General features: G+C 52.9%; 111 protein-coding genes, 2 tRNA genes, 2 pseudogenes and 1 other annotated feature (2 of these 116 running past the window's edge). Of the genes and pseudogenes, 66 read left to right on the top strand and 49 right to left on the bottom strand.

What is annotated here, in order from left to right; genetic code table 11:
- Positions 1–962: the 3' portion of a YchO/YchP family invasin gene (locus tag SK58_RS11770; RefSeq protein WP_048219926.1), read on the top strand. The gene continues 457 nt to the left of window position 1, outside the view; only the last 962 of its 1,419 coding nucleotides appear in the window; the start codon falls outside the window, past its left edge; its stop codon occupies positions 960–962.
- 1 nt (position 963) lies between these two features.
- Here SK58_RS11770 and narL read toward each other — a convergent pair whose 3' ends face one another.
- Both narL and narX read right to left on the bottom strand, forming a co-directional pair.
- Complete coding sequence (narL, locus tag SK58_RS11775) at positions 964–1,614, bottom strand: two-component system response regulator NarL (protein ID WP_003856701.1); 651 nt, start codon at positions 1,612–1,614, stop codon at positions 964–966.
- Positions 1,607–3,403 (bottom strand): nitrate/nitrite two-component system sensor histidine kinase NarX, encoded by a 1,797-nt coding sequence (gene narX, locus SK58_RS11780; protein WP_048219928.1) that lies wholly within the window; start codon positions 3,401–3,403, stop codon positions 1,607–1,609. The genes narL and narX overlap by 8 nt, the downstream gene beginning before the upstream one ends.
- A 309-nt stretch (positions 3,404–3,712) precedes the next feature.
- On the opposite strand from narX, the gene SK58_RS11785 reads away from it, so the two are divergent.
- From SK58_RS11785 to narI, 5 genes are all read left to right on the top strand, one after another.
- Entirely contained in the window at positions 3,713–5,110 is a 1,398-nt protein-coding gene (locus tag SK58_RS11785; RefSeq protein WP_017693303.1) for a NarK family nitrate/nitrite MFS transporter, read from the top strand.
- Positions 5,111–5,491: 381 nt separating this feature from the next.
- A complete protein-coding gene (locus SK58_RS11790; RefSeq protein WP_017384244.1) occupies positions 5,492–9,235 on the top strand; it encodes a nitrate reductase subunit alpha in 3,744 nt (1,247 codons plus the stop codon).
- Positions 9,232–10,767 (top strand): nitrate reductase subunit beta, encoded by a 1,536-nt coding sequence (narH, locus tag SK58_RS11795; protein ID WP_015570363.1) that lies wholly within the window; start codon positions 9,232–9,234, stop codon positions 10,765–10,767. The genes SK58_RS11790 and narH overlap by 4 nt, the downstream gene beginning before the upstream one ends.
- The gene (gene narJ, locus SK58_RS11800; RefSeq protein ID WP_017384242.1) at positions 10,764–11,474 is read left to right on the top strand and encodes a nitrate reductase molybdenum cofactor assembly chaperone; all 711 of its coding nucleotides are present in this window, start codon (positions 10,764–10,766) and stop codon (positions 11,472–11,474) included. The genes narH and narJ overlap by 4 nt, the downstream gene beginning before the upstream one ends.
- A complete protein-coding gene (gene narI, locus SK58_RS11805) occupies positions 11,474–12,151 on the top strand; it encodes a respiratory nitrate reductase subunit gamma (protein ID WP_015570365.1) in 678 nt (225 codons plus the stop codon). The genes narJ and narI overlap by 1 nt, the downstream gene beginning before the upstream one ends.
- Positions 12,152–12,376: 225 nt before the next feature.
- Here the strand turns inward: narI and SK58_RS11810 are convergent.
- The 4 genes from SK58_RS11810 to SK58_RS11825 form a co-directional block, all read right to left on the bottom strand.
- Positions 12,377–12,461 (bottom strand) — tRNA-Tyr (locus SK58_RS11810).
- A 34-nt stretch (positions 12,462–12,495) separates the two neighbouring features.
- Positions 12,496–12,580: transfer RNA gene (locus SK58_RS11815), tRNA-Tyr, on the bottom strand.
- 157 nt (positions 12,581–12,737) lie between these two features.
- Positions 12,738–13,580 carry a formyltetrahydrofolate deformylase gene (gene purU, locus SK58_RS11820; RefSeq protein WP_003856715.1) on the bottom strand — a complete coding sequence of 281 codons (843 nt, stop codon included), beginning with the start codon at positions 13,578–13,580 and terminating at the stop codon, positions 12,738–12,740.
- 41 nt (positions 13,581–13,621) lie between these two features.
- Positions 13,622–14,086: a YchJ family protein gene (locus SK58_RS11825; RefSeq protein WP_023303849.1), complete on the bottom strand. Its 465-nt coding sequence runs from the start codon at positions 14,084–14,086 to the stop codon at positions 13,622–13,624.
- A 113-nt stretch (positions 14,087–14,199) separates the two neighbouring features.
- Here SK58_RS11825 and rssA point away from each other — a divergent pair, with 113 nt between their 5' ends.
- From rssA to galU, 3 genes are all read left to right on the top strand, one after another.
- Positions 14,200–15,102, top strand: a complete 903-nt coding sequence (rssA, locus tag SK58_RS11830; protein WP_017384239.1) for a patatin-like phospholipase RssA — start codon at positions 14,200–14,202, stop codon at positions 15,100–15,102.
- 89 nt (positions 15,103–15,191) lie between these two features.
- The gene (gene rssB, locus SK58_RS11835; protein WP_048219930.1) at positions 15,192–16,205 is read left to right on the top strand and encodes a two-component system response regulator RssB; all 1,014 of its coding nucleotides are present in this window, start codon (positions 15,192–15,194) and stop codon (positions 16,203–16,205) included.
- A gap of 199 nt (positions 16,206–16,404) precedes the next feature.
- Positions 16,405–17,310 (top strand): UTP--glucose-1-phosphate uridylyltransferase GalU, encoded by a 906-nt coding sequence (galU, locus tag SK58_RS11840; protein WP_003856723.1) that lies wholly within the window; start codon positions 16,405–16,407, stop codon positions 17,308–17,310.
- Between the two features lie 202 nt (positions 17,311–17,512).
- Here galU and hns read toward each other — a convergent pair whose 3' ends face one another.
- Complete coding sequence (gene hns, locus SK58_RS11845; protein WP_003856724.1) at positions 17,513–17,926, bottom strand: histone-like nucleoid-structuring protein H-NS; 414 nt, start codon at positions 17,924–17,926, stop codon at positions 17,513–17,515.
- Between the two features lie 550 nt (positions 17,927–18,476).
- On the opposite strand from hns, the gene tdk reads away from it, so the two are divergent.
- On the top strand, positions 18,477–19,091 hold the full coding sequence (gene tdk, locus SK58_RS11850) for a thymidine kinase (RefSeq protein ID WP_003856726.1): 615 nt from the start codon (positions 18,477–18,479) through the stop codon (positions 19,089–19,091).
- Positions 19,092–19,160: 69 nt separating this feature from the next.
- On the opposite strand, the gene adhE is transcribed toward tdk, so the two are convergent.
- Positions 19,161–21,842 (bottom strand): bifunctional acetaldehyde-CoA/alcohol dehydrogenase, encoded by a 2,682-nt coding sequence (adhE, locus tag SK58_RS11855; RefSeq protein ID WP_032103375.1) that lies wholly within the window; start codon positions 21,840–21,842, stop codon positions 19,161–19,163.
- A 480-nt stretch (positions 21,843–22,322) separates the two neighbouring features.
- On the opposite strand from adhE, the gene SK58_RS11860 reads away from it, so the two are divergent.
- The 7 genes and pseudogenes from SK58_RS11860 to SK58_RS11890 all read left to right on the top strand — a co-directional run bounded on the left by SK58_RS11860 (position 22,323) and on the right by SK58_RS11890 (position 30,204).
- The gene (locus SK58_RS11860; RefSeq protein ID WP_017384236.1) at positions 22,323–22,970 is read left to right on the top strand and encodes a YchE family NAAT transporter; all 648 of its coding nucleotides are present in this window, start codon (positions 22,323–22,325) and stop codon (positions 22,968–22,970) included.
- Between the two features lie 770 nt (positions 22,971–23,740).
- Entirely contained in the window at positions 23,741–25,372 is a 1,632-nt protein-coding gene (oppA, locus tag SK58_RS11865) for an oligopeptide ABC transporter substrate-binding protein OppA (RefSeq protein WP_003856736.1), read from the top strand.
- 82 nt (positions 25,373–25,454) lie between these two features.
- Positions 25,455–26,375, top strand: a complete 921-nt coding sequence (oppB, locus tag SK58_RS11870) for an oligopeptide ABC transporter permease OppB (RefSeq protein WP_003856738.1) — start codon at positions 25,455–25,457, stop codon at positions 26,373–26,375.
- 12 nt (positions 26,376–26,387) lie between these two features.
- The gene (gene oppC, locus SK58_RS11875) at positions 26,388–27,296 is read left to right on the top strand and encodes an oligopeptide ABC transporter permease OppC (protein WP_003856740.1); all 909 of its coding nucleotides are present in this window, start codon (positions 26,388–26,390) and stop codon (positions 27,294–27,296) included.
- 11 nt (positions 27,297–27,307) lie between these two features.
- Positions 27,308–28,321: an ABC transporter ATP-binding protein gene (locus SK58_RS11880; protein ID WP_017384234.1), complete on the top strand. Its 1,014-nt coding sequence runs from the start codon at positions 27,308–27,310 to the stop codon at positions 28,319–28,321.
- Positions 28,318–29,322, top strand: coding sequence for a murein tripeptide/oligopeptide ABC transporter ATP-binding protein OppF (gene oppF / locus SK58_RS11885; RefSeq protein ID WP_017384233.1), 1,005 nt, complete (start codon positions 28,318–28,320; stop codon positions 29,320–29,322). The genes SK58_RS11880 and oppF overlap by 4 nt, the downstream gene beginning before the upstream one ends.
- Positions 29,323–29,336: 14 nt before the next feature.
- Positions 29,337–30,204 (top strand): annotated as a pseudogene (locus tag SK58_RS11890) (ion transporter).
- Positions 30,205–30,235: 31 nt separating this feature from the next.
- Here SK58_RS11890 and SK58_RS11895 read toward each other — a convergent pair.
- Positions 30,236–30,565 (bottom strand): HI1450 family dsDNA-mimic protein, encoded by a 330-nt coding sequence (locus SK58_RS11895; RefSeq protein WP_003856748.1) that lies wholly within the window; start codon positions 30,563–30,565, stop codon positions 30,236–30,238.
- Between the two features lie 33 nt (positions 30,566–30,598).
- The gene (cls, locus tag SK58_RS11900) at positions 30,599–32,059 is read right to left on the bottom strand and encodes a cardiolipin synthase (RefSeq protein ID WP_003856750.1); all 1,461 of its coding nucleotides are present in this window, start codon (positions 32,057–32,059) and stop codon (positions 30,599–30,601) included.
- A gap of 143 nt (positions 32,060–32,202) precedes the next feature.
- Here cls and SK58_RS22880 point away from each other — a divergent pair, with 143 nt between their 5' ends.
- From SK58_RS22880 to leuE, 4 genes are all read left to right on the top strand, one after another.
- On the top strand, positions 32,203–32,376 hold the full coding sequence (locus SK58_RS22880; protein ID WP_017384232.1) for a YciY family protein: 174 nt from the start codon (positions 32,203–32,205) through the stop codon (positions 32,374–32,376).
- Between the two features lie 117 nt (positions 32,377–32,493).
- Positions 32,494–32,619 (top strand): KPN_01571 family protein, encoded by a 126-nt coding sequence (locus SK58_RS23255; RefSeq protein WP_208971014.1) that lies wholly within the window; start codon positions 32,494–32,496, stop codon positions 32,617–32,619.
- Between the two features lie 11 nt (positions 32,620–32,630).
- Positions 32,631–33,041 carry an Exc2 family lipoprotein gene (locus tag SK58_RS11905; protein WP_015570374.1) on the top strand — a complete coding sequence of 137 codons (411 nt, stop codon included), beginning with the start codon at positions 32,631–32,633 and terminating at the stop codon, positions 33,039–33,041.
- Between the two features lie 67 nt (positions 33,042–33,108).
- Positions 33,109–33,744: a leucine efflux protein LeuE gene (leuE, locus tag SK58_RS11910; RefSeq protein WP_006810877.1), complete on the top strand. Its 636-nt coding sequence runs from the start codon at positions 33,109–33,111 to the stop codon at positions 33,742–33,744.
- A gap of 33 nt (positions 33,745–33,777) precedes the next feature.
- Here leuE and SK58_RS11915 read toward each other — a convergent pair whose 3' ends face one another.
- Positions 33,778–34,074 (bottom strand): YciI family protein, encoded by a 297-nt coding sequence (locus SK58_RS11915; RefSeq protein WP_003856755.1) that lies wholly within the window; start codon positions 34,072–34,074, stop codon positions 33,778–33,780.
- Between the two features lie 221 nt (positions 34,075–34,295).
- On the opposite strand from SK58_RS11915, the gene tonB reads away from it, so the two are divergent.
- Entirely contained in the window at positions 34,296–35,021 is a 726-nt protein-coding gene (gene tonB / locus SK58_RS11920) for a TonB system transport protein TonB (protein ID WP_040117742.1), read from the top strand.
- A gap of 38 nt (positions 35,022–35,059) precedes the next feature.
- On the opposite strand, the gene yciA is transcribed toward tonB, so the two are convergent.
- The 5 genes from yciA to SK58_RS11945 all read right to left on the bottom strand — a co-directional run bounded on the left by yciA (position 35,060) and on the right by SK58_RS11945 (position 39,647).
- Complete coding sequence (gene yciA, locus SK58_RS11925; protein WP_003856759.1) at positions 35,060–35,455, bottom strand: acyl-CoA thioester hydrolase YciA; 396 nt, start codon at positions 35,453–35,455, stop codon at positions 35,060–35,062.
- 98 nt (positions 35,456–35,553) lie between these two features.
- Entirely contained in the window at positions 35,554–37,740 is a 2,187-nt protein-coding gene (locus SK58_RS11930; protein ID WP_040117741.1) for a TonB-dependent siderophore receptor, read from the bottom strand.
- A gap of 180 nt (positions 37,741–37,920) precedes the next feature.
- Complete coding sequence (locus SK58_RS11935) at positions 37,921–38,460, bottom strand: septation protein A (RefSeq protein ID WP_003856762.1); 540 nt, start codon at positions 38,458–38,460, stop codon at positions 37,921–37,923.
- Positions 38,461–38,473: 13 nt separating this feature from the next.
- Positions 38,474–39,217: a YciC family protein gene (locus SK58_RS11940; RefSeq protein ID WP_015570376.1), complete on the bottom strand. Its 744-nt coding sequence runs from the start codon at positions 39,215–39,217 to the stop codon at positions 38,474–38,476.
- 25 nt (positions 39,218–39,242) lie between these two features.
- Positions 39,243–39,647, bottom strand: a complete 405-nt coding sequence (locus SK58_RS11945) for a YkgJ family cysteine cluster protein (RefSeq protein WP_017384228.1) — start codon at positions 39,645–39,647, stop codon at positions 39,243–39,245.
- A 282-nt stretch (positions 39,648–39,929) separates the two neighbouring features.
- Here SK58_RS11945 and ompW point away from each other — a divergent pair, with 282 nt between their 5' ends.
- The gene (gene ompW / locus SK58_RS11950) at positions 39,930–40,562 is read left to right on the top strand and encodes an outer membrane protein OmpW (protein ID WP_017693317.1); all 633 of its coding nucleotides are present in this window, start codon (positions 39,930–39,932) and stop codon (positions 40,560–40,562) included.
- Between the two features lie 286 nt (positions 40,563–40,848).
- Here ompW and yedF read toward each other — a convergent pair whose 3' ends face one another.
- From yedF to trpL, 8 genes are all read right to left on the bottom strand, one after another.
- On the bottom strand, positions 40,849–41,082 hold the full coding sequence (yedF, locus tag SK58_RS11955) for a sulfurtransferase-like selenium metabolism protein YedF (RefSeq protein ID WP_003856774.1): 234 nt from the start codon (positions 41,080–41,082) through the stop codon (positions 40,849–40,851).
- The gene (gene yedE / locus SK58_RS11960) at positions 41,079–42,290 is read right to left on the bottom strand and encodes a selenium metabolism membrane protein YedE/FdhT (protein WP_048219933.1); all 1,212 of its coding nucleotides are present in this window, start codon (positions 42,288–42,290) and stop codon (positions 41,079–41,081) included. The genes yedF and yedE overlap by 4 nt, the downstream gene beginning before the upstream one ends.
- 174 nt (positions 42,291–42,464) lie before the next feature.
- Positions 42,465–43,274, bottom strand: coding sequence for a tryptophan synthase subunit alpha (gene trpA / locus SK58_RS11965; protein WP_015570379.1), 810 nt, complete (start codon positions 43,272–43,274; stop codon positions 42,465–42,467).
- Entirely contained in the window at positions 43,274–44,467 is a 1,194-nt protein-coding gene (gene trpB / locus SK58_RS11970; protein ID WP_003856780.1) for a tryptophan synthase subunit beta, read from the bottom strand. The genes trpA and trpB overlap by 1 nt, the downstream gene beginning before the upstream one ends.
- A 10-nt stretch (positions 44,468–44,477) precedes the next feature.
- Entirely contained in the window at positions 44,478–45,836 is a 1,359-nt protein-coding gene (trpCF, locus tag SK58_RS11975; RefSeq protein ID WP_045142566.1) for a bifunctional indole-3-glycerol-phosphate synthase TrpC/phosphoribosylanthranilate isomerase TrpF, read from the bottom strand.
- Between the two features lie 3 nt (positions 45,837–45,839).
- The gene (gene trpD / locus SK58_RS11980) at positions 45,840–47,435 is read right to left on the bottom strand and encodes a bifunctional anthranilate synthase glutamate amidotransferase component TrpG/anthranilate phosphoribosyltransferase TrpD (protein WP_017384223.1); all 1,596 of its coding nucleotides are present in this window, start codon (positions 47,433–47,435) and stop codon (positions 45,840–45,842) included.
- Positions 47,435–48,997 carry an anthranilate synthase component 1 gene (locus SK58_RS22710; RefSeq protein WP_048219936.1) on the bottom strand — a complete coding sequence of 521 codons (1,563 nt, stop codon included), beginning with the start codon at positions 48,995–48,997 and terminating at the stop codon, positions 47,435–47,437. Before SK58_RS22710 ends, trpD begins: the two co-directional genes overlap by 1 nt.
- Before the next feature lie 23 nt (positions 48,998–49,020).
- Positions 49,021–49,115 (bottom strand) — a sequence feature (Trp leader region).
- Complete coding sequence (gene trpL, locus SK58_RS22885) at positions 49,092–49,136, bottom strand: trp operon leader peptide (protein WP_071524153.1); 45 nt, start codon at positions 49,134–49,136, stop codon at positions 49,092–49,094. It overlaps the preceding feature by 24 nt.
- 127 nt (positions 49,137–49,263) lie before the next feature.
- Between trpL and rnm the strand changes: the two genes are divergently transcribed.
- Together rnm and SK58_RS11995 are read left to right on the top strand one after the other, a co-directional pair.
- Positions 49,264–50,157 (top strand): RNase RNM, encoded by an 894-nt coding sequence (rnm, locus tag SK58_RS11990; protein WP_026080677.1) that lies wholly within the window; start codon positions 49,264–49,266, stop codon positions 50,155–50,157.
- Positions 50,154–50,774 carry an L-threonylcarbamoyladenylate synthase gene (locus SK58_RS11995; RefSeq protein ID WP_003856793.1) on the top strand — a complete coding sequence of 207 codons (621 nt, stop codon included), beginning with the start codon at positions 50,154–50,156 and terminating at the stop codon, positions 50,772–50,774. Before rnm ends, SK58_RS11995 begins: the two co-directional genes overlap by 4 nt.
- A 389-nt stretch (positions 50,775–51,163) precedes the next feature.
- Here the strand turns inward: SK58_RS11995 and wcaA are convergent, their stop codons facing one another.
- The 3 genes and pseudogenes from wcaA to SK58_RS12005 form a co-directional block, all read right to left on the bottom strand.
- Positions 51,164–52,033 carry a colanic acid biosynthesis glycosyltransferase WcaA gene (gene wcaA, locus SK58_RS12000; RefSeq protein WP_072201505.1) on the bottom strand — a complete coding sequence of 290 codons (870 nt, stop codon included), beginning with the start codon at positions 52,031–52,033 and terminating at the stop codon, positions 51,164–51,166.
- A 33-nt stretch (positions 52,034–52,066) separates the two neighbouring features.
- Positions 52,067–52,369 (bottom strand): annotated as a pseudogene (locus tag SK58_RS23185) (pentapeptide repeat-containing protein); the annotation flags it as partial.
- A gap of 200 nt (positions 52,370–52,569) precedes the next feature.
- Positions 52,570–53,148: a tyrosine-type recombinase/integrase gene (locus SK58_RS12005; protein WP_023306404.1), complete on the bottom strand. Its 579-nt coding sequence runs from the start codon at positions 53,146–53,148 to the stop codon at positions 52,570–52,572.
- Positions 53,149–55,091: 1,943 nt separating this feature from the next.
- Between SK58_RS12005 and SK58_RS23070 the strand changes: the two genes are divergently transcribed.
- From SK58_RS23070 to SK58_RS12050, 10 genes are all read left to right on the top strand, one after another.
- Positions 55,092–55,265 carry a hypothetical protein gene (locus SK58_RS23070; RefSeq protein WP_023306402.1) on the top strand — a complete coding sequence of 58 codons (174 nt, stop codon included), beginning with the start codon at positions 55,092–55,094 and terminating at the stop codon, positions 55,263–55,265.
- A gap of 57 nt (positions 55,266–55,322) precedes the next feature.
- The gene (locus SK58_RS12015; RefSeq protein ID WP_048219940.1) at positions 55,323–56,156 is read left to right on the top strand and encodes a Fic family protein; all 834 of its coding nucleotides are present in this window, start codon (positions 55,323–55,325) and stop codon (positions 56,154–56,156) included.
- Positions 56,157–56,177: 21 nt separating this feature from the next.
- Positions 56,178–56,456, top strand: a complete 279-nt coding sequence (locus tag SK58_RS12020) for a hypothetical protein (RefSeq protein ID WP_032625260.1) — start codon at positions 56,178–56,180, stop codon at positions 56,454–56,456.
- A 109-nt stretch (positions 56,457–56,565) separates the two neighbouring features.
- Positions 56,566–56,946 carry a hypothetical protein gene (locus SK58_RS23190; RefSeq protein WP_048219942.1) on the top strand — a complete coding sequence of 127 codons (381 nt, stop codon included), beginning with the start codon at positions 56,566–56,568 and terminating at the stop codon, positions 56,944–56,946.
- Complete coding sequence (locus SK58_RS12030) at positions 56,939–57,295, top strand: hypothetical protein (RefSeq protein ID WP_048219944.1); 357 nt, start codon at positions 56,939–56,941, stop codon at positions 57,293–57,295. The genes SK58_RS23190 and SK58_RS12030 overlap by 8 nt, the downstream gene beginning before the upstream one ends.
- A 719-nt stretch (positions 57,296–58,014) precedes the next feature.
- Positions 58,015–58,167 (top strand): hypothetical protein, encoded by a 153-nt coding sequence (locus SK58_RS12035; RefSeq protein WP_255353780.1) that lies wholly within the window; start codon positions 58,015–58,017, stop codon positions 58,165–58,167.
- The gene (locus SK58_RS12040) at positions 58,164–58,526 is read left to right on the top strand and encodes a hypothetical protein (RefSeq protein WP_023304371.1); all 363 of its coding nucleotides are present in this window, start codon (positions 58,164–58,166) and stop codon (positions 58,524–58,526) included. The genes SK58_RS12035 and SK58_RS12040 overlap by 4 nt, the downstream gene beginning before the upstream one ends.
- Positions 58,527–58,541: 15 nt before the next feature.
- Positions 58,542–59,573 (top strand): major capsid protein, encoded by a 1,032-nt coding sequence (locus SK58_RS12045; RefSeq protein ID WP_048219946.1) that lies wholly within the window; start codon positions 58,542–58,544, stop codon positions 59,571–59,573.
- A 133-nt stretch (positions 59,574–59,706) separates the two neighbouring features.
- Entirely contained in the window at positions 59,707–59,904 is a 198-nt protein-coding gene (locus SK58_RS22345; RefSeq protein ID WP_023306397.1) for a hypothetical protein, read from the top strand.
- Positions 59,897–61,762, top strand: a complete 1,866-nt coding sequence (locus SK58_RS12050; RefSeq protein ID WP_048219948.1) for a cell envelope integrity protein TolA — start codon at positions 59,897–59,899, stop codon at positions 61,760–61,762. The genes SK58_RS22345 and SK58_RS12050 overlap by 8 nt, the downstream gene beginning before the upstream one ends.
- Positions 61,763–61,804: 42 nt before the next feature.
- On the opposite strand, the gene SK58_RS12055 is transcribed toward SK58_RS12050, so the two are convergent.
- Entirely contained in the window at positions 61,805–62,476 is a 672-nt protein-coding gene (locus SK58_RS12055) for an EAL domain-containing protein (RefSeq protein WP_032676205.1), read from the bottom strand.
- 221 nt (positions 62,477–62,697) lie between these two features.
- Complete coding sequence (locus SK58_RS12060; RefSeq protein WP_080346849.1) at positions 62,698–64,230, bottom strand: tyrosine-type recombinase/integrase; 1,533 nt, start codon at positions 64,228–64,230, stop codon at positions 62,698–62,700.
- A 253-nt stretch (positions 64,231–64,483) separates the two neighbouring features.
- On the opposite strand from SK58_RS12060, the gene rluB reads away from it, so the two are divergent.
- On the top strand, positions 64,484–65,359 hold the full coding sequence (rluB, locus tag SK58_RS12065) for a 23S rRNA pseudouridine(2605) synthase RluB (protein WP_003856794.1): 876 nt from the start codon (positions 64,484–64,486) through the stop codon (positions 65,357–65,359).
- Between the two features lie 34 nt (positions 65,360–65,393).
- On the opposite strand, the gene cobO is transcribed toward rluB, so the two are convergent.
- Entirely contained in the window at positions 65,394–65,984 is a 591-nt protein-coding gene (cobO, locus tag SK58_RS12070) for a cob(I)yrinic acid a,c-diamide adenosyltransferase (protein ID WP_015570385.1), read from the bottom strand.
- On the bottom strand, positions 65,981–66,742 hold the full coding sequence (locus SK58_RS12075) for a YciK family oxidoreductase (RefSeq protein ID WP_045911819.1): 762 nt from the start codon (positions 66,740–66,742) through the stop codon (positions 65,981–65,983). The genes cobO and SK58_RS12075 overlap by 4 nt, the downstream gene beginning before the upstream one ends.
- A 252-nt stretch (positions 66,743–66,994) precedes the next feature.
- Here SK58_RS12075 and sohB point away from each other — a divergent pair, with 252 nt between their 5' ends.
- On the top strand, positions 66,995–68,041 hold the full coding sequence (gene sohB, locus SK58_RS12080) for a protease SohB (RefSeq protein WP_048219950.1): 1,047 nt from the start codon (positions 66,995–66,997) through the stop codon (positions 68,039–68,041).
- Between the two features lie 35 nt (positions 68,042–68,076).
- Here sohB and SK58_RS12085 read toward each other — a convergent pair whose 3' ends face one another.
- A complete protein-coding gene (locus SK58_RS12085; RefSeq protein WP_040117736.1) occupies positions 68,077–68,328 on the bottom strand; it encodes a YciN family protein in 252 nt (83 codons plus the stop codon).
- Positions 68,329–68,726: 398 nt separating this feature from the next.
- On the opposite strand from SK58_RS12085, the gene topA reads away from it, so the two are divergent.
- The 6 genes from topA (at position 68,727) to acnA (ending at position 76,211) form a co-directional block, all read left to right on the top strand.
- Positions 68,727–71,324 (top strand): type I DNA topoisomerase, encoded by a 2,598-nt coding sequence (gene topA, locus SK58_RS12090; protein ID WP_017384217.1) that lies wholly within the window; start codon positions 68,727–68,729, stop codon positions 71,322–71,324.
- 186 nt (positions 71,325–71,510) lie between these two features.
- Positions 71,511–72,485, top strand: coding sequence for an HTH-type transcriptional regulator CysB (gene cysB, locus SK58_RS12095; RefSeq protein WP_006810844.1), 975 nt, complete (start codon positions 71,511–71,513; stop codon positions 72,483–72,485).
- A gap of 336 nt (positions 72,486–72,821) precedes the next feature.
- On the top strand, positions 72,822–72,962 hold the full coding sequence (locus SK58_RS12100) for a YmiA family putative membrane protein (RefSeq protein ID WP_213083754.1): 141 nt from the start codon (positions 72,822–72,824) through the stop codon (positions 72,960–72,962).
- An 8-nt stretch (positions 72,963–72,970) separates the two neighbouring features.
- Positions 72,971–73,135 (top strand): hypothetical protein, encoded by a 165-nt coding sequence (locus SK58_RS23075; RefSeq protein WP_162183706.1) that lies wholly within the window; start codon positions 72,971–72,973, stop codon positions 73,133–73,135.
- Positions 73,136–73,272: 137 nt separating this feature from the next.
- Complete coding sequence (gene ymiC, locus SK58_RS23195; protein ID WP_032103392.1) at positions 73,273–73,371, top strand: small membrane protein YmiC; 99 nt, start codon at positions 73,273–73,275, stop codon at positions 73,369–73,371.
- Positions 73,372–73,535: 164 nt separating this feature from the next.
- Positions 73,536–76,211 (top strand): aconitate hydratase AcnA, encoded by a 2,676-nt coding sequence (gene acnA / locus SK58_RS12115; RefSeq protein WP_017693321.1) that lies wholly within the window; start codon positions 73,536–73,538, stop codon positions 76,209–76,211.
- 37 nt (positions 76,212–76,248) lie between these two features.
- On the opposite strand, the gene ribA is transcribed toward acnA, so the two are convergent.
- Positions 76,249–76,839: a GTP cyclohydrolase II gene (ribA, locus tag SK58_RS12120; RefSeq protein WP_032648499.1), complete on the bottom strand. Its 591-nt coding sequence runs from the start codon at positions 76,837–76,839 to the stop codon at positions 76,249–76,251.
- Between the two features lie 197 nt (positions 76,840–77,036).
- Between ribA and pgpB the strand changes: the two genes are divergently transcribed.
- The 5 genes from pgpB to yciH all read left to right on the top strand — a co-directional run bounded on the left by pgpB (position 77,037) and on the right by yciH (position 80,685).
- Positions 77,037–77,804: a phosphatidylglycerophosphatase B gene (gene pgpB, locus SK58_RS12125; RefSeq protein ID WP_003856815.1), complete on the top strand. Its 768-nt coding sequence runs from the start codon at positions 77,037–77,039 to the stop codon at positions 77,802–77,804.
- Between the two features lie 148 nt (positions 77,805–77,952).
- Positions 77,953–78,261, top strand: coding sequence for a LapA family protein (locus SK58_RS12130; protein ID WP_003856817.1), 309 nt, complete (start codon positions 77,953–77,955; stop codon positions 78,259–78,261).
- A 6-nt stretch (positions 78,262–78,267) separates the two neighbouring features.
- On the top strand, positions 78,268–79,437 hold the full coding sequence (gene lapB / locus SK58_RS12135; RefSeq protein ID WP_003856819.1) for a lipopolysaccharide assembly protein LapB: 1,170 nt from the start codon (positions 78,268–78,270) through the stop codon (positions 79,435–79,437).
- 184 nt (positions 79,438–79,621) lie between these two features.
- On the top strand, positions 79,622–80,359 hold the full coding sequence (gene pyrF / locus SK58_RS12140; protein WP_047735491.1) for an orotidine-5'-phosphate decarboxylase: 738 nt from the start codon (positions 79,622–79,624) through the stop codon (positions 80,357–80,359).
- On the top strand, positions 80,359–80,685 hold the full coding sequence (gene yciH / locus SK58_RS12145; RefSeq protein ID WP_015570389.1) for a stress response translation initiation inhibitor YciH: 327 nt from the start codon (positions 80,359–80,361) through the stop codon (positions 80,683–80,685). Before pyrF ends, yciH begins: the two co-directional genes overlap by 1 nt.
- Before the next feature lie 104 nt (positions 80,686–80,789).
- Here the strand turns inward: yciH and osmB are convergent, their stop codons facing one another.
- The 3 genes from osmB to SK58_RS12160 form a co-directional block, all read right to left on the bottom strand.
- Positions 80,790–81,008 carry an osmotically-inducible lipoprotein OsmB gene (gene osmB, locus SK58_RS12150; RefSeq protein ID WP_017384212.1) on the bottom strand — a complete coding sequence of 73 codons (219 nt, stop codon included), beginning with the start codon at positions 81,006–81,008 and terminating at the stop codon, positions 80,790–80,792.
- Between the two features lie 262 nt (positions 81,009–81,270).
- Positions 81,271–82,023 carry a DNA-binding transcriptional regulator YciT gene (locus tag SK58_RS12155; protein ID WP_017384211.1) on the bottom strand — a complete coding sequence of 251 codons (753 nt, stop codon included), beginning with the start codon at positions 82,021–82,023 and terminating at the stop codon, positions 81,271–81,273.
- A gap of 37 nt (positions 82,024–82,060) precedes the next feature.
- Positions 82,061–82,243 carry a YciZ family protein gene (locus tag SK58_RS12160; protein ID WP_003856825.1) on the bottom strand — a complete coding sequence of 61 codons (183 nt, stop codon included), beginning with the start codon at positions 82,241–82,243 and terminating at the stop codon, positions 82,061–82,063.
- A gap of 191 nt (positions 82,244–82,434) precedes the next feature.
- Between SK58_RS12160 and SK58_RS12165 the strand changes: the two genes are divergently transcribed.
- Positions 82,435–83,304 (top strand): crotonase/enoyl-CoA hydratase family protein, encoded by an 870-nt coding sequence (locus SK58_RS12165; RefSeq protein ID WP_003856826.1) that lies wholly within the window; start codon positions 82,435–82,437, stop codon positions 83,302–83,304.
- Here SK58_RS12165 and pdeR read toward each other — a convergent pair.
- From pdeR to fabI, 4 genes are all read right to left on the bottom strand, one after another.
- Entirely contained in the window at positions 83,301–85,292 is a 1,992-nt protein-coding gene (gene pdeR, locus SK58_RS12170) for a cyclic di-GMP phosphodiesterase (RefSeq protein ID WP_032103394.1), read from the bottom strand. The genes SK58_RS12165 and pdeR overlap by 4 nt on opposite strands.
- A gap of 204 nt (positions 85,293–85,496) precedes the next feature.
- A complete protein-coding gene (locus tag SK58_RS12175) occupies positions 85,497–87,431 on the bottom strand; it encodes an exoribonuclease II (protein WP_017384207.1) in 1,935 nt (644 codons plus the stop codon).
- Positions 87,432–87,519: 88 nt separating this feature from the next.
- A complete protein-coding gene (locus SK58_RS12180; RefSeq protein WP_045338120.1) occupies positions 87,520–88,506 on the bottom strand; it encodes a CMD domain-containing protein in 987 nt (328 codons plus the stop codon).
- A 152-nt stretch (positions 88,507–88,658) separates the two neighbouring features.
- Positions 88,659–89,447: an enoyl-ACP reductase FabI gene (gene fabI, locus SK58_RS12185; RefSeq protein WP_003856831.1), complete on the bottom strand. Its 789-nt coding sequence runs from the start codon at positions 89,445–89,447 to the stop codon at positions 88,659–88,661.
- A gap of 393 nt (positions 89,448–89,840) precedes the next feature.
- Between fabI and SK58_RS12190 the strand changes: the two genes are divergently transcribed.
- Positions 89,841–91,187, top strand: coding sequence for a sensor domain-containing diguanylate cyclase (locus SK58_RS12190; protein ID WP_048219952.1), 1,347 nt, complete (start codon positions 89,841–89,843; stop codon positions 91,185–91,187).
- Positions 91,188–91,189: 2 nt separating this feature from the next.
- On the opposite strand, the gene SK58_RS12195 is transcribed toward SK58_RS12190, so the two are convergent.
- Both SK58_RS12195 and SK58_RS12200 read right to left on the bottom strand, forming a co-directional pair.
- Positions 91,190–92,011, bottom strand: a complete 822-nt coding sequence (locus SK58_RS12195; protein WP_048219954.1) for a helix-turn-helix transcriptional regulator — start codon at positions 92,009–92,011, stop codon at positions 91,190–91,192.
- Between the two features lie 47 nt (positions 92,012–92,058).
- Positions 92,059–92,460, bottom strand: a complete 402-nt coding sequence (locus SK58_RS12200) for a RidA family protein (protein WP_023303828.1) — start codon at positions 92,458–92,460, stop codon at positions 92,059–92,061.
- Positions 92,461–92,592: 132 nt separating this feature from the next.
- Here SK58_RS12200 and SK58_RS12205 point away from each other — a divergent pair, with 132 nt between their 5' ends.
- A complete protein-coding gene (locus tag SK58_RS12205; protein WP_015570397.1) occupies positions 92,593–93,183 on the top strand; it encodes a TetR/AcrR family transcriptional regulator in 591 nt (196 codons plus the stop codon).
- Here the strand turns inward: SK58_RS12205 and sapF are convergent.
- The 6 genes from sapF to pspF all read right to left on the bottom strand — a co-directional run bounded on the left by sapF (position 93,180) and on the right by pspF (position 99,540).
- Positions 93,180–93,986 (bottom strand): putrescine export ABC transporter ATP-binding protein SapF, encoded by an 807-nt coding sequence (gene sapF / locus SK58_RS12210; RefSeq protein WP_003856838.1) that lies wholly within the window; start codon positions 93,984–93,986, stop codon positions 93,180–93,182. The two genes, SK58_RS12205 and sapF, sit on opposite strands and share 4 nt — an antisense overlap.
- 1 nt (position 93,987) lies before the next feature.
- Entirely contained in the window at positions 93,988–94,980 is a 993-nt protein-coding gene (gene sapD / locus SK58_RS12215) for a putrescine export ABC transporter ATP-binding protein SapD (RefSeq protein ID WP_003856840.1), read from the bottom strand.
- The gene (gene sapC, locus SK58_RS12220; protein ID WP_003856843.1) at positions 94,980–95,870 is read right to left on the bottom strand and encodes a putrescine export ABC transporter permease SapC; all 891 of its coding nucleotides are present in this window, start codon (positions 95,868–95,870) and stop codon (positions 94,980–94,982) included. The genes sapD and sapC overlap by 1 nt, the downstream gene beginning before the upstream one ends.
- Positions 95,857–96,822, bottom strand: a complete 966-nt coding sequence (sapB, locus tag SK58_RS12225) for a putrescine export ABC transporter permease SapB (RefSeq protein ID WP_017383081.1) — start codon at positions 96,820–96,822, stop codon at positions 95,857–95,859. Before sapB ends, sapC begins: the two co-directional genes overlap by 14 nt.
- Positions 96,819–98,459 (bottom strand): ABC transporter substrate-binding protein SapA, encoded by a 1,641-nt coding sequence (sapA, locus tag SK58_RS12230; protein WP_017383082.1) that lies wholly within the window; start codon positions 98,457–98,459, stop codon positions 96,819–96,821. The genes sapB and sapA overlap by 4 nt, the downstream gene beginning before the upstream one ends.
- 88 nt (positions 98,460–98,547) lie before the next feature.
- The gene (gene pspF / locus SK58_RS12235) at positions 98,548–99,540 is read right to left on the bottom strand and encodes a phage shock protein operon transcriptional activator (RefSeq protein WP_165602362.1); all 993 of its coding nucleotides are present in this window, start codon (positions 99,538–99,540) and stop codon (positions 98,548–98,550) included.
- Positions 99,541–99,691: 151 nt separating this feature from the next.
- Between pspF and pspA the strand changes: the two genes are divergently transcribed.
- From pspA to SK58_RS12310, 15 genes are all read left to right on the top strand, one after another.
- Positions 99,692–100,360, top strand: coding sequence for a phage shock protein PspA (pspA, locus tag SK58_RS12240; protein WP_022651342.1), 669 nt, complete (start codon positions 99,692–99,694; stop codon positions 100,358–100,360).
- A gap of 49 nt (positions 100,361–100,409) precedes the next feature.
- Positions 100,410–100,634 (top strand): envelope stress response membrane protein PspB, encoded by a 225-nt coding sequence (gene pspB / locus SK58_RS12245; RefSeq protein WP_003856853.1) that lies wholly within the window; start codon positions 100,410–100,412, stop codon positions 100,632–100,634.
- Positions 100,634–100,993 carry an envelope stress response membrane protein PspC gene (gene pspC, locus SK58_RS12250; RefSeq protein WP_006810819.1) on the top strand — a complete coding sequence of 120 codons (360 nt, stop codon included), beginning with the start codon at positions 100,634–100,636 and terminating at the stop codon, positions 100,991–100,993. Before pspB ends, pspC begins: the two co-directional genes overlap by 1 nt.
- A gap of 12 nt (positions 100,994–101,005) precedes the next feature.
- Entirely contained in the window at positions 101,006–101,230 is a 225-nt protein-coding gene (pspD, locus tag SK58_RS12255; protein WP_003856857.1) for a phage shock protein PspD, read from the top strand.
- 195 nt (positions 101,231–101,425) lie between these two features.
- A complete protein-coding gene (locus SK58_RS12260; RefSeq protein ID WP_048219956.1) occupies positions 101,426–103,123 on the top strand; it encodes a sugar phosphorylase in 1,698 nt (565 codons plus the stop codon).
- 13 nt (positions 103,124–103,136) lie between these two features.
- Complete coding sequence (locus SK58_RS12265; RefSeq protein WP_048219959.1) at positions 103,137–104,429, top strand: ABC transporter substrate-binding protein; 1,293 nt, start codon at positions 103,137–103,139, stop codon at positions 104,427–104,429.
- A gap of 21 nt (positions 104,430–104,450) precedes the next feature.
- Entirely contained in the window at positions 104,451–105,332 is an 882-nt protein-coding gene (locus SK58_RS12270; RefSeq protein ID WP_003856862.1) for a carbohydrate ABC transporter permease, read from the top strand.
- Entirely contained in the window at positions 105,319–106,161 is an 843-nt protein-coding gene (locus SK58_RS12275) for a carbohydrate ABC transporter permease (protein WP_045334996.1), read from the top strand. Before SK58_RS12270 ends, SK58_RS12275 begins: the two co-directional genes overlap by 14 nt.
- Positions 106,162–106,189: 28 nt before the next feature.
- Positions 106,190–107,242: a zinc-dependent alcohol dehydrogenase gene (locus tag SK58_RS12280; protein WP_015570403.1), complete on the top strand. Its 1,053-nt coding sequence runs from the start codon at positions 106,190–106,192 to the stop codon at positions 107,240–107,242.
- Between the two features lie 17 nt (positions 107,243–107,259).
- Positions 107,260–108,048, top strand: coding sequence for a sugar phosphate isomerase/epimerase family protein (locus SK58_RS12285; protein ID WP_017383087.1), 789 nt, complete (start codon positions 107,260–107,262; stop codon positions 108,046–108,048).
- A gap of 11 nt (positions 108,049–108,059) precedes the next feature.
- Positions 108,060–109,118 (top strand): Gfo/Idh/MocA family protein, encoded by a 1,059-nt coding sequence (locus SK58_RS12290; protein ID WP_154054540.1) that lies wholly within the window; start codon positions 108,060–108,062, stop codon positions 109,116–109,118.
- Complete coding sequence (locus SK58_RS12295; protein WP_048219962.1) at positions 109,112–111,391, top strand: glycoside hydrolase family 65 protein; 2,280 nt, start codon at positions 109,112–109,114, stop codon at positions 111,389–111,391. The genes SK58_RS12290 and SK58_RS12295 overlap by 7 nt, the downstream gene beginning before the upstream one ends.
- The gene (gene pgmB / locus SK58_RS12300) at positions 111,381–112,049 is read left to right on the top strand and encodes a beta-phosphoglucomutase (protein ID WP_048219964.1); all 669 of its coding nucleotides are present in this window, start codon (positions 111,381–111,383) and stop codon (positions 112,047–112,049) included. The genes SK58_RS12295 and pgmB overlap by 11 nt, the downstream gene beginning before the upstream one ends.
- Before the next feature lie 10 nt (positions 112,050–112,059).
- On the top strand, positions 112,060–113,142 hold the full coding sequence (locus SK58_RS12305; protein WP_048219966.1) for an ABC transporter ATP-binding protein: 1,083 nt from the start codon (positions 112,060–112,062) through the stop codon (positions 113,140–113,142).
- Between the two features lie 65 nt (positions 113,143–113,207).
- The gene (locus SK58_RS12310) at positions 113,208–114,122 is read left to right on the top strand and encodes an OmpG family monomeric porin (protein ID WP_023303821.1); all 915 of its coding nucleotides are present in this window, start codon (positions 113,208–113,210) and stop codon (positions 114,120–114,122) included.
- Positions 114,123–114,155: 33 nt separating this feature from the next.
- On the opposite strand, the gene SK58_RS12315 is transcribed toward SK58_RS12310, so the two are convergent.
- Positions 114,156–114,720, bottom strand: the 3' portion of a protein-coding gene (locus SK58_RS12315) for a LacI family DNA-binding transcriptional regulator (protein ID WP_023296696.1). It continues 446 nt past the right edge of the window; only the last 565 of its 1,011 coding nucleotides appear in the window; the start codon falls outside the window, past its right edge — the gene reads right to left on this strand; it ends in the stop codon at positions 114,156–114,158.

Consider the following 114,720-nt stretch of genomic DNA (forward strand, 5'->3'; position numbering starts at 1 on the left):
TGACGCAGCAGACAGACGGGCTGGTGAGTAACGTCGGGGCAGGTCAGCGCTGGGTTGCCGGAAACTGGCTGCTGGGCTACAACACTTTTTACGACAACCTGCTGGAAGACAACCTGCAACGTGCCGGGCTGGGCGCAGAGGCGTGGGGTGAAAACCTGCGCCTGTCGGCCAATTACTACCAGCCGTTCGCTGGCTGGCAGCCGCGTTCCGACATCCGCGAGCAGCGCATGGCGCGCGGATACGACGTAACGGCCAAAGCCTGGCTTCCCTGGTTTCACCACCTGAACACCAGCGTCAGCTTTGAACAGTATTTTGGCGATAACGTCGATCTGTTTAACAGCGGTACGGGGTATCACAACCCGGTTGCGGTCAACCTGGGGCTGAACTATACCCCCGTACCGCTGGTCACCCTGACGGCTGCCCATAAGCAGGGGGAGAGCGGCGTTAGCCAGAATAACCTCGGGCTGAAGCTCAACTATCGTTTTGGCGTGCCGCTGGCGAAACAGCTTTCCGCCGGGGAAGTGGCGGCGACGCGCTCGCTGCGGGGCAGCCGCTATGATTCACCCGATCGCGATAATCTGCCCGTGATGGAATTCCGTCAGCGCAAAACCCTCTCGGTATATCTGGCCACGCCGCCGTGGGATCTTAAGCCAGGCGAAACGGTGATGCTGAAGCTGCAAATTCGCAGCACGCACGGTATCCGGCAGATCCACTGGCTGGGTGATACCCAGGCGCTCAGCCTGACCTCACCGGTAAACGGCAACAGCAGCGATGGCTGGAGTGTGATCATGCCTGCATGGGATGATTCGGAAGGGGCGAAAAATACATGGCGGCTTACGGCCGTGGTGGAAGATAAGGATGGGCAGCGTGTCTCCTCCAATGAGATCACGCTTTCCGTGGTGCAACCGCTCGTCGCAATGCCTGCCGACGATCCACGGTGGAAGTTGCTGCCGGATGAGTAAGTTAAAAAATGCGCTCCTGATGCACCCAGACGGCGGCTTCGACGCGGGATTTTAACTTCATTTTTTTCAGCATGTGTTTGACATGCACTTTGACCGTGCTCTCGGTGATGTCCAGACGGCGGGCGATCATTTTGTTCGGCAGCCCCTGGGCAATCAGCTTCAGAATGTCACGCTCGCGCGGGGTCAACTGGCTGACGTCACGATCAGACGTGGCGCGGTTCGCACGCAGGCTGGCGGCCAGTACCGGCGTTAACGCTTCACTCAGCACCATCTCGCCTGCGGCAGCCTGTTGCAGCGCCTTAAGCAGATCTTCCGGCTCCATATCTTTCAGCAGATAGCCGTCTGCCCCTCGCTTGAGGGCGGTGACCACGTCTTCTTCATGGTTTGAGACACTGAAGACCACCACCCGGCCAGAGAGGGATTTCTCCCGCAGCTTGTCGAGGGTTTCCAGGCCATTCATGCCCGGCATGTTGAGATCGAGCAAGATCAAATCAGGATCGAGCGATTCGGCAAGTTCAATACCCTGTTCGCCGTTACTGGCTTCCCCGACGACGGTGATATCTGGCGCCATGCTGACAAGCTGTTTAACGCCAGTGCGCAGCATCGGATGATCGTCAATCAACAGGATAGATGCCGGTTCCTGATTAGTCATGGTTTTCTCCTTGAGCAGTTATGAGGGGCTTTTCGGGTATAAAGGTGACCACAACTTCGGTGCCACCTGACTCTCCCCGGCGAACCTGGCAATCACCGCGCAGGCTTTGCGCGCGGTCTCGCATAATAATTAAACCATAGTGGTTCGTTCGTTCGGCATTTTCCGGCACGCCGCGGCCGTTATCCTGAACCCTGAGCTTCACCTGATTATCCTGGCAGCTGACGGTGACCGTGACGGCCGTCGCCTCGGCATGCTTGAGCACGTTGCTCAGGGCTTCGCGGGCAATTTGCAGCAAGTGGATCGCCTGGTGAGAGGGGACAAAACGCGGTGGCAGCTGGTAATCCAGCTTCACCGGGAAGCCCAGCCGGGCGCTAAACTCCTGACAGCTGGATTCCAGCGCAGGGCGCAGCCCCGGCTCTGTGAGCTGCAAACGGAAGGTGGTCAGCAGCTCGCGAAGCTGAATCCACGAGGTGTTAAGCTCGTTGCGGATCTGGCTGAGCAGCTGTTTGCTGCTCTCGGGCATGCCTTCATCCTGCATTTGCAGGCAGCTCACCTGCATCTTCATGCAGGAGAGGGACTGGGCGATGGAGTCGTGAAGCTCGCGGGCGATGGTGGCACGCTCCTCCATCACGATCAGCTGCTGCTGTTTCTCCTGGTGGCGGTCGAGCGCCAGCGTGGCCGTAAGCTGCTCAACAAGCGTATCGACCAGCTGCTGCTGGTCGTGGCTCAGGTGACGTCCGGCGGGCAGGGTGGCCAGCAAAATACCGTACTGGGTATGGCTGTCCATCAGCCGCCACTTGAGGGTCGTGCCGCTGGTGGTAAGTGGCGGCAAGCCGCGCGGGCACAGATGACACCCTTTATCGTCGCAGGAGATGTCCGACTGACAGGTAAATTCCTGATGGTTTTCCTCATCTTCAACGTCGTAAACCCGAAGCTCAAGATCGCGGAGCAGAGTCAGATTTTGCAGGCCGTTCAGTACCGGCGAGAGACGTTCGCAAAGCGGGACCTGCATATGCAGGCGACGGTTCGCCTGCCAGAGGAAAGAGAGGATCTCGTTTTTCTGCTCAAGCCCGGCGGTTTTCTCCTGGACGCGTTGTTCCAGTACCGCGTAGCTTTCTGATAGCTCTGCCGACATGGTGTTGAGCGCCTCGCCTAGCATCGCCATTTCGTTGCGCCCGCTGATGTGCGTGCGCTGTGTAAAATCGCGCTGTGTGACGGCGCGGGCCATCGCCAGGAGCTGTTTCCAGGGGTTAAGCAACCGCGCGCGCAGCCAGATAACCGTGAAAATCAGCAGCAAACCCATAAACAGCGCCATTGCGCGGTGAACCATCACCACACGGTCAATGCGTAACTCTGTGGTGCGATCGAATGAGGAGACAAGATGATCGATGCGTGACACAAACCCGGCGACGTCCCGGGCGACCGTTTCCCGGTCTTCCGCCCGCTTTAACCCAGGCTCCAGCTGGGTATGCCAGTAGCCCTGAAGCGCCTTAAGCTGAGATTTCTGACCGTCACGGATGGCGGCTCTTTCCAGTTCAGGGCTGAATGCGGTACGCTCCATTTCGTCGATAAGCGGTTGGTCAGCCTGCGTCAGCGGCACCGACGCCAGCAGCCGGTAACTCTGCATACGTAGCGAGCCTGCCTCGTTGATGGCATGCGCGTTACCCTGTACACCCTGTACCAGCCAGCCAGAAATAGCCATGCCGGTCACACCGATAGCGGTGGACAGCAGAACAATAAGCGCCAGCTGGTTAACCAGCGTCAGCGGAGATAAACATCTTTTTAACATAGAGTTGCCGGGCTCCTGACGTGACCTGATTGCAGGAATGGCGCTATTCTGGTGCATACCCTGGAGTATACCCATACCAATAAAGGATTACCTCTAAATTGCCAGAGGGGTAACGGTTAGTGGGTGGACGAAGCAGGGATGCGTCAGCACCGTGAAAAACCACACCTTTTTTACGTTTTGCATCTACTCATTAAGTGTGATGGCTTTTTTTTCGCCGCAAAACCTCCCACTTTTCCTTTGATTTATATCAACTTACCGCCGCTCTAAAGCCCTAATGTTTGCAGCATCATTCGAGAATCAGAGGTGTCTATGAGTCACTCTTCCGCTCCCGAAAGGGAAACTGGTGCCGTTATTACAGACTGGCGTCCAGAGGATCCGGCGTTCTGGCAACAGCGCGGCCACCGTGTAGCAAGTCGTAATCTGTGGATTTCCGTTCCATGTCTGTTACTGGCGTTTTGCGTCTGGATGTTGTTTAGTGCGGTTGCGGTTAACCTGCCAAAAGTGGGCTTTACCTTTACCACCGATCAGCTGTTTATGTTGACCGCGTTGCCGTCGCTTTCAGGCGCACTGCTGCGCGTTCCTTACGCGTTTATGGTGCCGGTCTTTGGTGGTCGTCGCTGGACGGCTTTCAGTACCGGGATCATGATCGTACCGTGCGTGTGGCTCGGTTTTGCGGTGCAGGATACCTCCACACCGTTTAGCGTATTCGTGATTATCTCTCTGCTGTGCGGTTTTGCGGGGGCGAACTTTGCGTCCAGTATGGCAAACATCAGCTTCTTCTTCCCGAAAGCGAAGCAGGGTGGTGCGCTGGGCATTAACGGCGGCCTCGGTAATATGGGCGTGAGCGTGATGCAGCTGATTGCCCCGCTGGCGATCTCTGTCTCCATCTTTGCGGCCTTTGGCGGCGGCGGTGTGACGCAGCCCGACGGTTCCGTGCTGTTCCTGCAAAACGCCTCCTGGATTTGGGTACCGTTCCTGGTGGTCTTTACCCTGGCGGCGTGGTTCTTCATGAACGATCTGTCCGCGTCCAAAGCGTCACTGAGCGAGCAGCTGCCTGTGCTGAAGCGTGGCCACCTGTGGGTGATGGCGCTGCTGTATCTGGCGACCTTCGGCTCGTTCATCGGTTTCTCCGCAGGCTTTGCCATGCTGTCTAAAACCCAGTTCCCGGACGTGCAGATCCTTCAGTTTGCCTTCTTCGGTCCGTTTATCGGCGCGCTGGCACGTTCGCTGGGCGGGATGATCTCCGACCGTCTGGGGGGAACGCGCGTTACGCTGGTGAACTTTGTTGTGATGGCCATCTTCTGTGCGCTGCTGTTCCTGACGCTGCCTGCGGGTGGTGAGGGGGGTAACTTCTTTGCCTTCTTCGGCGTATTCATGGTGCTGTTCCTGACCGCCGGGCTGGGCAGTGCGTCTACTTTCCAGATGATCTCTGTCATCTTCCGCAAGCTGACCATGGACCGCGTCAAAGCGCAGGGTGGGAGCGACGAGCAGGCAATGCGTGAAGCCGCCACCGATACCGCTGCGGCGCTTGGGTTTATCTCTGCGATTGGCGCGATTGGCGGCTTCTTTATTCCAAAAGCGTTCGGTATCTCACTGGATCTGACGGGCTCTCCGGCGGGTGCGATGAAAATATTCCTCGTCTTCTATATCGCCTGCGTGGTCATCACCTGGCTGGTATATGGCCGTAATACCAAGAAAAACAAGTAAGCTTGATTATCCGTTTGCGCGGCCTGAGTGCCGCGCTTTTTTTAATCGCTAAATAGTTACAACATACTAATAGCTTTTCCTGTGGTCATACGCAGGTAACGCTGTGATCGCCATCGCTTTACAGGTGTTTCTACCCCTTAATACCTAAGATGTTAAATTTTGCCTCGCTTATTGTACGATAAATAAAATATATCCATATAAATCATAAAGTTAAAAAATATTAACGACTACCGCTTTGGTGGTATTTGATCTAATACCCCCCCTCAGAGTCCCCCTTCGTCTTGATCGTTATCAATTCTCACCATCTTTCATAGCGTTACCTTCGCTGCAAATCAGCAATGTCGATTTAGAGAGCCACAGGCTCCACACAGGAGATACCCGATGAGCAAATTTTTGGACCGGTTTCGCTACTTCAAACAGAAGGGTGAAACTTTTGCCGATGGGCACGGCCAGGTTCTGGATACCAACCGGGACTGGGAAGACGGTTACCGTCAACGCTGGCAGCATGACAAAGTTGTCCGTTCTACCCACGGCGTAAACTGCACTGGCTCATGTAGCTGGAAGATTTTCGTTAAAAACGGTCTGGTGACCTGGGAAATGCAGCAGACCGATTATCCGCGTACCCGTCCGGATATGCCGAACCACGAGCCGCGCGGCTGCCCGCGTGGGGCCAGCTACTCCTGGTATCTCTACAGCGCCAACCGTCTGAAATACCCGCTGATGCGTAAACGCCTGATGAAAATGTGGCGTGAAGCGAAAGTGCAGCACAGCGATCCGGTTGATGCCTGGGCCTCCATTATTGAAGATGCCGACAAAGCGAAAAGCTTCAAACAGGCGCGTGGTCGCGGTGGTTTCGTTCGTTCTTCCTGGAAAGAGGTGAACGAGCTGATTGCGGCTTCTAACGTCTACACCGTGAAAACCTACGGTCCTGACCGTGTGGCAGGCTTCTCGCCAATCCCGGCGATGTCGATGGTCTCTTACGCCTCCGGCGCGCGCTACCTGTCACTCATCGGCGGTACCTGCCTGAGCTTCTACGACTGGTACTGCGACCTGCCGCCAGCGTCGCCTCAGACCTGGGGCGAGCAGACCGACGTGCCGGAGTCCGCTGACTGGTACAACTCCAGCTATATCATCGCCTGGGGCTCTAACGTTCCGCAGACCCGTACCCCGGATGCGCACTTCTTTACCGAAGTACGTTACAAAGGGACCAAAACCGTCGCCGTGACCCCGGACTACGCCGAAATCGCCAAACTGTGCGACCTGTGGCTGGCGCCGAAACAGGGTACCGATGCCGCAATGGCGCTGGCGATGGGCCACGTCATGCTGCGTGAATTCCACCTCGACAAGCCAAGCCAGTATTTCACCGATTACGTGCGTCGCTATACCGACATGCCAATGCTGGTGATGCTCGAAGAGCGTGACGGCTATTACGCCGCAGGCCGTATGCTGCGTGCCGCGGATCTGGTGGATGCGCTGGGTCAGGAAAACAACCCGGAGTGGAAAACGGTCGCCTGCAACAGCAACGGCGAGCTGGTGGCGCCAAACGGTTCTATCGGCTTCCGCTGGGGCGAAAAAGGCAAATGGAACCTGGAGCAGCGTAACGGCACCACGGGTGAAGAGACGGAGCTGCGTCTCAGCATGCTGGGCAGCCAGGATGAGATCGCCGATGTCGGCTTCCCGTACTTTGGTGGTGAAGGTTCCGAGCACTTCAACAAGGTTGAGTTGCAAAACGTTCTGATGCACAAGCTGCCGGTGAAGCGCCTGCAACTGGCGGACGGTTCTACTGCTCTGGTCACTACCGTCTACGATCTGACCATGGCGAACTACGGCCTGGAGCGCGGCCTGAACGACGAAAACTGCGCGACCAGCTATGATGACGTGAAGGCTTATACCCCAGCCTGGGCGGAGCAGATCACCGGTGTGCCACGCGCCCAGATCACCCGTATCGCCCGCGAATTTGCGGAAAACGCCGACAAAACCCACGGTCGCTCCATGATCATCGTCGGTGCCGGTCTGAACCACTGGTATCACCTCGATATGAACTATCGCGGCCTGATCAACATGCTGATCTTCTGCGGCTGCGTCGGGCAGAGCGGCGGCGGCTGGGCGCACTACGTGGGCCAGGAAAAACTGCGTCCGCAGACCGGCTGGCAACCGCTGGCGTTTGCCCTTGACTGGCAGCGTCCGGCTCGTCACATGAACAGCACCTCCTACTTCTATAACCACTCCAGCCAGTGGCGCTACGAGACGGTTACCGCCCAGGAACTGCTGTCGCCGATGGCGGATAAATCCCGCTACAGCGGCCACCTGATTGACTTCAACGTGCGCGCTGAGCGTATGGGCTGGCTGCCGTCTGCGCCGCAGCTGGGTACGAACCCGCTGCGTATTGCGGAAGCGGCGAAGAAAGCGGACATGTCACCGGTGGACTACACCGTTAAATCCCTCAAAGACGGCTCAATCCGCTTCGCGGCAGAACAGCCGGAGAACGGTAAAAACCATCCGCGTAACCTGTTCATCTGGCGCTCTAACCTGCTGGGTTCTTCCGGTAAAGGCCACGAGTACATGCTGAAATACCTGCTCGGTACCGAAAACGGTATTCAGGGTAAAGATCTCGGCAAGCAGGGCGGCGTAAAGCCGGAAGAGGTGGAGTGGAAAGACAACGGTCTCGACGGCAAGCTGGATCTGGTGGTAACGCTGGACTTCCGTCTGTCCAGTACCTGCCTGTACTCCGACATCGTGCTGCCTACTGCCACCTGGTACGAAAAAGACGATATGAATACGTCGGATATGCATCCGTTTATTCATCCGCTGTCTGCGGCCGTTGACCCGGCATGGGAATCAAAAAGCGACTGGGAAATCTACAAAGACATCGCGAAGAAATTCTCTGAAGTCTGTGTAGGGCACCTGGGCAAAGAGACCGACGTGGTGACGCTGCCAATCCAGCACGACTCCGCTGCCGAACTGGCGCAGCCGCTGGACGTGAAGGACTGGAAAAAAGGCGAGTGCGACCTGATCCCGGGCGTGACCGCGCCGCACATTATTCCGGTTGAACGCGATTACCCGGCAACCTACGAGCGCTTTACCTCTATCGGCCCGCTGATGGAGAAGATCGGTAACGGCGGTAAAGGCATCGCCTGGAACACCCAGAGCGAAATGGACCTGCTGCGCAAGCTCAATTACACCAAAGCAGACGGCCCGGCGAAAGGCCAGCCGATGCTGAACACGGCAATTGATGCGGCAGAGATGATCCTGACCCTGGCCCCGGAAACCAACGGCCACGTGGCGGTGAAAGCGTGGGCGGCCCTGAGCGAGTTTACCGGTCGTGACCACACGCACCTGGCGAAGAATAAAGAGGAAGAGAAAATCCGCTTCCGCGATATTCAGGCCCAGCCGCGCAAGATTATCTCCAGCCCGACCTGGTCTGGCCTCGAAGATGAACATGTGTCCTATAACGCCGGATACACCAACGTTCACGAGCTGATCCCATGGCGCACGCTTTCTGGCCGTCAGTCTCTGTATCAGGATCACCAGTGGATGCGTGACTTCGGTGAAAGCCTGCTGGTTTACCGTCCGCCAATCGACACCCGCTCCGTGAAAGCGGTGATGGGCGCGAAATCGAACGGTAACCCTGAGAAGGCGCTGAACTTCCTGACGCCGCACCAGAAGTGGGGTATCCACTCCACCTACAGCGACAACCTGCTGATGCTGACGCTGTCGCGCGGGGGGCCAATCGTCTGGATGAGCGAAGCGGACGCCAAAGATCTGGGTATCGAAGATAACGACTGGATCGAAGTGTTCAACAGCAACGGCGCCCTGACGGCACGTGCGGTGGTGAGCCAGCGTGTACCGGCCGGGATGACCATGATGTACCACGCGCAGGAACGTATCGTTAACCTGCCGGGGTCTGAGATCACCGAGCAGCGCGGCGGTATTCACAACTCCGTGACCCGTATTACGCCGAAGCCGACCCACATGATCGGTGGTTATGCCCAGCTGGCCTACGGCTTTAACTACTACGGCACCGTAGGATCGAACCGCGATGAGTTCGTGGTGGTACGTAAGATGAAGAATATTAACTGGTTAGATGGCGAAGGTAATGACCAGGTACAGGAGAGCGTAAAATGAAAATTCGTTCACAAGTCGGCATGGTGCTGAATCTGGATAAATGCATCGGCTGTCATACCTGCTCAGTCACCTGTAAAAACGTCTGGACCAGCCGTGAAGGTATGGAGTACGCCTGGTTCAACAACGTGGAAAGTAAGCCGGGCACCGGCTTCCCGACCGACTGGGAAAACCAGGAGAAGTGGAAGGGCGGCTGGATCCGTAAAATCAACGGCAAACTGCAACCGCGCATGGGTAACCGTGCCATGTTGCTGGGAAAAATCTTCGCTAACCCGCATCTGCCGGGCATTGATGATTACTACGAGCCGTTTGATTACGACTACCAGAATCTGCACAACGCGCCGGAAAGCAAACACCAGCCGATCGCCCGTCCTCGCTCGCTGATCACCGGCCAGCGCATGGACAAAATTACCAGCGGTCCAAACTGGGAAGAGATTCTGGGCGGCGAGTTTGAAAAACGCGCCAAAGACCAGAACTTCGAGAACATGCAGAAGGCGATGTACGGCCAGTTCGAAAACACCTTCATGATGTACCTGCCGCGCCTGTGCGAACACTGCCTTAACCCGGCGTGTGTGGCGACCTGCCCAAGCGGCGCCATCTACAAGCGTGAAGAAGATGGCATTGTGCTGATCGACCAGGACAAGTGCCGCGGCTGGCGTATGTGCATCACCGGCTGCCCGTACAAAAAAATCTACTTCAACTGGAAGAGCGGTAAGTCTGAGAAGTGCATCTTCTGCTACCCGCGTATCGAAGCCGGTATGCCGACCGTCTGCTCAGAGAGCTGCGTAGGTCGTATCCGCTACCTCGGCGTGCTGCTGTACGACGCGGACGCGATTGAAAATGTCGCAAGCACCGAGAACGAGAAAGATCTGTATCAGCGTCAGCTGGACGTCTTCCTCGATCCAAACGATCCAAAGGTTATTGAGCAGGCGCTGAAAGACGGTATTCCGCAGAGCGTGATTGATGCCGCACAGCAGTCTCCGGTGTACAAAATGGCGATGGACTGGAAGCTGGCCCTGCCGCTGCACCCGGAATACCGCACGCTGCCGATGGTCTGGTACGTGCCGCCGCTGTCTCCGATTCAGTCTGCGGCGGACGCGGGTGAACTGGGCAGCAACGGCATTCTGCCGGACGTGGAAAGCCTGCGTATCCCGGTTCAGTATCTGGCCAACCTGCTCACCGCAGGGGATACCCAGCCGGTACTGCTCGCGCTGAAACGTATGCTGGCGATGCGTCACTTCAAACGTGCCGAAACCGTTGACGGCGTTAACGATACCCGCGCGCTGGAGGAGGTTGGTCTGACCGAAGCGCAGGCGCAGGAGATGTACCGCTATCTGGCAATCGCTAACTACGAAGATCGTTTCGTGGTGCCGAGCAGCCACCGTGAACTGGCTCGCGAGGCCTTCCCGGAGAAAAGTGGGTGTGGCTTTACCTTTGGCGACGGTTGCCACGGGTCAGACAGCAAATTCAACCTGTTCAACAGCCGCCGCATTGACGCGATGGATGTGACCAGCAAAACGGAGCCGCACCAATGATTGAACTCGTCATTGTTTCGCGTCTGCTCGAGTACCCTGATGCTGCGCTTGTGCAGCATCAACAGGAACTCTTTGATGCACTCGCGTCATCTGAAAACCTGGATAAAGAGGATGCCCAGAAGCTGGGCGTTTTCCTCCGCGATCTGCTGGCACGCGATCTTCTTGATGCGCAGGCGGACTACAGCCAGCTGTTTGACCGGGGCCGTGCCACGTCTCTGCTGCTGTTCGAACACGTTCACGGTGAATCCCGCGACCGTGGTCAGGCGATGGTGGATCTGATGGGCCAGTACGAGCAGCACGGTTTGCAACTCGACAGCCGCGAGCTGCCGGATCACCTGCCGCTGTATCTGGAATATCTGGCGCAGTTGCCGAAAGAGGAAGCGCTGGGCGGGTTGCAGGACATTGCTCCCATTCTGGCGTTGCTCGGCGCGCGTCTCCAGCAACGTGAGAGCAGCTATGCAGTCCTGTTCGATCTGCTGGTGAAACTGGCTAACGCCTCGGTTGACAGTCAAAAAGTGGCGGAAAAAATTGCGGATGAAGCCCGTGACGATACCCCACAAGCACTGGATGCCGTCTGGGAAGAAGAGCAGGTGAAATTCTTTGCTGACCAGAGCTGTGGCGAATCTGAAATCTCCGCGCATCAGCGTCGTTTTGCCGGAGCGGTGGCTCCGCAATATTTGAATATCTCTAACGGAGGACAGCACTAATGCACTTCCTGAATATGTTCTTCTTTGACATTTACCCGTATATCGCGGGCACCGTATTCCTGGTGGGAAGCTGGCTGCGTTATGACTATGGCCAGTACACCTGGCGTGCTGCCTCCAGCCAGATGCTGGATCGTAAAGGGATGAACCTGGCGTCAAACCTGTTCCACATCGGGATTTTGGGAATTTTCGCCGGCCACTTCCTGGGGATGCTGACCCCGCACTGGATGTACGAAGCGTGGCTGCCGATTGAAGTGAAGCAGAAGATGGCGATGATTGCCGGCGGCGCCTGTGGCGTGATGACCCTGGTGGGTGGTCTGCTGCTGCTGAAACGACGTCTGTTCAGCCCACGCGTGCGGGCTACCACGACCGGAGCGGACATCCTGATCCTCTCCCTGCTGATGGTGCAGTGTGCGCTTGGTCTGCTGACCATTCCATTCTCTGCGCAGCATATGGACGGCAGCGAGATGATGAAGCTGGTTGGATGGGCACAGTCTGTCGTGACCTTCCGCGGGGGCGCTTCTGAGCATCTGGACGGCGTGGCGTTTATCTTCCGCGTTCACCTGGTGCTGGGTATGACCCTGTTTGTGCTGTTCCCGTTCTCTCGCCTGGTGCACATCTGGAGTGCGCCGGTGGAGTACCTGACGCGCAAATATCAGGTTGTGCGTGCTCGTCGCTGATTCGCTGTATTAATACAACCCCGCATTTGCGGGGTTTTTTTTGTCCCCGATCCAGGGGGGCGTGCGGATGCCGGGTGGCGGCTGCGCCTTACCCGGCCTACAGACCCTATTCGTAGCCCCGGTAAGCGAAGCGCCACCGGGGAAAACAGGCAGGGAAGGATTACTCCCGGCATCGAGAAATATGGAGCATTGTGCTTGAGTGAGTGCTTAAGAATCTGGAAGTGATGGTGGTGGGGGAAGGATTCGAACCTTCGAAGTCGATGACGGCAGATTTACAGTCTGCTCCCTTTGGCCGCTCGGGAACCCCACCAGGGGTAATTCATATTTTGAGGTAAAGCTGGAGATGGTGGTGGGGGAAGGATTCGAACCTTCGAAGTCGATGACGGCAGATTTACAGTCTGCTCCCTTTGGCCGCTCGGGAACCCCACCACGGGGTAATACTTTTAACTGGCCTGCTTCCTGTTGGAAGCGGGGCGCATCATATCAAATGAGACGCCCCTGTAAAGCATTCCTTTAGGAAAATGAAGCTGTTTGCCTGCTTTTTATCCGTAAAGGCGTAAAGCTAATCAATTCATTTTCCGAGGGATTAAAGAATAATCGTTCTGTTGCCGTACACAAAGACGCGCTGAGCAAGTACCTGATACAGCGCACGGCTCAGTACGTTCTTCTCAACGTCACGGCCAGCACGCATCATATCTTCTGCCGTATAGGTGTGATCCACGTGGATCACGTCCTGCATGATGATTGGACCTTCGTCCAGATTGTCATTCACGTAGTGCGCGGTTGCGCCAATGATCTTCACCCCACGCTCGTATGCCTGGTGATACGGACGCGCGCCAATAAAGGCTGGCAGGAAGGAGTGGTGGATGTTGATAATCTTGTTCGGGAAGCGCGCCACGAAGGATGGCGTCAGCACGCGCATATATTTCGCCAGCACCACGTAGTCCGGGTTATGCGCTTCAATCGCAGCTGCCATCAGGTTGTCGTGCTCTTCACGGGTATGGCCTTCGTGACTGACCAGTTCAAACGGAATGTCGAAACGTTCTACCAGCGTACGCAGCGTCTCGTGGTTGCCAATGACGGCGGCAATTTCGACGTCCAGGCCACCGTAGTTGGCTTTCATCAGCAGATCGCCCAGGCAGTGCGCCTCTTTGGTGACCAGAATGACAATGCGGCGACGGCCCGCCGGGTTCAGCTCGCGCACCGAGCCTTCCGGCAGGGCGCTGTCCAGATCGGCAAGCAGGGTTGTGTCGTTGAAAATGCCTTCCAGTTCGGTACGCATAAAGAAGCGACCGGTACGGTGGTCAACGAACTCGTTGTTCTGCACGATATTCAGTTCATGCTTGTAGCAAATGTTGGTAATTCGTGCGATCAGCCCTTTTTGATCGGGACAGATAGTGCGCAGAACTTTACGTTGTAATGATTGCATCGCCGGGAAATCCTGTTTATGTATTTGCGAAGTCTGAGTTGTCAGGCATTACTGCCGCAACACTTTTTAAATTTTTTTCCTGAACCACAGGGGCAGGGATCGTTACGACCAAATTGCGGACGTGTGCCGTCAATATAATACCATTGCCCGCTGTCCTTTAAGAACCGTGAGCGCTCAATGATGGCGCCGGGTTTGTTTTGTTCGCTAAAGCGGGCGACAAAACTGACATAGCCCTCGTTGGCATCGCGGCCGGGAGCGGCTTCAAAGACGGTGAGGCCCAGCCAGACGGTGTTGGCAAATCCGGCTTCAATCTCTTGGCGAAAATCGGCAGCATGGCAGGACGGATGCCAGGTTTTAATCAGGTAGTCTGCGTTTTTGATCACAAAAGCAGTATACCGCGAGCGCATAAGGTGTGACGGGTCTGGTGCAACCTGCTCGCCAGAAAGATATCGCTGGCAACATAGGCTATACTCCAGAGCGCTACCACAGGGGCAGAGTTGAGACACGATTCTCTTCCTGGAACAAAAAATAAGGCGTTAAACGCTTAAGGTAGCAATATGTTAACTGAGCAGGTGCGTTGACGCTATGTCGGGAATCCAGGGGAAGTAAAACAGGGCTAATGAGAAAGGTAAAAATTGGACTGGCGTTGGGCTCAGGTGCAGCCCGGGGTTGGTCACATATTGGCGTTATCAATACCTTAAACCAAATGGGGATTGACGTTGATATTGTCGCAGGATGTTCAATCGGGTCGCTGGTCGGATCCGCGTACGCCTGCGGTAAGCTCCCGGAGCTTGAAAGCTGGGTGCGCTCCTTCAGTTACTGGGATGTGCTGCGCCTGATGGATCTCTCCTGGCAGCGTGGCGGCCTGCTGCGCGGCGAACGCGTGTTCAATCAGTTTCGTAAGATAATGCCCCTCGCTGACTTCAGCCACTGCCAAATGCCTTTCGGTGCCGTTGCAACCAACCTCAGTACGGGCAGGGAGTTATGGCTCACTGAAGGGGATATTCATCTTGCCGTTCGCGCATCCTGTAGCATGCCGGGGTTAATGGCGCCTGTGCCTCACAACGGCTACTGGCTCGTTGATGGGGGCGTAGTGAATCCTGTACCCATCTCTCTGACCCGCGCCATGGGGGCGGATATCGTTATTGCCGTGGATTTACAGCACGACGCACACCTTATGCAGCAAGATTTGATGCCGGTTAATCTTCAGAGCGATGACGCGGAAGAAGAGAAACTTGCCTGGCATGCGCGATTACGCGGCAGAATAGGGCGCCTGACCGCCCGTCGCGCGGTGACCGCGCCGAACGCCATTGAAATCATGACGACCTCTATTCAAATCCTTGAGAATCGCCTGAAGCGAAACCGTATGGCTGGCGATCCTCCGGATATTCTTATTCAACCCTATTGTCCACAAATCTCTACCCTTGATTTCCACCGGGCTGAGGCCGCCATAGCAGCGGGCTCGTTAGCCGTCGAAAAGAAAATAGATGAATTGTTGCCTTTTGTGCGTACAGCACGTTGAGCACTTTTTTGATTACTTCAGCAAAATCTGACAGGCGATAGTACCAATAGCATGCCACTATTGAGTAACTGTCAGCCAGGGGAGGAACCATGACACAGCCATTGGCCGGAAAACATATTTTGATAGTAGAAGACGAGCCCGTTTTCCGATCGCTACTGGATTCGTGGTTAACCTCACTGGGGGCAACCACGTCCCTTGCCGAAGATGGCGTCGAGGCACTGGAAAAAATGGCCAGCATGGCGCCTGATCTGATGATCTGCGACCTTGAGATGCCGCGCATGGACGGATTAATGCTGGTGGAAAACCTGCGTAATGAAGGTTATCAGACACCGATACTGGTGATCTCGGCCACCGAAAATATGGCGGATATTGCTAAGGCGTTGCGTTTAGGTGTGCAGGATATTCTGCTCAAACCGGTTAAAGATTTGAACCGTCTGCGTGAAACGGTGTTGGCCTGCCTGTATCCCAATATGTTTAATTCCCGGGTGGAAGAAGAAGAACGTCTTTTCCAGGACTGGGATGCTTTAGTCAGTAATCCGCTCGCGGCCGCGAAGCTGCTTCAGGAACTTCAGCCGCCGGTGCAGCAAAATATCTCTCATTGCAGAGTAAATTATCGCCAGCTGGTAGCGGCTGACCAGCCTGGGCTGGTGCTGGATATTGCGCCGTTATCAGATTCTGACCTCGCTTTTTATTGCCTGGATGTTACCCGGGCGGGAGATAACGGCGTTCTGGCGGCCTTATTACTCCGGGCGCTGTTTAATGGATTGCTACAGGAACAATTATCCCATCAGGGGCAACGACTTCCTGAGTTAGGCAGTTTACTAAAACAGGTCAACCAACTTTTTCGCCAGGCCAATTTGCCGGGGCAGTTCCCGCTTCTGGTTGGCTATTATCACAGCGGGTTGAATAACCTTATTCTGGTGTCTGCGGGTTTAAATGCCACACTGAATACTGGCGAACACCATATTCAGGTGAGTAACGGCGTGCCGTTGGGTACGCTGGGAAATACTTACCTTAATCAAATTAGCCATCGCTGCACCTCCTGGCAGTGCCAAATTTGGGGTGCCGGAGGGCGGTTACGCTTAATGTTGTCCACGGAGTAAGCAGTCAGATTTTATTTTTCAGATTGCTTTACCTGTGTTTTTGCTGGCAGTGCTACTATCGCTGCAAGTTTCATGCGTATTTGTCTTAATTGATCGGCAACGCGTTCTTTTCAGACCCGTATTAGTGGCTGAGACTGTATACTCAACGCGTTATTCAATGCATAAAAGTTCAAAACTTGAACAGTTCAGGAGAATTTCAATGGCTGCCCTTAATTCGAAAGTCAGAAAGGCCGTTATCCCGGTGGCGGGATTGGGTACCAGGATGTTGCCAGCGACGAAGGCAATCCCAAAAGAGATGCTGCCTCTGGTTGATAAGCCATTAATCCAGTATGTCGTGAATGAATGTATTGCAGCAGGTATCACCGAAATTGTGTTGGTGACGCATTCATCTAAAAACTCTATCGAAAACCATTTCGATACCAGTTTCGAACTCGAAGCAATGCTGGAAAAACGCGTTAAGCGCCAGTTGCTGGAGGAAGTGCAGTCTATTTGCCCTCCACACGTTACCATTATGCAGGTTCGTCAGGGCCTGGCGAAAGGCCTGGGGCACGCAGTATTGTGTGCACACCCGGTAGTGGGTGATGAGCCGGTCGCGGTTATTCTGCCTGACGTGATTCTTGATGAGTACGAGTCCGATCTTTCCCAGGAAAACCTGGCGGAAATGATTAAACGCTTCGACGAAACCGGCAGCAGCCAGATTATGGTTGAGCCAGTCGACGACGTGACCGCTTACGGCGTGGTTGACTGCAAAGGCGTTGACCTGCAACCTGGCGAAAGCGTACCGATGGTTGGCGTTGTTGAAAAACCTAAAGCGGACGTCGCGCCGTCTAACCTTGCTGTCGTTGGTCGTTACGTACTGAGCGCTGAAATTTGGGCTCTGCTGGCGAAAACGCCTCCGGGTGCGGGCGATGAAATCCAGCTGACGGATGCTATCGATATGCTGATCGAGAAAGAGACCGTGGAAGCCTACCATATGAAAGGTAAGAGCCATGACTGCGGGAATAAGCTCGGTTATATGCAGGCATTCGTCGAATATGGTATTCGCCATAACAGCCTGGGTGAAGAATTTAAAGCCTGGCTCAAAGGTAGCGTGGGTATTAAGTAATAAACTCACAGCCCAGTGAACAAGACCGGTGGAGCGATGCCCACCGGTTTTTTTATGCCTGTCGCTCCGTAATTGGCGGGGGATTGTCAAGGACGTTAAATAGGGAGCCTCACAATATGACAGAATGTAAGGAGATGTTCGGGCGAATATTACAGGCATAAAAAATCCCGCATTAAGCGGGATTTTTCAGAATCTTTCCAGATTAATCCTTGATCAGGAAGTCATCCAGTTGTTTACCTTGTTCGTCCATTGCTTTCTTGATTACAGCAGGAGTACGGCCCTGGCCGGTCCAGGTTTTCTCTTCGCCGTTCTCATCGATGTAGCTATATTTAGCAGGACGTGCCGCGCGTTTTGCTTTGGTACCGGTTTTAGCCGCAGCCATGCTGTTCAGCAATTCGTTTGGATCGATACCATCGGCAATCAGCATTTCACGATACTGTTGCAGTTTACGTGTACGTTCTTCGATTTCAGCCGCAGCAGCGCTTTCTTCTTCACGACGTTCGTTAACTACAACTTCTAATTTTTCGAGCATTTCTTCAAGCGTCTCAAGGGTACATTCTCTTGCCTGCGCACGAAGAGTACGGATGTTGTTCAGAATTTTAAGTGCTTCGCTCATTGTAGTAATCTCAAACTTATAATGGGGGTGGGTTTGTTGTCCTAATAATAGAGCCTTAATTTCACTTGTGCAATAGGTGGGAATGTAAGGAATTCAAAAAATACAAAATAAACGACGCTATTATTAATTACGCTAACTTAAATTTCATTGTTTGTTGGGTCTGTGAGATATCGTTTCAAACGGCAAAAGCGCGTCATTTGCGTGTATGTTTTGTGACTTTTACCTCAGGAATTATAGTTGCGATTGATAAATATCAGCCTTTTGTATTACCCCGAGTAAGCGCAGCGAAGACAAGAATAGTTAATAAATAGTGAATTTTAATGAACGAAGAAGACACTATAAAAAGAAGTGTTATCTCTGGTTGCGGACTCACCTTATTGTCAGTGTTTAATGCCTTTACTGCCTGTTTTAACGCATTATTTTGCGCCACTCGCGAAGGATTTACTGATGCATGGCAGGCTGGAGAGCGCAGCCCGCCGCTGATGACGGTACAAAATATGGTACAATGATCCATCGGGAATATTACACATTGATTAGGGTTCTTCGGCCAATGGCACAACTTTATTTCTACTATTCGGCAATGAATGCAGGGAAATCGACGGCGTTACTGCAATCCTCATACAATTATCAGGAGCGGGGGATGCGTACCGTTGTTTATACCGCCGAAATCGACGATCGCTTTGGGGCAGGGAAGGTGAGCTCAAGAATAGGGCTCTCGTCGCCTGCAAGGCTGTTTAACCCTGAAACGGACCTGCTGGAGGACATTCGTGCCGAGCATGCCTCTAAGCCTGTCCATTGCGTGCTGGTAGATGAAAGCCAGTTCCTGACCCGAGAGCAGGTCCACGCACTTTCAGAGGTCGTTGATGAGCTGGATATTCCCGTTCTTTGCTATGGATTACGTACCGATTTTCGTGGGGAGTTATTTGCCGGCAGTCAGTATCTGCTCGCCTGGTCGGATAAGCTGGTTGAGCTGAAAACAATCTGCTTTTGTGGCCGCAAGGCAAGTATGGTTCTTCGCCTGGACCAGTCGGGTAAACCCTATGCTGATGGCGAGCAGGTGGTGATAGGAGGCAATGAACGTTATGTCTCGGTCTGCCGCAAGCATTATAAAGAGGCGCTGGCTGTAGGCTCGCTGACGGCGTTACAGGGCGACAATCGAAAATAATAAGAATGTTTCACGTATCCTCAGATATAAAAAAACCCGCCAGCGGCGGGTTTTTTGTCACACTGTCAATCAAGCGTTTTTCTTCGCTTTCTTGTCAGCCTTTACAACTGCGGGGATTTCAACTTTTACGGCAGCGACATCGCTTTCAGTGAAGTTACGACCGTAATAAGTATCCAGCAGGATCTGTTTCAGTTCGGAAATCAGTGGGTAGCGCGGGTTAGCACCAGTACACTGGTCATCGAATGCATCTTCAGACAGCTTATCTACGTGAGCGAGGAAGTCAGCTTCCTGAACGCCTGCTTCGCGGATAGATTTAGGAATACCCAGTTCAGCCTTCAGGCTCTCCAGCCATGCCAGCAGTTTCTCGATCTTCGCGGCAGTACGGTCGCCCGGTGCGCTCAGACCCAGGTGATCTGCGATTTCAGCATAACGACGGCGCGCCTGTGGGCGGTCGTACTGGCTGAATGCAGTCTGCTTGGTTGGGTTGTCGTTGGCGTTATAGCGGATAACGTTGCTGATCAACAGGGCGTTCGCCAGACCGTGAGGAATGTGGAACTGTGAACCCAGCTTGTGCGCCATGGAGTGACAGACACCCAGGAAGGCGTTAGCAAACGCAATGCCCGCGATGGTTGCCGCACTGTGTACACGTTCACGCGCAACAGGGTTTTTCGAACCTTCGTTGTAAGAAGCTGGCAGGTTTTCTTTCAGCAGTTTCAGCGCCTGCAAAGCCTGACCGTCAGAGAACTCAGAGGCCAGTACGGAAACGTAAGCTTCCAGAGCGTGAGTTACCGCATCCAGACCACCGAACGCACACAGTGATTTCGGCATTTCCATGACCAGGTTGGCGTCAACGATAGCCATATCTGGCGTCAGTGCGTAGTCAGCCAGCGGGTATTTCTGACCGGTTGCGTCATCAGTCACAACGGCAAATGGCGTCACTTCTGAACCAGTACCGGAAGTGGTGGTGACGGCGATCATTTTCGCTTTCACGCCCATTTTCGGGAACTTGTAGATACGTTTACGGATATCCATAAAGCGCAGCGCCAGTTCTTCGAAGTGAGTTTCCGGATGTTCGTACATCACCCACATAATTTTCGCGGCGTCCATTGGGGAACCGCCACCCAGCGCGATGATCACATCAGGTTTGAAGGAGTTCGCCAGTTCAGCGCCTTTACGTACAACGCTCAGGGTTGGGTCAGCTTCAACTTCAAAGAAGACTTCAGTTTCGACGCCAGCCGCTTTCAGAACAGAGGTGATCTGGTCTGCATAGCCATTGTTGAACAGGAAACGGTCGGTCACGATGAGCGCACGTTTGTGGCCATCAGTAATCACTTCATCCAGCGCGATTGGCAGAGAGCCGCGGCGGAAGTAGATAGATTTCGGAAGTTTGTGCCACAACATGTTTTCAGCTCGCTTAGCAACGGTTTTCTTGTTGATCAGGTGTTTTGGACCAACGTTTTCAGAGATGGAGTTACCACCCCAGGAACCACAACCCAGAGTCAGGGAAGGTGCGAGTTTGAAGTTGTACAGGTCACCGATACCACCCTGAGAAGCAGGGGTGTTGATCAGGATACGTGCCGTCTTCATCTTCTGACCGAAGTAAGCAACACGCTCAGGCTGGTTATCCTGGTCGGTGTACAGGCAAGAGGTGTGGCCGATACCGCCCATCGCCACCAGCTTCTCTGCTTTATCTACCGCGTCATCGAAATCTTTCGCACGGTACATTGCCAGCGTCGGGGAGAGTTTCTCGTGAGCAAACGGCTCACTTTCATCAACGACTTTCACTTCACCAATCAGAATCTTGGTGGTAGCAGGGACGCTAAAGCCAGCGAGCTCAGCGATTTTATACGCAGGCTGACCTACGATAGCCGCGTTCAGCGCACCATTTTTCAGAATCACGTCCTGAACGGCTTTCAGTTCTTTACCTTGCAACAGGTAGCCGCCGTGGCTGGCGAAACGTTCACGAACGGCGTCGTATACCGAATCAACCACGACAACAGACTGTTCAGATGCACAGATAACTCCGTTATCGAAGGTTTTAGACATCAGCACAGAGGCAACAGCACGCTTGATATCAGCCGTTTCGTCGATCACCACAGGGGTATTACCTGCGCCTACGCCGATGGCTGGTTTACCGGAGCTGTACGCTGCTTTAACCATACCAGGACCACCGGTCGCCAGAATCAGGTTAATGTCAGGGTGATGCATCAGGGCGTTGGACAGTTCAACAGAAGGTTGGTCGATCCAGCCGATGAGATCTTTTGGTGCACCCGCCGCAATGGCAGCCTGAAGCACGATATCTGCTGCTTTGTTGGTGGCGTCCTTCGCACGTGGATGCGGGGAGAAAATGATTGCGTTACGTGTCTTCAGACTGATGAGAGATTTGAAGATGGCGGTAGAGGTTGGGTTAGTGGTTGGAACGATACCGCAAATGATGCCGATCGGTTCTGCGATGGTGATGGTGCCGAAAGTATCGTCTTCTGACAGCACACCGCAGGTTTTCTCATCTTTATAGGCGTTGTAGATATACTCTGAAGCAAAGTGGTTTTTGATCACTTTATCTTCAACGATACCCATGCCGGATTCGGCAACGGCCATTTTAGCGAGAGGGATTCGAGCATCAGCAGCAGCCAGAGCGGCCGCGCGGAAGATTTTATCAACCTGTTCTTGGGTGAAATTGGCATATTCACGCTGGGCTTTTTTTACGCGCTCGACGAGGGCGTTCAGTTCAGCGATATTGGTAACAGCCATAATGCTCTCCTGATAATGTTTAAACTCTTTTAGTAAACCAGCGCTCGATACGTCTGACAGTATAGTCAGAGCCGATCCCACTTGCGTAACACACAGTAAAACAAAGGATTACTCACTGCTCCAGCTCACTAATTTACTAAAAGAGCCTTACCTTAGCATCATACCTTTTTGATAGGTGATCTCCCTGGCGGCGTAACCAAGATTACTCACTTCTGAGTACGAAAATTATGATCGAGATCAATTTTGTCCTAAGCTGATACCTTTCAGCAGGGTTATTTTGTGCTAATTATTCTACTGTTAAATAATTAAGTAACTATTGGAAGCAGCGATATCATTGATTACACAAATGTTTAACATCATGAATTGATAACGTTTAAGAACAGATTTCTGGTGAAGTATGCGGCTAAAAAGCGTATCTTCAGCGCGGATTTATCATGACACGCAGTTTCTCCCTGGCCATGCTCAATTGCGGAGCTTAATGTGATTCAAACGCTCTTTGATTTCCCTACATATTTCAAGTTTTTTATCGGCTTGTTTGCTCTGGTTAACCCGGTAGGGATCATCCCTGTCTTCATTAGTATGACCAGCTATCAGACGGCTGCGGCACGAAATAAAACCAACCTGACGGCAAACCTGTCGGTGGCGATCATCCTACTTACCTCTCTTTATCTCGGGGACGCCATTCTTCAGGTCTTCGGCATCTCGATTGATTCGTTCCGTATAGCAGGCGGGATCCTGGTGGTGACGATTGCCATGTCGATGATCAGCGGCAAGCTGGGGGAGGATAAACAGAACAAGCAGGAAAAATCAGAGACAGCTATCCGCGAGAGCATCGGGGTCGTGCCACTGGCACTGCCGCTGATGGCGGGCCCGGGGGCGATCAGTTCCACTATTGTCTGGGGAACGCGCTACCACAGCCTGATGCACCTGATTGGCTTTTCCGTCGCTATTGCGCTGTTCGCGCTGTGCTGCTGGGGTGTATTTCGTATGGCGCCATGGCTGGTTCGCTTGCTGGGACAAACGGGCATCAACGTGATTACCCGTATCATGGGTCTGTTGTTAATGGCGTTGGGCATCGAATTTATCGTTACCGGTATTAAAAGTATATTCCCCGGGTTAGTACACTGACTTTCATTTGAAAGAGCGGAGCCAGCGGCTCCGTTTTTTTTACGTGATTATCTGCAAATCATATAAATAAAGTTGAAATAGGCGCCAGTCATAATAAGTTCTACTAATAATCCTCTTCTGTTGTTTTTCAAGGGGTTGTTTATTTTCATTTCCCCTTGCCGCGCATAAATCCCTCAAACCCTCTGTTATTTTACTCACATGATACTCTGGGGCTTGCTGACAGATAACCGAAATGATATTAGTAATTTCGGCGCTGACTCAGACGAATGTGCTAAATAATAATCAATTGTTAAATTATCGTGAAAAATCGTTCAGCCAAGCTTTGTCGTCGCGTTTGTAGCAACAAAATTTCTTATCTGTATGAATTACATCTCTTTTTGTTGATTTCGGCGTAAGCCAGGGTTGGCACCACAGTTATGCCAGCCATCGTAAAAGAGAAATGCTTAACAAATTTGCAAAATGTATTGGCGAGAGTTGGCACCATTTGGTACTTTCCGGCCTTATATTTTGCAGCATTAAACAAGTTGATGAGAACTATTTTCATATAGCCCTCACATAAGATATCCAACGCATCTCTCTGACAGGGGAGAGGTGTAAAGAATCGACGCAAGACCGCCGTACGAGCGGTCAGTAATAATGAAGTCGGTGATAGCAAGAAGTAAAAAAAGAACCTGACAGTAGCAAAAAAAACTCCTGCGCTGTACAGGCCCCAACAGGGGATTACACAACTGGCGAAGGTCAGTCATTATAATGAGTGGAGTATCAACACAATGTCCATCATCACAAAAAAAAGTCTGGTAGCGGCGGGGATTTTAACTGCGCTAATCGCGGGCAACGCTGCAATGGCTGCGGACGTTCCTGCTGGTGTTCAGCTGGCTGAGAAGCAAACGCTGGTACGTAATAACGGTGCGGAAGTGCAGTCTCTTGATCCGCACAAAATTGAAGGTGTTCCAGAGTCTAACGTTAACCGCGATCTGTTTGAAGGTCTGCTGGTGACTGACGTAGACGGCCACCCGGCTCCGGGCGTGGCGGAAAAATGGGACAACAAAGATTTTAAAGTCTGGACCTTCCATCTGCGTAAAGATGCGAAATGGTCCGACGGTACGCCGGTTACCGCCGAAGATTTCGTCTATAGCTGGCAGCGTCTGGCGGATCCGAATACCGCCTCCCCGTATGCGAGTTACCTCCAGTATGGCCATATTGCCAATATCGATGACATCATCACGGGTAAAAAGCCAGTTACCGACCTGGGCGTAAAAGCCATCGATGCCAACACCTTTGAAGTGACGTTGAGCGAACCTGTTCCGTACTTCTATAAGCTGCTGGTTCACCCGTCCGTCTCCCCGGTACCAAAATCCGCAGTAGAAAAATTTGGTGAAAAATGGACGCAGCCTGCGAATATCGTGACCAACGGTGCATATAAGCTGAAGGACTGGGTCGTTAACGAACGTATGGTGCTGGAGCGTAACCCGCAGTATTGGGATAATGCGAAGACCGTTATCAATCAGGTCACCTACCTGCCAATCTCTTCTGAAGTGACGGACGTAAACCGCTACCGCAGCGGTGAAATCGACATGACCTATAACAATATGCCGATTGAACTGTTCCAGAAGCTGAAAAAAGAGATCCCGAAAGAAGTTCACGTCGATCCGTATCTGTGCACCTACTATTACGAAATTAACAACCAGAAAGCACCGTTCACCGACGTACGTGTTCGTACCGCACTGAAGCTGGCTCTGGATCGCGACATTATCGTGAATAAAGTGAAGAATCAGGGCGACCTGCCGGCTTACAGCTACACCCCGCCTTACACCGACGGTATGAAGCTGGTTGAACCTGAATGGTTCAAATGGTCCCAGGAAAAACGTAACGAAGAAGCGAAAAAACTGCTGGCTGAAGCTGGCTATACCGCCGACAAGCCGCTGACCTTTAGCCTGTTGTACAACACCTCCGATCTGCATAAAAAGCTGGCTATTGCCGTCGCGTCAATCTGGAAGAAAAACCTCGGCGTGAACGTGAAGCTGGAAAACCAGGAATGGAAAACCTTCCTCGATACGCGCCACCAGGGAACCTTTGACGTGGCACGTGCAGGATGGTGTGCGGACTATAACGAACCGACCTCATTCCTGAACACCATGCTGAGCGACAGTTCGAACAACACCGCACACTATAAGAGCCCGGCGTTTGATAAGCTGATTGGCGAAACCCTGAAGGTGGCAGATGACGCCCAGCGCGCCGATCTGTACGCGAAATCAGAACAACAGCTCGATAAAGACTCTGCGATCGTTCCGGTTTACTACTACGTTAACGCCCGCCTGGTGAAACCATGGGTAGGGGGTTATACCGGTAAAGACCCGTTGGATAATATTTCCGTTAAGAATCTTTATATTATCAAGCATTAATGGCAATACGTGGGGCGAGCGAGCTTGCCCCACTGTGTCTATTTTGTAACATTCATCAGGCACACGCCAGAAGGTACGGGCAATGTTGAAATTTATCCTGCGTCGCTGTCTTGAAGCGATTCCAACGTTATTTATTCTAATTACAATTTCCTTCTTCATGATGCGTCTTGCACCGGGCAGTCCTTTTACCGGTGAACGCACGCTTCCGCCAGAAGTTATGGCCAACATCGAAGCGAAATACCATTTAAACGATCCTATCACCACGCAGTACTTCAACTATCTGAAGCAACTTGCACACGGTGATTTTGGTCCGTCATTTAAATATAAAGACTATTCCGTTAACGACCTGGTGGCGTCCAGCTTCCCGGTATCGGCTAAATTAGGGGCTGCTGCATTTATCCTGGCCGTTGTTCTCGGTGTCACTGCGGGCGTTATCGCTGCGCTAAAACAAAATACCCGATGGGATTACGCCGTAATGGGGGTCGCAATGACCGGGGTGGTTATCCCCAGCTTCGTTGTCGCGCCGTTGCTGGTCATGATATTCGCCATAACCCTGAAATGGCTCCCCGGGGGCGGCTGGAACGGCGGGGCGCTGAAGTTCATGATATTGCCGATGGTGGCATTATCTCTGGCCTACATCGCCAGCATCGCCCGTATTACCCGCGGTTCAATGATTGAGGTCCTGCACTCGAACTTCATCCGTACCGCCCGTGCGAAAGGGCTGCCGATGCGCCGGATTATTTTCCGTCATGCCCTCAAGCCTGCACTGTTACCGGTACTCTCCTATATGGGTCCGGCTTTCGTCGGCATTATCACGGGTTCAATGGTGATTGAAACCATTTATGGCCTGCCGGGTATCGGGCAGCTGTTTGTTAACGGGGCGCTTAACCGTGACTATTCGCTGGTGCTGAGCCTGACGATCCTCGTGGGCGCGCTGACCATTCTGTTTAATGCCGTTGTCGATGTGCTGTATGCCGTTATCGACCCGAAAATCCGTTACTAACTGGAGCACGCCATGATGTTGAGTAAGAAAAACAGCGAGGCGCTGGAAAACTTCAGTGAAAAGCTGGAGGTCGAAGGTCGTAGCCTTTGGCAGGACGCCCGCCGTCGTTTTATGCATAACCGTGCCGCCGTTGCCAGCCTGGTCGTGCTGGTGCTTATCGCGCTGTTCGTAACCCTGGCGCCAATGCTCTCTCAGTTCACCTATTTCGATACGGACTGGGGCATGATGTCCAGCGCGCCGGATATGGAATCCGGGCACTATTTCGGCACCGACTCCTCCGGGCGTGATTTGCTGGTGCGTGTGGCGATTGGCGGCCGTATCTCCCTGATGGTTGGCATCGCGGCGGCGCTGGTGGCGGTGATTGTCGGCACGCTTTACGGCTCGCTTTCCGGTTACCTCGGCGGGAAAGTGGACTCCGTGATGATGCGTCTGCTAGAAATCCTGAACTCCTTCCCGTTCATGTTCTTCGTCATTCTGCTGGTGACCTTCTTTGGTCAAAATATCCTGCTGATCTTCGTGGCGATCGGGATGGTGTCCTGGCTGGATATGGCGCGTATTGTGCGCGGCCAGACGCTGAGCCTTAAACGTAAGGAGTTTATCGAAGCCGCACAGGTTGGTGGCGTTTCTACCGCCAATATTGTGGTGCGTCATATCGTTCCTAACGTGCTGGGCGTGGTGGTGGTATACGCCTCCCTGCTGGTGCCAAGTATGATCCTGTTTGAATCTTTCCTGAGCTTCCTGGGATTAGGTACGCAGGAGCCGTTGAGTAGCTGGGGCGCTCTGTTAAGTGATGGCGCAAACTCCATGGAAGTGTCACCGTGGTTACTGCTGTATCCGGCGGGCTTCCTGGTCGTCACCCTGTTCTGTTTCAACTTTATCGGCGATGGCCTGCGTGATGCCCTCGACCCGAAAGACCGTTAAGGAGCGCCGTCATGACCATTATTGAAACGGCAACCGCGCCACAGGCGCAACAGCGGACCAGCGCACTGCTGGACGTTAAAGACCTCCGCGTGACGTTTAAAACCCCTGACGGTGATGTTACTGCCGTTAACGATCTCAACTTCGACCTGCGTGCCGGTGAAACGCTGGGCATTGTGGGCGAATCCGGTTCCGGTAAATCCCAGACCGCATTCGCGCTGATGGGCCTGCTGGCGTCAAACGGCGTGATCGGCGGTTCGGCGACGTTTAACGGGAAAGAGATCCTGAATTTGCCGGAACATGAGCTGAACAAGCTGCGCGCCGAGCAGATTTCAATGATTTTCCAGGATCCGATGACGTCCCTGAACCCCTATATGCGGGTGGGCGAACAGCTGATGGAAGTGCTGATGCTCCACAAGGGGCTGGGCAAAGCCGAAGCGTTTGAAGAGTCCGTCAAAATGCTGGATGCGGTGAAAATGCCTGAGGCACGCAAGCGCATGCGCATGTATCCGCACGAATTCTCCGGCGGTATGCGCCAGCGCGTCATGATCGCGATGGCATTGCTTTGTCGGCCAAAACTGCTGATCGCTGATGAACCAACCACCGCCCTGGACGTGACCGTCCAGGCGCAGATCATGACGTTGCTGAACGAGCTGAAGCGCGAGTTCAACACCGCCATCATTATGATCACCCACGATTTAGGCGTCGTTGCCGGGATCTGCGACAAAGTGTTAGTCATGTATGCAGGCCGCACGATGGAATACGGTAATGCCCGCGATGTGTTCTATCAGCCAGCCCATCCGTACTCTATCGGGCTGTTGAATGCCGTTCCGCGTCTTGATGCGGAAGGGGAGTCGCTGCTGACTATCCCGGGTAACCCGCCAAACCTGCTGCGTCTGCCAAAAGGCTGCCCGTTCCAGCCGCGTTGTCCGCATGCGATGGAAATCTGTAACAGCGCACCGCCGCTGGAAGCGTTTGCCCCAGGCCGTCTGCGCGCCTGCTTTAAGCCGCTGGAGGAGCTGGTATGAACGCGATCGACGAAAAAAGAAATGTGCTGCTCGAAATCGCTGACCTGAAGGTCCATTTCGATATCAAAGACGGTAAACAGTGGTTCTGGCAGCCTGCCAAAACCCTGAAAGCGGTGGATGGCGTCACGCTACGCCTGTACGAAGGCGAGACCCTGGGCGTGGTAGGCGAATCCGGCTGCGGCAAATCGACGTTTGCGCGTGCGATCATCGGCCTGGTGAAGGCCACCGACGGGAAAGTGGCCTGGCTTGGCAAAGATCTGCTGGGGATGAAGCCGGATGAATGGCGCGACGTGCGCAGCGACATCCAGATGATTTTCCAGGATCCACTTGCGTCCCTGAACCCGCGTATGACCATTGGCGAAATCATTGCCGAGCCGCTGCGCACCTATCATCCGAAGATGCCGCGCCAGGAAATTCGCGATCGGGTGAAAGCGATGATGCTCAAGGTGGGTCTGCTGCCTAACCTCATCAACCGCTACCCACACGAGTTTTCCGGCGGTCAGTGCCAGCGTATCGGTATCGCACGCGCGTTGATCCTTGAACCAAAACTGATTATCTGTGATGAGCCGGTTTCGGCGCTGGACGTTTCCATCCAGGCCCAGGTGGTTAACCTGCTACAGAAACTGCAACGGGAAATGGGGCTGTCGCTGATCTTCATCGCCCACGATCTGGCGGTGGTAAAACACATTTCGGACCGTGTGCTGGTCATGTATCTGGGCCACGCCGTAGAGCTGGGCACGTATGATGAGGTGTACCACAATCCTCTGCACCCTTATACCAAAGCGCTGATGTCTGCGGTTCCCGTTCCGGACCCCGATCTGGAAAAAAATAAAACCATTCAGCTTCTGGAAGGTGAACTGCCTTCGCCAATCAACCCGCCTTCAGGCTGCGTATTCCGTACTCGATGCCCAATAGCCGGGCCGGAATGTGCAAAAACACGGCCGGTTCTGGAGGGCAGTTTCCGACATGCGGTTTCCTGCCTGAAAGTAGACCCGTTATAATCGCAAGGGCTGACATGATGTCAGCCCTTATTTTTCGAGGTTAATGTGTCGCGATTATTCACGTCGGCCCGCCAGCGGCTGTATCACCTTTTATTTGATCCTGAAACGGTTTCCGGTCGCCGCTTCGAAGGTCTGTGTGGTTTATTTGCGCTGATTAGCGTCATTATTATCTTTATCGAATCCGGCGCCGGAACGCAGTACCACATGACGTATGAGGAGTGGCACGTTTTCGTCTGGCTGGAATTGATTGTCACGCTGGTGTTTACTGCGGAATATGTGCTGAGGGTCATTAGCTGGCCAAATCCGGCGAAATACGTTTTCAGCTTCTGGGGATTTATTGATTTAGCCACCATCCTGCCGCTGTATGTCATGTGGCTGTGGCCTGAGATCAGCCTGAATTATGTGTTTGCCTGGCGTGCAATGCGGGCGATTCGTGTGTTACGGATTCTCAAACTGCTGCGCTTTATGCCGTCGCTGCGGGTTTTTTGGGTTGCCATTGTCAGCGCCCGCCACCAGCTGATTCTCTTCTATTCGTTTATTGCTATCGTGATGATCGTTTTTGGCTCCCTGATGTATTTAATCGAAGGGCCGAAATACGGGTTTACCACGCTTAATGCGTCTGTTTACTGGGCTATCGTCACGGTGACCACCGTGGGCTATGGCGATATTACCCCGCATACGCCGCTCGGACGTATTGTGGCATCGGTTCTTATCCTGATCGGCTATTCTGTGATAGCGATTCCGACGGGGTTAATTACCACCCATATGAGCAGCGCCTTCCAGAACAGCAAGCAGCAACGCAAATGTCCGAATTGTCAGCAGGGGAATCATGAACCCGGCGCGCGGTTTTGTCACCGCTGTGGAAATGCCTTACCGGATTAAATAAAAAAGGCTGCGCGGGCAGCCTTTTTTATTATTCGCGCCAGAGGATATGGCACAGTTTGTGATCTTTCTCGCGGCACAGCAGGACGCGAGCAAAGATGTCGTTAATTTCTCCGCCGTCTTCATCTGCCAGGCCAATCACCACCTCGGCGAAGAAGTCCGGGTTGAGATCAAAATCGACATGTTCGGCCCAGTCTTCAGCCGGATCGAACAGCTCAGCACCGCCACGCTCTTCGAATTGCAGGTTGAAAAGAATGACGTCAGCAGGGTCGAGATTATCGACCGCCAGCTCGAGAAAAATATCGTAGGCCTGTTCGAGCGTTTCGTCTTCGGTCAGGCGATTGTTCAGATCCATTTCCATGATGACTACCTGTTAAACATCGTTGGGCACGTTTTACAGCAACGGACTAAAGAAGTAAAACAGTCGTTCGGCAATTCGCTGCCAGAGCGGACGTTTCGCCCACAGTCTGGCGTCCAGCAGGCGTGAGCGGGAGATATAATCGTCCTGAACCGCCGCCAGATCGCCACCGAACCCGGCGTCATCAATGACCAGCGTAATTTCAAAATTCAGCCACAGACTGCGCATATCGAGGTTGACGGTACCCACCAGGCTCAGCTCTCCGTCCACCAGCACGCTCTTGGTGTGTAACAGGCCGCCTTCGAACTGATAAATTTTAACGCCTGCGGCCAGCAGCTCACTAAAGAACGCGCGGCTTGCCCATCCCACCAGCAGCGAATCGTTCTTGCGCGGCATAATAATGCTCACATCCACTCCGCGCTGTGCCGCTGTACAGATGGCATGCAGAAGGTCGTCGCTGGGAACGAAATAGGGCGTGGTCATGATCAGATATTCCCGCGCGGAGTAGGCGGCGGTAAGCAGTGCCTGATGGATCAGATCTTCCGGGAAGCCAGGACCGGAGGCGATAGTGTGGATAGTGTGCCCGCTGGCTTCCTCAAACGGCATGATATTGCCATCCGGCGGCGGGGGAAGAATGCGTTTCCCGGTTTCAATTTCCCAGTCGCAGGAGTAGACGATGCCCATTGAGGTCGCGATCGGTCCCTCCATCCGCGCCATCAGATCGATCCATTGCCCCACGCCGGAATCCTGCTTGAAGAAGCGGGGGTCAACCATGTTCATGCTGCCGGTGTAGGCGATATAGTTATCGATCAGAACCATTTTCCGGTGCTGGCGGAGATCCATGCGACGCAGAAAGACGCGGAAAAGATTCACTTTCAGCGCCTCGACCACCTCGATACCGGCGTTGCGCATCATGCCTGCCCACGGGCTACGGAAAAAGGCCACGCTGCCGGCGGAGTCCAGCATCAGGCGGCAGTGGATACCGCGACGTGCAGCGGCCATTAGCGATTCGGCGACCTGGTCCGCCATGCCGCCCGGCTGCCAGATATAAAACACCATCTCGATATTATGCCGGGCGAGCTGGATATCACGGATCAGCGCCTGCATCACATCATCAGAAGAGGTCATCAGTTGCAGCTGATTGCCTTTTACCCCAGCAATCCCCTGGCGGCGTTCGCACAGCTTGAACAGAGATGCGGCCACGCTACTGTTCTCTTCAGCGAAGATATGCTTGCAGGCTTTAAGGTCGGCAAGCCATTTCGCCGTGGAGGGCCACATGGCGCGGGCGCGTTCGGCGCGGCGTTTACCCAGATGAAGTTCACCGAAAGAGAGATAGGCTATGATGCCCACCAGCGGCAGAATGTAGATAATCAGAAGCCAGGCCATGGCGGAAGGTACCGCTCTGCGTTTCATCAGAATGCGCAACGTCACCCCGGCAATTAACAGCCAGTATCCTAAAATGACCAGCCAACTCACCACGGTGTAGAAGGTTGTCATAAATAAAAAATCCTTTTGAAAGCGTATTGTTATGAGTTTACGCATCAGGATTCATCTGGCAAATAAAAACGGCAGATAAAAGCGCTGGTTTGCCGCCTGCTTAGGCATATAATGGCATCTCTGTTAGAGAAAGAGTTGTAGACATGAAGCGCAGTAGAACTGAAGTTGGGCGCTGGCGCATGTTGCGACAGGTGAGTCGTCGTAAGGCTCGTTGGCTGGAAGCACAATCCCGCCGCAATATGCGTATCCACGCCATCAGAAAATGTGGCCTGAACAGACACCGTAACGCGCTGTTGTTCGCGGTCCAGGACATCTGAAAAGCATGAAGGGCACCGTAAAGGTGCCCATTAAACATCCAGGCTATCAATTTTTGCAGTCTCTTCCCATCTGCTTCCGCGATATACTAACTTCCCATAACGTCATGATATTAAAAGATGAATCCTTATCTCTGGATTTTTATTGTACTTTTGGCGCTGGATGCGCTCAGGGAAGATTTAGGACTTTCGTCATTTTCCTCATTGGCAGATTATGTTTTCGCATGGGGAATACATTTTTATTAAAGGAAAAAAGGATGAACGGAAAAGTAATGGCAGCACTCTTTGGGATTGCGATATTAAGCGGTTGTGCCAGCAGCAAAACCTCACCCGAACGGCACGCGTTTTATTTCGTGTCGCATCAGTCCAGCTTTACTGGCGGCAATTACACCTCCAGCGTGCAGAAAAATTATCAGCTGAACGTGGCGCAGTTCCGCGAGCTTTATGCCCGGGGCAAAGCTGACCGCGCGGAAGGGCGGACTGAGGCTGAAGCCAGTGAATACGCGCAAAGCATTCGCGATCAGCTAAAAGAAAATGCGAAGTCGCAGGAATTGTTCGCAGGCAACGCGAAGGATAAATGGTCTTCGGACATGGACAGTAAAGACGCCCTATTATTTGGTAACGAACTGGCCGCGACTTATCTTGATGGCTATAACGGCGTACAATAGCGCAACTGATTCAGGGGATACCGTAATTACCGGTATCCCCGCTGTTTTTGAGCGAAAGGAGTGAGACGTGTTTGCGGAGTTTGGTGTACTGAATTTCTGGACCTATGTTGTCGGCGCATTTTTTATCGTGCTGGTTCCAGGACCGAACACCTTGTTTGTGCTGAAAACAGGGATTGGCCACGGCGTTAAGAAAGGCTATCTGGCAGCCACCGGTGTGTTTATTGGTGATGCCGTGCTGATGTTTCTGGCCTGGGCGGGCGTCGCCGCGTTGATCCAGACCACTCCGGTTTTATTTAATATTGTCCGCTATCTGGGCGCGTTTTATCTGCTGTGGCTGGGCGGAAAAATGCTCTGGTCCGTTATGACGCGTCAAAAAAATGCGCACGAAAGTAGCGCCGAACCGGCAAGCGCAATCCTTAAGCGTTCGCTGGTGCTGAGCCTGACGAACCCGAAAGCGATTCTCTTTTACGTGTCGTTCTTCGTGCAGTTCATTGATGTCAATGCGAAGAATACCGGCACGTCGTTCCTGATCCTCGCCACAACGCTTGAGCTGATCAGCTTCATGTACATGAGCTTCCTGATTTTCTCTGGCGCGTTTGTCACGCGTTACCTCAAAACCAAAAAGAAACTGGCGAAGCTGGGGAACGGGCTGATAGGTCTGCTGTTTGTCGGATTTGCGGCGAGGCTGGCGTCGCTGCACTAAATGAAGAAAAGGCTCCCGAGGGAGCCTTTCGTTTCAGAATACTTTTTTATACGGACGAACCGTGACTTTCTCGTACACGCCGGCTGCGACGTACGGGTCTGCTTCTGCCCAGGCCTGCGCGGCTTCCAGAGATTCAAACTCGGCAATCACCGTGGAGCCGGTAAAACCCGCCGCGCCCGGATCGTTGCTGTCAACGGCAGGCATCGGGCCTGCGGTCAGCAACCGACCTTCATCCTGTAGCAACTGTAAACGCGCCAGATGAGCAGGGCGAACGGAAAGACGTTTTTCCAGAGAATCAGGTACATCTTCAGCGTAAATCACGTAAAGCACGGCAAAGCTCCTTAACCGGTAAAAGTGACAATTACGTTATGTGAAAGCGCAAATGACTGCAATGTAAAGATAATAACAATGTTAAAACCCTGATCTGGATGCCCCTTTTTGGCCCTCATGTACGCTTAAATTGCGCCAGGACAAAGTGTCTTATTGAATATGATTGCTATTTGCATTTAAAATCGAGGTTCGGTTTTTTAACGTTGATGATTATGACTTCGATGACCCTTGATTTACCTCGCCGCTTTCCATGGCCGACGCTGCTTTCCGTCGTTATTCACGGAGCTGTCGTGGCGGGTCTGCTCTATACCTCGGTTCATCAGGTTATTGAAATGCCAGCGCCTGCGCAGCCAATTTCTGTGACCATGGTATCGCCTGCGGATCTTGAGCCGCCGCAGGTTGCGCCGCCGCCACAGCCCGTTGTTGAACCCGAGCCGGAGCCAGAGCCCGAGCCGGTTCCTGAACCGCCGAAAGAAGCGCCGGTGGTGATCCATAAGCCGGAGCCGAAACCTAAGCCGAAGCCAAAACCCAAACCGGTCAAAAAGGTGGAAGAGCGTCCGAAACGCGAAGTGCGTCCGGTTGAGCCACGCGCCACGCAGCCGGTTGAAAATGCCGCCCCGTCACGTCCGCTGATGAATAACACCACGACCGCGACAAAACCGACGGTAACGGCGCCCGCGGGCCCGCGCGCGCTGAGCCGTAACCAGCCGCAGTACCCGGCACGTGCCCAGGCGTTACGTATTGAAGGGCGTGTACGGGTGAAATTCGACGTTACGGCCGATGGACGTGTCGATAACGTGGAAATCCTGTCCGCACAGCCGGCGAATATGTTTGAACGCGAAGTTAAATCGGCCATGCGCAGGTGGCGCTATGAAGCCGGTAAACCCGGCAATGGGTTGATTGTGAACATTGTCTTCCGCCTGAACGGCGGGGCACAGATGGAATAAAAGAAGCCTCCGCAAGGAGGCTTTTTTTTACCTGAGGATCAGCTCCGTGGGAGCTGGCGGGGCTTACCGTCGCTATCCACCGCCACATAGATAAATAATGCCTCCGTCGCCTTATAGCGCTGACCAATCGGCTCAGAAGAGACTTTTTTCACCCATACTTCAATGTTGATGGAGACAGACGTATTGCCGCGTTTTACGCAGCGTGCGTAACAGCACACCACGTCCCCCACCGCGACAGGGCGCAGAAAGGTCATGCCATCGACCCGGACTGTCACCACGCGCCCGTGTGCAATCTCTTTTGCCAGGATTGCACCGCCCATATCCATCTGCGACATCAACCAGCCGCCAAAAATATCGCCATTGGCATTCGTATCCGCAGGCATTGCCAGTGTGCGTAAAACCAGTTCGCCCTGTGGGGCGTCATTTGTTGTCATTGTTTTTAAACTCGTAACTGAAGACTTCAGGCGGGATGCTACTATGATTTCTGACTGGAGAGAATAGGGTTAGCGCCCGCAGAGCAGGCGCCAGCGGGTCAGAAGGACAGGGTCACGCCTGCGTAATACGCACGGCCTGGTTCGTTATAGGTCGATGCACCGTCATTTTCTCGGTAAATCTGCTTATCAAAGAGGTTGCTGATCCCGGCATTCAGGCGGAGATCTTTTGTCAGCTGATAATTGCTGCCGATCCCAACGATGGAATAGGCGCCAATCTCTTTATCTGACATCGCATTCTGCTCTTTGCGGATTTCAGCATTTTCTCTTGGCTTCTGGCGGCCATACATCGTCCAGCTAAGGTTCGCTGAAAGTTTGCTGCTAACCTGCCAGTCGAGCATCGTGTTGACGGTATATTTTGGAATAATCGACAGAGGGTTGCCGGTGTCTTTACTTTCAGACTGAATCATATACGTCGCATTGGTACGCCAGGTTAGCGTGTCGCGGATAACCGGGACGGTGAGGTTGCCTTCCAGCCCCTCAACGACAGCCTTTCCTCCGTTCTGCCACTGAAGGATATTTGCGCCGCTGCTTGTCTGGCCCAGCACATCCGTTCCTGAAACGATCTTGTTTTTGTAATCGTTGCGGAACCAGGTTATGCCAGCCTCGTAGCCTTCCAGCGCAAAGGCCAGGCCAATCTCTTTGTTCACGCTGATTTCAGGATCCAGATCCGGATTACCTAACAGGTAACAGCTTCCTTCGGAAACGTTGTTCGGGCAGCCATTGCCGCGGGTGGAAAGCAGATAGCCTTCGCTGGATTGATACAGGTTTGGCGCTTTAAATACCCGAGCGATACCCGCTTTAACCTTGAACATGTCACCCAAATCCTGAGAGAGGTTCAGGCTAGGACTCCAGTTGCTGCCAAACTGATTGTGATAATCAAAGCGGAGCCCTGGGATCAGGTTGGTGCCCTGGCGCGCTTCAATATTGTCCTCAAGATAGATGCCAGTGAGGTCAGCGCTGTTTTTGCTGTTGCGCTCAGAAGCCGTATCGGGAACGCCGTTAATCACTTCTCCCGACACATTTGTCGCCTGCATTGAGGCCGGATCGTTCAGTTCATCACGGTTCCATTCTGCACCCACGGTTAGCGTCTGTTCGACCAGCCAGAAGAAAGGAATGTTCAGTTCACCCGTTGAACGGTATGACTCCAGCCGGCTGGTATCGTATTTATCGCTATTGATCATCCCCTCAACTTTGCCCGTAGAGCCTTCTTCCAGGCGGGTGTTGTTGGTCTTTTCATAATAAACACCGAACTTTGACTGACCCCAGTCCCAGATGCCGTTGTGCGTAATACCATAAGACTGGCGGTACATTCGGTTCGTTTCGTGTCCATACAGGGACGACACCAGACCGTCAGGGCTGACGTTGCTGTTGCTGTATTGAGTATCACCCGCGTAGATATTGCCCTGGCGGCTGTAGCTATAGTCGAAATCGATAATCTGCTGTGGCGTGAGTTTCCAGGAGAGCAGGGCATTGATGTCCTTGTTGCGCACGCCTTCACGTCCGGCGGCGTAAGAGCCGTTTTGCGCGGTGTTGATGTCCTGAGCATCTGCGTCGGTTTTATTGATATTCCCGTACAGGCGCATCGTTAACGCATCGCCCGCGAGGGGGCCGCTCAGATCAAAATTAGCGCGTTTCGTCGCTCCCTCTTTATCATTTTCAGGCTGGTTAGTGTACAGGGAGAGCGAGCCGTGCCAGTCGTTGGTCGGGCGTTTGGTAATGATGTTGACGACGCCGCCGGCCGCCCCCGAACCATAGCGGGCGGCAGCTGGTCCCCGGAGCACTTCAATGCGCTCAACCATCTCTGGCGGAACCCAGTTGGTATCCCCGCGGGTGTCGCGCTCCCCGCGCCAGCTGTAGCGCACCGAGTTACGTGACGTCACCGGCACACCGTCAATCAGAATCAGCGTGTTCTCCGGCCCCATACCGCGGATGTCGATCTGGCGGTTGTTGCCGCGACTGCCTGTCGCGCTGTTTCCGGTGAGGTTAACCCCGGGCATTTTGCGAATAATTTCTGAAAGATCGTTAACCGGTGGATCCTTTTCAATGTCCTTTGCCGTGATGATGGATACCCCCGGCTGTTGCTTCAGCGCCTCTTCAGCGGTGGCCTGAACAACCATTGTTTCACCATCGGCGAGAGGATCTTCCGCTGCGTGCGCGCTCTGGTATAGCGTTGAAAAAATGGCGAGCGTAAGTGTAGCCGGGGCAAATCTTATTATGTTATTCATCAACTCATTTCCATTTGTTAAAAATGCGATGACGAATATTAATGATAGTCATTCTCATTACAATAAAGTGACAGCAATCTCCATAAAATCTTCATGATTCAGACATTTTCGCAGGAAGGATGTAGAGAAAAGAGAAGGCGGGAAAAGAGGCCAGACCGCGTGGCGATCTGGCCAGAAGGATCAGTGCTTGTCATCCTGCGGCATGTGGCGATAAATATAAACGCCGCTGAGCAGGGTGAAGATAAGAGTCAGCGCCGTCAGGCCAAACACCTTGAAGTTGACCCAGATATTCTGCGGCAGCCAGAATGCGATATAGATATTCGCCAGACCACACAGAATAAAAAATAGTGCCCAGGCGATATTCAGACGCCCCCACACAGCCTGCGGCAGGGTCAGTTCTTTCCCCAGCATGCGCTGGATCAGCGGCTTCTTCATCACCCACTGGCTGATGAGGAGTGCGCCCGCAAACAGGCCGTAAATCACCGTGACCTTCCATTTGATAAATTCATCATTGTGGAAGAACAACGTCAGACCTCCAAACACCGCCACCATCAGGAAGGTGATGAGCGCCATCTTTTCAACTTTGCGATAGCGAACCCAGCTGTAAATCAGCACCACAGCCGTTGCCACAATCAGCGCCAGCGTACCGGCATAAATGTCGTACAGCTTATAAAAAGCGAAAAATACGATCAGCGGTAAAAAATCAAGAAACTGCTTCATTCTGCGATCCCAGTTACTGACGAATTAACATGTACAGGCGGAACAAATAGACCAGCAGCACGGCTGAAATCAGATTGCTCAGCGTATTGGCGACAACCGCTCCGACGTTTGGCGTTAACACCGCAAAATTCGGCGCAAACAGCAACAGCAGAGTTTTGGCCAGCAGCCAGCTGATAACGGCCGGGGCGACCAGTCGCATATTGGCCCATGCGAGCCTGATGCTGCTGCGCATGGCGGTGAAAATGCCCATTTTGTCCTGCACAACCATTACTGGCGCGAATGAAAGCACGATAGCCAGCAGCACGCCCGGAACGACAACCAACATTATCCCCATCTGGACCAGCAGCGTGGTCAGGAAGATGAGGATAAACAGTTTTGGCAGCACCGGAGCGCTGGCCCCGATTGCACGTAACGCGCTGACGCGTTGGCCGGCAGACACCAGCTGGATCATCAGCAACACGCCACCCGCCAGAATGGCGTTGCCAATCAGGCCCGAGAAGGTAGATGCCGCAGATGCGCGCAGCAAGATTTGCTGTTGCTCTGGCGTCATATTCTGCACAAGGTCAAACAACCCTGCGCTGCCTGCAAGATTTTCCCCCTGGCTCAGCGTGGCAATCTGTTCATCACTGGGTGAGAACGCATGACCCAGCACCACCGTAATAAAGGCGCACAACAACGCGATCAGTAAAAAGGTAATGAACTGATTGCGGAAAAAATTTCCCGTGTCACGGTAGACAGACTTCGCCGTGATAGACATGCACTCTCCTTGAGTATTGCAGGTGTTAATTAGCCGGCAATTGTACACCGGATAACACGCTGGTGGCAGCATCAAGGCTTGTATGGAAAAGCATATCTTTGTAAAGCGGCGGTAATCCATAGCGGGCGCGGGCGCGATTGCATGCCTCATTGACCTGCCCATCCTCTCCCGACATCGCGAAAGTGCGACACGGGCTGGGGCGATCCGCGTAAATGGAACAGCGGGTGGATACCCCAGGCTCACCTTGCAGTGCCACACAGCGGCTCTGTTTTTGGTTGGTGCCGCGCATACAGCGCAGAAAAGGGGTTAAGGGTTCAGTGAGATCAACCGGAACGGTGCCGCCGCCATCGCTGGCTTCAGCCCAGTAGAAAGAGACTCGAAAATACGCACAACAGGCTCCGCACGTCATGCACGGGTTATGATCACTCATGGCACACCTGCAAAAGTAGAACGCATCAAATCACATTGTGAGAGCGATAAATTATCCAGCCGCTACAGGAAGCGCAAGAGAGGGAAAACAGAAAATTTTGTAACCATGAGATGCCAAAAATTGACGCGGTAACAACTTATTGCTTTATGAGGTGTCACCAAAAATTAACCTAGATCAATGAATGTTAACTTACTGGTTTTAATGTGATCTGTGTTAGATCACTTATTACTCATTTGTGAGTATATTCTCCTCCGCAATTAAAACCACAACGATGGAGCGGATATGAAAAAATTAGCGGTGGCAGCCCTTATCTTAAGCAGTCTCTCTGGCGGCGCGTACGCGCATGAAGCAGGCGAATTCTTTATTCGTGCCGGTTCGGCAACGGTACGTCCAACGGAAGGGTCCGATAATGTACTGGGTATGGGCGGGTTTAACGTCAGCAATAACACCCAGTTAGGCCTGACGTTTACGTATATGGCAACGGATAACGTTGGCGTCGAGCTTTTAGCCGCCACGCCATTCCGTCACCGCGTCGGTTTAGGACCGACCGGGGACATTGCCACGGTTCACCATTTGCCACCAACGCTGATGGCGCAGTGGTACTTCGGCGATTCCAGCAGCAAGGTGCGCCCTTATATTGGTGCAGGCGTTAACTACACCACCTTCTTTGATGAGAAATTTAACGATACCGGTAAAGAGGCCGGGCTCTCCGATCTCAGCCTGAAAGACTCGTGGGGTATGGCGGGGCAGGTTGGTCTGGATTATCTGATTAACCGTGACTGGCTGATCAACGCCTCGGTCTGGTATATGGACATTGATACGGACGTGCGCTTTAAAGCTGGCGGGCAGCAGCAAAGTATCAATACCCGACTGGATCCGTGGGTATTTATGTTCTCAGCAGGCTATCGTTTCTGACAGAAGATATATCCCCTGTCAGCCGGTGATTGCTGTATGGTGGTTGTTCCATACACCTGGCTGGAGGGGATATCCCCAACATCAAATTTGAGTGTCCGGTTTGTGCAGGTAAACAGTTTCAGTTCACGACGTTCAGCCCAGCACATAGCCTACCTCACGGTGCTATCTGTTCCGTTTGCGGAACACGTCTCACCATTCATTCATGCCTGCCGAAGCTCAGACGACGACGGTGGCCAAAGCCAGTAAACTAGAAAAGGCCTCTGAGAGGCCTTTTTAGATCGTGAAGTCACTTCTGAATTAAATAACGAATGGTTGGTCCGTCCTGCTGGATATCCAGCACGGTATAGCCGTGATTTTTGGCATCAAGAGGAATGTTATTGATCGACTGGGGGCAATCGCTCACCACTTCCAGAATTTCACCTTTCTTTAGCTGCGGTAGCGCTTCAAGCGTGGCGACGGCCGGGTAAGGGCAAGGTTCACCCACCATATCGAGACGATAATCAGGCACGATCTCTTTCATGCGGCATTCTCCTGAGTTTCAGTTTTGGCGGTGGCGCGTCGGAAGAAGCGCTTCTCTTGTGCAACAACCAGTAAGAAGGCGATAAGCAGCAGGGCGTAGGTCACCAGGAGTCCTCCGAGTGGACCAAAGGTTTTCAGCAGGTTGACCTTGTCCCAGTTTGTTGCCAGTACCGGAGAGACGTCATCCCAGTAGTAGGCCAGAATGGTAGCGCCAATCACGTTACCCAGACCCACCCACCAGTAATGCACCTGGCCTTCCACAGCGCGATACATCCAGCCGGTTTCACACCCGCCCGCCAGCACGATGCCAAAACCAAACAGCAGCCCGCCAATGACGGCATTTGGGCCCGCCCACATGATTTTCGATTCCACGCCGAGCTGAACGTAGCTGAAGATGCCGATCGCGCTCACGGCCATACCGGCAATGATCGCCTTCGCCATCATGGTGCGTCCGGTGATCCACATATCGCGAAACGCGGAGGTAAAGCAGATCTGCGCGCGTTCAATCAGCAGACCAAAACCGACGCCGAACAGCATGGCCAGGCCAAGTTTTGGCTGATTCATCGCCGTGCAAATCGCCCAGGCAACCATGGCAAAAAAGACCAGCATACCGAGGCGGAAGCGACGACGCGCCTGATCGGGTTTTTGCGTTAACGGAGAGGCAGCGCTAACTTTCGTCATTTTCACCGGAATGCGGAACAGCGGCAGCAGGGTGAATTTAGCACCGAAGTAGGAGCCGATGGCGGTGGCGACGGCAAAGAACCAGGCATGCAGCGAGAACTGCGGAATACCGGTAAAGAACGCGGCCAGATTACAGCCCATCGCCAGGCGGGCGCCAAACCCGGCAATGATGCCGCCGACCACGGCCTGCATAATGCGGATGCGGCTTTTCGGCATGCGCAACTTAACGTTGTTGGCCCACAGCGCGGCCGCAAAACAGCCGCCGAACATGCCAATGATCATCATCCCGTCGATGCGGGTCAGCGGTGTGCCCTCAAGATGGATCAGTTTGAAGTAGCCCCACTCTTCGGCATGGACGCCTGCCAGCTGTAATAGCTGCCCACCCCAGCGGGTAAACTCGCCCGTAACAGCCCAGAAGGTGCCGGTAATACCGAAATAATAAGTAGAGAGAATGCCTGCCGCGATAACGGCCGGAACAGGTGACCAGAACTTAACCAGGTAAGTCTGTTTGAAGGAATGCCATGACATGAATAACCTCTGAACTCAGAAGGGTAACGCTAAAAAGAGCCCAGATCATACGCTTACGCGAAAGTTTGGAAAGTCATTCACACCGAAAATATCGACAGGATCAATTTTGACCTGCTTCTTTCAGGAAGAGAGAAGGGAAAACCGCCTGACGCCGGGGCCAGACGGTGTTAACGGTTACGCCTTGCGCGTGGCCGCTTTCATGGATGTGACGAATGCGTGTAACTCAGCCAGCATCTGCTCTGGCTTATCCACGTTCTTCTCGATAATTTTCACGATAGCCGAACCGGAAATGGCTCCGGCGGCTTTCGCGTCAATCGCCGCAGTAACCTGATCCGGTGAAGAAATGCCAAAGCCCTGAAGCGGCGGTGCAGCATGGTATTCTGCCAGCTTCTCCACCAGATGATGCAGCGGCAGCGCGGCTTTGTTTTCCGCACCGGTGACGCCCGCACGGGAGAGCAGGTAGGTGTAACCTCGTCCGTAAGAGGCAATCTGGCGCAACAGATCGTCATCGGCATTCGGTGGACAGATGAAAATCGGCGCGACGTTGTGGCGCATTGCCGCCTGACGGAATGGCGCAGACTCTTCAACGGGCACGTCAGCCACCAGCACGGAGTCAACGCCCACGCGGGCGCATTCTGCGTAAAACGCATCAATACCGCGGCTGAACACCAGGTTGGCGTACATCAGCAGGCCGATCGGAATGGTCGGGTGCTTCTGACGGATCGCCGCCAGCATTTCAAAGCACTGGCTCGGCGTCACGCCCGCGGCAAACGCGCGTAGCGTTGCGTTCTGAATGGTCGGGCCATCCGCCAGCGGATCGGAGAACGGAATACCGAGCTCCAGCGCGTCGGCACCGGCATCAATCAGGGTGTCGATAATCTTCAGCGACTGCTCCGGGCCGGGGTCGCCCAGCGTCACGAAGGGAACGAAGGCGCCTTCCTGGCGAGCTTTCAGTTGAGCAAATGCGTTGTCGTAGCGTTCCATCAGATTTCCCCTCGTGCTTTCAGAATATCGTGAACGGTGAAGATATCTTTGTCACCGCGACCGGAAAGGTTTACCACCAGCAGCTGCTCTTTTTCCGGGTTTTCCTTCATCATTTTCAGCGCGTGCGCCAGCGCGTGGGAAGACTCCAGCGCCGGGATGATCCCTTCATTGCGGCACAGCGTTTTGAAGGCCTCCAGCGCTTCGTCATCGGTGATGGAGACATAATCCGCGCGGCCGGTGCTGTTGAGGAACGCGTGCTGCGGCCCTACGGACGGGAAATCCAGCCCGGCAGAGATTGAGTAAGACTCTTCAATCTGCCCTTCATCGGTCTGCATCATCGGGGCCTTCATGCCGAAGTAGATCCCCACGCGGCCATGCTTCAGCGGCGCACCATGCTCGCCCGTTTCAATACCGTGGCCGGCAGGCTCAACGCCAATCAGCCCAACGCTGGTTTCGTCGATAAAATCGGCAAACATGCCGATGGCGTTAGATCCGCCGCCAACGCAGGCGATCACCGCATCCGGCAGGCGACCCTCTTTTTCGAGGATCTGCGCTTTAGTCTCTTCGCCGATCATGCGCTGGAATTCACGCACGATGGTCGGGAACGGGTGCGGGCCCGCGGCGGTACCGAGCATGTAGTGGGCGGTTTCGTAGCTGCCAGACCAGTCGCGAAGCGCTTCATTACAGGCATCTTTCAGCGTGGCAGAACCGCTGTGCACCGGGATCACTTCCGCTCCCATAAGACGCATACGGAACACGTTTGGCGACTGGCGCTCAACGTCCTTCGCCCCCATGTAAATGCGGCATTTCAGACCGAGCAGGGCGCTGGCGAGCGCTGAGGCCACACCGTGCTGTCCCGCGCCGGTTTCGGCGATGATTTCGGTTTTACCCATCCGCTTCGCGAGCAGCGCCTGGCCAAGCACCTGGTTAGTTTTATGCGCGCCACCGTGCAGCAGATCTTCACGCTTAAGATACAGCGTAGTTTTAGTGCCTTCGGTCAGGTTGCGGCACTTTGTCAGCGCCGTCGGACGACCGGCGTAGTTTTTCAGCAGGTCGGTAAACTCCGCCTGAAACGCCGGATCTTTCTGTGCGCTCACGAACGCTTCTTCCAGCTGGCGCAGCGCGGGCATCAGGATTTGTGGGACATACATCCCACCGAACTCACCAAAATACGGGTTAAGTAATGTCGTCATCTTCTCTTCCTTAATATGCACGCAGAGTTTTAAATACCGATGCCAGCTTGCTGGCGTCTTTAATGCCCGGTTGGGACTCTACGCCTGAATTGAAATCGAGGCCTGCGCAGCCGGTTTTGGCCGCTTCCACACAGTTATCGGGGCTTAATCCCCCCGCCAGCAGGACATTGTCCAGCACTTCGCCACGCAGCAGTGACCAGTCAAAACGCTGCCCCGTGCCGCCCTGGCCGTTGTCGAGCACGTATTTATCAACATGCTTCAGGTTACGCGCGGGCAGGGTGGCGCCAACGCTTTGCGCTTTCCAGATCTGAACCTGAGGCGCCAGAACATGTCGCAGAGCATCGATGTACGCCTGATCTTCATCGCCGTGCAGCTGGACCGCACTCAGGGATAACGCGTCCGCTTTTGCCGCAACGTCGTTAATATCCGCATTGCGGAACACGCCCACGTAGCTCAGTGGCGCAGCCGCGATCACCTTGCGCGCCTGTTCTTCATTTACTGTGCGAGGAGAGGACTCGACAAAGATCAGACCACCATAGATTGCGCCCGCTTCATATGCGGCCTGCGCATCCTGTTCACGGGTCAGGCCGCAGACTTTGTTCTCACCCAACAGTACGCGGCGCACGGCCGCGTTAAGGTCTTCGTGTTCCATCATTGCGGAACCTATCAGGAAACCGTTGGCAAAGTGGCTGAGTTCGCGCACCTGAGCGTAGCTGTTAATCCCGGATTCGCTGATCACCGTGACGCCCGCGCCCAGACGCGGCGCAAGCTGGCGCGTACGGTTGAGGTCAATCGACAGGTCGCGCAGGTCGCGGTTGTTAATGCCGACCACTTTGGCTTCCAGCGCGATGGCGCGCTCCAGCTCCTCTTCGTTGCTCACTTCGGTCAGCACGCCCATATTCAGGCTGTGCGCGACGGCGGAGAGCTGGCGATACTGCTCGTCATCCAGAACGGAGAGCATCAGCAGGCAGGCATCTGCCTGGTAAAAGCGCGCCAGCCAGATCTGATACGGGTCGATAATAAAGTCTTTGCACAGAATCGGCTGCGGCGCGATGCCGCTGACAACGGGCAGAAAATCGAAGCTGCCCTGGAAATATTTCTCATCCGTCAGCACAGAAATGGCAGACGCATGATGCTTGTAGATACCGGCAATACGCGCCGGGTCGAAATCGTCGCGGATCACGCCTTTGGACGGAGACGCTTTTTTACACTCCAGAATAAACGCGGTACGCGCGCCCTGGAGCGCATCATAAAAACGACGGCTGCTCGGAACGACGTCATTCTGAAAACTGGCGAGCGGCTGCTGTTGCTTACGGGCTTCCACCCAGATGGCCTTATCGGCGACGATTTTCGCTAAAACGGTCTGCATTATTTACCCTCTTGCCGCAAGTGCGGTAACGCGATCGTAAGCTGCACCGGAGCGCAGTACGTCCAGAACTTTTTGGGCGTTGGCTTTCAGATCTTCCTCGCCATGTAAACGCATCAGCATGGCTACGTTGGCCGCCACGGCGGCCTCATGGGCGGCCTCACCTTTACCTTGTAATAAGCGCGTGAGAATGTCACGGTTTTCTTCCGGCGTGCCGCCCGCCAGGGCGTCCTGATGGTACGGGGTCAACCCGAAGTCAGCGGCCTCAAGCTGATAGTTCAGCACTTCGCCGTTATTCAGTTCCGCCACCAGCGTGGGCGCATGCAGGGAAACTTCATCCATCCCGCCGCTGTGTACCACGGCGGCGCGTTGGTAACCGAGGACGCGCAGCGTCTCCGCAATCGGCAGGACCAGTTCCGGGCTGTAAACGCCAATCAGCGCCAGCGGCGGGTGCGCCGGGTTAATGAGTGGACCGAGCACGTTAAACAGCGTACGGGTTTTGAGCTGCTGGCGAACCGGCATCGCGTGGCGGAAACCGGTGTGATACTTCGGCGCGAACAGGAAACAGACGCCCAGGTCATCCAGCGCTTCACGGGAACGCTCGGCGTTCATGTCCAGGTTGATACCGAAAGCCGCCAGCAGGTCGGACGATCCTGAACGGCTGGACACGCTGCGGTTGCCGTGTTTCGCCACCTTCAGACCGCATGCCGCGGCCACAAAGGCGCTGGCGGTGGAAATATTGATACTGTTACTGCCGTCGCCACCGGTCCCGACAATATCGGCAAACGGATAGTCCGGGCGCGGGAACGGGGCGGCATTTTCCAGCAGCGCGGTTGCCGCGCCGGCGATCTCCTGCGGGCTTTCGCCACGTACCTTCATGCTCACCAGCGCAGCGGCCAGCTGCTCAGGCTTCAGCTCGCCGCGCACGACGGCGGAGAACAGCTGATGGCTCTCCTGCTGGCTCAGGGTCTGAGCCTGATACAGTTTTTCCAGAATCGGTTGCAGGGTGTTGGTCTGCTCCAGCTTTTGTAGCGCCCAGTCGAGCGTTTGCTCCAGCAGACGCGCGCCGTTGGACGTCAGGATAGATTCCGGGTGGAACTGCATCCCGCAGACGCGATCCGCATCGTGACGCACCGCCATCACCATCCCTTCAAACGAGGCGTTAATGGTCAGCCCGGCCGGAATGTTGCTGCCGACCAGCGAGTGGTAACGCGCTACCGGAAGCGGGTTCGGCAGACCGGCAAACATCGCCTGACCGTCATGTTCAATACTTGACGCTTTACCATGGAGGATCTCCCCCGCCTGACCCACGTAACCGCCGTAGGCTTCGACAATCGCCTGGTGGCCGAGGCAGATGCCGATAATCGGCAGCTTGCCGCGCATACGGGTCAACAGCTCAGGCATACAGCCTGCTTCGCTCGGTGCGCCTGGGCCCGGGGAGAGCATCAGCACCGGGTTTTGCATGGTCGCCAGACGGTCAATTAGCGTCTGGGCCGGAACGTGGTTGCGATAGATAACGACATTGTGACCATTCGCACGCAGCTGATCTGCCAGGTTGTAGGTAAAGGAGTCGATATTATCGAGCAGCAGAATGTCAGCCATCAGAAAATCTCCTGTGCATGGTGTGCGGTAGCAATGGCGCGCAGTACCGCGCGCGCTTTACTGCGGGTTTCGTCGGCTTCCGACTGCGGAACAGAATCCAGCACAATTCCGGCCCCGGCCTGGACGGTGGCAATGCCGTCCTCAACGTAGGCGGAGCGGATCACGATGCAGGTATCAAGGTCACCGTGAGCGGTGAAATAGCCCACGGCACCACCGTAGCTGCCGCGACGGCGTCCTTCCGCTTCGGCGATCAGCTGCATGGCGCGGACTTTCGGCGCGCCGCTCAGGGTGCCCATGTTCATGCAGGCGCGGTAGGCATGCAGAACGTCGAGGTCGTGGCGCAGTTCACCCACCACGCGGGATACCAGGTGCATGACGAAGGAGTAGCGGTCGACTTTGGTCAGGTCCGCCACGTAGCGGCTGCCTGGGGTGCAAATACGTGCCAGATCGTTACGCGCCAGGTCAACCAGCATCAGGTGTTCGGAGAGCTCTTTATGGTCGGTACGCATTTCCAGTTCGATGCGGCTGTCGAGATCGCGGTCCAGGGAGCCATCGGAACGACGGCCGCGTGGACGGGTTCCCGCTATCGGGTAGATCTCAATCTGGCGGCTGGTGGCGTCGTACTTGAGGGAGCTTTCCGGCGACGCGCCAAACAGGGTGAAATCATTGTCCTGCATAAAGAACATGTACGGGCTTGGGTTGCTCTTTTTCAGCACATCGTAAGCCGCCAGCGGCGACGGGCAGGGCAGTGTGAAGCGACGGGACGGCACTACCTGGAAAATCTCCCCGGCACGAATCGCTTTTTGCATCTGACGTACCACCGCGCCGTACTGATCGTCGGTCTGACTCACCTCGCAGGTCATCTTTTCAACACGCTGCACCGGGAGCGCGGGCGGTGCTTCTGACATCTGCTGTTGCAGTTGGGCGATGCGCTGCGCGAGGCGATTTTTCTCAGACTCAGACGGAGTGAAGAGGCTGGCCTGGATGCGGGTATATTTTTTCTGATGGTCGATCACCAGCAGGGTTTCGGCCAGGTAGAAACAGTAGTCCGGGCAGCGGTTTCCCTGCTCGGTTTCCGGTAAATCTTCAAAGCCAGCAACCAGGTCGTAAGCAAACAGCCCGCCAAAAAACATTGCTTCGCGCTCAACTTCCGGCACGGCCACCAGATTTTGCAGCAGGCGAAAGGCGTCAAAAACGGAGAGCGAGCAGAGGCGGGCATCCTCATCCAGCAGCTGGCTCACCGGCGGGAAATGCAGAATACGCAGGTCCGGGTGGCGTTCATTTTCAATGCCTGAAGGCAGCGCCGCATCCAGCAGCGGCAGGAGCGACGCGCCATTGTCAGACAACGCCCTGATAGTGACGGTGTCACCTAACGCGGTAATGCGCAGCGCGCTGTCAACCAGCAGCAGGCTTTTGAGGTCGTCCTTACTGTCGATATCAGCTGACTCCAGCAGCAGCGTCGCGGGACGTGCGCCGCACACCTGATGAAACAGCGCGGTAGGGTTATGGCGATAGGCCGCCTCGCAGGTCAGCAGTTCGAGATGAGGTTTGGCTGTTTGCATGTTGTTGTTCTCATATTCTGTTCAAAAAAAAGCCCGCTGGGTAGCGGGCCGGGTATCTGTTTGCATTTCGCAGACGCGTGACACTGCCCGAAGATCAGGAAGTACGCCACCAACCGTGCAGAGCGAAATGTGCTGTCATTTTCAGATACCTTTCTCGTGTGAACTTGCGTACTAGTTAACTAGTTCGATGGCGTGTTGTCAACCCCTGATTTCAGTATTTCACGGTTAGTCGGTATCATAGGGGCTTCGGATGTCTCCAACCTGTTATGGGAAGTGCTTTGAGCGATACCACCTACGCCGTAATTTATGATTTACACAGCCATACGCAGGCTTCAGATGGCCTGCTGACACCCGAAGCTCTGGTCCATCGCGCCGTTGAAATGCGTGTCGGCACACTGGCAATAACCGATCACGATACCACTGACGGCATTCCCGCCGCGCGCGCCGAGATTGCCCGCAGCGGACTGGCGCTGGATCTGGTGGCCGGGGTTGAGATCTCGACGGTCTGGGAAAACCACGAAATTCATATCGTTGGCCTGAATATCGATACAGAACATCCGGCCATGCGTGCTTTTTTGCAAGAACAAAAAACACGCCGCAATCAACGCGCGGAGATGATTGGCGAACGTCTGGAAAAAGCGCATATTCCCGGTGCGCTGGAAGGCGCGCGAAAGCTGGCGAACGGTGGGGCGGTGACGCGCGGCCATTTCGCCCGTTTTCTGGTGGACGCCGGTAAGGCGACGACCATGGCGAATGTCTTTAAAAAGTATCTGGCGCGCGGGAAAACCGGATACGTTCCCCCACAGTGGTGTACAATAAAACAAGCTATTGATGTGATTCATCATTCTGGCGGTAAGGCCGTGCTGGCCCATCCGGGGCGGTATAATCTTTCTGCTAAATGGCTGAAAAGACTGCTGGCACACTTTGCCGAATGCGGCGGTGAGGCGATGGAAGTTGCCCAGTGTCAGCAGGCACCCAATGAGCGTTCGCAGCTCGCGACCTACGCCCGTCAGTTTGGTCTGCTTGGGTCACAGGGTTCAGATTTCCATCAGCCCTGCGCGTGGATTGAACTGGGGCGCAAGCTCTGGTTACCCGCGGGCGTTGAGCCTGTCTGGCAGCTCTGGGAACAGCCACAGCAAATTGAAGAGAGGGAAGTATGAGTCAGTTTTTCTATATCCATCCGGATAACCCCCAGCCACGTCTGATTAATCAGGCCGTGGAGATCGTCCGCAAAGGCGGCGTTATTGTCTACCCAACCGATTCTGGCTACGCGCTGGGCTGTAAAATTGAGGATAAAGGGGCGATGGAGCGCATCTGTCGCATCCGCCAGCTGCCGGATGGCCACAACTTCACCCTGATGTGTCGCGATCTCTCTGAGCTGTCGACCTATGCTTATGTTGATAACGTGGCCTTTCGTCTGATTAAAAACAACACGCCGGGTAACTACACCTTCATTCTGAAGGGGACAAAAGAGGTGCCGCGTCGTCTGTTGCAGGAAAAACGTAAAACCATCGGTATGCGCGTGCCGTCGAACCCGATTGCCCAGGCGCTACTGGAAACCCTCGGCGAGCCGATGCTCTCCACATCGCTGATGCTGCCGGGCAGTGAGTTTACCGAGTCCGACCCGGAAGAGATCAAAGATCGTCTGGAGAAGGTGGTGGAGCTGATTATTCATGGCGGCTATCTTGGTCAGCAGCCGACCACCGTGGTGGATCTCACCGAAGACGCGCCAGAAGTGATTCGTGAAGGCGTGGGCGATGTTAAGCCTTTCTTGTAAGGGTGTAAGCAGATATACTACGCGGCCATCAAAGCAGGGCGCCGCCCTGTTTTTGACCTGATTCGACGCCTGTGAAGGCGCACAAGATAAATATTAAATCTTTTGCAATCAATTAGTTAATGTGTCTCGGTTAATGGTTATTACCAGCTTGTGTGACAGCCATTAGCTACATCTCGACTCTCATCATGTATGTACACGTTTCCCTACCATTCCTGTCTTCGTTGGTACTGTTCCTTACTTGGTATTAATACGACAAATTGGAAAGCCTCATCGATTCTCTCGCTCAAAGACAACGCTCATTTGTCGAAATTATGCTTGATAGTAAACGCGAAGACTATCCCATCTGGAACAATACCTAACTGTAATTATCCTCTCATCATATGCACGTGTTAGAACTTCCTGTTCCGGAAGCTGGAATACATCATCAGATAGCGTTTCAGATTGCGTAATGTCATCAGATTCATTAGCGTTTGTGGTCGCATCCTTTTGTTGCGAATGTAGTACAGGGTGAAAAGCTGATATTTTTTACTCGATACGTCTAATTTTGCTTTGTGCTTCCGGTAAAAATCCAGATAACCTGAAAACTTACGTCCTGAGCAGGTGATGCGGACCTCACCGTGATTGACATATAGCACCTGAGTTATCACGTCCAGTTTGAAAGGATCGCCATAGGTTTCAGCCAACCGGTAGAATGCATCATAATCCTGAGCGGCGGTCAGGTGTTCATCAAACAGAACCTGCTGCATCCGGCTGGTTAAAGTAAGCATCTGGTTGCCGATAATATTCCGCTTATCAAACAGGTTCTTTTTATAGGGAGGTTTAGGGTAAACCTGTAATTCATTAAGGTGCTTGTATCCGGTGCTGTCGCAAAGGTAATCATCAGCGTATAAGAAGCTGTGCTGTTGAAGTTTATGTTGGCAGGCAAGAAAGGAGGACAGGCGTGTCGGCAGCCATTCATCATCATCATCCAGACCCGTTATCAGATATCCCTTGGCCATTCGTATCGCCTGATTCCGGACGGCACAGGCTCCGGAATTAAATTCATTGCGGATGTAGGTAATGCGCGGGTCATTCAGATCGGCGATATAAGTCTGAAGTTTATCAAATGACGATGAGAAATCATCGATAATAATGAGTTCCCAGTGTGTATAATCCTGTTTCAATACTGATTGTATAGCCCTGATCGTCAGTGTTTCACGGTTCCAGGTAGGCATATAGACGGAGATGAGCGGTCGGGATGAAAGCGTGTCGCTGCTAATATCCACACGCTCTGTCAGTGCCCCAGTAAAAGTAGCTTTTTGTATGTCACTCCCTGAAAAGTCCACTCCGGTACAGTTCGCGTGACTGAAAATCGCCCCTTCCGTTTTACAGTGGCTGAGATTTGCCCCTTTCAGAGAGGCATATGAGAAATCGGCTCCCCGAAGATCGCTGAACGAAAGATCGCAACCCGATAAATTAATATTACGCAAGTTAAACCTCCTAAGATCCATAAACCGCAGGTCCGAACCTGCCAGATCCGACTGGTGACGAGGGTTCTTAAGGTCAATGTGATGATATTTCAGCAGTTTTTTTTGAATTCTATTTTTGCTGTTCATGTTCAGCTTACTGTGAGTATCGATAATAAATTAGGCTTGCAGTTAATCACTCCCCATATCATTCTGCAATTGTACCCATTCATTTTCAGAAATATTCCCAAAGACAAACTGACGTTATGTAACATTTGTTTATAGTCGTCTGGCGTTCGCCAAGGATGGCAAAACTGCCAACGTCAGCACATTCAAACTTTTCATGGTGATCACCATTCTAAAGAAAACTCCTCTGTTAAATCGTCCTGCACGTCCTGACCGTACCCGATGTAATACATGGTTGAACGTGGATCTGTCTGCCCCAGGAAATGGGCGATAGTTTCAATAGCTACACCATTTTCGAATAGGATTCGCCCCCGACTTTTTCGCGGCGTATGGCAGCCCACGTTAGAGAATCCGGCTCTACGTCCCATCTTCCCAAATTCAGTGAATACCGTGTTACGGGTTACTGCGTTGCCTTTACTACGTAGATCGCCCTTGCTAAAGATGAAATCCGTCTTCACTGGCATATCGGCTTGCTCTGCCTTACGTTGCGCTACGGCTGACAGCATCGCGGCTGTCACCTTTGGCCTCACTACGTTTCCGGTTTTCTCCTGCTTCACCTTAAGGTGAGATTGCCCTTCTACATCTTCGTACCGGAGTTTGAGCACATCAGAGATACGTAGACCGCTTTCATACATAAACACCCACAAGCAATAAAACAGGTTGCTTCTGGCGTTGCGCTGTAGCTCTGCTGCTACTGCCTTAACTTCGTCTGCACTCTTTAGCGCCTGACTAATACCTTTCATCTTTACCCCTCCTTATGTTCGTTTCGGTGAAAACATCATTGATCAGAAATTGATCATTTTCAACAGGTTGTACGATACGTATGTTTAAGAAGAGCACAAAATGATCAAAATGTGTGCGCGGTTGCTTGAGTTGCTTAACGGCGTGATCAAGGCCGCCCCAATTCTGCCGCCCGTCAGTACCAAATATCTGTAACTGATTGAAAAATAAAAATAAATTAAATTTCATCAATGATTCATGAAACTGTGGTTATGTCAAGAAATTTATTTTCGATGACGGGGAGTTACCCCTGTTTGCACGGTGAAGTGATGGAAAAGTGCACTGATTGAATAAAATCATATAGTTACAAAATACACTTTACGAAAGTGTATCGAAGCGGGGCGAAATTGCACGATAGATGATAATGATTCTCATCTGAATTGATTGCATTAAGAAACGATTAGAATGCTAACCAAATGACGGGTTTCAGCATGGAAAAAAAGCGAATTGTTACTTTATAACATAAAACGAGAGAACTCGTTCGACAAATCTGGCACGGGTGCAAAGTAGTTTTCATGACAAATGGCGCTGTATTCAGCACTACACAACGGTTTAGCTAAGTGGGGCATTCTTACAATGAAAGTGAACAATCTACTTTGGCTTACATCTACACCGATTCTTTACCTGTCATTTAAGATAGGTTTTGGCGTTAATAATTTATGGTTTTGATAGAGATAACCTAAGATTTTCCTCTGGCTGTTCTTAGGATTGTTGCATGTGCGATTCGTAGTGAGCAGGGCGACGGTCTACCGTTGGGTGAAGGTCTGATCGGTACTTTGGATAACCCTCAAATTGAGGTGTATTTGCACCTGTGATAATCGGATAGCCATCAAATTGAGGGATAAACTCAAGATATAACCCTCAAAATGAGGGATAGATTGGCAGGATAACCCTCAAATTGAGGTGCTATACAAAGAGATTCTAAAAGCGATCTCTAAAAGAGAGCTTTTAGAAGATCTTGTGAAAGATTCGCTTTGCTGGCGTGTGTCGCCTGGCAAGTGACCTGATTCGCCTTTGGGTGGCTACTCGGTCAGCCGCTCACGACGCAGCGATCAGCGCATCTGTCTGTGATTGTGCCAGGGCTTCGCCCTCGTGAAACGAGGCACAGAAGCTATGCGCCGTGTGCGCAATGTCTTTCGGCATAACTTCTGCCTGTCTTCCATGCTCCGCATTTCATCCATGCAAAGTTAGCCCACGGCTAAGGCTTCACTGGTCGCTGATAGCTCCAGTTCATCCAGCCTCAATCCAATACCATCACCTACTATCCTGATAACTAACGTTATCCCTCAGTAGTTGTGCTATTGGTTTCGGTAAGTGCCAGAGGGCGGAAGTGATGCGAATAGAACGCCTCAGACGCGCTGTAAGCGGTTTTGAGATGGTAGGGAATGCAGATACTACTGATATCACAAAAGCTCTCAGAACGCGATACAGGAGGTTTTGTTAGTGTGAGAAGGGGTTGAACAAATAGCCTGAGTGTGTTAAAATTTTAATTCACTTAATTTTGAAATTAGCTATTGACTTTGAAATCATTTCATGTTATAGTAAGTTTTGTCGGGTGAGGAAAGCATTCATCCCGTCATCTTATTAGGCATCCAGCCTGACCCAAACAATCCAAATCACACCGCACTATCAGGCAACGTTAATAACGTTCTCCCCTGGACGGTGTTTTCGTTTATCTCACGCAAGGAGAATCAACATTAAGTATTTTAATCCAGAACTTGTCTTCGAGGCTTTGAAAACTGGAGACAAGACCCGCAAGGCACTTAACAGCCAGCGAGCAGCAGCACAGCGTCAAGGATATTTGGAACACGCTGAAAGATTGCGTAAAGGAATCGAACTTTACGATCAATGGAAAGCTGAACAGGCTGAAACCACCGCCAACGAATAAACCAGAAGGAGAAACCATATGAGCGACATTATAAACGCAACCCCAAAGGGGAAGGCATTCACTACTCTGAAAATTGATGATTCAACGTTTCAAGCCCTTTTTAAGGCAGCGAGAGCGCAGAGAATTACCGTAAGAGAATACATTCTTTCTATTCTTGACCAGCACGCGGAGAAATTAACAGAGGGCAAGTGATCCCAAACTCACCTATTAACCGCGCAAGCGGTGACGACAAACAAGGAATAATAACCAATGACCAAAATAAAATACATCGATACTAACGATTTCGATTATGTTCCATCTGAAACAGCATTTCTCGAATGCACCAGGATCACCAATCTGAAATCAGGCATTACAGAGTCACTCACAAACAATGACAAAGATTTTTACGTCAGGATGCGGCATCGCTACTATTACTTCGTGAAAGAGTTGGGCGGTACTTATTACGATAACGTCGATCAGCTTGGTCAAAGTATTGGTGTCAGCCCAGCAACGGCAACACGTATTGTTGCAAAGCTGAGAAAGATCGGTCTTATTTCCAGTGATAATCCAAAGCGATCCAATCAATGGACTGTTACACCGCTCACGCCGGAAAACTTCCTCTTAGAACGTGATCGTAACGCGCTGGAAGATAAAGCCGATCCTGATTGGGTGGATTGTATGAAACATCCAGTTTTTGGCAATGCCAAAGAAGACGTAGCGCCAGAGGTGCAGGAAGAAAAGCAACCTGTTCCAGAAGCCGATCCGATGTGCGAGTTTGACGATATGCCGGAAGAAGAAGCGCCAGCGCCGGAAAAAGTGGAGCCAACACCGAAGCCAAAGCCCACGAAGAAACCAACGCCAAAGAAAGCACCAGCCAATCAGCAAGCCATTTCCCCATTCGAGTTTAAGAAACCACGGGACGAGCGTTTAGATGGGTGGAACTTTGAAAGATTAAACGACACATCTTATCGGCACCAGACGTTTAATGACTTTGATCTGCCTTATCTCGTTTTATTCGAGAGTCAGGGGAAGCTAACAAACCCGAAAGCCATAGAACATCTGAAAATGAAGAGAAATCTCTTCGAAAGAACAGGGCGCTTGTAGCCATTAATAACCAGGAGGATTATGATTCAATACTTAGTAAAATACGGCGTTGACCGTATTCAGATTAACGACGCTGGAAAGCGCGTATTAGAAACCCTGCAATACTTTTACAGATCCAAACCAACCAAGATCCGACTTGGTGACATTATCGAACGTTCTGGATGTTCGCAGGGCGGTGTGATGTTCTGGCTTCACACGTTAAAATCATTCGGTGTGATCGACTTTAAAGAAACTGGCTATTTTGACGTAACAGTAAAATCAATGATCTCGGATTATGAGATCATCTACTCAAACAACTAATAAAATCTACGGGAAACTTTTATGATCATCGCTATGTATTGGTTATTTGCATTTTACGCAGTATGGACATTAACGAGAAAAAAAGGAGTTTCCCCTCTACGAGGAATGAATGGGACGAAAAGAACGAAATCCAATTAAACGGATAGAACAAGCAACACGCGTCAGCAAACGTAAATACACCTCTTCTCTACAAGACCTCGCACGAGAGTCTATTCCAGGAGAATGGATCACCGAAATAATAGAATACCCTGCAACGGTGCCCGTAGGGGCAGAGTATGAACTATTGCAGGATGTTTTAGCATCTTCGGATAACGTCTTCTATAAACCACGCCGCCGCCGTGAATACCGTGTTGATTCATCGAATCTTAAGAAGTGGCAGCTATACGCAGAAAACTATATTGACTGGGTGGGGTATTCCCAAACTAACGGCTTATCTCACCACATACAAGATTTTGACATTCTCTTTGACGACAAGGAAAACAATGAATAATAAAACTATGGACATCGTGAACATCGTGAACACCCTAATTAACTCTTTCCACGACATTTGGCATTTACCAGCCCTGCGGCTTGTTAATAAGGCGTGGCGTGAGAGAACGCCCTCCGCGCTTCTGGAAGCGATACAATACACTGAACAGGCAATTACCGCCCTTGAACACTGGAGCGCTGCTGTAGAGCACCTGGTGCAGATGAACGGGGATACCGTCACCGTGGATCAGGCGTGGCGCATTGCGAATGACCTTGAAGAGCTTGCTTGCTCCCTGCAATACATCACCGCCGAACTTGCGGAACTGGCAGGAGTCATTGCCGAGAAATACGCAGTAAGTGAACTTGAATAAAAATGCAAGGAAAGTGAATAAAATGTTGGTTTAGGTATTGACAAATTAACAGAAATGTTATAGAATAAGAAGTAGGGATAGTATTCGAATCACTTCTCCCTCCTGAATGCCGTTTCCCATAGTGGCACTCTTTCCATTCGAATGTTCTCTCTGAAAGTGTTGGTTCTTTCTTCTTTGTCTTGTTTAGTTCCGAAGGAATGCGCGGGATGTAATGTCTCGTTGTGTTGGTATTGCATCGCAATCACCGCGCATCTCCGACTTTTTCAGAAAGAGCATTCGCTCTTTACTCATTCATTCCGTTAGGGTGAATGTAGTCAGACTGAATAAATGCCGTCAGTGGTAGTTACGTTCAGGCTGGCAATCTCTTATTACTATTCCAGTGGTGATATTGAGATTCCATTCCCACTTCTCGCCATGACAGAAGGGCTTCTGTTTTGAAGTGGGAGCAATGACGGGCGATCCTTCTTCTGTTATTCGTAACAGTTGCGCCCTTCATTATTTTAGATGTCATTCTTTAACATCATGATCCTCCGAAACGAAAATGATTTTAACAGAATGCTTTCTAACAAGGGCATATCTCCTGGCGACTTCGGTCGCCTTTCTTACGCTCAATGCGTAACAGAAAAGTTAATAAAACGCGAAGGAACAACATGTTTCTATTAAATAACAAATCGCGTGTACTCAAATATAAAAATGATGTTCTCACCGTCAATCCTTAGATGATTGAGATGGTGGCTCAGTATGCTGGTTGTTCGGTTGATGAAGTGATCAAAGCGATGGATACGTATTTTCCTGACGAATCACCAAAACAAGAAACAACTATTCAGGATTTGATTGCACGTAAAGTAAATAAGGAATCAACCAAACAATGATTATTGACCTATCAGAAGTCTTTCCGGTACGTAAAAGCTACACAGATATTGTGAGTGCTGCGACCGACAATTTTGCAGCAGTAGACAGTAAAGTGTTCGCTTCTCTTCCTGCTGATGTGCAGTGCGGCGATGTGCTCGATAGCACTGGCGCTCTCTATACCTCTGGGAATGTGGCTTATGTCGTCGTGTCCGACTTCGTTCAAGCTGGAAGTAATAAGCCTGTGAACGTCCTACGCGCTCCCAACGTTGGATCATACGTTGCCCTCAAGATCGACAATCTCAACGCAGCTAACCACGCAGCAGCGATCAGCGCATTACAGGCGCAAGGCTTCGCCACTCGTGAATTTTTCACCTCTTAAGCAAGGAAGATAATAATGATTATTGGAAATGAGCGTATCGACCTTTCCCCGTTATTCCAGCTAACCAGCACCAGAAATTTCCTACTCAGTTCTCTAAATCTCTTTGATGGTGTAGGCGTTTCTTCTCATAAAGTTAGTGTGTCCCGTCTGCTGGAAGATAACACCAGCCTGTTCAACCAGCCTACGGCGCGTTTCTCAAACGAGCATAACGTAACATCCCGTCAGAGCGGCAAAGAATGGCTGATCGAGCTTCCCTTCTTTATGAGGGAGGATCTTATTGTTCCGGCAGATATCCAGGGCAAGCGCAAACCAGGAAGCGACATTCAAGAAACAGTGACGGACATTTACAGCGATTACATGGGTAAACACGCTGTAGCGTTTATGCGTACTCGTGAAAGTTACCTCGCACGTTCTCTGTTCTCTGGTCAGGTTTATACACCTAAGACAGACGATCTGTTAATCGACTTTGGCGACCTGTTCGGCGTAGCCCCGATGAATGCCACTCTTGATCTGTCAGCTACAGATAGCAGCACTCTACGTGCGATTGACGACATGGTGAGTCAAATCACCGAAGCGGCACAAAGCCAGGCGTCGGCAGTGGAGCGAATTATTGTTTTCGCCAAGGGTGGATTCTATAGCGATCTGCGTTTCAGTCCTGCGATGGAGGCGGCTTTCCGCTATGTCAGCCCACTTGATGAAGGGAACGTAGTGTTCCAGCATCGTGAACTACTTCCAGGTGTAAGCACCTTTTCGATCCCTGGCTCAAATGTAGATGTGATCAAGGTGACAGATCCGCTCCTGATCGCACAAATGGGTGATGCCGACGCTATCGCCATCCCGCAATTCGCTAAGGGAAGTGGTATTTACACCAATATCTACGGCGCGGCTTCGTCAACGTTCGAACTCCTTAATGCTGCACCTGCGGAAGTTTATAGCTGGAGCTTCGAAAGTGAGCGCGGAAACACGATCAACGTGATCTCGGAAAACTCAGCACTGCCAGTTAACCACGGCCTGAACTTCTCCGTTCACATTAAAGCCTCAGAATAACGAGCGATAGACGGTAGTTCTTCCCGTCTGAAATAAAGAAGAGCTTTTAATCAGGGGCGTAGGGAACTGGAACACGCAAAGCAAATGCGCCAGCCCTTGCCCCTTTTTATTTCCAGAATATGAGGAAAGATAGATGCAAGTGATTTTAAAAAGCGCGGGGCTTCACCTCGCCGTAAATGCTGAAACAGCAGAAGAGTTATTAAATCTGGCGGGAGTGTGTCGTGTGCTTGAAATAGATCACGGTCATCTACGTCAGTTATTACATCGTGGGCGTAGTGTATCAGATGCACTTAATTATCTGGTGAGTAAGAAAGGCGGTGGCGATGCTTGATATTTCGGTCAGTCAGATCCGCAATACGGTTACATTCGTGGTGGATAAGCAGAGCATTGCTCTGGCTAAAGCCGCAGCGGATAACCTTCAAAAGCACTTCCAGAAAATAGCCGATCCTAAGATTCGCTTCCAGGCTCAGAAGCAGCGCAGACAGAAAGCTCGTCAACAAGCCGATGATGCGCGTTTTAATGATAAACCTCGTGATACGAAGGAAATGAAAGCCCAACGTGCGGCGCAGAAGCAGAAAGCCAGGGATGAAAAGGCCAATCTGAAAGCGAAGCAGCAGCTACAGAAGCGCCAAGAGACAGCCGAGCTTAAACTTCGCCATGCAGGGCTACAAGTGTCAGGAATTAAAGGTAAATACGGACTTGATCCTAAATCTCAATATGAAGCGTTACGTTTCATACGTCAGCAAACAGAGGAATTTGCCAAAGGCAATCTGACCAGTGCCCGTATGAACGCATCTATTCGTGAGCGTGTAACCCTGTTACGCAGAGAAGCCGCACAGCAAGCCAAAGTGACACAGGCACAGCGTACCCAGTATGCCGCAGCAGCCACTAAGCTAAAGGCTCAGAAGGGCGGGAATGCTCCTATCGTCGGTGGTGGGGTATTAGGAAGCCTTGCGTTAACGGCTGGCTCCCTCGGAGTGGGGCAGCGAATTGTTGACAAAGGGAATGAAAATCTTGACCTGGTGCGACAGTCGGCTCTTGTTAAGACAAATCCTAATGCAATCAAGACAATGGTAGCCTGGGGGCAGCAACATGGGGTTGACTCAGCTAATACATCTAAAGCCGTTGATAATATGAAAGATGTTCGTGAACGCCTCGCCATGACTGTTAACGATGCTCAAATGAAGAATGGCGAATGGAAGGGTGGGGATGGTGGCATTACGTCGATAATGAACAAATTTGGATGGAGTAAGGATCAGATTTCCAAGTTCCAAGATTCACCACTCGATTTTGTTCAAGCTACAGTGAATGAAGGGCAACGCCGTGGTATGTCACAGGCTCAGATTGGTACGCTGATTGAGAGTTTAGGTGATGACCTGATGCACTACACAGATATGTTCATGAATAACGGAGCTGAGTATAACAAGACGCTGAAACAGCTTGTGGAAAGTGGTCAAACTCTTAACGACGAGCAAATCAAACAAACCTACGCTTACGGCGATCTGTCTGTGGCAATGGGTAATCTGATGAATGGTGTGGATAATTCTTTATTCACCGGATTCATGAAAGGCTTCGCTGATGGTGGTGATGACCTTGTGAAGAACACCAAAGTGATTACTGAATCGGCTGGAATGCTCGGAGAGGGGTTAGGCAATCTCTCGAAAGAAATCACCGGATTTGTGGGTGAGATTTCCAGTGTGGTGAGTGATATCAATGCTGGGCTTCGCTCTCGTTTCCCAGAGTGGTTTAGCAATGCTAACAAACCAGCGGCACAGAGTTTGTATGATGGTGCTGTTACAGGAAGTGCCAACAGTGCTGCCGATTGGGTGCAGGACAAGACAGGGTTTAATACCCGTAGTGTCGGTCATGCTGTTAAAGGTTGGTTAGGAATAGATGATAAGCCTACAGGGACAGCGGTAGAACAGTACGGCCTGAATGGTGATTCTCTGCGAGGGGGAGCGCTTCGTGATTCTGCTATATCATCCCTAACCAGCACCAATAGTGCGCCATCGTACAACCTTGCACCTGTATTCAATCTCAATCTTGAAGCGTCTGTTCCGCTCACCATTGCCAGCGATAGCTCAAGATTAAGCGATTACATTGATTTCCAGGCGAGAGCCTCACAAGCAAGTTTCGCACAGTCACTAACCTTGTCAGCCTTGAGCGGTCAAAGCAGTACAGGCGGGTGATACATCAAAGGGGCGTAAGCCCCTTTTTTGATGGTTTCAACACTACAGCAATAAATCCACGTTTTTAAAAGGGACAGATTTAAAAAGATACCCCTGTAATCCCCAAATCCCCACCTCACGCAGTAACCCCATATGATCTCTATTCTCAATCCCTTCAATAATAATTTTGTCACAGTGTTTTTTGATTGATGCAATCAGCTGGTTGAAGGTTGGTTTCTGCACCTGTTCATTAAAGAAGCAGCGATCTACCTTTACAACCTCAAAGTATCCTTCCATCAAACTAACTACATTCGCGTTTCCTGCGCCAAGGTCATCGAGCCATAGCCCATTTACACCCTGGCTCAGCGATTTTAATAAGGGACTTTTCAATCCCTTATCCAAACCAGGGAAATGCTCAGAAAGTTCAAGTTTGATGAATGGCATCGATTCGAAAGTTTGTCTAAGTATGTAGTCATGACGTATCAGAAAAGCCATTTGCTGATCAATGTTCAGTGTACAAAATAGATTCTTTTGCTCGAACCACGTTTGCTTAATGGCAATGTTTCCACATTGTTCGTATAGGAAAAGCCGCTTCCTATCTAAATCCCAAGATGAAATTACGAACTCAGGGTGAAGGGGACGTCCATCTGAGGTAATGAAGCGAGTGAGAAGCTCAACGCCTAACAACCTCTCGTCAATGCTCACAATTATTTCCGCGATAAATTGAGTCTGCATGTGTTTACTCCATGAATGTAACAGACTGATAATGATGCATTTAAAAATGCTGATCAATAAAAGCGATCAATTAGCAATATACGATTGATAATAACGATTGATATAAGCGATTGAAATATGGGGGGAAAATAAATTTCAGATCATTCCTAATCATGGGTTAGGGGGCTGAGGATTTATGTGTTCTTGAGCGGGAAGATATAAATGGGGCATCAGCCCCTTTTTTAGTTCTGGAAGTCAACTACACATAACAGGTCTTTAAGCGGTGGGCGATGCGTGTAAATAGAGGTGACGCCTAAACTTTGGGTTCGGGAATGACCAACTACAAACTGCATCAAAGGTAAAGACACGCCCCCAGATGCAAGGCAATGGCTTACGAAGGTGTGACGAAGACTATGTATGCGCCTTTTTAGCCCAAACTCATCATAATCAGGGATACCTGTTTCATTCATCAACTTACCCCATTCGACTGTTGCTGTGGTGTAGTTAGGTAAGTCACTGAAAATCAGATCACCATCGTTTAGAGCATCGGCAAGACTGAGTAAACCTGACTCTAAAACCTTATTGAGTGGTATCTGGCGTTGGGCATGTTCGGTTTTCCCGTCTTCTATATAAATGTACCAGCGTGAAGTTTCTTCATCTAAACGGATGTCCCGCTTTCTGATAGAGGCAATCTCGCCACGTCGAGCACCAGTATAAATGAGGGTGAGGAAGTACCATTTGCGCCAATCGTTATTTTCCAGTGAGAACAGCTTGGTTTTAAGCTTACTCAACTCAGTGTTGCTGAAATGACCTCTCCGATTAGGCTTCACCTCATATGTGATTCCATCGGTTGGGGATTTCTCTAACTGGTCTTTGGTTTCGACGAGGTAAGTTTTAAAAAGCGAGCGCCAGATCTTGAGATGTTTTTCAACATGCTGACTACTGATCAGATCTTCCTCTGGTACGTCATAATCAATGCATTCAGGCAAAGATAGGCGCTTGTATGGCAGCTTAGTACGAGTAGGTAAGTTTTCGGTCACTTTCAGCGCTTCACGAATATCTTGCTTAGTAACCCGATCAATCGGTTTATCACCAATAACGTAAATCAGCACATCAAAGAAACGCTGGTTCTCGTTAGCGATGCTTGCTCGCCATTTTTGACCTTTTTCTTCAACATACTGCGTCCATGCTTCGGAAAGTTTGATTGCTTGGCTTGCGGTATCTTTAACTTCCGTTGAAAAAGCCTGGTTTGTTTCAACCCTACTTTGGGGTGAAGATTTTAGTTTCTGCTCTTCTAACTGATTTTGCAGTGTTGCAATGAGTTGGCGATATCGTAGCAAATCTTTCGAATAGAATGCTTCATAGGCTTGCGCGACGGTCGCGCGGCTCATATCAAGTGCAGCACCTACTTGATTCGCAAAGGGCAAATCTCCCTTGGAAAGTTCAAGTTTCTTCATGTGAAGACTTGCAAGCACTTCGTTTGCTGTCTGATCGCTACCATTAACCACGCGTTGGAAGTGAGCTTCCGAATAGCCTTGTGCGGCTTCTACCGTATCTGAAGCAGATAATAGACAATTAGGATGTATGTTTCTGTGCCACTGTCCTAACTCCGGCAGACGCTCCACCTCTGCAATATCTCTTTCGAGTGCATGTAGAAGATAGTTGTCAAAGTCCTGCTTAGTGGCAGCTCGGTAGCCTTGCATTTTGCGTTTGAACTCTTCGAGGCTCATCGTTCCATTCTGCACAAGGGGAATGAAAGGGCGGATCTGATTCATGATCACTTCTGCTTGCTTTCGGCTATCAGTACCGAGACTCAGACGCACAAAACTTGTTGAATCATTTAGTCTAAAGTTAGTGTAGTATGTGCGCCCACGAATCATTGTGTGTGACAGCTTGTGTGACACGTTGTTTGCCATGCTGTGTACCATGAAAGAGTTACAGATCAGTGAGTTAAGTCGATTTATTGGCTAACTCGTTGTTTTAGAAAGTATACCAGACGCCTGTGAAGGCGACACCTGAGGAAGCTCAATGAGCGAGAAGTTACAGAAAGTGCTGGCGCGCGCCGGCCACGGTTCGCGCCGTGAAATCGAAGCCATTATTGAAGCAGGCCGCGTGAGTGTGGACGGTAAAATCGCCACGCTCGGTGACCGCGTTGAAATCGTACCGGGGCTGAAGATCCGCATTGACGGCCATCTTATCTCCGTGAAAGAGTCTGCTGAACAGATCTGCCGCGTACTGGCTTACTACAAGCCGGAAGGCGAACTGTGTACCCGCAACGACCCGGAAGGTCGCCCGACGGTGTTTGACCGTCTGCCAAAATTGCGTGGCGCCCGCTGGATTGCCGTAGGGCGTCTGGATGTGAACACCTGCGGCCTGCTGCTGTTCACCACCGATGGTGAACTGGCAAACCGTCTGATGCACCCGAGTCGTGAAGTGGAACGTGAATACGCCGTTCGTGTTTTCGGCCAGGTTGATGAGAACAAACTGCGCGATCTGTCGCGTGGTGTTCAGCTGGAGGACGGCCCTGCGGCGTTCAAAACCATCAAGTTTACCGGTGGTGAAGGCATTAACCAGTGGTACAACGTTACCCTGACAGAGGGACGTAACCGCGAGGTGCGTCGACTGTGGGAAGCGGTCGGTGTCCAGGTGAGTCGCTTGATTCGCGTCCGCTATGGCGACATTCTGCTGCCGAAAGGCCTGCCACGTGGCGGCTATACCGAACTGGATCTGACGCAAACCAACTACCTGCGCGATCTGGTTGGCCTGACGCCAGAAACCACGTCGAAAGTGGCGGTAGAGAAAGATCGTCGTCGCATGAAGGCGAATCAAATCCGCCGTGCGGTGAAACGTCATAGCCAGGTCAGCAGCAATCGCCGCTCTGGCAGCCGTAATAACAACGGTTAATTGAAAAGCCCGGTGAATATACCGGGCTTTTTTTTCAGTAATCAATCCCAATTTGCGCTTTGATACCCGCATCGAACGCATGCTTAACCGGACGCAGCTCGCTGACGGTATCGGCCAGCTCCAGAATGTCCCGATGACACCCGCGCCCCGTGACGATCGCCGTCTGGTGTGCAGGGCGGTTCCTGAGGGCCTCCAGCACGGCTTCCAGCGGCAGGTAGTCATACGCCACCATATAGGTGATCTCATCCAGCAACACCATGTTCAGCGACGGGTCTGAAAGCATTCTTTTGGCATGCTCCCAGACGGCGAGGCAGGCTGCGGTATCGGTTTCCCGGTTCTGGGTATCCCAGGTAAAACCGGTTGCCATTACCTGAAACTCAACGCCATGCGGCTCGAGCAGATTACGCTCGCCGTTGGGCCATTCACCCTTGATAAACTGGATCACGCCCACTTTCTGCCCATGCCCGACTGCGCGGGTGGCGGTCCCAAATGCGGCGGTGGTTTTGCCTTTGCCGTTGCCGGTGAACACGATTAGGATACCGCGCTCGTCCTGAGCGGCCGCCACGCGTGCATCAACCTGTTCTTTCAGACGCTGCTGGCGCTGCTGATGACGATCATCACTCATTGCGATATCCCCGGTTTGCGGCCTGGCTGGGCATCGAAGGTCAATCCGGTTTTGCGACGGCTGTCGTCACCCATCAGCCACAGGTAAAGGGGCATGATATCGGCCGGGGTTTTAAGCTTCTGCGGATCTTCTGTCGGGAAGGCGCTGGCGCGCATTTTGGTGCGCGTACCGCCTGGATTAATACAGTTAACCCGCAGGTGGCGGCTTTGGTACTCTTCGGCCAGCACCTGCATCATTCCTTCGGTGGCAAATTTTGAGACGGCGTAAGCCCCCCAGTTCGCACGCCCCTGACGCCCCACGCTGGAGGAGGTAAATACCAGCGAGCCGGAATCGGAGTTGAGTAATAAAGGAAGCAAGGCCTGGGTCAGGAAAAACGTCCCGTTGACGTTAACCTGCATCACCTGCTGCCAAATCTCCGGATCCTGTTCATCCATCGGGCGCACTTCGCCCAGTAACCCCGCGTTGTGCAGTACGCCGTCCAGACGCGGATAATGCGTGCTGATACGCTGGGCAAGGGCCTGACATGACGCTGACGTACAGGTCAGCAGATCGAGCGTATACCAGGGCGTGGGGGTACCGCCGGCGTTTTCGATTTCACGGGCGACGGCCTTGAGCTTTTCTTCATTACGTCCCAGCAGAATAAGGCTCGCACCGTATTCAGAATAGGTCAGCGCCGCTTCGCGACCAATCCCGTCGCTGGCACCGGTAACCAGAATGATGCGGTTCTGTAGAAGGTTTTTTTGTGGCTGATAATGCACGGTGGCTCCTCAGGCGCATTGGGCGTGACTTGCACCTTTATTTATGACTTTTCGGCTTTATGCCCGAAACAGCGTCAGAATTCAATCAGTCTACAGGACAGAACGCTGGGAAATTAACAATTTGCAAAGATTTAAACCAGAAGCGGGGGATTCCTGAAGCCGCCTCGCAGAGGTAATGTCCAGAGCGAGACGCCTGCGCAGGGCTGTTGTACACTGGCGTGAAAGATTCGTGGTTAAATCAAGGTGGAACGCGTGGAATTACTTTCTCAGTATGGGTTGTTTTTGGCCAAAATCGCGACGGTGGTTATTGCTGTCGCGGTGATTGCCGTCCTGATTGTCAACCTGACGCAGCGTAAGCGTCAGCGTGGTGAGTTACGCATTACCCGCCTGAGCGAGCAGTATAAAGAGATGCAGGAGGAGATGTCTCTGGCGCTGCTTGACGATCATCAACAGAAGCTGTGGCTAAAAGCCCAGAAGAAAAAACATAAGCAGGACGCCAAAGCCGCGAAGGCGAAAGCTAAGCTCGCCACGCCACAGGCTGACGCAAAACCGCGCGTCTATGTGCTCGATTTTAAAGGTAGCATGGATGCGCATGAAGTCTCCTCTCTGCGTGAAGAAGTGACGGCGGTGCTGGCCGTGGCGACAGCCCAGGATCAGGTGGTGGTACGCCTTGAAAGCCCGGGCGGCGTAGTGCATGGGTATGGACTGGCGGCTTCGCAGTTACAACGTCTGCGGGATAAACAGATCCCACTCACCGTTGCGGTAGATAAGGTCGCGGCGAGTGGCGGCTATTTGATGGCGTGCGTGGCGGATAAAATCGTCGCGGCACCGTTCTCCATTATCGGCTCGATTGGGGTGGTCGCGCAGATCCCTAACTTCAATCGTTTCCTGAAAAATAAAGAGATCGACATCGAACTGCATACGGCGGGTCAGTACAAACGTACGCTGACGCTGCTCGGCGAAAATACCGAAGAGGGACGGCAGAAATTCCGGGAAGATCTGAACGAAACCCACCATCTGTTCAAAGATTTCGTGCACCGCATGCGCCCAACGCTGGACATTGAGCAGCTGGCTACGGGCGAACACTGGTACGGCACGCAGGCGCAGGAGAAAGGGCTGGTGGATGAAGTGGGTACCAGCGATGACCTCCTGCTCAACCTGATGGAAGGCCGTGAGCTGGTGGGGGTGCGCTTCACCCGACGTAAGCGCCTGCTCGACCGTTTTACCAATAGCGCGGCAGAAAGCGCGGATCGCCTGCTGCTACGCTGGTTGCAGCGCGGCCAAAAGCCGCTGCTGTAAAGAAAAACGCGAGGCAGATGCCTCGCGTTTTCGTTTTAATCGACCAGGTGGTACTTCTCTGAGAGGGTATGCGCCAGGTATTTAAACATGTTAAACACGGCGGTGCTTTTCGGGGTGGGTAGCCCTTGTTCATCAAGGAAGTATTCACCGCTGAACACCAGCACGCCATTACGTTGTTCCACGCCAGTCGCTTCAATTCCCGTCAGGGTGTCTTCATGGTCGCGAATGAGTTTGTTTGCTTCGATAAGCAAAGAAGCTCGGTCAATGGGTTGGGTCGTATTCTGCATATTCCACTCCTTAAACAGTGACAATAGTCTACGCCTGGGTCGCTTCGGGGGCAAATTTTCCCTGTTATCCGAGGGGATAAGAAACAGGGGCTGGCTGGCGGGATTTGCTTTTGCATGCTAATAAAGTTGCGTAACGAATTTTATCAGGTACAGTGTGCGCTTTCGTCATTCTGGCAACAGAATTGCTTGACATTCGACCGGGAATTCGTCACGAATGAACTTTGATGTGAGAAAAATACCCGAAAACTCAATGACCTGGATGTCGCCATTCTGACGTTCGGTAACACATAGGGGTTGATATCCCCTGACGATGTCGCAATATCAATGGCTCGTCGTCAGCGGAAGGGAAATCAACGTGCGGCGTATTCCTGGAAGAATTAAATTAGGTAAAGGTGAATATGGGTAAAGCTCTCGTCATCGTTGAGTCCCCGGCAAAAGCCAAAACGATCAATAAATATCTGGGCAATGACTACGTGGTTAAGTCCAGCGTTGGTCACATTCGCGATTTGCCGACCAGTGGCTCAGCCAGCAAAAAGAGCGCAGACTCTACCTCCACCAAAGGGGCTAAAAAGCCTAAAAAGGATGAACGTAGCGCGCTTGTCAACCGCATGGGTGTTAACCCATGGCACAACTGGGATGCACATTACGAAGTGCTGCCAGGCAAAGAAAAAGTCGTTAACGAGCTGAAACAGCTTGCTGAAAAAGCAGACCACATTTATCTCGCAACCGACCTTGACCGCGAAGGGGAGGCCATTGCATGGCACCTGCGGGAAGTGATCGGGGGTGATGACAAACGCTACAGCCGTGTAGTGTTCAACGAAATTACAAAGAATGCGATTCGTCAGGCGTTTGAAAAGCCGGGTGAACTGAATATCGACCGTGTTAACGCTCAGCAGGCGCGTCGCTTTATGGACCGCGTTGTAGGCTACATGGTCTCGCCGTTGCTGTGGAAAAAGGTCGCTCGCGGCCTGTCTGCGGGGCGTGTGCAGTCTGTGGCTGTTCGTCTTGTTGTTGAGCGTGAACGCGAGATCAAAGCGTTCGTCCCGGAAGAGTTCTGGGAAGTGGATGCGAATGTCACCACGCCGGGCGGCGATGCGCTGCCGTTGCAGGTGAGCCATCACAACGACAAACCGTTCCGTCCTGAAAATCGCGATCAGACCATGGCCGCCGTGGCGCTGCTGGAAAAAGCGCGTTATCAGGTTCTGGATCGTGAAGATAAACCAACCAGCAGCAAGCCTGGCGCACCGTTTATCACGTCAACTCTCCAGCAGGCGGCAAGTACCCGTCTGGGTTACGGCGTGAAGAAAACCATGATGATGGCCCAGCGCTTGTATGAAGCGGGTTACATCACCTACATGCGTACTGACTCCACCAACCTGAGCCAGGACGCTGTCAACATGGTGCGTGGCTATATCGAGGACAACTTCGGTAAGAAATACCTGCCGGACGGGCCTAATCAGTACGCCAGCAAAGAGAATTCTCAGGAAGCGCACGAAGCGATTCGTCCTTCTGACGTTTCTGTTCTGGCTGAATCGCTGAAAGATATGGAAGCGGACGCCCAGAAGCTGTATCAGCTGATCTGGCGCCAGTTCGTAGCTTGCCAGATGACGCCAGCGAAATACGACTCCACCACGCTGACGGTCGGCGCGGGTGATTTCCGCCTGAAAGCGCGCGGCCGCATTCTGCGCTTCGACGGCTGGACAAAAGTGATGCCAGCGCTGCGTAAAGGCGATGAAGACAGAACGCTGCCTTCAGTCAACAAAGGTGACGAGCTGTCGCTGGTTGATCTGGTCCCGGCTCAGCACTTCACCAAGCCACCTGCGCGCTTCAGCGAAGCATCGCTGGTGAAAGAGCTGGAAAAACGCGGCATCGGTCGCCCGTCCACCTATGCGTCAATCATTTCGACCATTCAGGATCGTGGATACGTTCGCGTCGAGAACCGTCGTTTCTATGCTGAAAAAATGGGTGAGATTGTCACCGACCGTCTGGAAGCGAACTTCCGCGAGTTGATGAACTATGACTTCACCGCGCAGATGGAAGACAGCCTCGATGAGGTTGCCAGCCATAAGGCAGAGTGGAAGAAAGTTCTCGACAGCTTCTTCAGCGATTTTACCAATCAGCTTGAGAAAGCCGAGAAAGATCCTGAAGAGGGCGGCATGCTGCCTAACCAGATGGTACTGACGAGCATCGACTGCCCAACCTGCGGCCGTAAAATGGGGATCCGTACCGCGACCACGGGCGTGTTCCTCGGTTGCTCTGGCTATGCGCTGTCGCCGAAAGAGCGTTGCAAAACCACCATCAACCTCGTGCCGGAGAACGAAGTTCTCAACGTGCTGGAAGGTGACGATGCGGAGACCAACGCACTGCGCGCCAAACGCCGCTGTAAGAAATGCGGCACGGCGATGGACAGCTACCTGATCGATCCAAAACGCAAACTGCACGTTTGTGGCAATAACCCGACCTGCGATGGTTATGAGATCGAAGAAGGTGAGTTCCGTATTAAGGGCTATGACGGTCCAATCGTTGAGTGTGAGAAATGTGGTTCCGAAATGCACCTGAAAATGGGACGCTTCGGTAAGTACATGGCATGCACCAACGACGACTGTAAAAACACGCGTAAGATCCTGCGTAACGGTGAAGTTGCGCCGCCGAAGGAAGATCCGGTTCCGCTTCCTGAGCTGCCGTGCGAGAAGTCAGACGCGTATTTCGTGCTGCGTGACGGTGCTGCCGGGGTATTCCTGGCGGCCAACACCTTCCCGAAATCGCGCGAAACCCGTGCGCCGCTGGTAGAAGAGCTGTACCGCTTCCGCGACCGTCTGCCGGAGAAACTGCGTTACCTGGCCGATGCGCCACAGCAGGATCCGGAAGGCAACAAAACCGTGGTGCGCTTCAGCCGTAAAACGAAGCAGCAGTACGTGGCGGCAGAGAAAGAGGGCAAAGCGACCGGATGGTCAGCCTTCTTTGTCGACGGGAAATGGGTTGAAGGCAAGAAATAATCTTCCCTTACCGTAACTTACCTGTAAAAGGGCCGGACTTCCGGCCCTTTTTTATTACGTAGTTATTATTTTTTGTTCCGTACTATACAGCCTGGCTATAAATGATATAGTGGTTATAGTTAACCCGTTTCTTATTATCAAATCGTCTTAAGCGATTGACGCATGCGCTAAATCGGATGGTCTGGCATGAAATTACAGCAGCTTCGCTATATCGTTGAGGTCGTCAATCATAACCTCAATGTCTCTTCCACCGCAGAAGGTCTTTATACCTCTCAGCCCGGCATCAGTAAGCAGGTGCGTATGCTGGAGGATGAGTTAGGTATTCAGATATTTGCCCGCAGCGGTAAGCACCTGACTCAGGTCACCCCGGCAGGACAGGAAATCATACGCATCGCACGGGAAGTGCTCTCCAAAGTCGACGCCATTAAATCCGTCGCCGGGGAACATACCTGGCCGGATAAAGGCTCTCTGTATATTGCCACCACGCATACACAGGCGCGTTATGCGCTTCCCGGGGTGATCAAAGGCTTCATAGAACGCTATCCCCGCGTTTCCCTGCATATGCATCAGGGCTCACCGACGCAAATCGCAGAGGCCGTGTCTAAAGGCAATGCAGACTTCGCTATCGCGACGGAAGCGCTCCATCTGTACGATGATCTGGTCATGCTCCCGTGCTACCACTGGAACCGCTCTATTGTCGTGACCCCGGATCACCCGCTGGCGGGGAAGGGCGAAGTGACAATCGAAGAACTGGCGCAATACCCGCTGGTGACCTATACGTTCGGCTTTACGGGCCGGTCTGAACTGGACACCGCGTTTAACCGCGCCGGATTAACGCCACGGATTGTCTTTACGGCGACGGATGCGGACGTCATAAAAACGTATGTGCGTCTGGGCCTGGGCGTTGGGGTTATTGCCAGCATGGCGGTGGATCCTGTCTCAGACCCGGATCTGGTGCGTCTGGATGCGCATGATATTTTCAGTCACAGCACCACCAAGATAGGTTTTCGTCGCAGCACGTTCCTGCGCAGCTATATGTATGATTTTATTCAACGCTTTGCGCCACATTTAACGCGCGATGTGGTGGATACAGCTGTGGCGTTACGCTCCAATGAAGACATCGAAGAGATGTTTAAAGACATTAAACTTCCCGCCAAATAATCACTCCCGGTATCTTTCTCCTGCGGAAAGATACCGTCATTCCGCTTTAAACCTGAATTAGAATTATCATCATCTACGCCCACTGTCATATATCGTCATAACCCATTTGATGACTATGGTTTTACTGTCGCAAATTTGCGACAAAAGTAGAAACTAATTTACAGCTGTGCAAATTATTCTTTTCAATTATTTATTTCTGGTCAAAAGATTGAATTTTCCCGGGCTCGGATACGTAAATTCACTGGCTTTTCGGCTAAAGTTTCTTTAGGATTTATCTCATCAGATGATTACTTGTGCCAATTGTTTGGTCTCTAAATGATAAGCGATATCGATTGTATGAGGTTAGCAATGCCGTCAGGAAGTGAAGAACCGCAAAGGGATCCCGCGCTTAAGCGTAAAGCCTGGCTGGCGGTCTTTCTTGGCTCTGCCCTGTTCTGGGTGGTGGTTGCTCTTCTTGTCTGGAATTACTGGGGTTGATTATGGTCATGACGGTGCGTACAGAAGCGAGAAAAGAGATGTGTCAGCTTCGTGACAATGCTCACAAAGCCCGTAAGGCGCCAGCAACCAGCGTGCCAGCTTCCTGGAAACTGACGCCGCAGCAGCAGGCCTTTATTGATGTGTTCGCGGAAGACGAACCCAAAAAACAATAATTTTGATTTTTGCGTAATGATGCAAATAGTCTGAATATAGACTGTGCACTTTTGTACTCCTTAATAAATACACATCAGCAATATAGAACGAGGGCAGACCTCGCAACCTTAAATAATTAAAGTCTGGTGTCCCTATGATGAATAACATGACAACCGTAAAATACTGGTCATGGCTCGGCGTATTCTCAGCGTCGATCCTCTTCTGGTGTCAGCTCCTCTGGCTGGCCTTGCACTAAATCGTAAAACCTCGCCACGGCGGGGTTTTTGTTTTATCCCTCGCGTTGGACCATTCCTAAATTTATCAATTTGGGTTGTTATCAAAACGTTACGACATCTTTGTGTTATCTTTAATTACAGCCCTGATGATTGTCAGGACATCCCTGTTTTTAAGGAGGAGCTTATGTCGTTAACCCTACGCGAAGCCAGTAAGGACACATTACAGGCGGAAAATAAAACCTGGCGCTACTACAGCTTACCGCTGGCTGCCAGAACGCTTGGGGACATTTCGCGGTTACCCAAGTCGTTGAAAGTCTTACTGGAAAACCTCTTGCGCTGGCAGGATGGCGACTCGGTTACCGAGGAGGATATCCAGGCTCTGGCAGGGTGGCTGAAAAATGCTCATGCAGACAGAGAAATTGCCTATCGCCCGGCCAGAGTGCTGATGCAGGATTTCACCGGCGTGCCAGCGGTGGTGGATTTAGCTGCCATGCGTGAAGCCGTTAAGCGTCTTGGGGGCGATACTGCTAAGGTTAACCCCTTGTCCCCGGTAGACCTCGTCATTGACCACTCCGTCACCGTCGATCACTTTGGTGACGACGATGCTTTCGGCGAAAACGTCCGTCTGGAGATGGAACGTAACCATGAACGCTACGTTTTTCTGAAATGGGGTCAGCAGGCGTTCAGCCGCTTCAGCGTTGTTCCACCGGGCACCGGCATTTGTCACCAGGTCAACCTGGAATATCTCGGCAAAGCCGTCTGGAGTGAATTGCAGGATAAAGAGTGGGTGGCTTACCCTGATACGCTGGTGGGCACAGATTCACACACCACCATGATTAACGGCCTTGGCGTTCTGGGCTGGGGCGTCGGTGGTATTGAAGCGGAAGCGGCCATGCTCGGCCAGCCGGTATCAATGCTCATTCCCGATGTGGTGGGCTTTAAGCTGACCGGTAAGTTATCCGAAGGCATTACCGCCACGGATCTGGTTCTGACGGTCACCCAGATGCTGCGTAAGCATGGCGTGGTGGGTAAATTCGTTGAATTTTATGGCGATGGTCTGGATTCACTGCCGCTGGCGGACCGGGCCACCATCGCCAACATGGCGCCGGAATATGGCGCGACCTGCGGCTTTTTCCCGATTGATAGCGTTACGCTGGAGTATATGCGCCTCAGTGGTCGCAGCGAGGAGCAGGTGGCTCTCGTTGAGGCCTACACCAAAGCGCAGGGCATGTGGCGTAACCCGGGTGACGAGCCGGTATTTACCAGTACGCTGGAGCTGGATATGGGCACCGTTGAGGCAAGCCTCGCAGGGCCAAAACGTCCGCAGGACCGCGTCGCCCTGAGCAACGTTCCGAAAGCCTTTGCTGCCAGCAATGAGCTGGAAGTTAACGCCGCACAAAAAGATCACCGTCCGGTGGACTATGTTCTGAACGGGCATCAGTATCAGCTCCCTGACGGCGCCGTGGTGATCGCCGCTATCACTTCCTGTACCAACACGTCCAACCCGAGTGTGTTAATGGCTGCCGGGCTGCTGGCAAAAAAAGCGGTAGAGCTGGGGCTCAAGCCACAGCCTTGGGTTAAAGCCTCCCTGGCGCCTGGTTCGAAAGTGGTATCCGATTACCTGGCACAGGCCAGACTCACGCCTTACCTCGACGAGCTGGGCTTTAACCTGGTGGGCTACGGCTGTACGACCTGCATCGGTAACTCTGGTCCACTGCCTGAACCTATTGAAATGGCGATCAAGCAGGGGGATTTGACCGTTGGCGCGGTACTTTCCGGTAACCGAAACTTTGAAGGGCGTATTCATCCGCTGGTGAAAACCAACTGGCTGGCCTCGCCGCCGCTGGTTGTAGCCTATGCGCTGGCCGGAAACATGAACATTAACCTGGCGACCGATCCGATTGGTCACGATCGCAAAAATGAACCGGTCTATCTGAAAGACATCTGGCCATCATCGCGCGAAATTGCGCGCGCGGTAGAGAAAGTTTCCACCGAGATGTTCCGCAAAGAGTATGCGGAAGTGTTCGAAGGCACAGCGGAGTGGAAAGCGATCGACGTAGTGGGTTCCGATACCTATGACTGGCAGGATGATTCCACCTATATTCGCCTGTCGCCATTCTTCGACGAAATGCTGGCGGAGCCTGCACCGCTGAAAGATATTCACGGCGCGCGCATTCTGGCGATGCTGGGCGATTCCGTCACCACCGACCATATCTCCCCTGCGGGTAGCATCAAGGCGGACAGTCCGGCAGGTCGGTATCTGCAAAGTCGTGGCGTGGAACGTCGCGATTTCAACTCCTACGGTTCGCGCCGCGGTAACCACGAAGTGATGATGCGCGGGACCTTTGCCAACATCCGCATTCGCAATGAAATGGTCCCAGGCGTGGAAGGGGGTATGACGCGCCACCTGCCGGATACAGAGGTCATTTCAATTTATGACGCAGCCATGAAGTATCAGCAGCAGGGTACGCCGCTGGCCGTTATTGCCGGTAAAGAGTACGGCTCCGGTTCCAGTCGCGACTGGGCGGCAAAAGGTCCGCGTCTGCTCGGGGTTCGCGTGGTGATTGCCGAATCCTTTGAACGTATCCACCGCTCAAACCTGATCGGGATGGGGATCCTGCCGCTGGAGTTCCCGCAGGGCGTAACGCGTAAAACGCTGGGTTTGACCGGGGAAGAGCAGATTGATATCAGCGGTCTGCAAAATCTGCAACCGGGTAAAACCGTTCCGGTGAAGTTAACGCGCGCAGATGGAACGACAGAAGTGCTGGATTGCCGGTGTCGTATTGATACGGCAACAGAGCTGACCTATTACCAGAACGACGGCATTTTACATTATGTGATTCGTAAGATGCTGGACTGATCAAACTCGCCCGGCACATGTGCCGGGCGTTTTGCATTTACTCGCTCAGCAGATGCCCCATTTTGGAAGCTTTGGTATCGAGGTAGTGCGCGTTTTTCGGGTTGCGGCCGACAATCAGCGGTACGCGTTCCACAATATTGATGCCCGCTTCAGTGAGGATTTCCACTTTTTTCGGGTTATTGGTCAACAGACGCACTTCGTCCACGCCCAGCAGCTTGAACATATCCGCGCACAGGGTGAAATCTCGCTCGTCAGCAGCAAAGCCGAGCTGATGGTTCGCTTCGACGGTATCGTAGCCCTGATCCTGCAACGCGTAGGCGCGGATTTTATTCAGCAGGCCGATATTGCGTCCTTCCTGACGGTGATACAGCAGAACGCCACGTCCTTCCTCTGCGATATGAGAAAGGGCGGCTTCAAGCTGAAAACCGCAGTCGCACCGCAGACTGAACAGCGCGTCACCGGTCAGACACTCTGAATGAACGCGGGACAGCACCGGCGTTTGCCCCGAAATGTCGCCGAACACCAGGGCGACGTGATCTTGCCCGGTTGCCAGTTCTTCAAAACCCACCATCAGGAAATCGCCCCATGGGGTTGGCAGTTTGGCTTCTGCCACACGTTTAAGCTGCATGTGATTCTCCAGACCAGGCTGACACGTTTCGTGCCTTTGCCCCATTATGCTTTCTGTATCGGACTATTTTGCCACAAGCCCGGCAACTTCACCTAATCACCACCACGCTTTACAAACGTTAAACGCACAATCCGACATATCCACCAGAATGATGAAATTCAGTTATGATTGTGGTGCTTAGTGAAAAAGGAGAGGACATGCTTTCAATTGCCAGACGAACGGCCGCAGGAGCCGCCGTATTGCTCGTTATACCCCTGGTCGTTTGGTTCTCCGGCTGGATGTGGCAGCCCGGACAAAACGAGACGTGGCTGAAAGCCTTATACTGGATAACCGAGACGGTCACCCAGCCGTGGGGGATTATTACGCACGTGCTGCTCTGTGGCTGGTTCCTGTGGTGCCTGCGCTTTCGCCTTCGCGCGGCGCTGGTACTGTTCGCTATTCTCGGCGGCGCCATACTTATCGGGCAAGGGGTGAAGTCGTGGGTCAAGGATCGCGTGCAGGAACCCCGTCCTTTCGTCGTCTGGCTGGAAAAAACGCATCATGTTCCGGTGGATGAGTTCTACAATTTAAAGCGTAAAGATCGCGGTGCGTTGGTAAAGGAGCAGCTTGCAGAACAGCAGGATATCCCGACCTTTTTACGCAAACACTGGCAAAAAGAGACCGGCTTTGCGTTTCCTTCCGGGCATACGATGTTTGCTGCCAGCTGGGCGCTACTTGGCGTGGGACTGCTGTGGCCGCGTCGGCGTACCCTCACGATTGCGATTTTGCTGGTCTGGGCGACAGGCGTAATGGGCAGCCGGATGCTGCTGGGGATGCACTGGCCGCGTGATTTGGTGGTGGCAACGCTGATCTCGTGGGTACTGGTGACGCTGGCGACCTGGCTTGCACAACGTTTTTGTGGACCATTGACGCCGCCGCCGGAAGAGAAGGAAGAAATAGCCGAAAGGGAGTCTGGCGGAACCTGAAGGTTGATATTCCGCATTTTGACCATAAATCCATGTAGGGCGCGTTACTTTTTCCATTTCGCGCCCGCCACTAAAATGGTAGCTTATAAGGCTGATTGCATTGAGTTGAACACGCTTTATACGCTCGAACCACATAACGGGAAGTCATGTGAAATATTTACTCATTTTCTTACTGGTGTTGGCGATTTTTGTCATTTCAGTCACATTGGGCGCGCAAAACGATCAACAGGTAAGTTTTAACTATCTGCTGGCGCAGGGCGAGTACCGGGTGTCGAGCCTGCTGGCGGTGTTATTCGCGGCGGGTTTTGTCATCGGCTGGCTTGTATGCGGCCTGTTCTGGCTTAAGGTTCGTGTTTCTCTTGTTCGCGCTGAACGTAAAATTAAACGACTTGAACATCAACTTACGCCTGCGTCTGACATTCCGGCGAGCTCTGGTGTGCCGGTAGTCAAGGAATAATCGAATATGCTGGAGTTGTTGTTTCTGCTTTTGCCTGTCGCCGCAGCCTATGGCTGGTATATGGGCCGCAGAAGCGCGCAACAAACAAAACAGGATGAAGCAAACCGACTCTCCCGTGACTACGTAGCGGGGGTGAACTTCCTGCTGAGCAATCAGCAGGATAAAGCGGTGGATCTGTTCCTCGACATGCTCAAAGAGGATACCGGCACCGTAGAGGCGCATCTCACCCTGGGAAACCTGTTCCGTTCGCGCGGAGAGGTTGACCGTGCCATTCGTATCCACCAGACCCTGATGGAAAGCGCTTCGTTGACCTATGAGCAACGGTTGCTGGCCGTGCAGCAGCTTGGGCGGGATTACATGGCCGCGGGGCTTTACGATCGCGCCGAGGATATGTTCTCTCAGCTGGTGGATGAGACGGACTTCCGTATCGGTGCGCTTCAGCAGCTTCTGCAAATCTACCAGGCCACCAGCGACTGGCAAAAAGCGATTGATACCGCCGAACGGCTGGTCAAACTCGGTAAAGACAAACAACGCGTCGAAATTGCCCACTTCTATTGCGAGCTGGCTCTCCAGCAGATGGGTAGCGATGACATGGATAAAGCCATGGCATTGTTAAAGAAAGGCGCTGCGGCCGATCGCAACAGCGCGCGCATCTCGATCATGATGGGGCGGGTCTTTATGGCTAACGGTGATTACGCCAAAGCCGTGGAGAGCCTGCTTCGCGTTATCGATCAGGACAAAGAGCTGGTCAGCGAAACGCTGGAAATGCTGCAAACCTGCTATCAGCAGTTAGGTAAGCAGGACGAGTGGGTTGCGTTTCTGCGTCGCTGCGTTGAAGAAAACACCGGTGCCACAGCCGAGCTGATGCTGTCCGACGTCGTTGAAGAGCACGAAGGGAGTGATACCGCCCAGGTATACATTACCCGTCAGTTGCAGCGTCATCCTACCATGCGGGTATTCCATAAGCTGATGGATTACCACCTTAATGACGCAGAAGAAGGGCGCGCTAAAGAGAGCCTGATGGTGCTGCGAGACATGGTAGGTGAACAGGTGCGGAGCAAACCGCGCTATCGTTGCCAGAAATGCGGCTTCACCGCCTATTCGCTTTACTGGCATTGCCCTTCCTGCCGGGCGTGGTCCACTATTAAGCCAATCCGAGGTCTGGACGGGCAGTGATTTTTTAAAACTCCGCATTTTAGTTACAACATACTAATTGTTGTGGTAATTTCGTCAGCACCGTGCGGTCTGAGGTTCGGCAGGAAAAGCATTCGATTCTGTTCATTTACCCCGAGGGCAGGTAGAATGCACGCCGTTTATCTGTTCCGCGCCGCTGCGCGCCCATAGACGAAAAGGGCTGGTCATGACGTCTGTTACATCCTCCACTTCCCGCGTAGTTACCGATTCTCCCGTAGTTGTTGCTCTGGATTACAATAACCGTGACGCCGCACTGGCCTTTGTTGATGGCATTGATCCCCGCGATTGCCGTCTGAAAGTAGGCAAAGAGATGTTTACGCTGTTCGGCCCGTCAATCGTCCGCGATCTGCACCAGCGTGGCTTCGACGTTTTCCTCGACCTGAAATTCCACGATATTCCGAATACCACTGCGCACGCCGTTGCTGCGGCGGCTGAACTGGGTGTGTGGATGGTTAACGTTCATGCATCCGGCGGGGCACGCATGATGACGGCTGCGCGCGAAGCGCTGGTGCCGTTTGGTAATGACGCTCCGCTTCTGATCGCCGTCACCGTGCTGACCAGTATGGATGAATCCGACCTGTGCGACCTGGGTGTGACGTTGTCACCTGCCCAACACGCGGAGCGTCTGGCGCGCCTCACGCAACAGTGTGGTCTCGATGGCGTGGTCTGTTCGGCTCAGGAGGCGGTTCGCTTCAAATCTGTGCTAGGCCGCGACTTTAAACTGGTAACGCCAGGTATCCGTCCGGCAGGCACCGAGTCTGGGGATCAGCGACGCATCATGACGCCAGAGCAGGCGCTGAGCGCGGGTGTAGACTATATGGTGATTGGTCGCCCGGTGACGCAATCCGCTCATCCGGCAGAGACCCTGAAAGCGATAAATGCATCACTGAAAAAGGGGGCATAATGCGTGACGCCAACAGTCGTCTGGTCTATTCAACGGATACCGGGCGCATTGAAGAGCCAAAAGAGAAAGCTGAACGTCCAAAAGGCGATGGCATCGTGCGAATTCAGCGCCAGACCAGCGGCAGGAAAGGTAAAGGGGTTTGCCTTGTCACTGGCATTGATCTGGATGATGCAGACCTGGTAAAGCTCGCCGCTGAACTTAAAAAGAAGTGCGGATGCGGTGGGGCAGTAAAAGACGGCATTATTGAGATTCAGGGTGATAAACGGGATTTAATTAAAGCGCTGCTGGAAGCCAAAGGAATGAAAGTCAAACTGGCGGGCGGCTAAAATAAATGAGCCACGGACATTGCCGTGGCTCTTTTTTTTACGTGCGTAAGTCAGACCTGAAAATACAAAATATATTATTATACCGGTGAGAGCCGTTATGGTGATTATTTGCCCACCTGGTGACCGATAACACCACCTACGGCAGCACCACCTAATGTTCCCAGCGTACTACCATCCGTTAATACTGCACCACCAAGCGCACCAGCACCGGCACCAATCGCGGTATTACGGTCACGTTTAGACCAGTTAGAGCAAGCGCTCAGGGACATTGCTACAGTGATTGCCAGAACAGCGGCGGCTAATTTTTTGCTGGTAAAGGTCATAATACTTTCTCCTGAATTATCGATTCACGGAAAGGAATGCACTTTAAGTATAGACAATATCCATACTTAAATTCTGTTCCCGTGAAACCTGGTCGCGCAGGCGTTTCATCATCACGCAGGTGATAGTCACTTCCTGTTATATCGCTAATATTAATTTTACGTGTTTAGAACGGTTTCAACAGGTAAAAACTCTTAAAGGCAGGGTCAGAATACTCTCAGAGAAAGGTTTAAGTGCGCCCATTATTCGGGCGCAGCAGGATAATCAGGCCGTTTTTTTCACAATATCGACAGTCAGGCCGTCTTGTTCTAATTGCTGGCGATATTCATCGCGCAAACGCTCATCCGTAATCACACGGCTGAAGCGTGAAGCCGGACCCATCGTATAAGGGTGTACGGCGCCAAACTTAGAGCTGTCGGTCAGCACTATCGCTTCACACTCTTTGGCGAGCACTGCGTTAACCACGTCTGAACGCATCATGTCGCGACCGGTAAAGCCGGTGTCGGGCTGCCAGCCGTCAATACCAATGAATGCTTTACTGAAGTGAACCTGCTGAACATATTGACGCGTTAATGGCCCCACCATGCTTTCGCTTTTCTTCTGGTAAATGCCGCCCAGCAGTATCACCTCGCACTGAGTTTCCTTCAACAGATGGGCGATATAGCTGCTTACGGTGATGATGGTAACGTCTTTTTGATCGGCGAGCGTGCGCGCCAGAAGAGCGTTACTGCTGCCATTTTCAATAAAGACGGTCTCACCGTTATTCACTAAGGATGCAGCAAACTCCGCCAGCTCCCGCTTGAGCGCATAATTGTTCATCATGCGGGTTTCGACGTCGTCGCTGTCCAGTGGAACGGCATATCCGTGTGCACGCCGCAGGTAGCTCTGTTTTTCCAGCAGATTCAGATCCTGACGAATGGTGACTTCAGAAACGCCGGTGGCTTTAGCGAGATCGACCACGCTTACGCGTCCCTGATCGATCACCATCTGCAAAATGATTTGTTGTCGGGAATTCATAGCATCCATTTAAAAGGCAAGGGCGGAAACGACGTGGCTACACTTCCCACGGGGCTTTAGGTTGAGTGGATTCTGGAGCGTTATCAGCGCCGTTCTCAGCCAGCAGTTCAGACTTGAGGATTTCAAGGTTACGGATAGCAGAGTGATAATCGCCTGCGACAAGAATATCCAGCACAGTATCAATACGCTGTGCCACGGCTGTTGCATCAATGTTAGACATAAGCTCACCCTGAAGCGAAAAGTTAATATTATCAATGATGCAGAAAATTGATTCAAAAGAGAAGGTAAAAAATGCAATAACCAAAGTTCATAAATGAAAGTGATAAATTTGGCCCCCGTATGCTGCGGGTTGTAGGGGTGGATTAGTCTAAAACTGCGCGCAACGCGCTTTTTTATAAGAGGAATTCGACTATGACAGTTATCAACCAGACAACCTGCACATTGTTTACTGATGCTGAACGATTCACTCAACTGGCGGCTTATTATGAGGCCGAACGGCGTACGGTGTGGATGATGTTACGTGCCACGCCACGGCCTTGCTTCAATCATGCGCTGATCGAGGAGATCATGAATCTCTCCTGGCTGGTTCGACAGTCCGGATTTGTCGTTGATTTTTGGGTCACCGGATCGCTGGTCCCCGACATCTACAATACCGGCGGTGATTTACAGTTCTTCGTTGAGTGCATCAAAAACAACCGACGCGAAGCGTTACGCGCCTATGCCCGGGCCTGTGTGGACTGCGTTCATGCCGCCTCGCGAGGGTTTGATACCGGAGCTGTCACGCTGGCTATGGTGGAAGGAAGCGCGTTAGGGGGCGGGTTTGAAGCCGCGCTGGCGCATCATTTCATTCTGGCCCAGCGCGATGCCCGATTAGGCTTTCCGGAAATCGCGTTCAATCTGTTCCCGGGCATGGGCGGCTATTCACTGGTGGCGCGTCGTGCCGGCATGAAAATGGCGGAGGCGCTGATCTACAAAGGTGAGACGCATACGGCGGAATGGTATGAGCAGCATGGTCTTGTGGATCTCTTATTCGAGCCGTTACAGAGCTATGTTTCGGTGCGGACGTTTATCGACACGCTACAGCCGAAGCTCAACGGCGTAAGGGCCATGCTGCGTGCGCGTACGCGCGTGCTGCCACTTCCGCGAAGCGAGCTGATGGACATTACCGAGGATTGGGTTGATGCCGCCTTCTGCCTTGAACCGAAGGATATCGCCTACATGGAGCGGCTGGTTATGCTGCAAAATCGCCATCAGGCGACGGGCTTACGCAAAGCCAGCTAACGGACATTTCTGGCCTGATAGCGCTTTAGCCATCGCTCGAATGCGGCAGCGGGCATGGGCTTAGCAAAAAGATAACCCTGCCGTTCGTTGACGCCATTCTTCGTCAGAAAGGCGTCTTCTTTTGCACTTTCCACCCCTTCAGCAATGACCTGCAAATTTAACGCCTGCGCCACGGCGACTATCGCACGCACCAGCGACTGTGAAATGGACTGCTTATGGATGTCCCGCACGAAAGCCTGGTCAAGCTTAATGGCATCGATAGGGAAGCGCGCCAGCTGCGACAGGGAAGAGTACCCCGTACCAAAGTCATCCAGGTGAATTTGCGCTCCCAGGCGGCTAAACTGCTGGATCACTGACAGGGCCAGCTCTTCATTTTCAATGAGACAGCTTTCGGTCAATTCCACGTCAATCGGGCAGTATTCAAAACTCAGGTCTTTCAGCGCCTGCTTCAGGTCGCTGAAGATGGTCTGGTCCGCCAGCTGACGGGCGGAGACGTTGACCGCGACGCGAAGGTTGATCCCCTTGTCGCGCCATTTCGCCACCTGGCGCACCACATCAAGCATAACCCAGCGGCCCAGGGGCACAATCAGCCCTGACTCCTCAGCATAGGAGATAAATTCCATCGGCGGGATCAGGCCACGCTCTGGCGACTGCCAGCGCACCAGCGCCTCCAGACTTCTGACTTCGCCGCGCCAGGTTATTTTGGGTTGGTAGTGGATTAACAGCTGATCGTTATCCAGCGCTTTACGCAGGTTGGTATCCAGCCACAGGTATTCAAATACGCGCTGGTTCATCTCTGGCGAGAAGACGCAGAATTTGCCCCGGCCATTTTCTTTGGCGGTGTACATGGCGGTGTCGGCATTACGAATGACGCTTTCGCGATCGTTACCGTGCTGGGGCGCAAGCGCGATGCCCAGCGAGCAGCCGGTGTAAACCTCTATCAGCCCGATGCGGAAAGGCTGACGAAGTCGGGTCAGTATGCGCGATGCCATGGCTTCCAGCGCGCCCTGCGAGGTATCGGTGGCCAGCACGATAAACTCATCCCCACCCAGGCGCGCCAGGGTTTGTCCTTCGTCCAGGCAGCTCAGGATCGCCAGCGCAACGGCCTGTAGCAGCTGGTCGCCAAACATATGCCCATAGGCATCGTTCACTTTTTTAAAGTTATCCAGATCGAGATAAACCACGCCTACCTGGGTGTCACCCCGAGCGGTGATGGCATCAGAGATCAGCTCATGGATGGCGTTTCGGTTAGGCAAACCGGTAATCGTATCCGTATTGGCGAGTACGCGCAGGCGCTCCTGGGCCCGACGCTCTTCGGTTATATCGGTACCTGAACAGATGAGGAAGATTTCATTTTTCCCGCTGCCGCTGTGAACAAATTTATTTCTGAAGAGAAACAGGCGCTGCCCTTTGCGGGTCTTGATCCAGCGTTCAACTTCGTACGAGCTGCCGTTACGAAAAAAACCGGTGATGTTGCGTTTGGAGGCCGCGGCTTCGCTACGGCTCATAAACAGTTTGAACACGTTTTGCCCGATAACTTCCTGTTCCTTCAGGCCCGTATATTCTTCACTTAAACGGTTGAAGCGCTGAATATTCCCGTTCTGGTCGAGGATCACAATCACGGAGTTAGCCTCGGACACTACCTGTTCGGCGAAGGAGAGCCCCTGCGCCAGGTCCCGCGCCACGGAAGGAGTATCGTTCCAGGCTGATGCCGTTCCTGCCCACTCATTTTTGTTAATTTTACGGCCGACAAGATGAACGGGAACGTCCACACCGTACAAGGGCAGGGTCATGGCAATGCTGGAGGTTATCACGGTGAGCTGGCGGATCAGCGCGGCCTGCTCATCATCCAGCGCCACCACCTGAATGATGTCAGCGCTTTCACTGGCAGCAAGATGCAGAGCATTGCTGTCTGCTGTCAGTCGCCACCAGGGGCTATGCGTACCCATGTAACGAAACAGCAAATTCTGCTCCAGATCGTCCATCACGTTTTCTCCCGCGGCTGCTGAGTAGCGCACAAATTATTCATTTGCAGTCGACAATGACGGCTCTCTTTTACTGTAGATAATTCTGGCGAAATGTGGCGATGGGAAACAGAAAAGTGTGAGAAAAAACGATGATTTTGCGGGAGATAATACAGAAGAGAACTCCCGGCCACCCCTTAACGGAACGGCCGGAAGTTTACGCGGTTATCAGGCGACAGGGCGCGCGATAATACTGCGGGTTTCCATGCGCACTTCAGCGATGGTGACATCAATCACGTCAGTGACCTTGTAAACCGTTTCGCCTTTAATTTGCACGGTCCCGTTTTCCTGGCTACAAACCAGTTCGTCGCGAACGGCATGCAGGAACGGGGCAGGAATAAAGGCAACGGCGCCATTATCCACCAGACGAACGCGCATACCGCCGCGGCTGATGTCAATGATTTCAGCCGGGAAACGGGTGTCAGTCCCTGCCTTATCATTCAGGAAGCGCGCGTATAACCAGTCGCCGACATCACGCTCCGCCATACGGTTGAGACGGCGACGTTCTGCCATCTGCAACGTCGTATCATCCTGTGGGCGGGCAACAGATTCCCCTTTGATGATCGCTTTCAGCAGACGATGGTTAACCATATCGCCGTACTTACGGATCGGGGAGGTCCAGGTCGCGTAAGCCTCAAGGCCAAGGCCGAAGTGCGGGCCTGGCTCGGTGCTGATTTCCGCAAAGGACTGGAAGCGGCGAATACGGCTGTCAAGGAACCCTGAAGGCTGCGCGTCCAGCTCGCGGCGCAGTTTGCAGAAACCTTGCAGGGTCAGCACTTCCTCAGGATCGACGTGTACGTCATGGGTTTTCAGCAGGGCAGCCAGCGCTTCGGTGTTCGCCGGATCAAACCCGGTGTGCACGTTGTAAATGCCAAAGCCTAATTTGTCGCGCAGCACGCGGGCGGCACAAATGTTGGCGGATATCATCGCTTCTTCAACGATGCGGTTGGCAATACGGCGCGGCTCAGCGACGATATTCAGCACTTCACCTTTTTCACCCAGCACAAAACGGTAGTCCGGACGATCTTTGAAGACCAGCGCGTGAGTTTGACGCCATTCGCTGCGGCTCAGGCAGACGCGGTGCAGCAGACGAATTTGTGCGGCAATGTTGTCGGACTCGGGTTTCCAGCTGCCCGTGTTCTCCAGCCAGTCGGACACGTCGTCATAGGCCAGCTTGGCTTTGGATTCGATGGTGGCGGCGAAGAATTCAATATCTTCTTCAATGGTACCGTCAGCCGCAATGGTCATCCGACAGGCCAGCACCGGACGCACTTCATGCGCACGCAGCGAGCAAAGATCGTCGGAAAGTTCACGCGGCAGCATCGGAATGTTAAAGCCCGGCAGGTAGTTGGTGAACGAGCGCACTTTGGCCATCTCGTCCAGCTTGCTGCCTTCGACAATCCATGCGGTAGGGTCGGCGATGGCGACGGTCAGATGCAGTTTGCCATCGGCTGTCTCTTCGGCATACAGCGCATCGTCCATATCTTCGGTGCTGGCGCTGTCAATGGTGACAAAGTCCAGCGCCGTCAGATCGCGACGTTCCAGACCTTCGTCCTGCATTTCAGTCGCCACGCCCTCAGGCGCTTCTTTTTCGAGATTGTGGCGCGCCAGCGTCACCCACCATGGGACGAAATGGTCGTCGCCGAAGGTAATGTATTGGGTAAGCTCGGCGTAAAAACCGCGATCGCCTTTTAAAGGATGACGGCGCATCTCAGCAACCGCCCAGTCACCCTCAACAAAATCATGCTCAACGCCACGCGCGGCGCGGCACGGAATAGCATCTTTCAGGAGAGGATGGTCCGGCACGACAGAAAGACGATCGTCTTTTTTATGCACTTTCCCGACAAAGCGGGTCAGGAAAGGTTCGATCAGTGCTTCCGGCTCGGCAGACTCTCGTTCCTTTTCGGTATGAATAACGGCCGAAATGCGGTCGCCATGCATCACTTTCTTCATCTGAGGAGGCGGAATGAAGTAGCTCTTCTGCCCGTCAACTTCAAGAAAGCCAAAGCCCTTTTCCGTGGCTTTTACGACCCCTTCTGCACGCGGCGTCTGGGAATGCAGTTGCTGTTTAAGCTGCGCTAGCAGCGGGTTGTCCTGAAACATAATGTTCTATTTTCGTAGCCATTGAGCGGCTGACAGTTTTACGCGAATCTCACTGCTACAGCAAGCGCTCTTTAGGTAAAGAGTATGGTTATTCCTCTTTGCCGAGCGCCACGCGCAGACGGTCCAGCCAGCCATAAAATGCATCTCGGGTAAGCAGGTTGATGGCCTTCTCTGGCGAGAGACCTGACCCGGTCAGGGGCGTTAACTGGGCGGCGCTAAAGCGATCCGGAGAGGCGACAAGCAGCGCACGAGCGGCTGAGAGCATCGAAGACGCGGGGCCTTCACTTCGCGGATGGTTAAGCAGAATTTCGCCCGTCAGATCAAGCAGCATCGGCTCATGACACAGCACAGGAGTAAGCGCTTCAAGCGCCGGTTCCGCCTGCCAGCGTGAGAGCGCCTCAAGCTGAAGCGCACTGGCATATTTTAGCTCAACCGCGGGTAGGGTGGCGGTCCATCTGCTGAAGCTGACCGGCAGCGTATGGGGCTGAATGTGATGCCCGGGCAGCCAGCGTACCGGATGGCCAAGCAATGCCTGAAATACCGCGACCACTCGCGCCTGAAAACCGACAAAGCCGATGATCTGGTTGATGAGCACAATGTCATACGTTGTGAGTCCAACCTCATCAAGCTGGTTTTGGGCTTTATCATCGATGACATCGGGTGAGCTGGCTAACTGGCGGGCATACTGGGTAATTTCTGCAAGGCGTCGATTGCTTTCCCGGGAGGAGTCCGGCCCCGGAAGAGGGGCGAGCAGAGCAGCGTAGTGGTTACAGAGCCGCTGAACGCCACACGCCTGGGCAACCGTTAATGCCGTGCTCAGCCTGTCGTAGGCGCTGAGCGTATGCAGACGGTTCACGGGAGTATCAAGCGGGAACAAAAGATGACAGAGGGTTCGGGCAGGCGTAAGCCAACAAGCACAGCTTGCGAGAATGTCATCGGGCAGGGCTAGATCGAGCAAAAAACGGTCGTCGACGTTAGCGGCTTCGGGCACCAGCGGCAGAACGTCCGTCTGCGAATGATTCGACTGGGTTTCATGATACCAGTGGCCTTTGCCGGAAAAACGGCGTTGTTCCATGGGCGTTCCTTGATCTCAAAATGGCGATCAATATCCTGGCGTAAGGCGGATGAGGGGAAAAATATTGTTAGGTGATAACAAATAGCTGAACGGAATAACGAGGGGCGGGGCGGGAGGAAACTCTCTTCCCTGGCGGGAAGAGAGTGACAAGCTTATTTGATTTCCAGCTCGTTCATTGCAGCGATGTTGAAGCCGCCGTCAACGTGAACCACTTCGCCGGAGATGCCCGCGGAAAGGTCAGAGCACAGGAATGCCGCAGAGTTACCCACATCTTCGATGGTAACGGTACGACGAATCGGGGTAACCGCTTCGCAGTGTGCCAGCATTTTACGGAAATCTTTGATACCGGAAGCGGCCAGGGTACGGATTGGACCCGCAGAAATAGCGTTAACACGCACGCCTTCAGGACCCATCGCGTTCGCCATGTAGCGCACGTTGGCTTCCAGAGACGCTTTCGCCAGACCCATAACGTTGTAGTTAGGGATAGCACGTTCTGCGCCGAGGTAGGACAGAGTCAGCAGGGCTGCGCCCGGGTTCAGCATCGCGCGGCAGGATTTTGCCATTGCAACGAAGCTGTAGGAGCTGATGTCGTGGGCGATTTTGAAGCCATCACGGGTAACCGCGTTCACGTAGTCGCCGTCCAGCTGGTCGCCAGGAGCGAAGCCGATGGAGTGAACAAAACCGTCGAATTTCGGCCATGCTTTTGCCAGTTCAGCAAACATGCCATCAATGCTTTCGTCTTGTGCAACGTCACATTCCAGAACAATGCTGGAACCCAGCTGCGCGGCAAATTCTTCAACACGGCCTTTCAGCTTGTCGTTCTGGTAGGTGAACGCCAGCTCAGCGCCTTCGCGATGCATTGCCTGTGCGATGCCGTATGCGATGGACAGTTTGCTGGCAACGCCAGTCACCAGAATGCGCTTACCGGAAAGAAAACCCATAGCTTTAATCCTTATATTCATTGCTTATTTTGCCTTGTAATTCATAGCGTTACAGGCAGTATTTCAAAATCATTCGAAATTAGCTCGAAATTATAGCCCACTCACAGCCCCATGTGTCACGATATTTCTCGCTCCTGCGCCGTGAATGGGCTCACGGAAGAGGTTGAACTGGCTCTTCATCAGGCTGTTTCGTGTGTATTTCAGCAGTATATCACCGCACGCGGGGTTCGCCTCATCCAACCAGCGGGCACCGTGACGCCGCCCTCATGCTGATGTGTCCAGCGCCTTTTGCGCAAAATGATCCGTTTAGCCCTTTAAACGCTTTAAAATTGCGCGAGGGTTGATAACGGCTATGCCATTTTGCGTCTTTATCTGTGTGCGGTAAGAAGGAAGATGAAAAATATTACGTTGGCCGAAAAACTGATCATGCTGTCAGGTACGGTGCTTTTTGCGCTTATGATCGCGGTGAATTCCTTTTGCGTGAATGATAATCCTGGTTTCAGGGTGCCTATGACCACCTATTTGATCGTCATGATTGCGCTGTTCTTTCTGGATACCATTATCTTTATTTTTATCCAGATGCTGTATGCCTCCGACCGAACGCGTTTTTCATTATTCATTCTGAGCCTGGCATTTCTTAGTGGGCTGGTTTATTTTATTGAGACGATCATTGTTATTCAGCTTCCGGAGCATGCTGGTTTTACCCAGGCGGCAAAAACCAACGATACGGCGGTATTCTATTTTTTCCGGCAGCTGAGCTTTATCGTATTACTGGCGCTGGCGGTCCGTATGGAGAAAATCACGATACGATCTACGCTCAGATTCCGAAATAAGATCAGCATGACGTTAGCATTAATGATGTCACTGGTTATGTTTCCGATGCTGGCCCATTATCTCAGCAGCTACCATCCGGCCTGGACATTAACGATTGCAGCATACGAAGATGAACATCATCATACTGTCTGGGATATCAGGTACGTAAACGTTCTGATCCTGCTCTGGTCGGCTTTACTTTGTTATATGATTTCAGTGACACGCCTGGCGTCCGGGATCTGGAACAGTATTATTGTGGTCTGCCTTTCCGCCATCGTTTACAATTTTTTCCTCTTACTGCTTGATACCTACAATCTGTCGCTCTGGTATATCAGCCGGGCAGTAGAGGTCCTCAGTAAATTATTTGTGATTTGTACCTTAATGTTCCATGTCTTTAACCTGTTGAAAATTTTCGGCGATCGGGTTGATCGCGATCCGCTTACTCAGATCTACAACCGTAAATATTTTTACGAGGCACTTCCGCGGATCCGCTCGCTCAGGACAGAAAAGGGGGCCAGCATCATGATGCTGGACATCGACAACTTTAAGTCGATTAACGATAACTGGGGCCATCTTGTGGGGGATCGCGTGATTCTGGCGGTCGTGGATATTATCAAAGACAGCATTCGCGATAACGACATCTTTGCCCGACTGGGAGGCGAGGAATTTGGTCTTCTGCTGCCGGATACGGACAGTAGGCAGGCTATTGCCGTCGCGGAACGTATTCGCCAGAACGTTCAACAGCGCACCGGGCCGGGCTACCATTATGCTCTCCCTGTAAAGGTCACATTAAGTATCGGCGTGTGCTCAGCCATTCAGAATAACGTCAACAGCAATGATATTATGCGTGACGTGGACGAGGCTTTGTATGAGGCTAAGCACAACGGTAAAAACAGAATCGTTACCAGACAGGCGGAATGCAGCTGAGGTTACAGGATGGGGATGAAAACATCAAAATCGACACGCTCATCGCTGTACGCATTAATTTTCATCAGGTAAATACCGTCGCGCAACGTCAGGCGTTTATTTACCATCGCCTTAACGAAGCCAATCTTGTTAAACGCGCTGTAGATTTCCCAGCTACCGCTAAAGGGCATTCTTGCGTATCTCCCACGCACAACGCGGGATTTTTTATTTGTCGCCGTGTCGCTTTGTAAAGCGTACGATATTAATACCTCGACCAGATACGATCGGCTTTTGCCTAACTCGGGGCGGCGGGGCATCAGAATAATTTTATCGATATCATGGCGGTTTTCTGTCAGGAGCTTTTTGATTTTTTTAGTAATATCATGCACCGAGGTATCAAAAAGATGATCGTGCTCGATAATTTCATGCGTATAGACAAACGTTTCATCTAGAAAGCAGACCTCGAGCTCAGGCGTTTCCAGTTCGCTTAATAAAAAAGAGGGCTGTAAGATGTCAAAATTCCACCCTCTGGCACATCTGTACTCAGAGGGTGTCAGCCCCATCATTTTTTTAAAGGCTCTGGAGAATCCCTGGCTGCTCTGGTAATGGAATAAATACGCAATATCCGTCACCGGAATCGACGTCATTCTCAACAGAATAGCGGCACGGCTTAACCTCCGTCGGAGAATATACTCACCTAGAGAGAGCCGATACTTCTCTTTAAACCATGTTTCGATGGTTCTTCTGCTGTATCCAATATCTGCAACCAAATCATCAATGTGTAAAATAGTAAAGTTATTTTCTTCTACCCAGGAGAGAATATAGTTACTGATGCTGTCTTTCATTTGTGCGTCAGTGATAGTTTAACGGTAAATCAGTTTGCTGCCAGATGTTAATTCGCGGGCGTAGGGATCCTGGCGATAACCTTAATTTCGAAATCAAAACCCGCAAGCCAGTTAACGCCTATTGCTGTCCAGTTTGGGTAAGGAGCGTGGGGAAATGCCAGTTTTTTCGCCTCCATGATAACGGGGAACTGGTTTTCAGGATCGGTATGAAACGTCGTGACATCAATCAGATCGTCAAAAGTACATCCCGCGGCTGCCAGGATCGCCCGTAAATTATCGAACGCCAGCTGCACCTGAGCGGGAAAGTCGGGTTCAGGTGTGCCATCGCTGCGGCTGCCAACCTGACCGGAAACAAATAACAGATCGCCAGAGCGGATTGCAGCTGAATAGCCATGCTCTTCATAGAGGGCATGTCGGTTAGCCGGGAAGACGGGATCACGTGAAGGCATGGCTTTTCCTTTTCTGTCAGAGGTATTGTTGTGCTTACGCGGTAGAAGTAACATACGCGATGTATGTGAAAAATGTAATTCACATACGTCGCGTATGTCAAATTATAGTTATCGCTTAATTAAGGAAGTCCCATGGCTACAAAACGTCGCGCTGAAACGGCCCAGGAAAATCGCGAGAAAATGATTCAGGCGGCGCGGAAGGCGTTTGCTGAAAAAGGCTATGCCGCAGCGTCAATGGATGAACTCACGGCAAGCGTGGGGTTAACACGCGGCGCGCTATATCATAATTTCAACGATAAGAAGGGATTACTGGCGGCGGTGGTCGCGCAGATAGACAGCGAAATGGCAGCAAACGCAAAAGCGATTGCCGCCGCCGCCGAAGATGACTGGGAGCGACTGCTGGCGGAGGGCATCGCCTATATCAAAATGGCGCTCGTTCCTGAAGTTCAGCGTATCGTCCTTCTTGACGGTCCGGCTGTTCTGGGCGACCCGGCGCAATGGCCCAGCCAGAACAGCTGCCTTGAGTCGACCCGTCAGACCATCGAAAAAATGATGGAGTGCAACGTAATCAAAAAGATGGATGCCAGAGTCGCAGCCCATCTGCTGAATGGCGCTGCTCTGAATGCGGCTCTGCTGATTGCCGCGAGTGATGAACCGCAGAAGACTCTCCCGCATGCCATAGAGGTGTTTACTCTGCTGGCAAGCGGGTTACGCAGCGGCTAACGATCTTTACGCCACGCGTCCGCCGTCAACGCTTCACCAAAGTGTCCGGCAATCAGGCGTTTCGTCAGGTCATGGAGCGGGGAGGCCAGTACGTCAGCGGTACTGCCGCGCTCGACAACTTCTCCCTGGTGCATCACCAGCACCTGGTCGCTTATGTGCTTCATCATGCCCAGATGCTGAGTCACGTAAATATACGAGATCCCCTGCTTTTCCTGTAACTCCAGCATCAGGTTAATGAGCTGCGAACGCATCGACATATCCAGCGACGCCAGCGCTTCGTCGGCGATGATGACCTTCGGGCGCAGGATCAGCGCGCGGGCCAGACCGAGACGCTGTTTTTGGCCCGGGGCCAGCATGTGCGGGTAATAGCTGACATGGTCGGGCAGGAGGCCTACCAGACGCAGGGTTTCGACAATCCGTTTGCGACGCGCTTCCGGCTCCAGGTCGGTATTCAACCGCAGCGGGAAATCCAGGATCTGGGAAATACGCTGACGCGGGTTCAGGGACGTCGACGGATCCTGAAAAATCATCCGGATGCGCTGACTGCGAAAAGAGTAGTCCCCAAATTCCAGAGGATGATCGTCAATCAGTATTTCACCGCCGCTCGGCTCGACCATACCCGCGAGCATTTTTGCCAGGGTCGATTTGCCCGAGCCGTTTTCACCGATAATCGCCAGCGTCTGCTTTTCGCGCAGCGTAAAGCTCAGCGGTTTAACAGCCTCGACGGTCTGACGGTGAAACAGGCCGGTGCGATAGCGAAAGGTCTTACTCAGGTTACGTACTTCCAGTAAGGTTTCGACCATTTCACTCTCTCTCCATGTTCAGCGGGAAATGACAGGCAAACAGATGATTTTTCGGCCCTGTCAGGCGCGGTGTTTCGATGCATTTGCGCTGAGCATACGGGCAACGCGGACCCAGACGGCAGCCAATGGGCAGCGATTCCAGCAGCGGTATCGCGCCAGGCAGCGTATTCAGACGGCTTTTGTGCGGCATCGCGCTGCCAAAGTCCGGGATCGCCCTGATCAGCGCCTGCGTGTAGGGATGATGCGGCGTCGTCACCAGGTCTTCGCTTGGCGCGGTTTCTACCGTCTGGCCGCAATACATTACGTCAATTTTATCCGCCCACTTGCTCAGCATTTGCAGGTCGTGGCTGATCAACAAAATGGTGGTGTTGTTATTCTGGTTCAGACGCGTGAGCAGGCGGAAAATCTGGGCCTGGGTGGTTGGCTCCATCGCGTTCGTTGGTTCGTCCGCAATCAGCAGACGCGGCTGATTCGCCAGGGCGATGGCAATCATCACTTTCTGGCATTCACCGTCGGTCAGTTCGTAGGGGAAACTGCGCATCGCGTCTTTATGGTCTTTGATCCCGACACGGTGCAACAGCTCAATGGCACGGCGTTTACGCCAGCCGAAACGCTGCCACCAGCGGCCTTTATAGGTCCACCCGGGGATGTTCTGCATCAGCTGTTTCCCGACGCGCTCGGACGGATCGAGACAGGATTGCGGCTCCTGGAAAATCATCGAGACGTTATGGCCCACCAGTTTACGGCGTTCGCGCGGGGAGAGACGCAACAGATCGATGTCGTCGAAGCGCATACGATCGGCGGTCACCCGCCAGTTGTCCTTCGCCACGCCGCAAATGGCCTTGGCGATCAGACTTTTCCCCGAACCCGATTCGCCCACCAGCCCGCGGATTTCGCCCTCTGCGAGCGTAATACTGATGCGATCCACGGCCTTGACCCAGCCTTCGCCCGTTTTAATTTCGATCGTGAGGTTGCGGATATCGAGTAACGGCATTATTGCACCCCCGCATTGATTGCGCGGCGGATCCCGTCGCCCAGCAGGTTAACGAGCAGCACGCTCACCATGATGGCCGCGCCCGGCAGCATGACCGTCCACGGCGCAACGTAAATCAGCTCCAGCGCATCGCCAAGCATAGCGCCCCATTCCGGGGAGGGGAGCTGCGCGCCCAGGTCCAGGAAGCCCAGCGCTGCGATATCCAGAATCGCCATCGACAGGGCGCGGGTGATCTCCGTCACCAGCCCGGCGGCAATGTTAGGCAGCACGGCAAACCACAAAATATTAAACGTGGTGGCGCCATCCAGGCGGGCGGCAACGACATACTCTTTCTCCAGCTCGTCGTGAACCAGGCTGTAAACCGAGCGCACCATGCGCGGCAGAATGGCCAGCCAGACGGCGAACATCGCATGGGTGAGGTGCGGCCCCGCGAAGGCCACGACGATAATCGCCAGCAGCAGCGAAGGAATAGAGAGCAGGGTATCAAGAATATGGTTAAGCACGGCCGACCGCAGCCCGTGGGTTGAGCCGGCAAAAATGCCCAGCGCCAGGCCGCAGATCGCGGCAGCCAGGGTGACCACGAACGCGCCGCCTACCGTAGGTGCGGCGCCGCTCAGCAAACGACTTAGCACGTCGCGTCCGAGATCGTCAGTCCCCAGGAAGAACGAAACCTCCCCGTAGCGCGACCACGACGGCGGTAAAAGCTGATAGCCAAGGAACTGCTGATCGATGCCATACGGCGCAAACCACGAACCCAAAACGCACAGCAACACGAGGCCAATGCAGCCGTAAAAGCCGATCATCGCCGTGGTGTCGCCGTAAAAATTACGCCACACGGTACGTAGCGCACCGGGCGTGCGCTTTTCGCTGTAGACGTTATCGTAAGGCATACCATTCCTTATGCTTCAATGGGTTGGCCATGGCACCCAAAATATCGGAAATAACGTTAACAATAATGACCAGCGAGCCAATCACCATCACGCCGGCGGAGATCGCCGCGTAATCCTGCTGGCGAATGGCGTTGATCATCCAGCGCCCAAGGCCCGGCCAGCTGAAAACCATCTCGGTGATCATTGCCAGCGTCAGCATGGTTGAGAATTGCAGCCCAAGACGTGGGATTACGGGGGGCAACGCATTGTGCAGCACATGGCGACGTAAAATCGTCAGGCGAGACAGTCCGCGCGTGGCGGCGGCTTTCACATAGTTTTGATCGAAGACGTCGATAGTGCTGATGCGCATCAGGCGGATCACTTCGGTCGTCGGCGCGACGGCCAGCGTAAGCACCGGCAGCACCATGTGGCGCAGCGCGCTCACGATCATTTCGTCGCGCCAGACTGAATCAGAAAGCCAGGCGTCAACGATGGCGAAGCCGCTCACCGTTTGCACGTTATACAGCAGGTCAAAACGGCCAGATACCGGCAGCCAGCCTAACGTCAGTGAGAAGAAGAGGGTAAGCAGCAGCGCCAGCCAGAAAACAGGGATGGAAAAGCCAATTAAGGCAAGCGCACTAATAAATTTATCCTGCCATTTATTACGATAAATTCCCGCCAGCATTCCCACCGGGATCCCCACCATGAGGGCAAAGCCAAAGGCGAGTATACACAGCTCCATGGTGGCCGGGAAAACCACTTTCAGCTGTTCGGAGATGAGCTGTCCGTTGATGCTGGACACGCCAAAATCCCAGTGCAGCAGGCCATTAAACCAGAACAGCCAGGCGTCCCAGAGAGATGAGCCCTGAAGCGGGGCGTGCGGCGTAAAGTAGCTCAGGCTAAAGCCGACAAAGGTCAGGAAGAACAGGGTGACCAGCAGTAACAGCAGCCGACGCAAGGTAAATATAATCATGGTTTCTTCACCTCTTGTTCTTTCTCACGGGTCACGCCCGCGAAGGAGGCGTTACCAAACGGGCTGAGTACCAGCCCTTTAATATCGTAACGGTAGGCCTGGAGGCGCAGGGAAGAGGCAAGCGGCAACACGGGAAGTTCTCTGGCCAGAATATTTTGCGCTTCATCGTAGGCCTCAATGCGTGAGGCAAGCTGTTGAGACGCCAGCGCTTTTTGCAGCACGGCATCAAATTCCCGGTTACACCAGTGGGCGTAGTTGGTCTGGGAGTTGATTGCCGCACAGCTCAGCAGCGGACGGAAGAAGCTGTCCGGGTCGTTACTGTCGGTGGACCAGCCAGCCAGCGTTAAGTCGTGATTCATGTCCATCAGACGCGCCTCCTGGAAACGGCCTTCGACAGGCACGATGATCACCTTAACGCCCACCTGCGCCATATCAGCCTGCAACAGCTCCGCCGTTTTTAGCGGGCTGGGGTTCCACGCCTGAGAGCTGGTGGGCACCCACAGCTGTAGCGTCAGGTTTTCTGCCCCCAGCGCTTTAAGCTGTTCGCGCGCTTTCGCCGGATTATATTCCGTAATCTTCGCCTCGCCGTCATAGGCCCAGGAGGCGCGCGGAAGAATAGAGGCGGCGGTTTCCGCGGTACCGTAGTAAATCGACTGCATCAGACGCTGGTTGTTGATCGCTAACGCCAGCGCATGGCGCACGGCCGGATTATTCAGCGGCGGCTTATCGGTGTTAAACGCCAGATAAGCGATGTTCATGCCCGGGCGCAGGGTCAGGCGCAGGCGTGGGTCGTCGCGCAAAATGGTCAACTGGCTGGCCGCAGGCCAGGCAAGCACGTCGCACTCGCCGGTCAGCAGTTTGGAGAGTCGGCCTGTTCCACCTGAACCCAGATCAACAATAACCTGCGGCATCAGCGGCTTGCCGCGCCAGAAACGATCGTGGCGTTGCAGGCGAATGTATTGTCCGGCGCGGTACTCTGCTAACTGGAACGGACCGGTGCCTACAGGCTCACGATCGAGACGTTCCTGACGATCCTTTTTCGTCAGCTGATCCGCGTATTCGGCTGACATGACCGAGGCGTAGTGCGTCGCCAGATGCCAGAGGAAGGAGGCATCCGGGCGATTCAGACGAAACTCAACCGTACGGTTATCCAGTTTGCGAACGCTTTTGACCGAGTCCGCGAATTGCAGACTGTCGAAATAGGGGAAGTTCCCGCCATTAACGTTATGCCACGGATGATTGCGGTTGAATATGCGCTGGAAGGTGAAAACCACGTCATCCGCGTTGAGCTTACGGGTTGGGGTAAACCACGGGGTGTGCTGAAATGCGACATCATCGCGTAGACGAAAGCGGTATGTGGCGCCGTTATCAAGCACTTCCCAACTTTCAGCAAGCTCCGGAACCAGCCGATAGGTATAAGGATCGACGTCGAGCAGGCGATCGTAGAGCTGTGCGGCCAGCGTATCGACAATCAGGCCACTCCCCGCTTTTTGCGGATTAAAAATATCAACTTGACCGCTGACGCAGTAGACGAAACCACTATCACGGATATCAGGAGGCACAGCGCGATCGGGCGCAGCAAAGGCCAGATTGCTGAACAAACCGAGTGCAAACAGGGACGATAAAACCAGGCGCATAGTTTTTAAGGTTTTTAGATTCGATCTGCAAAGTGTATCGCACTTACGCCTGCTTCGTAAAAATGTCTGGGGGTAAGTGCTGATAATGTCAGCGCATTTGATGTTTTTTGAGCAATGCCCTTAACTGATGGTAGGTCAGGCCCAGCAGTTCAGCTGCCCGTTTCTGATTATATTTCGCCTCTTTCAGGCTCTGCTCAAGCAGCTGTTGCTCCTGCTGATGCTGGAACTGGCGTAAATCGAGCGGCAACGCCGGAGCCTGCTGGCGCGTCGCCGGAGCAGGGAGCTGTTTCTCCTCGCGCCGAAAAGGATCGAGAATAATGTTGTCCAGTTCGGTCTCGCTGCTGCCATGCCGGTAAACGGACCGTTCCACCACGTTTTTCAGTTCACGAATATTGCCCGGCCAGTGGTAACCGAGCAGGGTCCCGGTGGCCCGTTCGCTGAAGCCCGGAAAGAGAGGCAGACCCAGTTCCCGGCACATCTGAATGGCAAATTGATCGGCCAGCAGCATGATATCGCTGCGCCGCTCCCGCAGCGGCGGCAGCTGTACAACATCGAAAGCCAGCCTGTCCAGCAGGTCGGCGCGGAATTTGTCCTCAGCCACCATCGCGGGCAGGTCGGCGTTGGTGGCGCACACCAGGCGAACGTTGACCTGGAGCGGCTGACTGCCGCCAACGCGTTCCAGTTCACCGTACTCAATGACGCGCAGCAGCTTTTCCTGCACCAGCATCGGCGCGGTCGCCAGCTCGTCGAGAAAGAGCGTTCCGCCATCGGCGCGCTCAAAGCGTCCGGGATGGCGTTTTTGTGCGCCGGTGAAGGCGCCAGCTTCATGACCAAACAGCTCGGTGTCGAGCAGGTTTTCATTCAGCGCCGCGCAGTTAAGCGAAATAAAAGGGCCGTCCCAGCGGCCAGACAGAAAGTGCAGGCGGTTAGCGATAAGTTCTTTACCCGTTCCGCGCTCACCGATAATCAGCACCGGTTTATTCAGCGGCGCGAGGCGCGATACCTGTTCAAGCACTTCCAGGAAGCTGTTAGCTTCGCCAAGCAAATTATCTTTATATTCAGCCATGATGAAATTAACCACTCCTTAGTGATATTCACCAGGTGAGAATAGCTGCCGGCTGGATAAATATCAATCACACTCAGTAAAATCAATAAGATAAAAAGTTGGCATGGGATTTGTATTAACTATTCAGCAGGGCATCGCCCGATAACAGAACTATGAGGATTGAATTATGGGTATTTTTTCTCGTTTTGCCGACATCGTGAACGCCAACATCAACTCGCTGCTGGAGAAAGCGGAAGATCCGCAGAAGCTGGTGCGCCTGATGATTCAGGAGATGGAAGACACGCTGGTTGAAGTACGCTCCACCTCCGCCCGCGCGCTGGCAGAGAAAAAGCAGTTAACACGTCGTATCGAGCAGGCGACTGCCCAGCTTAACGAATGGCAGGAAAAAGCGGAACTGGCGCTGCGTAAAGATAAAGAAGATCTGGCCCGCGCTGCGCTGATTGAGAAGCAGAAGCTGACCGACATGGTTGCCACGCTGGAGCATGAAGTGACGCTGGTGGATGATACTCTGACGCGTATGAAGAAAGAGATTGGTGAGCTTGAAAACAAACTCAGCGAAACCCGGGCGCGTCAACAGGCGCTGGCGCTGCGCCACCAGGCTGCAAGCTCATCCCGCGACGTGCGTCGCCAGCTGGACAGCGGCAAACTGGATGAAGCGATGGCGCGTTTCGAATCGTTTGAACGCCGTATCGACCACATGGAAGCGGAAGCCGAAAGCCACAGCATCGGTAAACAGAAAACCCTCGATCAGCAGTTTGCTGACCTGAAGGCCGATGATGAAATTAGCGAGCAACTGGCTGCGCTGAAAGCCAAAATGAAACAAGACAACCAATAATAATTCCTGCGGCACCTGAGCGTGCCGCATCGTAAGACAAGGAGTACACATGAGCGCGCTTTTTCTGGCTATACCCCTGACCATTTTCGTGCTGTTTGTTCTGCCCATCTGGTTATGGCTGCACTACAGCAACCGCTCTTCACGCGGGGAGCTGTCGCAGAGTGAACAACAGCGGCTGGCGCAGCTCTCTGCCGAGGCAAATAAAATGCGCGAACGTATTCAGGCGCTGGAAGCCATCCTGGATGCGGAACACCCGAACTGGAGGGAACGGTAATGGCTGGACTGAATCTGAATAAAAAACTGTGGCGGATCCCACAGCAGGGCATGGTTCGGGGCGTTTGCGCCGGGCTAGCGCACTATCTGGATGTCCCGGTAAAACTGGTGCGTGTGGTCACGGTATTGTCGATTTTCTTCGGCCTGGCCTTTATTACCCTGGTGGCCTACATCATTCTGTCGTTTGTGCTCGATCCTATGCCGGAAGGTGAGCTGGATGCGGAGAACACGCCAACCAGCAGCGATCTCCTGAACGCGGTGGATGAACAGCTGAGTGCAGGGGAGAAGCGATTGCGCGAGATGGAACGTTATGTCACCTCCGATACCTTTACGCTGAGAAGTCGCTTTCGTCAGCTTTAAGAGAGAACTTACATGAAACAAAACTGGCAACAGGCCGGTCAGAAGGTAAAACCCGGCCTGAAAATCGCAGGTAAACTGGTTCTGATGACGGCGTTACGTTATGGCCCGGCCGGTGTGGCGGGTTGGGCGATCAAGTCTGTTGCCCGCAAGCCGGTCAGAATGATGCTGGCGGTCGCTCTGGAGCCGCTGTTACAGAAGCTGGCAAAACGCGTTTCCCGGCGCTACCTGTCACGCTAGTTCCTCCCGCATAAGCCCTTTCTCGCCCAGAGAAGGGGCATGACTTTCCCTTCTGCGTTTCTTCTGCTTTTCTGCTTTCTTTGCGGCAGCTCACAATAATGCGTTGCGCTGCGCTGAGATTGCTGCTTTCTGCCCCCGGGTCCGTTGACAGATATTTTTCATGGGAGTAGATTGCCACTCCGTGGGACCGCTACCATGGAAAATAATGTGAACGCAAAAATTAAAAAACTTATCAATCATATTTACGGTGAATCATTTTCAGATGCACACCTTAACGTGTTATTAACTAAGCTTGAAAAAGCGGCGGTTAATATTACTGAAAAGCGTAAGTCAGGCTGGGATGAAAAAGACGTTGTGCTGATTACCTATGCCGATCAGTTCTCTGCGAAAGGGGAGAAAGCGTTGCCGGTATTTACCCGGTTCTATAATGAATGGCTTTCTCGCACGTTTTCCCATGTCCATCTGTTACCGTTTTATCCGTGGTCTTCGGATGATGGATTTTCCGTTATTGATTATCACGAGGTTGCACCTGAAACCGGAACCTGGCGAGATGTCGCGGAATTAAAACAGTCTGCCAGCTTAATGTTTGACTTTGTTTGCAACCATATGTCAGCGAAAAGCGAATGGTTTGCTAATTATCTGGCGCAGAAGCCGGGCTACGAAGATTTCTTTATTTCTGTCGATCCCGAAACCGATTTATCGGCGGTGACGCGTCCACGCGCATTACCGCTGCTGACGCCGTTCACGCTTCATGATGGCAGCGTTCGTCATCTGTGGACCACATTCAGCGATGACCAGATCGATCTCAATTTCGCCTCGCCGCAGGTGCTGATTGCCATGGTTGACGTTCTGCTCCATTACCTCATGGAAGGGGCGCGTTATATCCGTCTGGATGCGGTCGGGTTTATGTGGAAGATCCCGGGAACTACCTGTATCCATCTGGAACAAACCCATTGCCTTATCCAGCTGTTCCGCGCCATTACGGACGCCGTGGCGCCTGGAACGGTGATCATCACTGAGACAAATGTTCCCCACAAAGACAATATCTCTTACTTCGGTGATGGTGAAAATGAAGCCCAGATGGTCTATCAGTTTTCCTTACCGCCGCTGGTGCTGCACGCCGTTCATCGTCAGGATGTTAAAGCCCTGTGCCAGTGGGCGGGGTCACTGACGCTGCCTTCAACTCATACCACCTGGTTTAATTTCCTGGCCTCGCATGATGGTATCGGTTTGAACCCGTTACGCGGCATCCTTCCGGAATCAGAGATCCTCTCGCTGGTCGATAAGCTTCAGCAGGAAGGCGCGCTGGTCAACTGGAAAAATAATCCTGACGGAACGCGAAGCCCCTATGAAATTAATGTCACCTATCTTGATGCGTTGAGTTTGCGAGACAGCTCAGATGATGAGCGCATTGCGCGGTTCATCCTGGCGCATGCTGTGTTGTTAAGTTTTCCTGGCGTACCGGCTGTATATATTCAAAGCATTCTTGGTTCGCGTAACGATTATGAAGGTGTCGAACGTCTCGGATATAATCGCGCGATAAACAGGAAGAAATACACCGCAGGTCAGGTTGATCGGGAGCTTAATAATAATAAGAGTATACGTTATCAGATTTATTCTCGTTTGAGTGAGCTTATTGCTATTCGTCGCGGCGAGCGTGCGTTCCATCCGGATAGTCAGGCTATTTTTGACGCAATCGGTGAACATATTCTTAAAATTGTTCGTGTTGCTGAAAATGGCGAGCGAATGACAGCATTATTTAATTTTAGCAATAAAATGCAGACCGTTTATGGACAAACGCTCTTTGGTACGGAATTACTCTCAGGACAAAATATTAGCGGTACGGAACTGACCCTCAATCCATGGCAGGTAATGTGGATTAAAGAAAACTAAAAAGGACCCTAAAATGAAAATGCCCAAAATTGTGCTGTTATCAGCACTGGTTTCGTGCGCCCTGTTATCAGGCTGTAAGGACGATAAAGCATCTCAGGTCACCATTGAGTTTATGCACTCGTCGGTAGAACAGGAGCGTCAGGCGGTTATTACGAAACTGATCGAAAAATTCGAGAAAGAGAACCCGACTATTACGGTGAAACAGGTACCCGTTGAGGAAGATGCCTATAACACCAAGGTCATTACGTTGGCCCGTACTGGCGCGCTACCGGAAGTGATTGAAGTCAGCCATGACTACGCCAAAGTCATGGATAAAGAGCAACTGCTGGACCGTGACGCGATCGGCAACGCGATTAAAGCCGTCGGTGAAGATACCTTTTACGACGGCATTTTACGCGTTGTTCGCACTGAAGACGGCAAGGCATGGACGGGGGTGCCGGTTAGCGCCTGGCTGTCCGGCGTCTGGTATCACAAAGACGCGCTCGCGGCAGCGGGAATCGATGAACCGCACAATTGGGAGCAACTGCTGAAAGCCAGTCAGGTGCTCAACGATCCGGCGAAAAAACATTACGGTATCGCGCTTCCAACCGCAGAAAGCGTCATGACGGAGCAGGCCTTCTCGCAGTTTGCGTTGTCAGGCGGAGCCAACGTCTTTGATGCAAACGGCAACGTGAAAATCGATACCCCTGAAATGTCGAAAGCGCTGGCGTTTTATCGGGCACTGGCTGCGAACACCATGCCGGGATCGAATGATGTCATGGAGATCAAAGACGCCTTCATGAACGGTTCTGCGCCGATGGCCGTTTACTCCACCTATATCCTGCCCGCGGTCTACAAAGATGGCAATCCGGCCAACCTGGGGTTCGTGGTCCCGACGGAAAAATCATCAGCCGTGTACGGCATGATCACCTCGTTGACGATCACGACCGGCCAGACCGAAGAGGAAACGCAGGCGGCAGAAAAATTTGTGACCTGGATGGAGCAGGCTCAAAACGCGTCTGACTGGGTGATGATGTCCCCTGGCGCGGCGCTGCCGGTGAACAAACTCGTGGTGGGCACTGAGAGCTGGAAAAACAACGACGTGATCAAAGCCTTTGGTCAGCTGCCTTACGAGCTGATTGCGCAGTTCCCGAACGTCCAGGTATTTGGCGCCGTAGGCGACAAAAACTTTACCCGCATGGGAGATGTTACCGGGTCCGGCATTATCAGTTCCATGGTGCATAACGTGACGGTGGGACGAAAAGATCTCAATGCGACGTTAAGCAACAGCCAGAAGAAACTGACTGACCTGATATCACAACGATAGGAGCGCTTTGCGAAGGGAATTATGAAGACGTTGTTTTCTGGTCGTTCAGATATGCCTTTCGCCATGCTGCTGTTGGCCCCCAGCCTGATTTTGCTGGGGGGCCTGGTGGCCTGGCCAATGATTTCCAACATTGAAATCAGTTTTTTACGTTTACCGCTGAACCCGCGTATTGATGCGGTGTTCGTCGGCCTGGATAACTACATTCGCATTCTGGGCGATGCTGCGTTCTGGCACTCCCTGTGGATGACGTTCTGGTATACGGCGCTGGTCGTGCTCGGCAGCACCGGGCTGGGACTGGCCGTAGCGATCTTCTTTAACCGTGAATTCCGCATGCGGAAAACGGCACGTTCACTGGTGATTCTGTCCTACGTGACGCCGTCTATTTCACTGGTATTTGCCTGGAAATACATGTTCAACAACGGCTACGGGATTGTGAACTATCTGGGCGTTGATCTGCTGCATCTCTACGATCAGGCGCCGCTGTGGTTCGATAATCCTGGCAGCAGTTTTGTGCTGGTTGTGCTGTTCGCCATCTGGCGTTACTTCCCGTACGCCTTTATCTCGTTCCTCGCGATTTTGCAGACCATTGATAAATCATTGTACGAAGCGGCAGAGATGGACGGAGCAAATGCCTGGCAGCGTTTTCGTATCGTGACGTTGCCCGCCATCATGCCGGTGCTGGCCACGGTGGTCACGCTGCGAACCATCTGGATGTTCTACATGTTTGCGGATGTGTATCTGCTCACCACCAAGGTCGACATTCTGGGCGTATATCTCTACAAAACCGCCTTTGCGTTCAATGACCTGGGTAAAGCAGCCGCCATTTCCGTTGTGCTGTTTGTGATCATCTTCGCTGTCATTCTGCTGACCAGAAAAAGGGTAAACCTCAATGGCAACAAATAAACGCGTTCTGGGCCGTATCGGTTTTTATCTGGGACTGGCGCTATTTCTGATTATCACGCTGTTTCCATTTTTTGTGATGTTGATGACGTCGTTCAAAAGCGCGAAAGAGTCGATCTCGCTGCACCCGACCATTCTGCCGCAGGAGTGGACGCTACAGCACTACATCGACATCTTTAACCCGCTGATTTTCCCGTTTGTGGATTACTTTCGTAACAGCATGGTGGTGTCGCTGACCTCCTCGGTCATTGCGGTGTTTCTCGGCACGCTGGGCGCGTATGCGTTATCCAAACTGCGCTTTAAAGGGCGCACGACGATCAATGCGAGCTTCTACACCGTCTATATGTTCTCCGGGATCCTGCTGGTGGTGCCGCTGTTCAAAATCATCACCGCGCTCGGCATTTATGACACCGAACTGGCGCTGATCATCACCATGGTGACGCAGACGTTGCCTACCGCGATCTTTATGCTGCGCAGCTATTTCGACACCATCCCGGACGAAATCGAAGAAGCCGCGATGATGGACGGCCTGAACCGCCTGCAAATCATCTTCCGCATCACCGTGCCGCTGGCGATCTCGGGTCTGGTGTCGGTCTTTGTCTACTGCTTCATGGTGGCGTGGAATGACTATCTGTTCGCCTCCATTTTCCTGTCCAGCGCCAGCAACTTCACGTTGCCGGTCGGGCTGAACACGCTCTTCAGTACGCCAGATTACATCTGGGGTCGCATGATGGCTGCATCGCTGGTAACGGCACTTCCGGTCGTCATTATGTATGCCCTGTCTGAACGTTTCATTAAAAGTGGTTTGACCGCCGGCGGCGTGAAGGGCTGAGGCGGCCGATTTTAACAAGGAGTCAGTCATGAAAAAATTAGTTGCGACAGCGCCTCGTGTAGCGGCGCTGGTGGAATACGAAGATCGTCCTGTTGCAGCACACGAGGTGAAGATTCGTGCCCGTTATGGCGCCCCGAAACACGGTACTGAAGTCGTGGATTTCCGCGCGGCAAGCCCGTTCATCGATGAAGAGTTCAACGCTGAGTGGCAGATGTTTACCCCGCGTGAAGAAGGTGCAGCCCGCGGTATCGAATTTGGTAAATTCCAGCTGGGGAACATGATCGTCGGCGACATAATCGAATGTGGTGCGGACGTGACCGAATACCAGATCGGCGACAGCGTCTGCTGCTACGGCCCGTTGCAGGAAACGGTCATTGTTAACGCGGTGAACAACTATAAGCTGCGCAAAATGCCGCAGGGTGCATCCTGGAAAAATGCCGTTTGTTACGATCCGGCGCAGTTCGCCATGAGCGGCGTGCGTGATGCTAACGTCCGCGTAGGGGATTTCGTCGTGGTTGTGGGGCTGGGCGCGATTGGTCAGATTGCGATTCAGCTGGCGAAAAAAGCCGGCGCGTCAGTGGTTATTGGTGTCGATCCTATCGAACATCGCTGTGAGATCGCCCGCCGTCACGGTGCAGACCACTGCCTGAACCCAATCGGTACCGATGTTGGTCTGGAAATTAAGAAACTGACCGGCAAGCAGGGCGCGGATGTGATCATCGAAACCAGTGGATTTGCAGATGCGCTGCAATCTGCGCTGCGCGGTCTCGCCTACGGCGGAACGATCTCCTACGTGGCCTTCGCCAAGCCGTTCGCGGCGGGCTTCAACCTTGGTCGCGAAGCACACTTCAACAACGCCAAAATTGTCTTCTCCCGCGCATGCAGTGAACCCAACCCGGATTATCCGCGCTGGAGCCGCAAGCGTATTGAAGAGACCTGCTGGGAATTGCTGATGAACGGTTATCTCAATTGCGAAGATCTGATCGACCCGGTCGTCACCTTCACCACCAGCCCGGAAAGCTATATGAAGTATGTCGATCAGCACCCGGAACTCAGTATCAAAATGGGCGTCACTTTTTAAGCTAAGGACAGCAAATCATGAAAATCGCAACACAAAACCAGGCCTTTTTCCCGACCGCTATCATGGAAAAATTCGAATACATCAAAGCGATGGGATTTGATGGCTACGAAATTGATGGCCGGCTGCTGGTGGAAAACCTCGACGAAGTAAAAGCGGCTATCAAAGCCACCGGCCTGCCGGTCACGACGGCCTGTGGCGGATACGACGGCTGGATCGGGGATTTTATCGAAGAACGCCGCCTGAACGGTCTACAGCAGATTGAACGCATTCTGGAAGCGCTGGCAGAAGTGGGCGGCAAGGGGATTATCGTTCCGGCTGCCTGGGGGATGTTTACCTTCCGTCTGCCGCCAATGACTTCGCCACGTAGTCTGGACGGCGATCGCAAAGCGGTCAGCGCTTCCCTGCGCTGGCTGGATGAGGTGGCAGCGCGCACCGGTACGACCGTTTACCTGGAGCCGCTGAACCGCTATCAGGATCATATGATCAACACCCTGGCCGATGCGCGTCGTTATATCGAAGAGAACGGCCTGAAGCACGTGCAGATCATCGGTGATTTCTACCACATGAATATTGAAGAAGACTCCCTGACGGAAGCGCTGCATCACAACCGCGACCTGCTGGGTCATGTGCACATTGCTGATAACCACCGCTATCAGCCGGGCAGCGGCAGCCTCGATTTCGCCAGCCTGTTCGATCAGCTGCGTGCCGATAACTATCAGGGTTACGTCGTGTACGAGTGCCGGGTGCGTGCCGACGATCCGGCTCAGGCCTATAAGGACTCTCTCACTTACTTGCGTGAATGCTAAGGATGACGAGCGTGATGAGTGCTTCTACACCTTTGCCTCTGCGCGTCGCCATCATTGGCGCCGGGCAGGTTGCAGACAAAGTGCATGCCTCGTATTACGCCACGCGCAGTGATGTTCAAATGGTGGCTGTCATGGACAGCCGCCTTGAGCAGGCACAGGCGTTCGCGGAACGTTATGCTATTCCATCGGCATGGCAGGACGCTCACGAGATGTTGCAGGAAGTAAAACCGGATGTGGTGAGCGTCTGTTCGCCTAACCGGTTCCATTTTGAACATGTGATGGCGGCTCTCGAAGCAGGCTGTCATGTGATGTGTGAAAAGCCGCCGGCGATGACGCCGCACCAGGCGGATGAGATGCGTCTCGCGGCGCGCAAGGCCGGAAAAGTCCTCGCGTACGATTTTCACCATCGCTTTGCCCTGGATACCCAGCTCCTGCGCGATGCGGTTATGAACGGAACGCTCGGTGAAATTTACTTCACCTCCGCGCAGGCGCTGCGTCGCTGCGGTGTGCCGGGGTGGGGCGTGTTCACCAATAAATCGCTTCAGGGCGGCGGGCCGCTGATCGATATCGGCATTCATATGCTGGATGCCGCGATGTATGTGCTGGGCTTCCCGGCCGTGAAGCGGGTAACCGCGCACAGCTTCCAGAGACTGGGGAACCGGAAACACACCGGCCAGTTTGGCGAATGGGATCCTGCGCAGTTTACCGTGGAAGATGCCCTGTTTGGTACGATTGAGTTCTGCAACGGTGGCATTCTGCGTCTGGACACCTCTTTTGCGCTTAATATCCGCGAGCAGTCGATCATGAACGTCTCTTTCTGCGGTGAGAAGGCGGGTGCAACGCTGTTCCCGGCACACATTTATAACGACGAAGCCGGTGTTTTGCAGACGCTGATCCAGCGTGAAGAAGCTGACGATCGGAGACATCTACGCAGTATGGACGCGTTTGTTCGCCACGTATTGGGCGAGCCGGTCATGATTGCCGATGCGGAGCAGGGGCTGGTGATCCAGCAATTAGTCGCGGCGTTATATGAAGTCGCGGAAACAGGGGAAAGCGTGACGTTATGCTGAACCAGTCTGTATTAACCGATCCGGGCTTTTGCCCGCATAGCCTGAATAAGTACGCGTCCATTATGGCCTGCGGCAATGGCTACATGGGCATTCGCGCCACGCATGAAGAAGATTACACCCAGCAGACCAGAGGCATGTATCTCGCCGGGCTGTATCATCGCGCGGGACGCAATGAAACCACTGAGCTGATCAATCTGCCGGATGTCACCGGGGTTGAAGTTGAGCTGGACGGCGTCAATTTCACGCTCCTTTCAGGCGAAATTCTTGAGTGGCAACGCGAGCTGGCCTTTGCTAACGGCGAACTGAATCGTAACGTTGTCTGGCGTTCGCCGGACGGAAAACGCTATCGCCTCGAGAGCCGTCGTTTTGTTTCGCTGGACCAGTTGCCCTTAGTGGCAATGCAGCTCTCGATCACACCGCTTGACGGCGCCGCTCAGGCCGTGCTGAAAACCGGCATAGATGCGACACAAACGAACAGCGGCAGGCAGCATCTGGATGAAATCTCGGTCAGGGTCTTTGACCAGCACTACATGCAGGGTGTGTATGAAACGCAGGACCGGGCGTCTGAAGTTGTTGTTTCGGCGTTTTGTCAGCTCTCCGCTAAGAGCGACAGTTGTTTCACCGCCAAAAATCGTCGCCTCAGCGTTCATCATTCTCTGACTATCTCGCAAGGTGACACTGTCACGCTTGAAAAAATCGTCTGGCTGACGCATCGCTGCGATAAATCGCTCTCGCAGGAGTCTTTCGCCCGCAACGCGCTGGCCGATCTCAAAGTCTGCGCGGCAAGAGGCTACGATGCGTTGCTTGAGAGCTCAGCGTACGCCTGGGAAGCGGTCTGGCGTGATGCTCGGGTGGAAGTGACTTGTGCAGAACAGCAGGATCAGCTGGCGCTGGATTACGCCGTCTGGCATCTGACGACAATGACGCCTGCTCATGATGAGCGAAGCAGTATTGCGGCGAAAGGGCTGACGGGTGAGGGGTATAAGGGACACGTCTTCTGGGATACCGAAATTTTCCTGCTGCCGTTCCATCTGTTTACCCGTCCACAGATTGCCCGCAGTCTGCTGCGCTATCGCTGGCTCAATCTTTCGGGCGCGCGTGAAAAAGCACGCCGTAACGGTTGGCCGGGCGCGTTGTTCCCGTGGGAAAGCGCCGCCAGCGGACAGGAAGAGACGCCAGAATTCGCGGCCATTAACATCCGCACCGGGGTTCGCCAGAAGATCGCCTCCGCACTCGCTGAACACCACATCGTGGCAGATATTGCCTGGGCCGTTGTCGCTTACTGGCAGGCAACACACGACGATGCCTTTATGCGCAATGAGGGCCTGACGCTGCTGATGGAAACCGCTTCGTTCTGGATGGGACGCGCGACGGAAATTAATGGTCGTCTTGAGATCCATGACGTGATCGGACCGGATGAATACACCGAGCATGTCAACAACAACGCCTACACCAACTATCTGGCCTGGCACAACGTTGCCTGCGCGCGTCAGTTTATGGCGATGTTTGGGCGTGAAGATGCGCGTTTTACGGAGAATGCCGGGACGTTTCTGGCGCGCCTGTGGCTGCCAGAGGCCGACGCAGAGGGTGTGATCCCGCAGGATGATACCTTCATGGCAAAACCTGCCATCGATCTGAGCCGCTATAAAGCCAAAGCGGGTAAGCAAACCATTCTGCTTGATTACTCTCGCGCGGAAGTGAACGAGATGCAGATCCTGAAGCAGGCCGACGTGGTGATGCTTAACTACCTGCTGCCGGAACGGTTTACGCCGCAGCAATGTGCCGCCAATCTGGCGTTCTACGAGCCACGCACGATTCATGATTCATCCCTGAGTAAAGCCATTCACGGCATTGTGCTCGCACGCTGCGGTGACACTGACGGGGCGTATGCCTTCTGGCGTGATGGTATCGCCATCGACCTGGGGGACGACCCGCACAGCAGTGATGACGGTATTCATGCCGCCGCCACCGGTGCGATCTGGTTGGGCGCCATTCAGGGATTTGCTGGCCTGCACATTAGCGAAGGGGAGCTGCATCTTGCGCCGAAGCTGCCTGCTCACTGGCAGAAACTCGCCTTCCCGCTGCGGTGGCGGAACGCAACAATGCACGTTACCTGTGAAGATGACCAGTTAACCATTGAAACCACCGCACCTGTCACGTTGACGCTGTGGGGTAAAACGCTGCACGTATCAGGGCGAAAGGTCTGCGCGCGTAAGGACTTTCTTGCATCTGTTAATGGGACCGCTACCACGGAGGGGCGCCATGACGCTTAACGCTGTTGTATTCGATCTGGACGGGGTGATCACCGATACCGCGCATCTTCACTTTCTGGCCTGGCGCGCCGTGGCGGAGGAGATTGGTATCACCTTCGATGAAGTATTTAACGAACAGCTGAAGGGAATAAGCCGTATGGACTCCCTCCTGCGCATTCTGAAACATGGCGGGAAAGAGGGGATGTTCAGTGACGAGCAGCGCCTGGCGCTGGCGACGAAAAAAAACGCGCTTTACGTCCAGTCGCTGGCATCACTGACGCAGGATTCACTGCTCCCGGGGATTCGCGACGTGCTGGCGGATATTCGCGCCGCGAAGGTCAAAATTGGCCTGGCATCCGTATCGCTTAATGCCCCCGGGATTTTGCACGCGTTGGGTATTCATCAGGCTTTCGATTTTTGCGCCGATGCGTCGCGCATTTGCCGCTCAAAGCCGGACCCGGAAATCTTCCTTGCGGCCTGTAAAGGACTGAACGTACGTCCTGAAGAGGCCATTGGTATCGAAGATGCCGCCGCAGGGGTAGATGCGATCAACGCCGCAGGAATGCTGTCGGTCGGGATTGGGCCTGGCCTGAACCATGCGGGATTACAACTTCATTCAACGCAGGAACTGACCTGGGAACGCCTGACGGCGTTCTGGGCATCCCGGGCGTATTTATAAGGAATTAATAATGGCTCAACTGTCTCTGAAACACATTCAGAAAATCTATGATAACCAGGTCCACGTGGTGAAGGATTTCAACCTCGAAATTGAAGACAAAGAATTTATTGTCTTCGTCGGTCCATCGGGCTGTGGGAAATCCACGACGCTGCGAATGATTGCCGGCCTTGAGGAGATCAGCGCGGGTGAACTGATTATTGATGGGGTTTGCATGAATGATGTTCCCGCCAAGTCCCGTGATATCGCGATGGTCTTCCAGAACTATGCGCTCTATCCGCATATGACGGTCTACGACAACATGGCGTTTGGCCTGAAAATGCAAAAAATTGCGCCCTCCGTCATTGAAGAACGCGTTAGCTGGGCGGCACAGATCCTGGGCTTGCGCGACTATCTCCAGCGTAAACCTGGCGCGTTGTCCGGCGGTCAGCGCCAGCGCGTGGCGTTAGGCAGGGCGATAGTGCGCGAAGCGGGGGTCTTCCTGATGGATGAGCCTTTATCCAACCTCGATGCCAAACTTCGTGTGCAGATGCGCGCTGAAATCAGCAAGCTGCACCAGAAGCTTAACACCACCATGATTTACGTGACGCACGATCAGACGGAAGCCATGACGATGGCGACCCGCATCGTGATTTTAAAGGACGGCATCATTCAGCAGGTGGGCGCGCCGAAGCAGGTCTACAACGAGCCGGCGAATATGTTCGTTGCAGGGTTTATTGGTTCGCCTGCGATGAACTTCATTCGTGGCGCGATCGACGACCGCTACTTTGTGACGGAAACGCTGCGCCTGGAGATCCCGGAGGACAAGCTGGCCGTACTGAATGCGCAAGGTTACCAGCGTAAAGCGGTCGTCTTTGGGATCCGTCCGGAAGACATTCTCACCGCACAGCGAAGCGGTGAAAACATCACGGCGAAGATCAGCGTTGCTGAGCTGACCGGGGCTGAATTTATGCTTTATGCCACCGTGGGTGGGCATGAACTGGTTATCCGTGCGGGAGCGGCGGATGATTACGTTGCCGGAGATAATATCGGCATCCAGTTCGATATGAATAAGTGCCATTTCTTCGATGCTGATACTGAAACAGCTATTAGATAAGAAAGGTGTTCGCCGGAAATGAAAGTTTCCGGTTTTTTGTGTGTTAATTATAAAGGAATATTTTAATGAGTACTCTACTAAGAAGTGCTGCGCTCGTCCTGTGCGCAGGGGTGAGCTGCGCGCAAGCAACAGAATCAGCCAAACAGTGGGAATTTAATATTGGCGCCATGTATGAAATTGAAAACGTCGAAGGTCAGGCCGACGATAAAGATGGATTATATGAACCCTCCGTGTGGTTTAATGCCACATGGGATGCCTGGACCATTTCGCTGGCTATGTATCAGGAAGGGCCGGTCGATTACAGTAGCATGACGCGCGGCACCTATTTCGATCGTCCTGAAGTAGAATTACGCTATCGTTTTATCGGCACCGATGATTTTACGTTCGGCCTGACCGGTGGCTTCCGTAATTATGGCTATCACTTTAAGGATGAGCATGGTGCTAAAGACGGTAGTGCTAATATGCAGCGCTATAAAGTTCAGCCTGACTGGGATATTAAACTAACCGACGACTGGCGTTTTGGCGGCTGGTTTGCCATGTATCAGTTTGCCAACGATCTGGAAAAAACCGGCTATTCTGACAGCCGCGTCGAGACCGAAACCGGTTTTACCTGGACAATTAACGAAACGGTTTCGGCAAAAGTTAATTACTATTTAGAGCGCGGTTTTAATATGGACGGCTCACGAAATAACGGTGAATTCTCCACTCAGGAAATTCGCGCCTATCTGCCGATTTCATTGGGTCAGACGACGCTAACGCCTTATACCCGTCTGGGACTCGATCGCTGGTCAAACTGGGACTGGCAAGACGATCCTGAGCGTGAAGGACATGATTTCAACCGTTTGGGTATGCTGTACGCCTATGATTTTAACAATGGTTTATCCATGACGCTGGAATATGCCTACGAATGGGAAAACCATGACGAAGGGGAAAGTGACCGCTTCCACTATGCCGGTATCGGCGTGAATTACGCGTTTTGATAACACTTCACCAGGGGCGTTTGCCCCTGGTTTTTAGCGTAATGAAGCCGCATCTGAAAAATGCGTTTCAACCAATATCTTATGCGGGGCAGGTTTACCCGCTATGCACCTGAACAACACATCGCAGCTCTCTTCGCCCAGCTTTCTGGTGGGGATATCAAAGCCGCCAGGCGCAGGGGTTAAAATGAGAGATAGCATTGGGTCGCTGTATCCTGCCATTGCGACCTGTTCCGGGATCGTCAGGTTTAGCGCATCCGCGGCACGATAAAGACTCAGCAATTTCATGCTGTCCGTCGCAAAAACCGCATCGGGCGGGTTGTCTGAAGAGAGTAGCTGACAGGCCGCCTGAAGCGCGCTTTCATGGGTGTATCCGCCATCAATAACCCAGTCCGGGTTAATTGCAATACCCTGCTTCTCAAGGCTCGATTTATAGCCCGCCAGGCGATCGATAGAAACGTGATAATCGAGCGGGGCATGCAGGCAGGCAATTTTAGTGCGACCATGTTTGATAAATGAGTCGGTTAATATGGCGCTGTCGCGGAAATTATCCGTGTCGACAGAATAGATATTCTGGTAATTACCTTCCACTTTACCAATA

Source organism: Enterobacter sp. BIDMC93, from assembly GCF_001037805.1.
Taxonomy (GTDB): Bacteria; Pseudomonadota; Gammaproteobacteria; order Enterobacterales; family Enterobacteriaceae; genus Enterobacter; species Enterobacter hormaechei_C.

What these genes read in the sequence shown, in the direction of transcription:
- oppF (WP_017384233.1), top strand. Translation starts at nt 28,318, where the DNA reads ATGAACGCGATCGACGAAAAAAGAAATGTGCTGCTCGAAATCGCTGAC.
- SK58_RS12285 (WP_017383087.1), top strand. Translation starts at nt 107,260, where the DNA reads ATGAAAATCGCAACACAAAACCAGGCCTTTTTCCCGACCGCTATCATG.
- rnm (WP_026080677.1), top strand. Translation starts at nt 49,264, where the DNA reads ATGGGAAGTGCTTTGAGCGATACCACCTACGCCGTAATTTATGATTTA.
- sapF (WP_003856838.1), bottom strand. Translation starts at nt 93,986, where the DNA reads ATGGTCGAAACCTTACTGGAAGTACGTAACCTGAGTAAGACCTTTCGC.
- narI (WP_015570365.1), top strand. Translation starts at nt 11,474, where the DNA reads ATGCACTTCCTGAATATGTTCTTCTTTGACATTTACCCGTATATCGCG.
- osmB (WP_017384212.1), bottom strand. Translation starts at nt 81,008, where the DNA reads ATGACCTTTACCAGCAAAAAATTAGCCGCCGCTGTTCTGGCAATCACT.
- SK58_RS12270 (WP_003856862.1), top strand. Translation starts at nt 104,451, where the DNA reads ATGAAGACGTTGTTTTCTGGTCGTTCAGATATGCCTTTCGCCATGCTG.
- trpCF (WP_045142566.1), bottom strand. Translation starts at nt 45,836, where the DNA reads ATGCAGACCGTTTTAGCGAAAATCGTCGCCGATAAGGCCATCTGGGTG.
- SK58_RS11945 (WP_017384228.1), bottom strand. Translation starts at nt 39,647, where the DNA reads ATGAGTGATCATAACCCGTGCATGACGTGCGGAGCCTGTTGTGCGTAT.
- SK58_RS12180 (WP_045338120.1), bottom strand. Translation starts at nt 88,506, where the DNA reads ATGGAACAACGCCGTTTTTCCGGCAAAGGCCACTGGTATCATGAAACC.
- pgpB (WP_003856815.1), top strand. Translation starts at nt 77,037, where the DNA reads ATGCTTTCAATTGCCAGACGAACGGCCGCAGGAGCCGCCGTATTGCTC.
- SK58_RS12205 (WP_015570397.1), top strand. Translation starts at nt 92,593, where the DNA reads ATGGCTACAAAACGTCGCGCTGAAACGGCCCAGGAAAATCGCGAGAAA.
- sapD (WP_003856840.1), bottom strand. Translation starts at nt 94,980, where the DNA reads ATGCCGTTACTCGATATCCGCAACCTCACGATCGAAATTAAAACGGGC.
- topA (WP_017384217.1), top strand. Translation starts at nt 68,727, where the DNA reads ATGGGTAAAGCTCTCGTCATCGTTGAGTCCCCGGCAAAAGCCAAAACG.
- cobO (WP_015570385.1), bottom strand. Translation starts at nt 65,984, where the DNA reads ATGAGTGATGATCGTCATCAGCAGCGCCAGCAGCGTCTGAAAGAACAG.
- sapC (WP_003856843.1), bottom strand. Translation starts at nt 95,870, where the DNA reads ATGCCTTACGATAACGTCTACAGCGAAAAGCGCACGCCCGGTGCGCTA.
- SK58_RS22880 (WP_017384232.1), top strand. Translation starts at nt 32,203, where the DNA reads ATGAAGCGCAGTAGAACTGAAGTTGGGCGCTGGCGCATGTTGCGACAG.
- oppA (WP_003856736.1), top strand. Translation starts at nt 23,741, where the DNA reads ATGTCCATCATCACAAAAAAAAGTCTGGTAGCGGCGGGGATTTTAACT.
- yedF (WP_003856774.1), bottom strand. Translation starts at nt 41,082, where the DNA reads ATGAAAGAGATCGTGCCTGATTATCGTCTCGATATGGTGGGTGAACCT.
- sapA (WP_017383082.1), bottom strand. Translation starts at nt 98,459, where the DNA reads ATGCGCCTGGTTTTATCGTCCCTGTTTGCACTCGGTTTGTTCAGCAAT.
- SK58_RS12305 (WP_048219966.1), top strand. Translation starts at nt 112,060, where the DNA reads ATGGCTCAACTGTCTCTGAAACACATTCAGAAAATCTATGATAACCAG.
- rssB (WP_048219930.1), top strand. Translation starts at nt 15,192, where the DNA reads ATGACACAGCCATTGGCCGGAAAACATATTTTGATAGTAGAAGACGAG.
- purU (WP_003856715.1), bottom strand. Translation starts at nt 13,580, where the DNA reads ATGCAATCATTACAACGTAAAGTTCTGCGCACTATCTGTCCCGATCAA.
- SK58_RS12035 (WP_255353780.1), top strand. Translation starts at nt 58,015, where the DNA reads ATGATTGAGATGGTGGCTCAGTATGCTGGTTGTTCGGTTGATGAAGTG.
- galU (WP_003856723.1), top strand. Translation starts at nt 16,405, where the DNA reads ATGGCTGCCCTTAATTCGAAAGTCAGAAAGGCCGTTATCCCGGTGGCG.
- SK58_RS12100 (WP_213083754.1), top strand. Translation starts at nt 72,822, where the DNA reads ATGAGGTTAGCAATGCCGTCAGGAAGTGAAGAACCGCAAAGGGATCCC.
- pyrF (WP_047735491.1), top strand. Translation starts at nt 79,622, where the DNA reads ATGACGTCTGTTACATCCTCCACTTCCCGCGTAGTTACCGATTCTCCC.
- trpD (WP_017384223.1), bottom strand. Translation starts at nt 47,435, where the DNA reads ATGGCTGACATTCTGCTGCTCGATAATATCGACTCCTTTACCTACAAC.
- pspC (WP_006810819.1), top strand. Translation starts at nt 100,634, where the DNA reads ATGGCTGGACTGAATCTGAATAAAAAACTGTGGCGGATCCCACAGCAG.
- SK58_RS12155 (WP_017384211.1), bottom strand. Translation starts at nt 82,023, where the DNA reads ATGAATTCCCGACAACAAATCATTTTGCAGATGGTGATCGATCAGGGA.
- lapB (WP_003856819.1), top strand. Translation starts at nt 78,268, where the DNA reads ATGCTGGAGTTGTTGTTTCTGCTTTTGCCTGTCGCCGCAGCCTATGGC.
- SK58_RS12200 (WP_023303828.1), bottom strand. Translation starts at nt 92,460, where the DNA reads ATGCCTTCACGTGATCCCGTCTTCCCGGCTAACCGACATGCCCTCTAT.
- SK58_RS12015 (WP_048219940.1), top strand. Translation starts at nt 55,323, where the DNA reads ATGACCAAAATAAAATACATCGATACTAACGATTTCGATTATGTTCCA.
- tonB (WP_040117742.1), top strand. Translation starts at nt 34,296, where the DNA reads ATGACCCTTGATTTACCTCGCCGCTTTCCATGGCCGACGCTGCTTTCC.
- SK58_RS11995 (WP_003856793.1), top strand. Translation starts at nt 50,154, where the DNA reads ATGAGTCAGTTTTTCTATATCCATCCGGATAACCCCCAGCCACGTCTG.
- pspB (WP_003856853.1), top strand. Translation starts at nt 100,410, where the DNA reads ATGAGCGCGCTTTTTCTGGCTATACCCCTGACCATTTTCGTGCTGTTT.
- SK58_RS23190 (WP_048219942.1), top strand. Translation starts at nt 56,566, where the DNA reads ATGGGACGAAAAGAACGAAATCCAATTAAACGGATAGAACAAGCAACA.
- SK58_RS12175 (WP_017384207.1), bottom strand. Translation starts at nt 87,431, where the DNA reads ATGTTTCAGGACAACCCGCTGCTAGCGCAGCTTAAACAGCAACTGCAT.
- SK58_RS12085 (WP_040117736.1), bottom strand. Translation starts at nt 68,328, where the DNA reads ATGCAGAATACGACCCAACCCATTGACCGAGCTTCTTTGCTTATCGAA.
- rssA (WP_017384239.1), top strand. Translation starts at nt 14,200, where the DNA reads ATGAGAAAGGTAAAAATTGGACTGGCGTTGGGCTCAGGTGCAGCCCGG.
- SK58_RS11790 (WP_017384244.1), top strand. Translation starts at nt 5,492, where the DNA reads ATGAGCAAATTTTTGGACCGGTTTCGCTACTTCAAACAGAAGGGTGAA.
- SK58_RS12260 (WP_048219956.1), top strand. Translation starts at nt 101,426, where the DNA reads ATGGAAAATAATGTGAACGCAAAAATTAAAAAACTTATCAATCATATT.
- SK58_RS22710 (WP_048219936.1), bottom strand. Translation starts at nt 48,997, where the DNA reads ATGCAAACAGCCAAACCTCATCTCGAACTGCTGACCTGCGAGGCGGCC.
- yciH (WP_015570389.1), top strand. Translation starts at nt 80,359, where the DNA reads ATGCGTGACGCCAACAGTCGTCTGGTCTATTCAACGGATACCGGGCGC.
- SK58_RS12040 (WP_023304371.1), top strand. Translation starts at nt 58,164, where the DNA reads ATGATTATTGACCTATCAGAAGTCTTTCCGGTACGTAAAAGCTACACA.
- pspA (WP_022651342.1), top strand. Translation starts at nt 99,692, where the DNA reads ATGGGTATTTTTTCTCGTTTTGCCGACATCGTGAACGCCAACATCAAC.
- pgmB (WP_048219964.1), top strand. Translation starts at nt 111,381, where the DNA reads ATGACGCTTAACGCTGTTGTATTCGATCTGGACGGGGTGATCACCGAT.
- pspD (WP_003856857.1), top strand. Translation starts at nt 101,006, where the DNA reads ATGAAACAAAACTGGCAACAGGCCGGTCAGAAGGTAAAACCCGGCCTG.
- SK58_RS12020 (WP_032625260.1), top strand. Translation starts at nt 56,178, where the DNA reads ATGATTCAATACTTAGTAAAATACGGCGTTGACCGTATTCAGATTAAC.
- acnA (WP_017693321.1), top strand. Translation starts at nt 73,536, where the DNA reads ATGTCGTTAACCCTACGCGAAGCCAGTAAGGACACATTACAGGCGGAA.
- SK58_RS12265 (WP_048219959.1), top strand. Translation starts at nt 103,137, where the DNA reads ATGAAAATGCCCAAAATTGTGCTGTTATCAGCACTGGTTTCGTGCGCC.
- rluB (WP_003856794.1), top strand. Translation starts at nt 64,484, where the DNA reads ATGAGCGAGAAGTTACAGAAAGTGCTGGCGCGCGCCGGCCACGGTTCG.
- SK58_RS12275 (WP_045334996.1), top strand. Translation starts at nt 105,319, where the DNA reads ATGGCAACAAATAAACGCGTTCTGGGCCGTATCGGTTTTTATCTGGGA.
- SK58_RS12295 (WP_048219962.1), top strand. Translation starts at nt 109,112, where the DNA reads ATGCTGAACCAGTCTGTATTAACCGATCCGGGCTTTTGCCCGCATAGC.
- narL (WP_003856701.1), bottom strand. Translation starts at nt 1,614, where the DNA reads ATGACTAATCAGGAACCGGCATCTATCCTGTTGATTGACGATCATCCG.
- SK58_RS11880 (WP_017384234.1), top strand. Translation starts at nt 27,308, where the DNA reads ATGACCATTATTGAAACGGCAACCGCGCCACAGGCGCAACAGCGGACC.
- SK58_RS11940 (WP_015570376.1), bottom strand. Translation starts at nt 39,217, where the DNA reads ATGTCTATCACGGCGAAGTCTGTCTACCGTGACACGGGAAATTTTTTC.
- SK58_RS11785 (WP_017693303.1), top strand. Translation starts at nt 3,713, where the DNA reads ATGAGTCACTCTTCCGCTCCCGAAAGGGAAACTGGTGCCGTTATTACA.
- oppC (WP_003856740.1), top strand. Translation starts at nt 26,388, where the DNA reads ATGATGTTGAGTAAGAAAAACAGCGAGGCGCTGGAAAACTTCAGTGAA.
- SK58_RS12005 (WP_023306404.1), bottom strand. Translation starts at nt 53,148, where the DNA reads ATGAAAGGTATTAGTCAGGCGCTAAAGAGTGCAGACGAAGTTAAGGCA.
- SK58_RS11905 (WP_015570374.1), top strand. Translation starts at nt 32,631, where the DNA reads ATGAACGGAAAAGTAATGGCAGCACTCTTTGGGATTGCGATATTAAGC.
- hns (WP_003856724.1), bottom strand. Translation starts at nt 17,926, where the DNA reads ATGAGCGAAGCACTTAAAATTCTGAACAACATCCGTACTCTTCGTGCG.
- fabI (WP_003856831.1), bottom strand. Translation starts at nt 89,447, where the DNA reads ATGGGTTTTCTTTCCGGTAAGCGCATTCTGGTGACTGGCGTTGCCAGC.
- SK58_RS12190 (WP_048219952.1), top strand. Translation starts at nt 89,841, where the DNA reads ATGAAAAATATTACGTTGGCCGAAAAACTGATCATGCTGTCAGGTACG.
- ribA (WP_032648499.1), bottom strand. Translation starts at nt 76,839, where the DNA reads ATGCAGCTTAAACGTGTGGCAGAAGCCAAACTGCCAACCCCATGGGGC.
- SK58_RS12280 (WP_015570403.1), top strand. Translation starts at nt 106,190, where the DNA reads ATGAAAAAATTAGTTGCGACAGCGCCTCGTGTAGCGGCGCTGGTGGAA.
- SK58_RS12160 (WP_003856825.1), bottom strand. Translation starts at nt 82,243, where the DNA reads ATGTCTAACATTGATGCAACAGCCGTGGCACAGCGTATTGATACTGTG.
- SK58_RS22345 (WP_023306397.1), top strand. Translation starts at nt 59,707, where the DNA reads ATGCAAGTGATTTTAAAAAGCGCGGGGCTTCACCTCGCCGTAAATGCT.
- yedE (WP_048219933.1), bottom strand. Translation starts at nt 42,290, where the DNA reads ATGTCATGGCATTCCTTCAAACAGACTTACCTGGTTAAGTTCTGGTCA.
- trpA (WP_015570379.1), bottom strand. Translation starts at nt 43,274, where the DNA reads ATGGAACGCTACGACAACGCATTTGCTCAACTGAAAGCTCGCCAGGAA.
- narH (WP_015570363.1), top strand. Translation starts at nt 9,232, where the DNA reads ATGAAAATTCGTTCACAAGTCGGCATGGTGCTGAATCTGGATAAATGC.
- SK58_RS12310 (WP_023303821.1), top strand. Translation starts at nt 113,208, where the DNA reads ATGAGTACTCTACTAAGAAGTGCTGCGCTCGTCCTGTGCGCAGGGGTG.
- narX (WP_048219928.1), bottom strand. Translation starts at nt 3,403, where the DNA reads ATGTTAAAAAGATGTTTATCTCCGCTGACGCTGGTTAACCAGCTGGCG.
- SK58_RS23075 (WP_162183706.1), top strand. Translation starts at nt 72,971, where the DNA reads ATGACGGTGCGTACAGAAGCGAGAAAAGAGATGTGTCAGCTTCGTGAC.
- SK58_RS12060 (WP_080346849.1), bottom strand. Translation starts at nt 64,230, where the DNA reads ATGAATCAGATCCGCCCTTTCATTCCCCTTGTGCAGAATGGAACGATG.
- narJ (WP_017384242.1), top strand. Translation starts at nt 10,764, where the DNA reads ATGATTGAACTCGTCATTGTTTCGCGTCTGCTCGAGTACCCTGATGCT.
- SK58_RS11935 (WP_003856762.1), bottom strand. Translation starts at nt 38,460, where the DNA reads ATGAAGCAGTTTCTTGATTTTTTACCGCTGATCGTATTTTTCGCTTTT.
- SK58_RS11930 (WP_040117741.1), bottom strand. Translation starts at nt 37,740, where the DNA reads ATGAATAACATAATAAGATTTGCCCCGGCTACACTTACGCTCGCCATT.
- cls (WP_003856750.1), bottom strand. Translation starts at nt 32,059, where the DNA reads ATGACAACCTTCTACACCGTGGTGAGTTGGCTGGTCATTTTAGGATAC.
- SK58_RS12050 (WP_048219948.1), top strand. Translation starts at nt 59,897, where the DNA reads ATGCTTGATATTTCGGTCAGTCAGATCCGCAATACGGTTACATTCGTG.
- yciA (WP_003856759.1), bottom strand. Translation starts at nt 35,455, where the DNA reads ATGACAACAAATGACGCCCCACAGGGCGAACTGGTTTTACGCACACTG.
- SK58_RS23070 (WP_023306402.1), top strand. Translation starts at nt 55,092, where the DNA reads ATGAGCGACATTATAAACGCAACCCCAAAGGGGAAGGCATTCACTACT.
- SK58_RS12030 (WP_048219944.1), top strand. Translation starts at nt 56,939, where the DNA reads ATGAATAATAAAACTATGGACATCGTGAACATCGTGAACACCCTAATT.
- ymiC (WP_032103392.1), top strand. Translation starts at nt 73,273, where the DNA reads ATGAATAACATGACAACCGTAAAATACTGGTCATGGCTCGGCGTATTC.
- trpB (WP_003856780.1), bottom strand. Translation starts at nt 44,467, where the DNA reads ATGACGACATTACTTAACCCGTATTTTGGTGAGTTCGGTGGGATGTAT.
- sapB (WP_017383081.1), bottom strand. Translation starts at nt 96,822, where the DNA reads ATGATTATATTTACCTTGCGTCGGCTGCTGTTACTGCTGGTCACCCTG.
- ompW (WP_017693317.1), top strand. Translation starts at nt 39,930, where the DNA reads ATGAAAAAATTAGCGGTGGCAGCCCTTATCTTAAGCAGTCTCTCTGGC.
- SK58_RS12055 (WP_032676205.1), bottom strand. Translation starts at nt 62,476, where the DNA reads ATGCAGACTCAATTTATCGCGGAAATAATTGTGAGCATTGACGAGAGG.
- SK58_RS12045 (WP_048219946.1), top strand. Translation starts at nt 58,542, where the DNA reads ATGATTATTGGAAATGAGCGTATCGACCTTTCCCCGTTATTCCAGCTA.
- SK58_RS23255 (WP_208971014.1), top strand. Translation starts at nt 32,494, where the DNA reads ATGAATCCTTATCTCTGGATTTTTATTGTACTTTTGGCGCTGGATGCG.
- SK58_RS11895 (WP_003856748.1), bottom strand. Translation starts at nt 30,565, where the DNA reads ATGGAAATGGATCTGAACAATCGCCTGACCGAAGACGAAACGCTCGAA.
- cysB (WP_006810844.1), top strand. Translation starts at nt 71,511, where the DNA reads ATGAAATTACAGCAGCTTCGCTATATCGTTGAGGTCGTCAATCATAAC.
- oppB (WP_003856738.1), top strand. Translation starts at nt 25,455, where the DNA reads ATGTTGAAATTTATCCTGCGTCGCTGTCTTGAAGCGATTCCAACGTTA.
- SK58_RS12165 (WP_003856826.1), top strand. Translation starts at nt 82,435, where the DNA reads ATGACAGTTATCAACCAGACAACCTGCACATTGTTTACTGATGCTGAA.
- tdk (WP_003856726.1), top strand. Translation starts at nt 18,477, where the DNA reads ATGGCACAACTTTATTTCTACTATTCGGCAATGAATGCAGGGAAATCG.
- adhE (WP_032103375.1), bottom strand. Translation starts at nt 21,842, where the DNA reads ATGGCTGTTACCAATATCGCTGAACTGAACGCCCTCGTCGAGCGCGTA.
- SK58_RS12195 (WP_048219954.1), bottom strand. Translation starts at nt 92,011, where the DNA reads ATGAAAGACAGCATCAGTAACTATATTCTCTCCTGGGTAGAAGAAAAT.